This is a genomic window from Streptomyces sp. NPDC029674 (assembly GCF_044903205.1).
Classification (GTDB): domain Bacteria; phylum Actinomycetota; class Actinomycetes; order Streptomycetales; family Streptomycetaceae; genus Streptomyces.
On the sequence record NZ_JBJDPY010000027.1, the window covers coordinates 1 to 84,619 of the forward strand.

At 71.9% G+C, this 84,619-nt stretch carries 77 protein-coding genes; 50 read left to right on the plus strand and 27 right to left on the minus strand.

The window, feature by feature from the left end:
• Positions 1-339, plus strand: a 339-nt coding sequence (locus ACI2L3_RS37260) for a fructose-bisphosphatase class II (protein WP_404756887.1), incomplete at its 5' end; no start/stop codon positions are given.
• Positions 340-353: 14 nt separating this feature from the next.
• On the opposite strand, the gene ACI2L3_RS37265 is transcribed toward ACI2L3_RS37260, so the two are convergent.
• Positions 354-1,526, minus strand: coding sequence for an IS701 family transposase (locus ACI2L3_RS37265; protein ID WP_404756888.1), 1,173 nt, complete (start codon positions 1,524-1,526; stop codon positions 354-356).
• Between the two features lie 233 nt (positions 1,527-1,759).
• Here ACI2L3_RS37265 and ACI2L3_RS37270 point away from each other — a divergent pair, with 233 nt between their 5' ends.
• The 5 genes from ACI2L3_RS37270 (at position 1,760) to ACI2L3_RS37290 (ending at position 7,164) form a co-directional block, all read left to right on the plus strand.
• Positions 1,760-2,389 (plus strand): TetR family transcriptional regulator, encoded by a 630-nt coding sequence (locus ACI2L3_RS37270; RefSeq protein WP_404756889.1) that lies wholly within the window; start codon positions 1,760-1,762, stop codon positions 2,387-2,389.
• A 91-nt stretch (positions 2,390-2,480) separates the two neighbouring features.
• Positions 2,481-3,752: a sulfotransferase gene (locus ACI2L3_RS37275; protein WP_404756890.1), complete on the plus strand. Its 1,272-nt coding sequence runs from the start codon at positions 2,481-2,483 to the stop codon at positions 3,750-3,752.
• Between the two features lie 72 nt (positions 3,753-3,824).
• A complete protein-coding gene (locus ACI2L3_RS37280; RefSeq protein ID WP_404756891.1) occupies positions 3,825-5,228 on the plus strand; it encodes an MFS transporter in 1,404 nt (467 codons plus the stop codon).
• A 64-nt stretch (positions 5,229-5,292) separates the two neighbouring features.
• On the plus strand, positions 5,293-6,486 hold the full coding sequence (locus ACI2L3_RS37285) for an acyltransferase family protein (RefSeq protein ID WP_404756892.1): 1,194 nt from the start codon (positions 5,293-5,295) through the stop codon (positions 6,484-6,486).
• A 303-nt stretch (positions 6,487-6,789) separates the two neighbouring features.
• On the plus strand, positions 6,790-7,164 hold the full coding sequence (locus ACI2L3_RS37290; RefSeq protein ID WP_404756893.1) for a MarR family winged helix-turn-helix transcriptional regulator: 375 nt from the start codon (positions 6,790-6,792) through the stop codon (positions 7,162-7,164).
• 78 nt (positions 7,165-7,242) lie between these two features.
• Here the strand turns inward: ACI2L3_RS37290 and ACI2L3_RS37295 are convergent, their stop codons facing one another.
• The 4 genes from ACI2L3_RS37295 to ACI2L3_RS37310 form a co-directional block, all read right to left on the minus strand.
• A complete protein-coding gene (locus tag ACI2L3_RS37295) occupies positions 7,243-8,031 on the minus strand; it encodes an alpha/beta fold hydrolase (RefSeq protein WP_404756894.1) in 789 nt (262 codons plus the stop codon).
• A 111-nt stretch (positions 8,032-8,142) separates the two neighbouring features.
• Positions 8,143-9,780, minus strand: a complete 1,638-nt coding sequence (locus ACI2L3_RS37300; protein ID WP_404756895.1) for an FAD-binding oxidoreductase — start codon at positions 9,778-9,780, stop codon at positions 8,143-8,145.
• A 72-nt stretch (positions 9,781-9,852) separates the two neighbouring features.
• Positions 9,853-11,097 carry an MFS transporter gene (locus ACI2L3_RS37305; RefSeq protein WP_404756896.1) on the minus strand — a complete coding sequence of 415 codons (1,245 nt, stop codon included), beginning with the start codon at positions 11,095-11,097 and terminating at the stop codon, positions 9,853-9,855.
• 75 nt (positions 11,098-11,172) lie between these two features.
• Positions 11,173-12,084: an NADP-dependent oxidoreductase gene (locus tag ACI2L3_RS37310; protein WP_404756897.1), complete on the minus strand. Its 912-nt coding sequence runs from the start codon at positions 12,082-12,084 to the stop codon at positions 11,173-11,175.
• A 274-nt stretch (positions 12,085-12,358) separates the two neighbouring features.
• On the opposite strand from ACI2L3_RS37310, the gene ACI2L3_RS37315 reads away from it, so the two are divergent.
• The 9 genes from ACI2L3_RS37315 to ACI2L3_RS37355 all read left to right on the plus strand — a co-directional run bounded on the left by ACI2L3_RS37315 (position 12,359) and on the right by ACI2L3_RS37355 (position 22,512).
• Positions 12,359-13,657 carry a sedoheptulose 7-phosphate cyclase gene (locus ACI2L3_RS37315; protein ID WP_404756898.1) on the plus strand — a complete coding sequence of 433 codons (1,299 nt, stop codon included), beginning with the start codon at positions 12,359-12,361 and terminating at the stop codon, positions 13,655-13,657.
• Positions 13,650-14,465, plus strand: coding sequence for a cupin domain-containing protein (locus ACI2L3_RS37320; protein WP_404756899.1), 816 nt, complete (start codon positions 13,650-13,652; stop codon positions 14,463-14,465). The genes ACI2L3_RS37315 and ACI2L3_RS37320 overlap by 8 nt, the downstream gene beginning before the upstream one ends.
• On the plus strand, positions 14,462-14,908 hold the full coding sequence (locus ACI2L3_RS37325) for a hypothetical protein (protein ID WP_404756900.1): 447 nt from the start codon (positions 14,462-14,464) through the stop codon (positions 14,906-14,908). The genes ACI2L3_RS37320 and ACI2L3_RS37325 overlap by 4 nt, the downstream gene beginning before the upstream one ends.
• A 17-nt stretch (positions 14,909-14,925) precedes the next feature.
• Positions 14,926-16,023 carry a zinc-binding dehydrogenase gene (locus ACI2L3_RS37330; RefSeq protein ID WP_404756901.1) on the plus strand — a complete coding sequence of 366 codons (1,098 nt, stop codon included), beginning with the start codon at positions 14,926-14,928 and terminating at the stop codon, positions 16,021-16,023.
• 144 nt (positions 16,024-16,167) lie between these two features.
• Complete coding sequence (locus ACI2L3_RS37335; RefSeq protein WP_404756902.1) at positions 16,168-16,953, plus strand: SDR family oxidoreductase; 786 nt, start codon at positions 16,168-16,170, stop codon at positions 16,951-16,953.
• Between the two features lie 65 nt (positions 16,954-17,018).
• Positions 17,019-18,134: a VOC family protein gene (locus tag ACI2L3_RS37340; RefSeq protein ID WP_404756903.1), complete on the plus strand. Its 1,116-nt coding sequence runs from the start codon at positions 17,019-17,021 to the stop codon at positions 18,132-18,134.
• A 58-nt stretch (positions 18,135-18,192) separates the two neighbouring features.
• Positions 18,193-19,218, plus strand: coding sequence for a ketoacyl-ACP synthase III family protein (locus ACI2L3_RS37345; RefSeq protein WP_404756904.1), 1,026 nt, complete (start codon positions 18,193-18,195; stop codon positions 19,216-19,218).
• On the plus strand, positions 19,215-20,300 hold the full coding sequence (locus ACI2L3_RS37350) for a transaldolase family protein (RefSeq protein WP_404756905.1): 1,086 nt from the start codon (positions 19,215-19,217) through the stop codon (positions 20,298-20,300). Before ACI2L3_RS37345 ends, ACI2L3_RS37350 begins: the two co-directional genes overlap by 4 nt.
• A gap of 109 nt (positions 20,301-20,409) precedes the next feature.
• Positions 20,410-22,512, plus strand: coding sequence for a transglycosylase domain-containing protein (locus tag ACI2L3_RS37355; RefSeq protein ID WP_404756906.1), 2,103 nt, complete (start codon positions 20,410-20,412; stop codon positions 22,510-22,512).
• Positions 22,513-22,579: 67 nt separating this feature from the next.
• Here the strand turns inward: ACI2L3_RS37355 and ACI2L3_RS37360 are convergent, their stop codons facing one another.
• Positions 22,580-23,830 carry a hypothetical protein gene (locus ACI2L3_RS37360; protein WP_404756956.1) on the minus strand — a complete coding sequence of 417 codons (1,251 nt, stop codon included), beginning with the start codon at positions 23,828-23,830 and terminating at the stop codon, positions 22,580-22,582.
• A gap of 310 nt (positions 23,831-24,140) precedes the next feature.
• Here ACI2L3_RS37360 and ACI2L3_RS37365 point away from each other — a divergent pair, with 310 nt between their 5' ends.
• From ACI2L3_RS37365 to ACI2L3_RS37390, 6 genes are all read left to right on the plus strand, one after another.
• Complete coding sequence (locus ACI2L3_RS37365) at positions 24,141-25,979, plus strand: gamma-glutamyltransferase family protein (protein ID WP_404756907.1); 1,839 nt, start codon at positions 24,141-24,143, stop codon at positions 25,977-25,979.
• Positions 25,980-26,099: 120 nt separating this feature from the next.
• Positions 26,100-26,930: an inositol monophosphatase family protein gene (locus ACI2L3_RS37370; protein WP_404756908.1), complete on the plus strand. Its 831-nt coding sequence runs from the start codon at positions 26,100-26,102 to the stop codon at positions 26,928-26,930.
• A gap of 104 nt (positions 26,931-27,034) precedes the next feature.
• Entirely contained in the window at positions 27,035-28,447 is a 1,413-nt protein-coding gene (locus tag ACI2L3_RS37375) for a phytoene desaturase family protein (protein WP_404756909.1), read from the plus strand.
• On the plus strand, positions 28,444-28,962 hold the full coding sequence (locus ACI2L3_RS37380) for an O-acetyl-ADP-ribose deacetylase (protein WP_404756910.1): 519 nt from the start codon (positions 28,444-28,446) through the stop codon (positions 28,960-28,962). The genes ACI2L3_RS37375 and ACI2L3_RS37380 overlap by 4 nt, the downstream gene beginning before the upstream one ends.
• A gap of 104 nt (positions 28,963-29,066) precedes the next feature.
• Positions 29,067-30,563, plus strand: coding sequence for an AlkA N-terminal domain-containing protein (locus ACI2L3_RS37385; RefSeq protein ID WP_404756911.1), 1,497 nt, complete (start codon positions 29,067-29,069; stop codon positions 30,561-30,563).
• A 48-nt stretch (positions 30,564-30,611) separates the two neighbouring features.
• Positions 30,612-31,115 (plus strand): methylated-DNA--[protein]-cysteine S-methyltransferase, encoded by a 504-nt coding sequence (locus ACI2L3_RS37390; protein ID WP_404756957.1) that lies wholly within the window; start codon positions 30,612-30,614, stop codon positions 31,113-31,115.
• 41 nt (positions 31,116-31,156) lie between these two features.
• On the opposite strand, the gene ACI2L3_RS37395 is transcribed toward ACI2L3_RS37390, so the two are convergent.
• Positions 31,157-31,657: an NUDIX domain-containing protein gene (locus ACI2L3_RS37395; protein WP_404756912.1), complete on the minus strand. Its 501-nt coding sequence runs from the start codon at positions 31,655-31,657 to the stop codon at positions 31,157-31,159.
• Between the two features lie 350 nt (positions 31,658-32,007).
• On the opposite strand from ACI2L3_RS37395, the gene ACI2L3_RS37400 reads away from it, so the two are divergent.
• Positions 32,008-33,123, plus strand: a complete 1,116-nt coding sequence (locus tag ACI2L3_RS37400) for a glycerate kinase (RefSeq protein ID WP_404756958.1) — start codon at positions 32,008-32,010, stop codon at positions 33,121-33,123.
• Positions 33,124-33,255: 132 nt separating this feature from the next.
• On the opposite strand, the gene ACI2L3_RS37405 is transcribed toward ACI2L3_RS37400, so the two are convergent.
• Positions 33,256-34,488: a PucR family transcriptional regulator gene (locus ACI2L3_RS37405; RefSeq protein ID WP_404756913.1), complete on the minus strand. Its 1,233-nt coding sequence runs from the start codon at positions 34,486-34,488 to the stop codon at positions 33,256-33,258.
• 241 nt (positions 34,489-34,729) lie between these two features.
• On the opposite strand from ACI2L3_RS37405, the gene ACI2L3_RS37410 reads away from it, so the two are divergent.
• Genes ACI2L3_RS37410 through ACI2L3_RS37430 form a run of 5 tightly spaced genes read left to right on the plus strand, consistent with a single transcriptional unit; the run spans position 34,730 to position 39,653 of the window.
• Positions 34,730-35,572, plus strand: a complete 843-nt coding sequence (locus ACI2L3_RS37410) for an ABC transporter ATP-binding protein (RefSeq protein ID WP_404756959.1) — start codon at positions 34,730-34,732, stop codon at positions 35,570-35,572.
• Positions 35,569-36,375, plus strand: coding sequence for an ABC transporter ATP-binding protein (locus ACI2L3_RS37415; RefSeq protein WP_404756914.1), 807 nt, complete (start codon positions 35,569-35,571; stop codon positions 36,373-36,375). Before ACI2L3_RS37410 ends, ACI2L3_RS37415 begins: the two co-directional genes overlap by 4 nt.
• On the plus strand, positions 36,372-37,262 hold the full coding sequence (locus ACI2L3_RS37420) for a branched-chain amino acid ABC transporter permease (RefSeq protein ID WP_404756915.1): 891 nt from the start codon (positions 36,372-36,374) through the stop codon (positions 37,260-37,262). Before ACI2L3_RS37415 ends, ACI2L3_RS37420 begins: the two co-directional genes overlap by 4 nt.
• Positions 37,255-38,379, plus strand: coding sequence for a branched-chain amino acid ABC transporter permease (locus ACI2L3_RS37425; RefSeq protein WP_404756916.1), 1,125 nt, complete (start codon positions 37,255-37,257; stop codon positions 38,377-38,379). The genes ACI2L3_RS37420 and ACI2L3_RS37425 overlap by 8 nt, the downstream gene beginning before the upstream one ends.
• Positions 38,376-39,653, plus strand: coding sequence for an ABC transporter substrate-binding protein (locus ACI2L3_RS37430; protein WP_404756917.1), 1,278 nt, complete (start codon positions 38,376-38,378; stop codon positions 39,651-39,653). Before ACI2L3_RS37425 ends, ACI2L3_RS37430 begins: the two co-directional genes overlap by 4 nt.
• Positions 39,654-39,720: 67 nt before the next feature.
• Here ACI2L3_RS37430 and pssA read toward each other — a convergent pair whose 3' ends face one another.
• From pssA to ACI2L3_RS37475, 9 genes are all read right to left on the minus strand, one after another.
• Positions 39,721-40,575 (minus strand): CDP-diacylglycerol--serine O-phosphatidyltransferase, encoded by an 855-nt coding sequence (gene pssA / locus ACI2L3_RS37435; protein WP_362997565.1) that lies wholly within the window; start codon positions 40,573-40,575, stop codon positions 39,721-39,723.
• Positions 40,562-41,218 carry a phosphatidylserine decarboxylase gene (locus ACI2L3_RS37440; RefSeq protein WP_356267127.1) on the minus strand — a complete coding sequence of 219 codons (657 nt, stop codon included), beginning with the start codon at positions 41,216-41,218 and terminating at the stop codon, positions 40,562-40,564. Before ACI2L3_RS37440 ends, pssA begins: the two co-directional genes overlap by 14 nt.
• A 170-nt stretch (positions 41,219-41,388) precedes the next feature.
• Positions 41,389-42,594 (minus strand): acyl-CoA dehydrogenase family protein, encoded by a 1,206-nt coding sequence (locus tag ACI2L3_RS37445; RefSeq protein ID WP_404756918.1) that lies wholly within the window; start codon positions 42,592-42,594, stop codon positions 41,389-41,391.
• Between the two features lie 4 nt (positions 42,595-42,598).
• Positions 42,599-43,123, minus strand: a complete 525-nt coding sequence (locus ACI2L3_RS37450; protein WP_404756919.1) for a MaoC family dehydratase — start codon at positions 43,121-43,123, stop codon at positions 42,599-42,601.
• Between the two features lie 6 nt (positions 43,124-43,129).
• Entirely contained in the window at positions 43,130-44,104 is a 975-nt protein-coding gene (locus ACI2L3_RS37455) for an HpcH/HpaI aldolase/citrate lyase family protein (RefSeq protein ID WP_404756920.1), read from the minus strand.
• Positions 44,101-46,128: a methylmalonyl-CoA mutase family protein gene (locus ACI2L3_RS37460; RefSeq protein WP_404756921.1), complete on the minus strand. Its 2,028-nt coding sequence runs from the start codon at positions 46,126-46,128 to the stop codon at positions 44,101-44,103. The genes ACI2L3_RS37455 and ACI2L3_RS37460 overlap by 4 nt, the downstream gene beginning before the upstream one ends.
• Before the next feature lie 22 nt (positions 46,129-46,150).
• Positions 46,151-47,512: a crotonyl-CoA carboxylase/reductase gene (gene ccrA, locus ACI2L3_RS37465; protein WP_404756922.1), complete on the minus strand. Its 1,362-nt coding sequence runs from the start codon at positions 47,510-47,512 to the stop codon at positions 46,151-46,153.
• Positions 47,513-47,906: 394 nt separating this feature from the next.
• Positions 47,907-48,713, minus strand: a complete 807-nt coding sequence (locus ACI2L3_RS37470) for a TetR family transcriptional regulator (protein WP_404756923.1) — start codon at positions 48,711-48,713, stop codon at positions 47,907-47,909.
• Positions 48,714-48,846: 133 nt separating this feature from the next.
• Positions 48,847-50,628, minus strand: a complete 1,782-nt coding sequence (locus tag ACI2L3_RS37475; protein ID WP_404756924.1) for a 3-hydroxyacyl-CoA dehydrogenase family protein — start codon at positions 50,626-50,628, stop codon at positions 48,847-48,849.
• 20 nt (positions 50,629-50,648) lie between these two features.
• Here ACI2L3_RS37475 and ACI2L3_RS37480 point away from each other — a divergent pair, with 20 nt between their 5' ends.
• Entirely contained in the window at positions 50,649-50,786 is a 138-nt protein-coding gene (locus tag ACI2L3_RS37480; protein ID WP_404756925.1) for a hypothetical protein, read from the plus strand.
• Positions 50,787-50,981: 195 nt separating this feature from the next.
• Entirely contained in the window at positions 50,982-51,554 is a 573-nt protein-coding gene (locus tag ACI2L3_RS37485) for an adenylosuccinate lyase (RefSeq protein WP_404756926.1), read from the plus strand.
• 4 nt (positions 51,555-51,558) lie between these two features.
• On the opposite strand, the gene ACI2L3_RS37490 is transcribed toward ACI2L3_RS37485, so the two are convergent.
• The 4 genes from ACI2L3_RS37490 to ACI2L3_RS37505 all read right to left on the minus strand — a co-directional run bounded on the left by ACI2L3_RS37490 (position 51,559) and on the right by ACI2L3_RS37505 (position 55,251).
• Entirely contained in the window at positions 51,559-52,056 is a 498-nt protein-coding gene (locus tag ACI2L3_RS37490) for a GNAT family N-acetyltransferase (RefSeq protein ID WP_404756960.1), read from the minus strand.
• A 65-nt stretch (positions 52,057-52,121) separates the two neighbouring features.
• The gene (locus tag ACI2L3_RS37495) at positions 52,122-52,520 is read right to left on the minus strand and encodes a RidA family protein (protein WP_404756927.1); all 399 of its coding nucleotides are present in this window, start codon (positions 52,518-52,520) and stop codon (positions 52,122-52,124) included.
• Positions 52,517-54,097: an alpha/beta hydrolase gene (locus ACI2L3_RS37500; protein ID WP_404756928.1), complete on the minus strand. Its 1,581-nt coding sequence runs from the start codon at positions 54,095-54,097 to the stop codon at positions 52,517-52,519. Before ACI2L3_RS37500 ends, ACI2L3_RS37495 begins: the two co-directional genes overlap by 4 nt.
• A gap of 119 nt (positions 54,098-54,216) precedes the next feature.
• Positions 54,217-55,251 (minus strand): Rv2578c family radical SAM protein, encoded by a 1,035-nt coding sequence (locus tag ACI2L3_RS37505; protein WP_404756929.1) that lies wholly within the window; start codon positions 55,249-55,251, stop codon positions 54,217-54,219.
• A gap of 263 nt (positions 55,252-55,514) precedes the next feature.
• On the opposite strand from ACI2L3_RS37505, the gene ACI2L3_RS37510 reads away from it, so the two are divergent.
• The 9 genes from ACI2L3_RS37510 to ACI2L3_RS37550 all read left to right on the plus strand — a co-directional run bounded on the left by ACI2L3_RS37510 (position 55,515) and on the right by ACI2L3_RS37550 (position 65,419).
• Positions 55,515-56,057, plus strand: coding sequence for a GNAT family N-acetyltransferase (locus ACI2L3_RS37510; RefSeq protein ID WP_404756930.1), 543 nt, complete (start codon positions 55,515-55,517; stop codon positions 56,055-56,057).
• A gap of 54 nt (positions 56,058-56,111) precedes the next feature.
• Entirely contained in the window at positions 56,112-57,371 is a 1,260-nt protein-coding gene (locus ACI2L3_RS37515) for an SLC13 family permease (protein WP_404756931.1), read from the plus strand.
• A 96-nt stretch (positions 57,372-57,467) separates the two neighbouring features.
• Entirely contained in the window at positions 57,468-57,911 is a 444-nt protein-coding gene (locus ACI2L3_RS37520; protein ID WP_404756932.1) for an SRPBCC family protein, read from the plus strand.
• Between the two features lie 209 nt (positions 57,912-58,120).
• A complete protein-coding gene (locus tag ACI2L3_RS37525) occupies positions 58,121-60,583 on the plus strand; it encodes an MFS transporter (protein ID WP_404756933.1) in 2,463 nt (820 codons plus the stop codon).
• A 166-nt stretch (positions 60,584-60,749) separates the two neighbouring features.
• On the plus strand, positions 60,750-63,230 hold the full coding sequence (locus ACI2L3_RS37530) for a SpoIIE family protein phosphatase (protein ID WP_404756934.1): 2,481 nt from the start codon (positions 60,750-60,752) through the stop codon (positions 63,228-63,230).
• Positions 63,231-63,344: 114 nt separating this feature from the next.
• Positions 63,345-64,067 (plus strand): class I SAM-dependent methyltransferase, encoded by a 723-nt coding sequence (locus tag ACI2L3_RS37535; protein WP_404756935.1) that lies wholly within the window; start codon positions 63,345-63,347, stop codon positions 64,065-64,067.
• Between the two features lie 47 nt (positions 64,068-64,114).
• Complete coding sequence (locus ACI2L3_RS37540; protein WP_404756936.1) at positions 64,115-64,408, plus strand: ArsR/SmtB family transcription factor; 294 nt, start codon at positions 64,115-64,117, stop codon at positions 64,406-64,408.
• Positions 64,405-64,791, plus strand: coding sequence for a VOC family protein (locus tag ACI2L3_RS37545; RefSeq protein WP_404756937.1), 387 nt, complete (start codon positions 64,405-64,407; stop codon positions 64,789-64,791). The genes ACI2L3_RS37540 and ACI2L3_RS37545 overlap by 4 nt, the downstream gene beginning before the upstream one ends.
• 118 nt (positions 64,792-64,909) lie before the next feature.
• Entirely contained in the window at positions 64,910-65,419 is a 510-nt protein-coding gene (locus tag ACI2L3_RS37550; RefSeq protein ID WP_404756938.1) for a DUF5709 domain-containing protein, read from the plus strand.
• A 45-nt stretch (positions 65,420-65,464) separates the two neighbouring features.
• Here the strand turns inward: ACI2L3_RS37550 and ACI2L3_RS37555 are convergent, their stop codons facing one another.
• Positions 65,465-65,773 carry a hypothetical protein gene (locus ACI2L3_RS37555; RefSeq protein WP_404756939.1) on the minus strand — a complete coding sequence of 103 codons (309 nt, stop codon included), beginning with the start codon at positions 65,771-65,773 and terminating at the stop codon, positions 65,465-65,467.
• 111 nt (positions 65,774-65,884) lie between these two features.
• Here ACI2L3_RS37555 and ACI2L3_RS37560 point away from each other — a divergent pair, with 111 nt between their 5' ends.
• From ACI2L3_RS37560 to ACI2L3_RS37575, 4 genes are all read left to right on the plus strand, one after another.
• Positions 65,885-66,694, plus strand: a complete 810-nt coding sequence (locus ACI2L3_RS37560; protein ID WP_404756961.1) for an SDR family oxidoreductase — start codon at positions 65,885-65,887, stop codon at positions 66,692-66,694.
• A gap of 166 nt (positions 66,695-66,860) precedes the next feature.
• On the plus strand, positions 66,861-67,544 hold the full coding sequence (locus ACI2L3_RS37565) for a nucleotidyltransferase family protein (RefSeq protein WP_404756940.1): 684 nt from the start codon (positions 66,861-66,863) through the stop codon (positions 67,542-67,544).
• Positions 67,541-67,795, plus strand: a complete 255-nt coding sequence (locus ACI2L3_RS37570; protein WP_404756941.1) for a hypothetical protein — start codon at positions 67,541-67,543, stop codon at positions 67,793-67,795. Before ACI2L3_RS37565 ends, ACI2L3_RS37570 begins: the two co-directional genes overlap by 4 nt.
• Positions 67,792-68,553 carry a metallophosphoesterase gene (locus tag ACI2L3_RS37575; RefSeq protein ID WP_404756942.1) on the plus strand — a complete coding sequence of 254 codons (762 nt, stop codon included), beginning with the start codon at positions 67,792-67,794 and terminating at the stop codon, positions 68,551-68,553. Before ACI2L3_RS37570 ends, ACI2L3_RS37575 begins: the two co-directional genes overlap by 4 nt.
• A 48-nt stretch (positions 68,554-68,601) precedes the next feature.
• Here ACI2L3_RS37575 and ACI2L3_RS37580 read toward each other — a convergent pair whose 3' ends face one another.
• Positions 68,602-69,147: a hypothetical protein gene (locus ACI2L3_RS37580; protein WP_404756943.1), complete on the minus strand. Its 546-nt coding sequence runs from the start codon at positions 69,145-69,147 to the stop codon at positions 68,602-68,604.
• 147 nt (positions 69,148-69,294) lie between these two features.
• Between ACI2L3_RS37580 and ACI2L3_RS37585 the strand changes: the two genes are divergently transcribed.
• The 7 genes from ACI2L3_RS37585 (at position 69,295) to ACI2L3_RS37615 (ending at position 77,929) form a co-directional block, all read left to right on the plus strand.
• Positions 69,295-69,972 carry an ANTAR domain-containing protein gene (locus ACI2L3_RS37585; protein ID WP_404756944.1) on the plus strand — a complete coding sequence of 226 codons (678 nt, stop codon included), beginning with the start codon at positions 69,295-69,297 and terminating at the stop codon, positions 69,970-69,972.
• A gap of 899 nt (positions 69,973-70,871) precedes the next feature.
• Positions 70,872-72,179 (plus strand): ABC transporter substrate-binding protein, encoded by a 1,308-nt coding sequence (locus tag ACI2L3_RS37590; protein ID WP_404756945.1) that lies wholly within the window; start codon positions 70,872-70,874, stop codon positions 72,177-72,179.
• 8 nt (positions 72,180-72,187) lie between these two features.
• Positions 72,188-73,192: a carbohydrate ABC transporter permease gene (locus ACI2L3_RS37595; RefSeq protein ID WP_404756946.1), complete on the plus strand. Its 1,005-nt coding sequence runs from the start codon at positions 72,188-72,190 to the stop codon at positions 73,190-73,192.
• Entirely contained in the window at positions 73,189-74,052 is an 864-nt protein-coding gene (locus ACI2L3_RS37600; protein WP_404756947.1) for a carbohydrate ABC transporter permease, read from the plus strand. The genes ACI2L3_RS37595 and ACI2L3_RS37600 overlap by 4 nt, the downstream gene beginning before the upstream one ends.
• On the plus strand, positions 74,049-74,606 hold the full coding sequence (locus ACI2L3_RS37605; RefSeq protein ID WP_404756948.1) for a hypothetical protein: 558 nt from the start codon (positions 74,049-74,051) through the stop codon (positions 74,604-74,606). Before ACI2L3_RS37600 ends, ACI2L3_RS37605 begins: the two co-directional genes overlap by 4 nt.
• A 317-nt stretch (positions 74,607-74,923) precedes the next feature.
• Entirely contained in the window at positions 74,924-77,653 is a 2,730-nt protein-coding gene (locus ACI2L3_RS37610; RefSeq protein WP_404756949.1) for a Tat pathway signal sequence domain protein, read from the plus strand.
• 42 nt (positions 77,654-77,695) lie between these two features.
• Positions 77,696-77,929, plus strand: a complete 234-nt coding sequence (locus ACI2L3_RS37615) for a hypothetical protein (RefSeq protein ID WP_404756950.1) — start codon at positions 77,696-77,698, stop codon at positions 77,927-77,929.
• Positions 77,930-77,969: 40 nt separating this feature from the next.
• On the opposite strand, the gene ACI2L3_RS37620 is transcribed toward ACI2L3_RS37615, so the two are convergent.
• The 4 genes from ACI2L3_RS37620 to ACI2L3_RS37635 are packed head-to-tail and all read right to left on the minus strand — an operon-like array spanning position 77,970 to position 82,187.
• Positions 77,970-79,001 carry a LacI family DNA-binding transcriptional regulator gene (locus tag ACI2L3_RS37620; protein ID WP_404756951.1) on the minus strand — a complete coding sequence of 344 codons (1,032 nt, stop codon included), beginning with the start codon at positions 78,999-79,001 and terminating at the stop codon, positions 77,970-77,972.
• On the minus strand, positions 78,998-79,930 hold the full coding sequence (locus ACI2L3_RS37625) for a carbohydrate ABC transporter permease (RefSeq protein WP_404756952.1): 933 nt from the start codon (positions 79,928-79,930) through the stop codon (positions 78,998-79,000). The genes ACI2L3_RS37620 and ACI2L3_RS37625 overlap by 4 nt, the downstream gene beginning before the upstream one ends.
• Positions 79,927-80,871: a carbohydrate ABC transporter permease gene (locus tag ACI2L3_RS37630; protein ID WP_404756953.1), complete on the minus strand. Its 945-nt coding sequence runs from the start codon at positions 80,869-80,871 to the stop codon at positions 79,927-79,929. The genes ACI2L3_RS37625 and ACI2L3_RS37630 overlap by 4 nt, the downstream gene beginning before the upstream one ends.
• Positions 80,868-82,187, minus strand: a complete 1,320-nt coding sequence (locus ACI2L3_RS37635; protein WP_404756954.1) for an ABC transporter substrate-binding protein — start codon at positions 82,185-82,187, stop codon at positions 80,868-80,870. The genes ACI2L3_RS37630 and ACI2L3_RS37635 overlap by 4 nt, the downstream gene beginning before the upstream one ends.
• Positions 82,188-82,391: 204 nt before the next feature.
• On the opposite strand from ACI2L3_RS37635, the gene ACI2L3_RS37640 reads away from it, so the two are divergent.
• Complete coding sequence (locus ACI2L3_RS37640; RefSeq protein ID WP_404756955.1) at positions 82,392-84,413, plus strand: beta-galactosidase; 2,022 nt, start codon at positions 82,392-82,394, stop codon at positions 84,411-84,413.
• The last annotated feature ends 206 nt before the right edge of the window (positions 84,414-84,619 follow it).

An 84,619-nucleotide genomic window follows, 5' to 3' on the forward strand; every position in this document is an offset into this window, starting at 1 on the left:
ATCATCTCCGCCTGCGCCATCAAATGCCTGGGCGGCACCATCCAGGGCAAGCTGTGGCCCAAGGACGACGCCGAACGCCAGCGCGCCATCGACGCCGGCCACGACCTGGACCGCACCCTGTCCACCGACGACCTCGTCAAGGGCGACAACGTCTTCTTCGTCGCCACCGGCATCACCGACGGCGAGCTGCTCCAGGGCGTCCGCTACCGCGCCGCCACCGCCTCGACGTCCTCGCTGGTCATGCGCTCCAAGTCCGGCACCATCCGCAAGATCGACTCCGACCACCGGCTCTCGAAACTCCGCGCCTACAGCGCCATCGACTTCGACCAGGCGAGTTAAGGCCTGCGCCGACGTCACATCGCCGGGCCGCTCGCGATGAGCCGGTGGTACGCGTACGCGGCGGAGGCCAGGGTCATGTGATGGTGCCAGCCGGGATACGAACGCCCCTCGAAGTCACGCAGTCCGTAGTTCTCCGTGAGGTCCGTGAGGGCGGCGGCGGTGCCGGACTGCGCCCGCACCAGGGGCAGCAGGTCGTGCAGCGGCGGGCGCACCAGGCTGGTGAGCCAGACGCGCCCGACGTCCTGGGCCCGGGGGCGCCGTCGGGCGAAGAGGCGGTAGACGCCGGGGGAGACACCGCGCCGTCCGGGCAGACGCACCAGGGCGGAGACCAGCCGGTCACCGGACGGCGGGCCGTGCCTGAGCCCGGCCGCGGTGGCCACCGACCCCTTGGGCGCGAGGAGTCGGAGGAGCCGGCCGGCGGTGAGCACCCCGTCGGGTGAGCCGGGCGCGACCACGCGCTGGCCCTCCGGTACGACCCGAAGGCCGTGCGGCACGGCGATCACGCAGTCGCGCCCACGCGCGGTCAGCTCAGCGGCCAGGTACGCCCCGGACGTCGGATGGTGGCTCGTGTCGGCGACGACCGGCACCGGTTCACGGCGGCTGAACGGGGCGAGCGAGTCGACGAGATCCAGCACGTGCTCCGCGGCGGAGCGGTGCCGCACGGTCTCCGGAATGCGTGTCCGCGCGCGCAGCTCCTCGTCGTCGTGCCACTCCTTGGAGAGCCGCAGCCGCCAGTCCACGGGGATGTGCGCGGTGTCCGACGAAAGGAACAGGCCTATTCCCATCTGGCAGTTGACGGTACGGCCGGTGGCCCGCTCGAACCGTTGGTGCACGCCGCAGGAGTGGCTGCCGCGCTTGGGCAGCACCGCGACGCCGACCGTCCAGGCGCGCACCCGGATGCGGCTCTCGGCCAGGCGCAGCAGCTCGCGGCGGGCCGGATCCCAGTCCCAGGGACTGGCGTTGGCGAACTGGTGCAGGGACTGGGCGGCCGTCGGTCCTGCGTGCAGCTGGGCCGCGAGCCGCCTGACCGACTTCCTGCCGGGCGTGGTGAGCAGTCCCAGCACGTAGGCCGCGGCCCAGCGCCGCTGATCCGCGCGGCGCAGGTGGCCGAAGACGGTCTCCGCGTACGAGCTGACCGACGTGTCCGCGATCAGCTCGGGCAGCCGGTGTTCCTGAAGCTCTGTCATGGCATTCCCTCCCCGTGATGGCGCCTGACCCCAGCAATAATAGAGAACGTTCGTTTTCTTTTGAAGTCCCGGGGGCGGACGAGCGCTACTTGGCCAAGTTCATTCGCCCCCGGACAACCGGAGGGGCGACTTTCGGAAGTCGGCGTTGTCGGGGCCGTGCCCAGTGCCCACAGTGGCTGTGGCGTGCAGGACCGCAGCGGCATCCGGGACTGCGGGGAACAGGGAAGGGCGCGATGGTGAAGCAGGAACGGGCCGCGAGGACCAGGGAGGCCCTGGTCCGCGCGGCGGCCCGCGAGTTCGAGCACACGGGGTACGAAGGCACTTCCCTGGGCCGCGTCGCCCGGTCCGCCGGCATCTCGGTCGGCGCCCTCACCTTCCACTTCGCCTCCAAGGCGGGTCTGGCCCAGGCGGTGCGGACGCGCGGGGACGCCGCCGTCCGCGCGTGTGTGGCGGAAGCGAGTGCGGGCACGGCGCCGCCGCTCGACACCGTGGTCGCGCTCACCCTCGACCTGGCGCGGCTGCTCGAACGGGACGAGGTGGTGCGGGCCGCGGTCCGGCTCTGGCGCGAACTCCCCGAGGGCGACGGCACGTGGTCCGCGCTCTGGCTGCCCGCGGTGGCCGAGACCCTGGCCCGCGCCGACCGGGGCGGACTCGATCCCGCCGTCAGCGAGGGCGACGTGGTGCTCCTCGCCGAGTACCTCCTGGCCGGCGCGGAATCCCGCCTCTGGGGGCGGCTTCACGGGCTGCCGGGGGAGGGCGAAGGCGAGGGGGGGCAGGGTGCGGGCGAGCGCGACGACAGTGTGGAGCGGCACCTCTCCCGCCTCTGGGCACTCGTCCTTCCGGGCCTCTCCGGCCCGTCCTGACGCGGCGGGTGCGCGCGGCGGCGCGCAAGCGAAGAGATCCAAGACTCGACTGGGCCGGCGTGGCTCCGGCACGTATCTGGAAGGTGGGTCGGTGAGCAGACGGAGTGAACCTGCTGTCCTCGCACGCGAGTCGGCTGTCCCCTGGGGCGGACCTGAGGGCGGCCCGGCGTCCGGCGGCCTGCTGTGGGCGGCGGGGCACGGGGTGCCTCGGCAGCGCGTGGGCGGGCGCGACCGCGACGTACTCGCCATGGAAAGCCTCCTGGAACGCGTGCGGGAGGACGGCGACGCGGACGCCGCCGGACTGCGTTTCCTGCCGGCGCTCGACCGGCTCCTGCGCTCCCTCGACACCGAGGCCGACCTGCACGCGGAGGGCCGCAGGGCCGCCCGCTCCGAGCTGCTGTCGGCCCTCCACAAGCAGCAGCAGCTGATCCGGCTGTTGCGGGACCGGCCCGAGACCGCGCTGAACGACATCCGCGAACCGGTCTTCGTCACCGGTCTCCCGGGCAGCGGCGCCGCGATGCTGCACAACACCCTCGCGGAGCACCCCGGCCTCGACGCGCCGACCCTGGCGGAACTGCACGACCCGGCAGGCCGCCCCGCCACCCTCCGACAGCGCCGCGCCGCACTTGACCGGGCCGACAGCGTCGCGCGGGACCTGGCGCGCGCCACCGCGGGGCGCGGCTCCGGGCTCCTCATCGGCCCCACGCGGCCCGGCGGCTGCCACCGCCTCCTCGGCAACGCGTTCCACGGCATGGCGGCGACACTCTCCTGGCGCGTGCCCGGCTACGCCGCATGGCTGGAGACGGCGGACACGACCGAGGCCTACGCCTACCACCGCGCCCAGCTCCAGGCGGTCACCTGGCGGATCCCGGCCTCCCGGCTGCTGCTGCGCGACTCCTTCCACGCCCGCAATCTGCGGCAGCTGCTCCGGGTCTACCCCGACGCCAAGGTGGTCCAGGTGCACCGCGATCCGGCGGACACCGTCGCCGCGTGCGCCGGCATCGCGACGGCCCTGCGCGGGCGGACGGCCCGTCAGGTACGGCCCGCCGGGCAGGAGTGGGCCGACCGCGTCGAGCGCCACATCGTGGCGTCCGAGCGGGCGCGGCTCGACGTGCCCCGGGGGCGCGTGCTCGACCTGCGCTTCGACGACCTGGTGGCGGACCCGGCCGGGCAGGTGCGTGCCGTGCTCGCCTTCGCCGGCGTCACCGCGACACCGATGTTCGACCGGGTGGTGTCGGCGTTCGTCGACGGAACGGCCCGCGAGGCACGCCGCGCCCGTCTCTTCCAGCCCTCCGAATTCGGTCTCTCCCGCCGGGAGCTGACCAGCCGCTTCTCCCTGTACCGGGCGAGGTACGGGGTGTGAGGCCGCCGAGATCCCCACACGTACCCAGACCCAAGAAAGCGAGTGCCGTCGGTGACCGTGGAAATTGACCGGGTGACGCGACCGTCCCTGCGGGCGGTGCCCGAAAGCGCCGAACCAGCCGTCCCGCCCTGGCGCCTGGCGCTCACCGTGGGCGTCGTCGCCCTGGGCGGGCTCCTCTTCGGCTTCGACACGGGCGTCATCTCGGGAGCCCTGCTGTTCCTCAAGGAGGACTTCCACCTGACGTCGTTCCAGGAGGGCGCGGTGATCTCGTCCCTGCTCCTCGGCGCGGCGGCCGGCGCGCTCTGGAGCGGCGGTCCCGCCGACCGCTGGGGGCGCCGTAAGACACTGATCGTCATCGCCGCCACCTTCACGCTGGGGCTCGCCCTCGCCACCCTGGCCGCCGGCTTCTGGACCCTGGTGGCCGCGCGGGTGATCCTCGGCGTCGCCGTGGGCTCCGCGTCCTCGCTCGTCCCGCTGTACCTGGCCGAGGTGGCGCCGCCCAGACTGCGCGGCCGCCTCATCACGGTCAACCAGATCCTGCTCACCGCGGGCATCCTCGTCTCGTACCTGATCAACCTCTGGTTCGCCGGGGAAGCCAACTGGCGTGCCATGTTCGGCGTGGGCCTGATCCCGTCCGTCCTCATGCTGGTCGGCCTCTTCTTCGTGCCGGAGAGCCCCGTGTGGATCGAGCGGAGGCGCCGTGCCGGGCTCGCGGGTCAGGGAACGGTCCCGGGTGACGAGCCCGCTGCCGCGCCGGGCACAGGACCCGCCACCCTGCGCGGGATGCTGGCCGAGCCCGTCGTGCGGCGCGCGCTGCTGATCGGCGTCACGATCGGGGCGGTACAGCAGTTCGCGGGCATCAACACGATCATCTATTACGCCCCCAGCATCATGCAGCGGGCCGGCCTGCCGGCCACCAACTCGATCATGTACTCCGTCGCCATCGGCGTGGCCAACCTGCTCATGACCATCGCCGCGATCCCCCTGGTCGACCGGGCGGGCCGCAAGCCGCTCCTCGTCTTCTCCCTGGTGGGCATGGCGGCGGCGCTCGTGCCGCTCGGCTGCGCCCTGAACGGGGCGTTCGGCGGGGCCTCGCACGGGGTCAGCCTGGTTTCCATGGGGCTCTACGTGTCCGCCTTCGCGGTCGGCATCGGACCGGTCTTCTGGATCCTCGCCGCGGAGATCTTCCCGCCGGCCGTGCGCGCCAGGGGAGTGGCGCTGTGCGTCCTCGTCAACTGGTCCGCCAACTTCGTCGTGGGCCAGCTCTTCCTGCCCGCGGCCGACCTGTTCGGCGAGGCCGCCGTCTTCTGGTGCTTCGCCGCGGTCTGCGCCGGTGCCCTGGTCTTCGTGGTGCGCGCGGTCCCCGAGACGAAGAACCGCTCGTTCGCCGAGATCCAGCGGGAGCTGGCCGTGCCCCGGCGTTTGCGCCGTGACGTATCCACGTCGTCGACGACACCCTCACATTCGAAGCCTTAACCCTTGCATCAGCATGCATTGACTATGCATTGACCGTTCCACCTACTGGCCCACGGAGGTCTCCATGGCGACGAACGTCGCACCCCTCGGCAGTACCGTCCACATCCCGCCCACCAGACCCGAGGGCTTCACCCGGCTGCCCTCGCTGACCGGCCTGCGCTTCATCGCCGCGGTCATGGTCTTCCTCTTCCACGCGTCCCTGACCACCGAGCCGCCCCTGAACCCCTTCAGCGGCGGGGTCTCGGACTTCTTCCACGCGGCCGCGAGCAAGACGGGGTGGATGGGCGTCACGTTCTTCTTCCTGCTCAGCGGCTTCATCCTCACCTACTCCGCCCGCCCGAACGACACGCCCCGCAGGTTCTGGCGCCGCCGCCTCGTCAAGCTCTACCCCAGCCACGTGGCCGGCTGGATCGGCGCGATGGTGCTGTTCGCCGCGGCGACCGCCACCTGGCAGCAGTGGCTGCCCAACCTGCTCCTGGTGCAGACGTGGATCCCGGACTACCACACGTACCTGAGCATCAACCCGCCGAGCTGGTCGCTCTCCTGCGAGATCTTCTTCTACCTCTGCTTCCCCCTGCTGCACCGCTGGATCTCGGCGATACGGCCCGAGCGGCTGTGGGCATGGGCCGGCGGCCTTGTCGTCACGATCACCGCGATCCCGGCCCTCGGCTACCTCCTGCTGCCCGACGGCACCATGTCCAACGGCTTCCCGGTCTCCGAGGTCCAGTACTGGGCCGTCTACATGCTGCCGCCGGTGCGCACCCTCGACTTCGTCCTGGGCATCGTCATGGCGCGCATCCTCATGACCGGCCGCTGGATCGACCTGGGGCTGCTGCCCGCCTGCGGCCTCGTCGTCGTGGGCTACGCGGCCGCCAACGCCACGCCCTGGCTCTTCGGGCTCAACGCGGCGGCGCTCATCCCCTTCGCGCTGCTCATCCCCGCCGTCGCCGCCACCGACCTGCGCGGCGACCGCTCGCCCTTCCGGGGGCGCGTCATGGTGTGGCTGGGCGAGGTGTCGTTCGCCTTCTACATTGTGCACAACGTCCTTCTCGTGTACGTCCGTTCGCTGATCGGCGAGACACGTCAGTTCGGGATCGTCGGCGGCCTGGGCGTCATGGCTCTGTACTTCGTGGTGTGCATGGCCTTCGCGTGGCTGCTGCACAAGGGCGTCGAGATGCCGATGATGCGCAGGTTCGCCAAGCCTCGTGCGGAGCGGCGGGCCGGTGCCGAGCGGCGGGCCCGCGCCGTCCAGAAGTAGGCGCACCTCACCTTCCGGCGGCGAACGAGCCGGCGCACCCCGCTCCCGGGGCGCGCCGGCTCGTTCGCATCCCGCACACCCTGGCCCTTGCCGCCCCCTCTGACCTATGCTTGCGGAGGCAAGTATTGACCAAGTGTTGACTGCTGTGACGACACCGTGAGGCGCTGGGCCGCCTTCAGGGGGGCCGGGGTTCGGGCGCAGGCGAAGGACAGGACGGTGAGGTACGGCATGGCGACTGCCGCACGCGGGCGACTCGGTGGCGAACTCGAGTTGTGGAGGCAACTGCTGCTTCTGGTGAACGGGGTGAGTACGACCCTCGACAAGAAGCTGCAGCGCCAGCACGGCGTCACCGCGGCGGAGTTCACGGCCCTCTCGGTCCTGGCACGCGGGGCGCTGCGCATGCAGGAGCTGGCCGACTCGGTGGGCTCCAGCCAGTCCACGATGAGCCGCCTGGTCAGCCGCCTGGAGAACGAGGACCTCGTGGCCCGTACGGTCGGCGAGGAGGACCGGCGAGTGATGTTCGCGCACCTCACGGCGGAGGGCCGCAAACTGGTCGGCCAGGCGCAGGGCACGTTCGCCAAGGAGCTGTCGCTCGCACTCGACATGGCCGCCTTCGAGCCGGAGACGGCGTCGCTCGTCAACCGGCTCCGGCACACCCCCACGTCCCCGGCGTCCTGAGGAGTCCGGGCCGGGACGCGAAAGAGCCCGGTGGGGCGGCTCGGGCCGCCCCACCGGGGCTCTGTGCGGACGTGCGCGTCACACGTCGCTGTCGGCCGCCTCCAGGAACTCCTCGACCAGCTGGGCCAGTTCGGCCGGCTTCTCGAAGACCGCGAAGTGACCCGCCTCCAGCTCGGCGTACCGGCTGCCCTTGATGGCCGCGTGCAGCGCACGGGAGTGCTCGACCGGGATCATGTTGTCGTGCGTGGCACCGATGACCAGGGTCGGCGCCGTGATGTCGGACAGGTGCTCGGTGATGTCGAGCTCCAGGTTGAGCGCGATCTGCCGGCCGATGCCCGCCGGGACGCCGCCTGACACCATCTCCTCGACACCCGCGACGCCGAAGGAATTGACCTGCTGCGTGGTCCAGCCGTTCAGCTGCAGGAACCGGCCGAAGGTCTCGTGGTCGAGCTGGTCGAGGCGGTGCCACAGGTCGAAGTAGAGCTGCTGGCGCGCGTCGTTCTTGATCCAGCCCGTGAGCAGCACCAGACGCCGCACCTTCTCCGGGTGCACGGCGGCGTAGGCGGCGACGGCGAGCGCGCCCTGCGACCAGCCGAGGAGGTCCACCGGGCCCTCGGCGCTGCTGTCCTCGATCGCGGCGTCGATCTGGGCGACGAGCAGCTCCAGGGTCAGCGGGCCGCCCTCGTCCTCGGTGGCGCCGCTGCCCGAGTAGTTGGGGACGACGACGGTGCGGCGGTCGCTGAAGGTGTCGCGCAGCTGGTCGTACGTCCCCGCGTCGCCGCCGGTGCCGTGCACCAGGACGAGTCCGGGGCCGGTGCCGGTCTCGAAGTACTCCACCTTGGAACCGTGCGTGGAAGCGAAAGGCATCGCTTTCTCCTTGCTGTCGTGTCGCTGTAGTGCGGGAGGGGAGGCCGCGCCGGTGACCCGGCGCGGAACCGCGGTCCGGTGAGGGGACCGCGGAAGTCAGGGGGGGGCGGGTCAGCCCGTGGAGGGCTCGACGGACTGGGCGTGGCGCAGGATGCCGCGCGGGTCCCAGTCGCCCTTCACCCGCTGCAGACGGGGGTAGTTGCCCTTGTAGTAGAGCGAGTGCCAGGGCGTCTTCGAGGTGTTGTGCGCCGGGTCGCCGAGGTCGACGTCGGCGTAGTTGACGAAGCAGCCGTCGTTGACACGGCCCGGCACGGGAACTCCGCCGGAGGCGCCGTAGACGTCCCGGTAGAACTCGCGCACCCACGCCAGGTGGCGCTCGTCCTCCGCGGCGTCCTGCCAGAACGCGAGGTACTGCAGCTTCATCACCGAGTCCCGCTGGGCCACGGCGGTCGCGTCCGGCGCGACGGCGTTGACGCGGCCGCCGTACCCGGCGATGAGCAGCAGCGCCGCCGGGTTGGTGTAGTCGGTGCGGGTCAGGTGGTGGTACGCGGCCGAGAGCTGGTCGTCGGGGAAGCTCGCCCGCATGTACGCGGACTTGTCCTCGAAGCGCAGCGTGGGGTCACCGCCCGCGAACCCCGGCCACTTGGTGGCGTGCAGGAACGGCAGGCGCTGGGTGCTGACTTGCGGGGTGCCGGGCACCCCCGCGCCGACCGCGGCGACGAACGCGTCCAGGTCCGCCTTCGCGCCGGAGCGGGTGGCGTCGAGCTGCGTCACCATCGTGATCGCGCCCGCCGACCGGTGTGCCGCCTTGAGCTGGCTGAACAGGTCGAGGTGTGCGGCGTCGGGACCGCCGTGGGCGACGAACCAGTCGCCGTAGTTCTTCACCAGGCGCTTGAAGCCCGTCTGCGTCAGGCCGTCCCAGGACCAGGTGGCGGTGGAGGTCAGCAGCTCCGCCGGCGGGCGGGGGAGGAGCGTGGCCGGGTCGGAGCCGGTGGCGCCCGGCGTGCGCAGCAGGTACTTGGTGACGATGCCGAAGTTGCCGCCGCCGCCTCCTGTGTGCGCCCACCACAGGTCGCGCAGGCGGGCGTCGTCGGCGTCGCGGGTGGCGACGACCTTGCGCACGGTCCCCGCCTTGTCCACCGTCACGACCTCCACGCCGTACAGGTGGTCGACGGTGAGCCCGAACAGGCGGGACAGCGCGCCGTAGCCGCCGCCGACGATGTGGCCGCCGGCCGCCACCGACGGGCACGAGCCGCCGGGCAGGGTGACCCCCCAGCGCTTGAACAGGGTGCTGTAGACGTCGGAGAGCCAGGCGCCGGGCTCCACCACGAAGACCCGCCGGTCGGCGTCGTAGTCCACCGCCGCCAGCTGCGACAGGTCGATGAGGACCTTGATGTCCGAGCTGGTGGTGAAGTTCTCGTAGCAGTGGCCGCCGCTGCGCACCGCCACGCGCTTGCCCGCGGCGACGGCCTCCTTGACGGCGTCGACCACCTGGTCGGCGGAGGAGACGAGGCGTACGTACTCGGGCTTGCCGACCCAGCGCTGGTTGGTGCCGCGGATCAGCTCCGGGTAGCGGGCGTCGTCGGGGCGCACGGTGACCGCCGGAGCCGCGGCGGACGCGGCGGGCGCGGCCGTGACCCGGACGGGCGCGGCCTGGGCGAGGCCCGTGCCGGGCACCGTCGCGCCCAGGGCCACGCCGCCCGCCACGGCGGACCGCCGCAGGACCTTGCGCCGGGTGAGCTCACTCATCAGTGCTTCTCCAGAAGAAGTCGGATGCCACAGGTGGTTGCTGCAGCGGGTGGTGGCCGCGGTCGGCCGTCCTCAGTCGGTCGAGGCGTCGGCCGCGGCGGGAACGGGCGAGGTCGGAACGGGGGCGGGGCCGGCCGGTGCGGGCGCGGTGGCGCCGCGCACGGCGCGCCGGTCCTTCCTGAGCTCGGTGACCGCGACGGCCGTCGCGAGCCAGGACAGGAGGGCCGAGGCGGCGATGACCACGCGCAGCCCGAAGTCGAGGCCGAGGAGCTGGCCGCCGAACCAGGCGCCGAAGGCGATGCCGATGTTGAAGGCGCCGATGTTGATGGCGATGGCGAGCGTGGGCGCCCCGTCCCCGGCCCCGGTCAGGATGCGGGCCTGCAACCCCGGCATCACGGCGAAGTAGGCGGCGCCGAAGACGACGAGGAGGACGAGCAGGAGCCAGGGCTGCTCGCCGCCGAGCGCCATCAGGGCGAGGTCGGCGCCGAGCACCGCGAGGACGCCGACGAGGGAGGGCATCAGCGCCCGGTCGGCCAGCTTGCCGCCGATGAGGTTGCCGACGAGGGAGCCGCAGCCGACGAGCAGCAGCAGCCAGCTGACGGTCGAGTCGGCGAACCCGCCCATCGTGGTGAGGATGGGGTTCACGAAGGTGTACGCGGTGAAGACGCCCGCCATCGCCAACGCGGTGAGCAGGATGGCGATCTGGACCGTGCGGTTGCGCAGCACCCGCAGCTCGGCACCGACGCCACCGGACCCGCCGGCGACCGGCACGGGCGTGACGGGCGGCCGCCAGGCGACCAGGGCGAGGGCGAACAGGCTCAGCCCGGCGATGCTCCAGAACGACGACCGCCAGCCGAAGTGCTCCTCAAGCAGGACGCCGAGCGGCACACCGAGCACGGTGGCGAGGTTGAGGCCGACGGCGACCCGCGACACGGCCGACGCCTCCTTGCCCTTCTCCGCCAGCGACCCCGCGACGACGATGCAGACCGCGAACAGCGTGCAGTGGGTGATCGCCGAGAGGACGCGGGCGGTCATCAGGACCGGGTAGCTGGGAGCCAGTGCGGCGAGCACGTTGCTCGCCGCGAACAGCCCCATCAGGCCGAGCAGCAGCGGGGTGCGCGGCACTCGGCTGGTGGCGAGGGTGACGAGCGGGCCGAGGACCACGACGCCGAGCGCGTACGCCGTCACGAGCAGCCCCGCGTCGGACAGGGAGACGTCCAGGTCACCGGCGATGGCGGGCAGCACACCGGCGACGACCAGCTCCGCGCTGCCGACGCTGAAGACGCAGAGCATCAAGGGGAAGAGGGCAAACGGCATGGCTGTTCCAAGTCACGGGTCGGGAACACGGGTCGGGGCACGGGTCACGTCACGGCGGACGCCGGGACGCCGGGGTCAGTCCCAGGGGGAGATCAGCAGCTTGCCGCGGGAGCCGCCCGCCGCCAGTCGCCGGTGCGCCTCGCCCACCTCGGCCAGCGGGAACGTCGCGGCCACCCGCAGGGTGAGCACGCCCTCGTCCACCAGCGCGGAGAGCTTTTCGAGGCGCCGGCCGTCCTGTTCCACGAACGACATGCGGACGTCGATGCCGCGCTCCGCGACGGGCGGGGCGGTCGGCACGATCGAGACGGCGCGGCCACCGTCGCGCACCCCGGCGACGGAGGCGGGCAGTCCCGCGGTCTCCAGGAGGGCGTCGGCGGCACCGGGCGGCACCGGGTGCTCGTCGGAGTACGTCTCGTGGGCGCCCAGCGCGCGCAGCCGGTCCGCGTCGTCGGGCCGCCCGAAGGCGAGCACCTTCAGGCCGCGGGAGACGGCCAGTTGGACGGCGAATCCGCCGACGGCGCCGGTCGCGCCGGTGACGAGCACGGTGCCGCCCGCCGGCGGGTCGAGGAGTTCGAGCGCCTGGTGGGCGGTGAGCCCGGCGAGCGGCAGCGCGGCCGCGTGCGGGAGCCGGGCGGTGCGCGGGGCGGGCGCGGCGAGTTCGGCGTCGAGCGCGACGTACTGCGCGTGGGTGCCGACCCCGGTGGCCATCTGGGCCGACATGGCGACGACCCGGTCGCCCGCGGTGAAGCGGTCGACGCCCGGCCCGCACTCCTCCACGACGCCGGAGAGGTCCCAGCCGAGGATCATCGGGAAGCCGTGGCGGATGTTGCCGGCCGCCGCCCCAGAGCGCACTTCGAGGTCGACCGGGTTCACCGCCGACGCCGCGACGCGGACCAGGATCTGTCCCGGCGCGGGCGTGGGGCGGGGCAGCTCGGCCACGGTGAGCAGTTCGGGGTCCCCGTAGCGGGGAAGGGTGCTGGCACGCACGTAAGTTCCTCCTGCAGATGTGTGATTCCGGGAGAACGTAGCAGTCGTTCTGTTCTTCGTTCACGCCCTGACGGGCCATGCGCCGCTACTTCGGCAAGTCCAGGAAATGGCCGACCGGCCTTGCGGATGATTGCTTGAGAATGCATAGATTGAGCCACTCCCCACCACCGAGAGGCTCCCCCCGCAGCGCTCTCCGCACCACTCTCCGTACGACTCTCAGCACCGCTCTCAGCACGACTCTCCGAACCACTCTTCGAACCAGTTGAGGTGATCCGTGTCCGGCAACAATTCGGCGCTTCTGGGCCGACCCAGCGAGCACGCCCAGGCCACCGAGTACGGGGCGGCCGGCTCCGTCGGTGCCGCGGTCGTCGCGGCACAGCCCGGCGCGGGGCTGTACGCCTACAGCGAGCGCATCGACGCGTGGGTGGTCCGCACCGCCAAGCCGGTCAGTTATGAAGTGCGCGTCGCCGACGGCCTTTTCGACTTCGAGCGCACGGACCTGCTCGAGCCGGCGGCCGCCCCCGGCAAGCGCCTGCGCCGGTTCGTGGTGCTCGACTCCGACGTCGACCTGCTGCACGGCAACCGCATCCGCGCCTACTTCGACTACCACGACGTCGAGCACGTCATCTGCGTGGTCCCCGCCGACGAGACCGTCAAGAGCTTCGAGACCGCGGCCCGCATCGTCGAGGAGCTCGACGCGTTCGGCGTGGACCGGCGCAGGGAGCCGCTCATCGTCATCGGCGGCGGCGTCCTCATGGACATCGTCGGCCTGGCGAGCAGCCTCTACCGCCGCGGCACCCCGTTCATCCGCGTCCCCACCACCCTGATCGGCCTGGTGGACGCGGGCGTGGGCGCCAAGACCGGGGTCAACTTCAACGGGCACAAGAACCGGCTCGGCACCTACTTCCCCGCCGACCTCACCCTCCTGGACCGCACCTTCCTCGCCACGCTCGACCGCCGCCACATCGGCAACGGCCTCGCCGAGATCCTCAAGATCGCCCTGATCAAGGACGCCCGGCTCTTCGACGTCCTGGAGCGCTACGGCCCGCTGCTGCTGAACGAGAAGTTCCAGGGCGAGAGCGAGGCCGGCGAGGAGGCCGCGCGCGAAGTCGTGCGCCGCGCCATCCAGGGCATGCTCGAAGAGCTGCAGCCCAACCTGTGGGAAGCCAAGCTGGAGCGCTCGGTCGACTACGGGCACACCTTCAGCCCGACCGTCGAGATGCGCGCCCTGCCCGCGCTGCTGCACGGCGAGGCGGTCTGCGTCGACATGGCACTCACCACGGCACTCGCCCGGCGCCGCTCCCTGATCAGCGACGCGGACGCACAGCGCGTCTACGACGTGATGCACGCGCTCGAACTGCCCGCCTGGGACGACCTGCTCGACCAGCCGGAGCTCCTCACCGCCGCGCTGCGCGACACCGTCCGCCACCGCGACGGCCGGCAGCGCCTCCCGCTCCCGGTGGGCATCGGCGACGTCACCTTCGTCAACGACCTCACCGAGCAGGAGCTGCTGGACGGCGTGGCGGAGCTGCGTACCGCGGGCCGCCGCGTGGGAGGTCCGCAGCATGTCTGAGACCGCCTACGCGCCGGCCCCGGTACCGGCCCCGCAAGCGACCTCCGGCGCCGGAGTGATCGTCGGCGACGTCAGCGGCCCCGCCGAGATCCACGGCGTGCACGGCACCACGGGCGTGACCCGCTGGAAGGCCCTCGCGTCCGGCGCGGATCTGCGCGGGGGCTGGGAAGCCGTCGAGTGGGCGTGCGTCCCGCCGGGCGGCGTCAGCGGTGAGCACCTGCACACCCGGACCGAGGAGGTCTACTTCATCCTCTCCGGGACCGGCGAGATCTACCTCAACGGCACCGCCCACCCGATCGCGCCCGGCTCGCTCGTCCTGACCGGCCTGCGCACCGTCCACGGCCTGCGCAACACGGGCGACAGCGATCTGGCCTGGCTGGTCATCGAGATGCGCTCACCCCACTTCGACGCGGCGCTCGGCGCGAGCGTCCCGGCCCCCGATTCCGCCCCCGCCCCCGCCCCCGCCAAGGAGGAACCCCCGGTGCGCACCGCACGCCTGCACGACCTGCGAGCCGAGCGCTCCGTCTCCCCGTCCGACGTCTTCACCGGCCCCATGCGTTCCCTCGCCCTGGAGACGGTCGACGCCTCGGGCACCGTCGAGCTGACGGCGGACGGGCGCGAGCACATGGTGTTCGTGCTCTCCGGCACGGGCTGGGTCGAGAACGGCAGCGGCACCGCCGAGCTGCACCCGGGCACGGCCGTGACGCTGCCACTGGGCACGCGGGCCCGCATCGGCGCGGACCGCGAGGGCGGCCTGGAGTTCTTCCACGCCGAGGTCGCCGTCGCGCCGGCGGAGGCCGCCCGGTGATCGTCAGCACTCCCGCCCCGCCCTCCTTCCGACTGCGCCCGGCCGGCCCGGACACCGGTGGCGGCACCTGGCGCTGCCTCGCCCGTCGCGGCATGTTGCACAGCGAGTGCGAGTCCTTCGAGCAGATCCGGCTGACGCCCGGCGCCACCTGGGCGCACGAGCCGGCCCACGGCACCGAGGCCGCCCTCTACGCGGTCGCCGGATCGGCGTCGGTGCACACCGAGGCCGCGACCGGCGCAGGGACCACGCTCGACGCCGGTGGCGCGCTGCTCGTCGGGGCCCGTGCCGCGGTGCGGGTCACCGCGGGAGCCGAGGGGCTCGACCTCCTCGCCGTACGCGTTCTGCCGGCCGACGTCAGCGCGCAACTTCCAGCGCGCGTGCCGGAGTTGCCGTCGGGCGAGCAGACCCCCATTTTCCGCCCGCCGATCGACGACGGGCACTGACCGAGGAGGACCATACGTTGGCTGAACACCACGAAAAGGTGCTGCCCCCCACGGACGACCTGCTGTGCGGGCGCTGGCCGCACGGCTCCATGCGCGCCGCCGCGATCATGGATGCCAACAAGGTCGGCCAGGTGGAGGTGGAGATACCGGGCCCCGAGCTCGGCTACGTCCTGGTGGCCCCCACGACGGTCGGCATCTGCGGCACCGACCTCGAACTCCTGCACGGCACGGCCAGTTACGTGCGGGACGGCCGGGCCACGATGCCCCACGTGTTCGGCCACGAGTGGGTCGGGCGTGTGGTGGCGATCGCCGGGAACTGCCAGTACTCACGGCAGTTGGAGATCGGCGACCGGGTCGTCGGGCAGACCATGCTGGCCTGCGGCGGCTGCCGCGCCTGCCAGCGGGGCCACCGCAACGAGTGCTCGCAGCTGAAGGAAGTCGGCCTCTACGGGCAGCAGGGCGCGGCGGCGGAGTTCATCCGCCTCCCCGCCCAGTCCCTGACGAAGGTCCCGCCGGGCGTCGACGACTTCGCGGCGGCGCTCGCGGAGCCGGCGGTCACGGTGCTCGCGGCGCTGGACAAGGTCGGGGTCTTCCCCGGCGAGCGCGTCCTCGTCTTCGGCACCGGCACCATGGGCCTGCTCGCCGTGCAGATGGCCCGCCGCGTGGCCGGCACGGTCGACGTGGTCGGCATCGACGACGCGGGCATCGGCGCGGCGCTGCGGATGGGGGCGGAACACGCCTTCCTGCCCGGTGAGGCGCGCGACGGCGAGTACGACGTCGTCATCGAGGCGTCCGGCGCGGTTCCGGCCCTGCTCGAGGCGTTGCGGGTGGCGGACGTCGGGGGCCGTATCGCGGCGGTCGGCGTGCCCAACGACCCGCTGCCGGCCGTCGACGCCTCGGAGCTGGTGCTGCGCGGCGTCACCATGACCGGCGTGCGGCACGGGCTCGACTACTACGAGCGCGCGCTGCGGCTCTTCGCCGAGGGCGTCCTCTCGGCAAAGGGCATGATCGCCGACGTCTTCGAGCTCACCGATGTCGACAAGGCGTTCGAACTCCTGGAGAGGGGGCGTCGGGCCGCACCCAAGGTGGCCCTCTCGCTGACTCCCCGCCCCTGAAGGGGCGTGGCCGGCAACCGCCCCTGACGCCTGACCCCCCGGCGGCGTCAGGGGCTTCCCGGCCCACTGTCCCCCCCTCCCCAACTCCACGCCACCCCCTCACTCACCTCACCTCCTCACCCCCCTCACCAGAAAGGGCACCCCATGAATCGCCCCATCGCCGTCGTCACCGGCGCCAGTTCGGGTATCGGCGCGGCCGTGGCCGAGGCGCTCGCCGCGGCCGGCTTCGACCTCGTCGTCGGCTACGGGCGGCAGGCGGCCGCGGCCAAGGAGATCGCCGACGGGCTCGCCGTGCGGCACGGCGTACGGGCCGAGACCCTCGGGCTCGACCTCACCGACCCCGCCGCCGCGGGGGAGACCCTGCGGGAGTGCGTCGACGCGCTCGGCGGCATCGACGTGCTGGTCAACAACGCGGGCCTGAACCGCCGCGCGACCGTCGTCGAGGAGACCCTCCAGGACTGGCAGCGCATCCTCGACGTCAACCTGACCAGCCCGTTCCGGCTGAGCCAGGTCGCGGCCGCGCGCATGATCGAGCAGGGCCGCGGTGGCCGCATCATCAACATCACCAGCATCCACGAGCACATTCCGATCGGGGAGGGCAGCACCTACTGCGCCGCCAAGGGCGGCCTGGGCGCGCTGACCAAGGCGATGGCGCTGGACCTGGCCGAGCACGGCATCACCGTGAACGCCGTGGCGCCGGGCGAGACCGCCACCCCGATGAACAACGTCCCGGCCGGCCTGGACGCCGCCGAGATCGCCCGTCCCGCCATCCCCGCGGGCCGCCCCGGCCGCCCGGACGAGGTCGCCGCCCTCGTCGCGTACCTGGCGTCGCCCGCCGCCGCCTACACCACGGGCACCTCGACCCTGATCGACGGCGGCATGGCGCTCTCCGCGGCGGTCGCCAACGCGGCCCACGCCGGCACCGTCTGACCCCCGCCGCCTCCGCCCCTCCCCGCGTGCACCCCGGGTGCACCCCGCAACCCTGGAGCAGAGTCATGTCACCCACCGCCCCGACGACGACCGCGGCCACCGCGGAAACCGCGGCCGCCACCTCCATCCCCACCACCCGCAACGTCGACCACTACGCCTACACCGTCGCGAACCTGGACGCGGCCGTGGACTTCTGCACCACGGTGCTCGGCGCCGACGTCCTCTACCGCCTCGGCCCGGTCGAGGAGCCGGACAGCGACTGGATGGCACGCCAGCTCGGCGTCCACCCGCGCGCGAGCGCCCACATCGCGATGCTGCGCCTCGGGCCGGACAGCAACCTGGAGCTGTTCGAGTACACCGCGCCTGAACAGCGGCGCCGGGCACCGGAGTTCACCGACGTGGGCGGGCACCACATCGGTATCCACGTGAGCGACCTGGACGAGGCGCTCGCCAAGGCCGCGCGCTCCCCGCACGTCCAGGTCCTCGGCGAGCCCTGGACGGACGAGAGCGGCCCGACGGCCGGCAACCGCCGGATCCACCTCCTCACGGACTGGGGCATGCGCCTCGAACTGCGCGAACTGGCGCACGCGTTGCCCTACGAGCGGGAGACCGGGGCACGCGTCTACCGGCCCTCGGGCGACTGGGCGCGCGGACTGCCCGGCGCCCTCGGCATCGGTCACGTCGGTTACTCGGTGGCCGACCTGGACGAGGCCGTCGCCTTCTTCACCGGCCCCATGGGCGGCGAACTCGTCTACCGCACCGCCGAGTCGGTGGACGCGGGCACCGCGCGGCGCCGGTACGGGGTGACCGGGCCGTTCCGCAAGGACACCGCCGCGATCCGGCTCGGCCCGGTCACCACCGTCGAGCTCAGCGGCTTCGAGGCCGAGGGCCGCCGCACCGAGCGCCCCCGCAACAGCGACGTGGGCGGCCACCACCTCGCGTTCTTCGTCGACGACGTCGAGCGCGCCGCCGCCTGGCTCGCCCGGACGGACGGCGCCGAGGTGCTCGGCGTCCCCCAGCTGATCGAGGACGGCGGCCCGATCCACGGTGACCGCTGGGTCTACTTCCGCGGTGTGGGCGGATTCCAGCTGGAGGTGCTCAACATGCCGCCCGGCATGCCGTACGAGCGCCACACGGCGGCACGCAGGTTCGGCCCGAGCCCGCGGTGGAGCAACCGCTGAGCGCCACGGGCCGAGGACGAGGCCGGGAACGACGATCGGATCAGGAAGGGGTGGGCGAGTGCGCTGGGACGACATCTACGTGGAGAGCGCTGCCGCCGAGTTCGGGGAGCTGCAGACCGGACAGGAGGCGGTGGCCGCGGGGCTGCTGCCGGCCGAGGAGATCGAGCGGAGCGCGCAGCGCTCCGTGTCGGTGAGCGACGGGCGCAGCGCGCCCGAGCTCGCCGTCGCCGCGGGCCGCGCGGCGCTCGCCCGCAGCGGCCGGGACGCACAGGACGTGGGGCTGCTGATCCACGCGAACTGCTGGTACCAGGGCCTGGAGTTCTGGAACACGGCGGCGTACGTCCAGGACCGGGTGCTCGGCCACGGCGACTGCGTGTCGTACGAGCTGCGCCAGATGTCCAACGGAGGGATGAGCGCGCTGGAGAACGCGGCGGCGCGCCTCACGGCGATCCCCGCCACACGGGCGGCCCTGGTCACCACGGGCGACCGGTTCGCCGACCCGGCCTTCCCCCGCTGGAGCACCGACCGGGGCCTCGCGTTCGGTGACGCGGGGACGGGCGTCGTCCTCTCCCGCACGCCGTCAGCGCTGCGCCTCGTCGCCACGTCGTCCTTCTCGCAGCCGATGCTGGAAGGTCTGCACCGCGGGGACGAGCCGTTCCTGCCCAGCGCGAGCCAGGCGGGACCGCTCGACCTGGTCGCGCGCAAGAAGGGCTTCCTGCGGGACCGCTCGCAGGAAGAGATCACGACGCGCAACGAGACGGGCATGATGTCCGCCGTCAAGAACTGCCTCGCGGAGGCCGGCGCCGACATCCACGAGATGGCGGCCGTGGTCGTCCCCTTCTTCGGGGCCCGGCTCTCCCGGTTGCAGTGCCTGGCTCCGCTCGGCATACAGCCCGAGGTGACGCTGCAGGAACTCGGCCTGACCGTGGGCCACTTGGGCGCCGGTGACCAGGTGGCCGGTCTGGCGAAGCTCTTGGCGGACGACACGCTGAAGAGCGGCGACAGGGTGCTGCTCGTAGGGGTGGGCGCGGGCTTCAGCTGGACCTGCGCGGTCCTGGAAAAGGGGAGAGGGGCGGGGCGATGAATCACGCCTGGAAGCGGTTGAGGGCCGAGGGCGTCGACGTATGGCTCGACGTGTCGGTCACAGTCGAGGGGGCGGCGCGCGAGGTCCGTCGCGCGCTCGCGCAGGGTGAGGTGGCGGGGGTCCGCATGGCGGGCCCGCAGGCGCGTTCCGCGGCCGGCACGGCACGCACCGCACCCACCGAACCCGCCGGACCCACCGAATCCACCGGACTCACCGACGAGATCAGGAGGGTCTGCGACACTCTGCTGCCGCGGTACTGGGCGAGCGGGGGAGCCAAGGGCCTGGTCTCCGTCCCCCTGCCCGCACCGCCGGCGCCCGAAGCCGTCACCTGGGTCGCGCGGGCCCGCGCCCTGCGCGAAGGGATCGACCGCCCCAACCTGGTCGTCCGCCTGCCCGCCGAGGCGGCCGACACGGCGACCCTGCGGGCGCTGTGCGTGCTGGACATCGCGGTCGAGGTGTCCGGGGTGCGCTCGCCGCGCCAGTACGGCCGGGCCGCCACCGCCCTCCTCGCGGCGCTGGACGAGTCGACCCGCTCCGCCTCCTTCATCTCCTTCGACGTGACCGGCATCGAAGGAGACGTCGACGCCCGCCTCGACCTCATCGGCTCCGACGAGGCCAAGGCGCTCCGGGGCCGGGCCGGACTGGCGTGCGCCCGCCTCGCGCACCGTACGCACGAGATGACGTTCGCCTCGGCGCGCTGGGGAGCGCTGGCGGCCGCCGGCACCCCGGAGCCCAAGCCGCTGTGGGTGACCGGCACGGCCTCCCCGTCCCGCGCGGCGCACGCCGTGCAGGAACTGGTGACGAGGGGCACGGCCGCGGCGATGACACCGGCCGCGGCGCACGTCCTCGCGGAGTCCGGCACGGTGAGCGGCGACCGGGTGTGGCGGCACTACGCCGACGCCGAGCGGACGCTGGCGTACCTGGACTGGTTCGGTGTCCCGGTGGAGTCCTTGGCGGCGCGGCCCCCGCAGGTCCCGGCGGCCGCGAAGACGCTCCTCCCGCCCGCCCGGACCCACCGGACGGCGCCCGCGGGTACGACGGCGTACCACCCCGGAACACGCCGCTCGCTGGCACCGGCCTGAGCGAAGAGCCCGGGTCAGGGTGCCGGGGCCCCGGCGGCCGCGCGGCCGCGCACCTTAAGGTGTGCGGCAAAGCGCAACAGAGGAGGCATACGGGGTGGGTGGGCGCAGGATGGCCGCAGGTGGGGGATCCGGAGGGCGGCGGGCGGCGCCGGGAAGCCGTCGTGCGGCGACCGGGCGGCGCAGGAAATCCGGGGAGCGGCGCAGGGCACGGTCGGACGGCGGCATACCCGACGCCCTTGCCAGGGTGCGCGGGCAGCTGCGGCGGCTGCGTCCCGCGTACCCCCGGCCGGGCCGCAGCGGATGGCGGCGGTGGGTGCCTTCGTGGCGTCAGTGGCTGGGCGCCTTCCTGTACTCGGTCATCGGCTTGACCGGCTTCGTCGCGATCGCGTACGCCGCCACGGACATACCGGACGACCTCAACTCGTTCGCCACGCAGCAGGACAATGTGTACTACTGGTCCGACGGTACGGTCATGGCCCGCACCGGCTGGGTCATCCGGCAGGAGATACCGCTGGACAAGGTGCCGCCGAAGGTCCGAGGGGCCGTCCTCGCGGCCGAGAACGCGAGCTTCTACTCGGATTCCGGCGTCTCGCCGAGCGGTGTCCTGCGCGCCGCGACCGCCGCGGTCACCGGCGGGGAGACCCAGGGCGGGTCGACGATCACCCAGCAGTACGTGAAGAACGTCTACCTCAGCCAGGACCGCACGCTGTCCCGTAAGTTCACCGAGGCCCTGCTCGCCGTGAAGCTGGACAACCACACGAGCAAGGACAAGATCTTCCAGGACTACCTGAACACCAGCTGGTTCGGGCGCGGCACGTACGGCATCCAGCGCGCCTCGCACGCGTACTACGGCAAGGACGTCTCGCGGCTCAACGCCAGCGAGGGCGCCTTCCTGGCCTCTCTCCTCAAGGGCGCCGGTCTGTACGACCCGGCCCTCGGCAAGGAGAACCGCGAGCGGGCCGTCGGGCGGTGGAACTGGATCCTGGACCGCATGGTGAAGACCGGCCACCTCTCGCAGGCCGAGCGCGCCACGTACAAGAAGTTCCCGGAGCCCACGAAGCCGGGCTCCGGTGGCACCATCCCGGGCGCGCAGACCGGCTACCTGGTGGAGCTGGCCAAGCGGCACGCGATCAAGGCCGGGCACATCAGCACCGCCGACTACGACCTCGGCGGTTATCAGATCCGCACGACCTTCGACCGGAAGCGCACGAAGGCCCTGACCGCCGCCGTCCGGAAGGCCGAGGACGGCTTCGACGCCAAGCGGCGGCCCGGCACCGACAAGTACGCCAAGATCGGCGCGGCGAGCGTGGGCCGGGACGGCCGGCTGCTCGCCGTGTACGGCGGCCCCGACTTCCTGAAGCAGGGCTTCAACCAGTCGAACGCGACGACCATCCCGGCCGGTTCGGCGTTCACCCCGTTTGTCTACGCCGCCGCGCTGGAGGACGGCGTACAGCTCACCCGTGAAGGGGGCCGCACCCCCGTCTCCCCGGCCAGCGTCTACGACGGCGACGACCGGATCGCCGTGCGGACACCGGAGGGGCCGTACTGGGACCGCAGCGGCAAGGTGGTGAAGGGACGCAACGAAGGCGGCAAGGACTGGGGCGAGGTGACGTTGCAGCGGGCCGTCGCGGGCTCCGTCAACACGCCCATGCTCCAGCTCGGTCTCGACGTCGGCCTGGACCGGGTGGAGAAGTACGCCCTGCGGGCGGGGCTGCTCGAATCGAGCCTCGGGGAGCGGATCCCCGCGTTCGCGCTCGGGGAGAACTCGACGCCCAGCGCCATCCGGATGGCCGGCGCGTACCGGACCTTCGCCGCCGACGGCATGCACACCGAGCCCTACTCGGTGCGCTCGATCAGCCGGGCCGGGGACACGGTGCCGATCGTGCAGCCGAAGGCCTCCCGGGCGGTGTCGCAGAAGACCGCGCAGGCGGTCACGGACGCCCTGCGGGCCACCATGACCGACGGGTCGGGCAAGGCGGCGGGCGGGGCGCACGCCGGTGCCGTGGGCAAGACGGGGACGACCACCGCGAACACGGCGGGCTGGTTCGTGGGCGGCACGCAGGAGGAGACCACCGCCGTGGTCGTCTACCGCATGTCGCTGAAGGATCTGGTGCCGCTGCCGCTGAAGGGTCTTGGCGGCGACGCCCCCGGAACGCCCGGCAGCGAGCGGGCGGTGGGCCTGTGGGCCGACTACATCAAGGGGGTCGAGTAGGTCCCGGGACGGTGGAGCGGGGAGGGCCGCCGCACGCCCCGACGTGGGCGGCGGCCCCCTCGGGCCGCTACTTGACGAGCGACTTCCAGTCCGGCGCCTGCGCCGGGTCGAGCAGCCGCAGCCGGGCGAGCACCTTCGGGTCCTGGACGTCGAGCCAGTCCGCCAGCTCCCGGAACGACACGCAGCGGACGCCCTTGCGCGGGCACACGTCCCGCATGACGTCCTCGACGGCGTTCATGTAGATGCCGCCGTTCCAGTCCTCGAAGTGGTTGCCGATGAACATCGGCGCCCGGCTGCCGTTGTAGACGCGGTTGAATCCGTTCATGTACGACTTGCGGACCTGCGCCTCCCAGGCCGGGAACTTCGCCGGGTCGCCCTGGGTGCTGTCGCCGGACTGGTGGTAGAGGAAGTTGAAGTCCATGGAGAGGACTTGCACCTCTTTGCCCTCCATGGGCAGGAGTTGCAGGGGAAAGTTCCATATGCCGTCGATCTTGGACGGCCATATCTGGAAGTCCCCCGAGGAACTCGCGTCGTAGCGCCAGCCGAACGGCTTGATCGCGGACAGCAGGTTCTTCTGCCCCTCCAGGCAGGGCGCGCGGCCACCGACCACTTCCCGGTCCGGGTCGAAGGGCAGGGGTGCCTCCTGGGTGAAACCGGTGTTGGTCTTCCACTCCTTCATGAACGAATACGTCTGCTCGATCTCGCTCTTCCACTCCGCCGGGCTCCAGTCCCCGCCGCCCTTGGGGCCGCAGAAGTGCCCGTTGAAGTGCGAACCGATCTCGTTGCCGTCCTTCCAGGCGCCGCGCAACTGCTCCAGCGTGGTCTGTATGTGCGGGACGGTCGGGTACGAGATGGCGGCCGACCCCGGGTTGTGCTGCGGCGGGCGGTAGAGCGACTTCTTGCTCTCCGGCAGGAGGTAGATGCCGGTGAGGAAGAAGGTCATGTGGGCCTTGCTCTCCCGCGCCGCTTGGCGGAAGTGGGAGAAGCGCTGGTCGTCGCCCTCCAGCGCGCCGTCCCAGGAGAAGACCACGAACTGCGGCGGCTTCTCACCGGGCTTCAGCTTCTTGGGTTTCAGCTGCCCGCGCTGCGGCCCGGTGTACGAGGTGGAGCCGTCGCCGAGGACCCGGACCTTGCCGTCCCACTTCTCCTCGCCCTTCTTCGCGCGCTTCGCCGAACGCGCCTTCTCCGCCGCGCTGCCCGGCGCGGCGGACGCGGCGTCACCGGCCTCGTCGCTCCGGCTCCCGGAGGAGTTCCCGAGGGCCAGAACGCCCGTGGTGGCCACCGCGCCCAGGCCGAGTACGGCGCCGACCACGGCCATGCGCTTGCGCTTGCGCGTCTTCTCGCGCGCCTTGCGGGCGGCTCGGGACTCGGCCGTCCGTGCGGATCCGGTGCCGTTCGGTTCGATCACAGCGGTCCTACCCCGTGTTCATCGCAGCAGGGCCGCGCGTGAAGTGTTTGTGTGAATATAGGACCGACCGGGTGGTCTTCAGTACCCCGGGTTCCTCACACCACGCTGCGCGACAGCGGCCGTTGGCCCCCTCCGAGGGGGCGCGGGCCGGTCGGTAGCCTTCCGTCCCGAGCGCTCAACGCCCGGCCCGGTACGGAGAAACAGCGAGGTAAGAGGCCCTGTGTTCACGACCCGCCCCACCCTCCAAGGCACCTTCGGCATGGTGTCGTCCACCCACTGGCTCGCCTCCCAGTCCGCGATGGCCGTACTGGAGGACGGCGGCAACGCCTTCGACGCAGCCGTCGCCGCGGGCTTCGTGCTGCACGTGGTCGAACCGCACCTGAACGGTCCCGCGGGCGAGGTCCCGATCATCCTCGCGCCCGCGGGGGGCGAGGTGCGCGTGCTCTGCGGACAGGGCTGCGCCCCGGCCGGCGCCACCGTGGCCCACTACCGCTCCCTCGGCCTCGACCTGGTGCCCGGCACCGGACCGCTCGCCGCTGCCGTGCCCGGCGCCTTCGACGCGTGGATGCTGCTCCTGCGGGACCACGGCACGAAGCCGCTCGCGGACGTCCTCGAGTACGCCATCGGGTACGCGGAGGACGGGCACGCGCCCGTGGAGCGGGTCGGCGAGACCGTGGAGACGGTACGGGAACTCTTCGAGAGCGAGTGGCCGTCGTCGGCCGAGGTCTATCTGCCGGGCGGTGCGCCCCCGCGCCCGGGCGAGCGGTTCCGCAACCCCGCGCTCGCGGCGACCTGGCGGCGGCTCCTCGCGGAGGCGGAGGCCGGCGCGGTCGACGGGTCCCGGGAGGCGCGGATCGAGGCCGCGCGGGAGGTGTGGCGCAGCGGGTTCATCGCCGAGGCGCTCGTGCGGCAGGCCGGGCGGCCCACCATGGACACGAGCGGCGAACGGCACGTGGGGACGCTCTCGGCGCAGGACCTGCGCGGGTGGACCGCGTCCTACGAGGCCCCCGTCACGTACGACTGGAACGGCTGGACCCTGTGCAAGGCCGGTGGCTGGAGCCAGGGCCCCGCGTTCCTGCAGCAGTTCGCGCTGCTGCCCCGGAACGTCGACGAACTCCCCGCGTACGGGTCCGCCGAGTACGTCCATCTCCTCGTGGAGGGCTGCAAGTTGGCCATGGCCGACCGGGAGGCCTGGTACGGGGACGCGGGGGAGGGGCCGGGGGCGGGGGTTCCGGTGGGTGAGCTGCTGTCCGCCGAGTACAACGCGATGCGACGGCGGCTCATCGGGGAGAAGGCGTCCTACCGGTTGCGGCCGGGGTCGCCGGGCGGGCGGGAGCCGCGGCTCTCCGCGCACGCGTACGCGGTGGCCGCGGGGGAGGCGGCGGACCTCGACAGGTGGGGCGGCACGGCGGCGGCCGGGGCCGGGGAGCCGACGGTGGCCGGGGACGGCGGGACCCGCGGCGACACCTGCCACGTCGACATCGTCGACCGCTGGGGGAACATGCTGTCCGCGACGCCCAGCGGCGGATGGCTGCAGTCCAACCCCGTCGTGCCCGAGCTGGGATTCCCGCTGGGCACGCGGCTGCAGATGGCGTGGCTTGAGGAGGGGCTGCCGAACTCGCTCACCCCCGGGCGGCGCCCCCGGACGACCCTCTCGCCGTCGCTGGCGTTGAAGGACGGCGTTCCGGTGCTGGCCTTCGGCACGCCGGGGGGCGACCAGCAGGACCAGTGGCAGGTTCACTTCTTCCTGGGCGTGGCGCTGCGGGACACGGTCCGGGGCGGCCCGGACCTCCAGGGCGCGATCGACGCCCCCAACTGGCACACGGAGTCGTTCCCCGGCTCCTTCCACCCCCGCGGAATGCACCCGGGAAGCCTCACGGTGGAATCACGGACGGACCCGGCGGTGGTGGAGGAGCTGCGCCGCAGGGGGCACGACGTGACGGTGGGCGGCGCGTGGTCGGAGGGACGGCTGTGCGCGGTGGCGCGGGACCCGGAGAGCGGGGTGCTGTACGCGGCGGCGAACGCGCGGGGGATGCAGGGGTATGCGGTGGGCCGATAGCGGTACGGGGGAGATGGGTGGGGCTGAGGAGGATGTGTGGTGCCGGGGGTTCATGGGGGGTTAAGGGCACGTTTGCCCAGGGCGTACGGGATGTCAGTGGGGCGTGCTCTCATGGAGGGCATGATCGAAGAGTTTCTGGCGCACGGGGTGCGCGACGTGGAAGAGGCCCTGCGCAAGGCCGCGGCAGCGGAGGTGACCCCCCGCTTCCGGCAGCTCGCCGAGGGCGACGTCGTGGAGAAGAGCGGCCCGCACGACATGGTGACCGTCGCCGACCGCCGCGCGGAGGAGCAGCTGACGGTCGACCTCGCCGCCCTCCTCCCGGGCTCCGTCGTCGTGGGCGAGGAAGCGGTGCACGCCGACCCGGCGACGTACGAGGCGATACGCGGCGACGCGCCCGTGTGGATCGTCGACCCGGTCGACGGCACGCGCCAGTTCGTCAACGGCGACCCGGGTTTCTGCATGCTCGTCGCCCTCGCGGTGAACGGCGAGGTCCAGGCCTCCTGGACGTACGCGCCGATGCTCGACCAGTTCGCCGTGGCGGTCCGCGGCCGGGGCGCCTGGCTGAACGGGCAGCGGCTGGTGGCCGGCTCACCCGAGGCGGGCGCGGACGTGGAGGTGGCCACCTCCCACCCGGACTACACCACCGAGGAGCAGAAGCGGGCCCTGCTGGGGCTGGGCGTCGAGGGCGTGAAGCCGCGGCCGTGCGGTTCGGCCGGGCTGGAGTACCTGGCCATCGCCAAGGGCGAGCTCGACGCCATCGCCTTCTCGTGGGAGCTGGACTGGGACCACGCCGCGGGCCTGCTGCTCGTCGCCGAGGCGGGCGGCGCCGACCTGACGCTGACGGGCGAGCCGTTCCGCATCGGCGGGGGCAACGCGCTGCCGTTCACCGCGGCCCGCGACGCCGCCACGGCCCGCCGGGTCGCAGGCCTGCTCGCCGCGGGCGCCGCCTGAGCGGGGAGGGGCCCGGGGAATGGGGCCGAGGCCCGGCCTATCCTGGGCGGCAGATGCCATCGGCTGACGAAATCGGCTGACAAAGGAGTCCGAAGGTGCCGTCGATGCTTGACGCAGTCGTCGTGGGAGCGGGACCGAACGGGCTGACCGCTGCCGTCGAGCTGGCCCGCCGCGGCTTCTCCGTGGCCCTCTTCGAGGCGAAGAGCACGGTGGGGGGTGGCGCGCGCACGCAGGAGCTGACGCTGCCCGGCTTCCGGCACGACCCCTGCTCCGCCGCCCATCCGCTGGGCATCAACTCCCCGGCGTTCCGCGCCATGCCCCTGGAGCGGTACGGACTGGAGTGGCTGCAGCCCCGGCTGCCCATGGCGCACCCGTTCCCGGACGGCACGGCCGCCATCCTGTCCCGTTCCGTCGCCGAGACCGCCGCCTCCTTCGGGCCGCGCGACGCGGGGGCGTACCGCAGGCTGGTGGAGCCCTTCCTGCCCCACTGGGACACGCTGCTGCGGGACTTCATGTCGCTGCCGATGACCTCGCTGCCGCGGGACCCGGTGACGCTCGCCCGGTTCGGCCTCGCGGGGCTGCCGCCGTCGACGTGGCTGATGCGCCGGTTCCGCGACGACCGGGCCCGCGCCCTGTTCGCGGGCCTCGTCGGACACGTCATGGCGCCGCTCGACGGCATCGTCACCGCCGGTGTCGGCATGGTCTTCGCGCTGTCCGCGCACGCCCGCGGCTGGCCCGTCGCCCGGGGCGGCTCGCAGTCCATCTCCGACGCGCTCACCGCGTACCTGAAAGACCTCGGCGGCTCCGTCCACACGGACTACGAGGTCAAGCGGCTCGACGACCTGCCGCCCGCCCGCGCCTACGTCTTCGACACCTCGCCGACCGCGCTCGCCAGGATCGCCGGGCTCGGCCGCGCCTATGAGGGATACCGGTACGGGGCAGGCGTCTTCAAGATCGACTACGCGCTCGACGGCCCGGTCCCCTGGACCGCCGAGGAGCCGCAGGTCGCCGGGACCGTGCAGATCGGCCCGGGCAGCAAGGACATCGGTGCCGCGCTGCACGCCGCCTCGCGCACGGGGCGCGCGCCGGAGAACCCGTTCCTGATCACCGTGCAGCCCAGCGTCGTCGACCCCTCCCGGGCCCCCGAGGGCAAGCACGTCTTCTGGGCGTACGGCCACGTCCCGAACGGCTGGGACGGCGACCTCACCGACGCGATCGAGCGGCAGCTGGAGCGCTTCGCCCCCGGCTTCCGCGACCGCGTCCTCGCCCGCGCCACGGCGGGCCCCCGCGAACTCGCCGCGCACAACCCCAACTACATCGGGGGCGACATCGCCTGCGGCGCCGCGAGCGGCCTGCAGCTGCTGCTGCGGCCCAAGATCTCCCTCTTCCCGTACGCCACCCGGCACCCCGCCGTCTTCCTCTGCTCGTCCGCGACGCCGCCGGGGCCGGGCGTGCACGGCATGTCCGGGCACAACGCCGCGAAAGCCGTGTGGAAGATGCTCAGGAGCCAGTCATGACCGTCCGGATCACCCTCGTCCAGGGCGACATCACCCAGCAGACCGCCGACGCCATCGTGAACGCCGCCAACTCCTCGCTGCTCGGCGGCGGAGGGGTCGACGGCGCCATCCACCGGCGCGGCGGCCCCGACATCCTCGCCGACTGCCGCCGCCTGCGCGCCTCACACCTCGGCAAGGGGCTGCCCACCGGCCGCGCCGTCGCCACCACCGCGGGACAGCTCGACGCCCAGCACGTGATCCACACCGTCGGCCCCGTCTGGTCCGCCACCGAGGACCGCTCCGAACTGCTCGCCTCCTGCCACCGCGAGGCCCTGCGCGTCGCCGCCGAACTGGGCGCGCGCACGGTCGCCTTCCCCGCGATCTCCACCGGCGTCTACCGCTGGCCGCTCGACGACGCGGCCCGCACCGCGATCGGGACGGTCCGTGAGGCCGCCGACCCCGCGCTCTTCGACGAGGTGCGGTTCGTGCTCTTCGACAAGGCCGCCCACGACGCGTTCGCCGCGGCGCTCGGGTAGGCGGTACCCGTAGCGTCCCGGGCAGCGTCCGGCTCCCTGGCAGCGCGACGTCGATGTCGGATTCTCGCCAGCCACGAGGGGCGGGACCCGCGATCCTTGACGGCATGCACACCGACACAGAGCGCTGTGTGAGCGCCGTTCAGTCGAAGGACGCCCGCTTCGACGGCTGGTTCTTCACGGCTGTCGTCACCACCCGGATCTACTGCCGCCCCAGCTGCCCCGTCGTGCCGCCCAAGGCCGAGAACATGACGTTCTACCCGAGCGCCGCCGCCTGCCAGCAGGCCGGCTTCCGGGCCTGCAAGCGGTGCCGCCCGGACAGCAGCCCGGGCTCTCCCGAGTGGAACCAGCGGGCCGATCTCGTGGCCCGCGCCATGCGCCTCATCGGGGACGGCGTCGTCGACCGCGACGGTGTCCCCGGCCTCGCCGACCGCCTCGGCTACAGCACCCGCCAGGTCGAGCGGCAGCTGTTCGCCGAGCTCGGCGCCGGACCGCTCGCGCTCGCCCGCGCCCAGCGCGCGCAGACCGCCCGGCTGCTCATCGAGACGACCGGACTGCCCATGGCGGAGATCGCCTTCGCTGCCGGGTTCTCCTCGATCCGCACCTTCAACGACACGGTGCGCGAGGTCTTCGCCCTCGCCCCCGGAGAGCTCCGGGCCCGCGCGCCCAGGGCGACCCGCACGGCGGCGCCCGGCGCCGCACCGTCCGGCGCCACCGGCGGTGTCCTCTCGCTGCGGCTCCCGTTCCGCGCACCCCTCAACCCCGACAATCTCTTCGGGCACCTGATCGCCACCGCCGTGCCCGGCATCGAGGAGTGGCGGGACGGGGCGTACCGCCGGACCCTGAGCCTCCCCTACGGGCACGGCACCGTCGCCCTCACCCCGCACCCCGGACACATCGGCTGCCGGCTCCGCCTCACCGACCTGCGCGACCTGACCATCGCCATCAGCCGCTGCCGCCGCATGCTCGACCTGGACGCCGATCCGGCCGCCGTGGACAGCCGGCTGCGGACCGACCCGCTGCTCGCGCCGCTCGTCGACAAGGCGCCGGGGCGGCGCGTGCCGCGCACCGTCGACGAGGCCGAGTTCGCCGTGCGTGCCGTCCTCGGCCAGCAGGTCTCCACGGCCGCCGCCCGCACCCACGCCGCGCGCCTCGTCACGGCGCACGGCCGTCCGGTCGAGGACCCCGAGGGCGGCCTCACCCACCTCTTCCCCACCCCGCAGGAGCTCGCCGACCTTGACCCCGACTCGCTCGCCCTGCCCCGCAGCCGCCGCTCCACCCTGACGAGCCTGGTACGGCACCTCGCCGACGGCAGCATCGGCCTCGGCGTGGAGAGCGACTGGGACGAGGCCCGCGCCCGGCTCACCGAACTGCCCGGCTTCGGCCCCTGGACGGTCGAGGTCATCGCCATGCGGGCGCTCGGCGACCCCGACGCGTTCCTCCCCTCCGACCTCGGCATCCGCCGTGCGGCGCGGGACCTCGGCCTGCCCCACACCCCCGCCGCGCTCACCGCGCGCGCCGCGGCCTGGCGGCCCTGGCGGGCCTACGCGGTCCAGTACCTGTGGGCCACCGACGACCACCCGATCAACTCGATCCCCGCGTAAGGGACTACACCCATGGAACGCACGGAGCACATGGAACACACGGAGCACATGGACCGCCTGCACACCCTCATCGACAGCCCCTACGGGCCGCTCACCCTCGTCGCCACCGGCGGCGTGCTCAGCGGCCTCTACATGACCGAGCAGCGGCACCGCCCGCCCGAGGAGACCTTCGGCGACCGCGACCCCGCGCCCTTCCGCGAGGCGATCAGCCAGCTGGAGGCCTACTTCAGCGGGGAGTTGACGGAGTTCGACGTGCCGCTGCGGCTCGACGGCACGCCGTTCCAGCGCACGGTCTGGCGCGCGCTCCAGCAGATCCCCTACGGCGAGACCCGTACGTACGGCGAACTCGCCGAAGCCCTCGGCAAACCCAACGCCTCACGCGCGGTCGGCCTCGCCAACGGCAAGAACCCGATCGGCGTCATCGTGCCCTGCCACCGCGTCATCGGCGCCAACGGCAGCCTGACGGGGTACGGCGGCGGGCTCGACCGCAAGCAGCGGCTGCTGGCCTTCGAGGGGGGATCGGTGAGCGCCGCCGCGGACGCGCTGTTCTGAGAGCCTGTCTTTGAACCCCCGGCGCCCGCGCGGGCGCCGGGTCAGCCGGCCCGGTACCCGTCCTCCAGCTCCGCCGGGCCGTCGCCCCGCGCCAGCACGTCGAGCGCGGCGGCGACCCTGCGCCCCAGCTCCTCGGGCAGATACTCCGCGAGCTCCGCGGGGGCGACCAGCCGCCAGGAGACCAGCTCCTCCTCCTGCAGCTTGATCGACTTCAGCTGCTCGGTGCCGAGTACGCCACCGTCGTACAGGTAGGCGATCAGCGGCGGCCGCGGCCGCACCGGGCCCGGCGGCACCCAGTCGACCGCGAGCAGCGGCCCCGGCGCCACGTCGAGCCCGATCTCCTCCAGCGTCTCTCTGCGCGCCCCCTGCCGCGGCGTCTCCCCGTCGTCCGACTCGACGGTCCCGCCCGGCAGCGCCCACCCCTCGCGGTAGTTGGGCTCGACGAGCAGCACCCGCCCCTCCGCGTCCCGGAAGAGCGTGGCGGCCCCGACGAGGACGCGGGGCAGGCCCGCGATGTACGTGGCGAAGTCCTGAAGGGTCATCCGGGAAGGGTAACCAAGGCGCTTCCGTCGGTCCCAGGGCCCAGGTCCGTCATGATCCACGCAACGAGGCCTGATCGATCATTTCCGTGCTCATGGCGCACCACTATCGAGCGATATCAGGGGATTTTCCGCCGGAGCACGCCGTCTCGCGCCCCGGTCGGCCATGGGCAGCGGGCCCTGTCTGCGGTTATGGTCGCAGCGGCGCGACTGCCTTGACGCGAGCAAGGCCCGGAAAGCAAGGGGAAACCAAGGTGGCGGACGCTGCAGGGACGGCGGGACACGATCAGCGGGCTCAGGCCCAGGCTCCGGCTCGGAATCAGGCCGAGCGCGGGCAAGCGCAGCGGGTCCTCATCGCCGCGGACAAGTTCAAGGGGTCGCTCACGGCCGTCCAGGTCGCCGAGCGGGTGACGGCCGGACTCCGTCGCGTCGCCCCCGGCACGGAGATCGAGGCGCTGCCGGTCGCCGACGGCGGCGACGGCACGGTCGCCGCGGCCGTCGCGGGCGGTTTCGAGCGCCGCGAGGTACGCGTCACGGGACCGCTCGGCAACGCGGTGACGGCGGCGTACGCGCTGAAGGACGGCACCGCCGTGGTGGAGATGGCCGAGGCCTCGGGCCTCCAGCTGCTCCCCGAAGGCGTCTTCGCGCCGCTCACGGCCACCACGTACGGCTCCGGGGAGCTGATCCGCGCCGCGCTCGACGCGGGGGCCCGCACCATCGTCTTCGGCGTCGGCGGCAGCGCCACGACCGACGGCGGGGCGGGCATGCTGGCCGCGCTCGGCGCGCGCTTCCTGGACGCCGACGGTGACCCGGTGGCGCCCGGCGGCGGCCCGCTCAAGGAACTGGCCACGGCCGACCTCTCCGGGCTCGACCCGCGCCTCGCGGACGTCGAGATCGTGCTCGCCAGCGATGTGGACAACCCGCTGACCGGGCCGAAGGGCGCGCCCGCGGTGTACGGGCCGCAGAAGGGCGCCTGCCCGGAGGACGTCGCCGCGCTGGACGCCGCGCTCGCCCACTTCGCCACGGTGCTGGAGAAGTCCATCGGCCCGAAGGCCGCCGAGTACGCCGAGGCGCCGGGCGCCGGCGCCGCGGGCGGCATCGGGTACGGCGCGCTGGTCGGGCTCGGAGCGGGCTTCCGTCCCGGCATCGACGTCATGCTCGACGTACTCGGCTTCGCACCCGCCCTGGCACGGGCCACGCTCGTCATCACCGGCGAGGGCTCCCTCGACGAGCAGACCCTCCACGGAAAGGCGCCCGCCGGGGTGGCCGCCGCGGCGCGTGCCGCGGGCGTCGAGGTCGTCGCGGTCTGCGGCCGCCTCGCGCTGCCCCCGGAGGCCCTCGGCAAGGCCGGCATCCGCCGCGCGTACGCCCTGACCGACATCGAGCCGGACGTGGCGCGGTGCATCGCCGAGGCGGGACCGATCCTGGAGACGCTGGCGGAAGGGCTGGGCCGGGACTACTTGGCGTAGGGCCTGGGCGGTTTCCGGTTCCTGGTTCCTGGGGTTCCGGGGGCGTCTGCCTGGTTCGGGGCCTTTGCGGGGTGCGGGTTGTGTTGGGTTGCTCGCGCAGTTCCCCGCGCCCCTGAGGGGGCGGGCGCCCCCCTACCCGGGTGTCAGCCTGTGCGCCTCCACCGCCAGCGCCACCTCGACCAGGTCCCGCGGTCTCGCCAGCGAGCGCGAGGTGAGCTGTTCCAGGCGGCGCAGGCGGTTGAAGACCGTGTTGCGGTGGCAGTAGAGGCGGCCGGCGGCCCGGCCCGCCGAGCCCTCGCAGTCCAGCCACGCGTCCAGCGTCTCCAGGAGCACCGCCCGGTCGGCCGGTTCTAGGGCGAGGACCTCGCCGAGCACGTCCGTCACCAGGCGCCCCGCCAGCTCCGGCTGGCTCACGACGAGGGCCGTCGGCATGCGGCGGTCCAGGCGGACGATGCCGGTCGAGCCGGGCGGGCAGGTGCGCAGCGCGAGTTCGGCGAGCCGCCGGGCGCGGCCGAGCTCCGCCAGGCCGCCGACCACGGGGCTGATCCCGCCGGGGCCGGGGCAGCGCCCGTCGAGCAGCCGGGCCAGCCCGTCGAGGCCGCCCACCTCGCCGCCGTTCTCGGCCGTGCCGAGCGCGACCACGCCGACCTCGCAGTCCGTCCGCATCCGCCAGATGAAGCGGAACCCGGCCCGCTGGATCTGCCGGTGGAACGCCTCGCGCCCGTCCCGCCGCTCCACGCGGAGCACCACCACCGCGTACGGGCCGTGCTCGGGCAGATCGAGCCCGGCCGCCGCGCGCGCCGCGAGCCCCGGCGCCGAACGGCCCTCCAGGAGCGCGTCGAGCAGCGCCTGCAACTGCTCGTCCGTGCGCCGGCGCAGCTCCAGCTCCGTCGCGCGGTACGCGTCGGACGCCACCGCGGCCTGCGCGTCCACCGCCGACCACACCATCGTCGCCGAGCGCATCAGGACCGCGAGCTTCTCCGGGTCCTTGCCGGCCGTCCCCTCCAGGAGTGAGTCCCACACCAGATAGCCCGCGTTGCGGTACGAGTGCACGACCAGGTCCAGCGGCAGGCCCTGCTGGGCCCGGCGCCGCCCGGCCTCCTCCGCGTACTCCAGGTCGCGGCGCGGCGAGGCCCGCGGGGCGGAGATCGCCTCGATGCCGATCCGCATGGCCTCCTCGGCCTCGCGCCACTGCACGTCGTACGGCAGCACGCTCCCGTACACCGGCGAGTGCTCACCAAGCTGCCGCAGATGTTCGTCGACCAGCTCGGGCAGGCGTGGCAGGAGGGCCGTGCACGCCTCCTTGAGGAGTTTCCAGTCGTGTCCGGTCCGAGGCCTGCGTCCGCTCTTTGTGGGTCCGGTCATCGTTCCCCCGTCGCCGCGCTCCAAGACGTCGTCGTCCGGAGGATGCCACTCGCCGGGCCACTCCGGCAGGCCCCTGACACGCGGTGTTGTGCGGATGCACAACCGGGGGACGCCGCCACTGGTCCCCCGCAGCGTTTCGTCCGCTGCCCGTGGACGGGCCGCTCCCGCGGTGCTGGGGTGAGCGCCACGCGACGGCGGACGGCCGGGCGGGACGAGAGGGCGATACGTGGCTGGATCCGATCTGAAGGGCGCCGGGAAGTCCGGGCCCGGTGCCCGCGGCGGGGGGCTCGTCGTGCGGGACGTGTCGGTGGGTTACGGCCCCGTGCGGGCCCTGCGCCGCGTCTCGCTCGACCTGCCGGAGGGCGCCGTCGTCGCCGTGCTCGGCGGCAACGGCGCGGGCAAGTCGACGCTGCTGCGCGCCGTCTCGCGCACCCTCTCCTTCCAGGGCGGGGCGCTGACCTCGGGAGACATCCACTTCGACGGGCGGCGCGTGGACGGCCTCGCGCCGGACCGGGTGGTGGCCGCCGGGATCTCCCAGGTCCCCGAGGGGAGGCAGGTCTTCGCCCGGATGTCCGTCACCGACAACCTGCGGGCCGGCGCGCTCGGCTCCACCGGTTCCCGCGCCGCCAAGGCGGACGCCCTGCGGCGCGTCCACGACCTCTTCCCCGTCCTCGCCGAGCGCGGCGCCCAGCGCGCCGGGCTCCTCTCCGGCGGCGAGCAGCAGATGCTCGCCGTGGGCAGGGCGCTGATGGCGTCCCCGCGCCTGCTCCTCCTGGACGAGCCGTCCCTGGGGCTCGCGCCGCTGATGGCCGCCCGCATCGCCGACACCATCCGGGAGATCAACGCGCAGGGCACCTCGGTACTCCTCGTCGAGCAGAACGCCGCCCTCGCGCTGCGGCTCGCCTCTAGGGCGTACGTCCTGGACGTCGGCGAGGTCGCCCTCGCGGGCCCCGCGGACGAGCTCGCCGCCTCCGACGAGGTGCGCCGCCGCTACCTGGGCGTGGTCGACGAGGACGCGGCGGCCGACGCCTCACAGGGCATGGGCGCGCTGCCGGTCCTGCCGCGCTGGGAGGACGAACGGTGACCGGAACGACCGTACCGCCGCTGGAAGTCCGGGACGTCACCGTCCGCTTCGCCGGCCTCACCGCACTCGACGCCGTCAGCTTCACCGTCCGCCCCGGCACCGTGCACGCCGTCATCGGACCCAACGGCGCGGGCAAGTCGACCTGCTTCAACGTCCTGTCCGGCGTCTACCGCGCCAGCGGCGGCAGCGTCCGCTTCGGGGAGCACGAGCTCACCGGCATGCGGCCGCACCAGATCGCCGGGCTCGGCGTCGCCCGCATCTTCCAGAACCTGGCCCTGCCGCCGCGCGCCACCGTCGCCGACAGCCTGCTGCTCGGCCGGCACCGGCTGACCCGCACCGGCTTCGTGGCCGCGGGACTGCGGCTGCCCTCGGCCGCCCGCGAGGAACGCAGGCACCGCGAACGCGTCCGCGAGATCGCCGCGTTCGTCGGCCTCGAACGCCAGCTCGACCTGCCCGCGGGCGCCCTGCCCTACGGACAGCAGAAACTCGCCGAGCTGGCCCGCGCCCTGTGCATGGAGCCGCGGCTGCTGCTCCTCGACGAGCCCGTCGCCGGCATGACCGCCGACGAACGGCGCCGCACCGCGGCCGTCATCGCGGGCGTCCGCGACAGCCTCGGCATCTCGATCGTCCTGGTGGAACACGACATGGGGGTGGTGATGCGGCTCGCGGACGCGGTGACCGTACTCGACTTCGGGCGCCGGATAGCCGACGGCGCCCCCGGCGACGTACAGAACGATCCAGCGGTCGTACGCGCCTATCTCGGCGAGGGCGACCGGACCGGTGAAGGGGAGACGCGACCGTGACCACCTTCACCGAACTCCTCCTCAACGGGGTCTCGATGGGCTCCGTCTACGCCCTCATCGCCCTCGGCTTCGTCGTCATCTTCCGCGCCACCGAGGTGGTGAACTTCGCCCACGCCTCGCTGCTCCTCGCGGGCGGCTACGTCACCGCGTCCCTCCACGACGACCTCGGCTTCTGGGCGGCGCTGCTCGTCGGCATCGCGGGCGCAGCGGTGGTCGGGGCGGCCGTCGAGTTCTTCGTCATGCGCCGCTACCGCGGCTCCGACCACAGCGTCCTCGCCATCGTCACCATCGGCGTCGACATCCTGCTCACCACCGAACTCACCCGCCGCCTCGGCACCGACGTCCTGCCGCTCGGCGACCCGTGGGGCGACGACGTGCTGACCGTCGGCTCGATCTCCCTCGCGCACACCCGCATCGCGGCGTTCGTCGCCGCGGCGCTGCTCATCACCGTCTTCCTCCTCGCCTTCCGCTACACGTCGTGGGGCGTGGCGATGCGGGCCGCCGCCGAGAGCCCGGAGACCGCCGCCCTGATGGGCGTACGGCTCGGCAGGGTGTCGCTCGGGGCGTGGGCGGTGGCGGGCGCGCTCGCCGCCGTGGCCGCGCTGTTCCTCACCGTCTTCCCGACGCCCGGCCTCGAACGCGCCACGTCCCTCGCGGCACTGAAGGCGTTCCCCGCGGCGATCCTCGGCGGCCTCGACTCCACCACGGGCGCCCTCGTCGGAGGCCTCGTCGTCGGCGTCACGGAGTCCCTCGCCACCGGCTACCAGAGCGAGCTCAGCTTCCTCGGCCGCGGCCTCGGCGACCTGGCGCCCTACCTCGTCATGACCGTCATCCTGCTGATGCGACCCGCCGGGCTGTTCGGCACGAAGGAGCTCGCCCGTGTCTGAGGTCACCGAGGCCGCCGCCCGCCCGGCTCCCTCCACCCCCGCCGTCCGCCGTACGCGGCTCCGACAGCCCCGCACCTACGTGTGGGCCGCCGCCGCGGTCCTCCTGCTCGCCGTGCCGTTCTACCTGGACCGCTTCTGGCTCCAGGCCGGCCTCTTCGCGATGGCCGCCGCCATCGGCGCCATCGGCATCAACCTCCTCACCGGCGCGACGGGCCAGCTCTCCATGGGCCACGCCTTCTTCCTCGCCATCGGGGCGTACGGCTACTGCGTCTTCGCCGGCGACGGAGGCGAAGGACTGACCGGGCTCGGCCTGCCCACCTGGCTCGCCGCGACCCTCGCGGTGGCCGTCGCCGGGCTCGCCGGCGGCCTCTTCAGCCCCATCGCGGGCCGCCTCAGCGGCGCCTACCTCGGCATCGCGACCCTCGCGCTGATCTTCATCGGGCAGCACGTGCTCTTCAACGCCCACGACCTCACGGGCGGCTCCAACGGACGCGACGTGCCGCCCCTGAACCTCTTCGGCATCACCTTCGACGAGAGCGAGGCCGTGATCGCGGCCGTGCCGTTCGGCGCCGCCGAGAAGCTCTGGTACGCCGGACTCGTCCTGCTGCTCGGCTGCGGGCTCTTCGCCCGCGGCGTGCTGCGCGGCCGCCCCGGACGCGCCATGAACGCGATCCGCGACCACCGCGTCGCCGCGGGCGTGATCGGCGTGCCGGTGGCCCGCTACCGCGCCGGGGTCTTCGTCCTGTCGTCGATGTACGCGGGCCTCGCGGGGGTGCTGCTCGCCCTGGTCTTCCAGCGCACCGTGCCGGACTACTTCGGCATGACGCTCTCCCTGGAGTACCTCGCGATGATCGTCATCGGCGGCCTCGGCTCGGTCGCGGGGGCGGTGGCGGGCGCCGCACTCGTCTCCCTGCTGCCCCAGCTGCTCACCCGCTACAGCGACGCGCTGCCCCTCGTCTCGGCGCCCGGCACCGGCGGGATCTCACCGGGTGAGGCGTCCCGATATCTGTACGGCGCCGCCGTCGTTGCGGTGGTGCTCTTCCTGCCCGGCGGCCTGGTGAGGATCGCCGCCCGGCGCAGCAAGCCAAGACCAGGCACTCCAGGGGAGGAAGCATGAAGACACTCAAGGCACCAAGGACACTGACCAGGGCCACAGCGGCCGCCACAGCGGTCGCCGCGCTGCTCGCGCTGACCGCGTGCAGTTCAAAGGCGAAGGACGACGGAGAGAGTGACGAGAGCGCGGGAGGGGTGAAGACCGGCGACGGCGTGACGAGCGAGACCATCAACCTCGGCGTGCTCACCGACATGACCGGCGTCTACGCCACCCTCGGCAAGAGCGTCACGCAGGCCCAGCAGCTCTACGTCGACCAGGCCAACGCGGACGGCGGCATCTGCGGCCGCAAGCTGAAGCTGACCGTCCGCGACCACGGCTACGACCCGCAGAAGGCCGTCGCCGCCTATACCGAGCTGGAGCCGAAGGTCCTCGGCTTCGCCCAGTTCATCGGCTCCCCGTTCGTCGCCGCCGTCAAGCAGCGCATCGACGGCAGCAAAGCCCTTGTGCTGCCGCAGGCCTGGTCGGCGAACCTGCTCGGCAGCCCCTACGTGCGCGTGATCGGCTCCACGTACGACCTGGAGACGATCAACGCCATCGACTTCCTGATGAAGGAGAAGGGCCTCAAGAAGGGCGACAAGCTGGGCCACGTCTACTTCGAGGGCGACTACGGAGAGAGCGCCCTCAAGGGCTCGAAGCACATGGCGGAGGACGCGGGCCTCACCGTCGTCGAGCAGAAGATCAAGCCGACGGACAACGACATGACGGCCCAGGTCTCCGCCCTGAAGAAGGCGGGCGTCAAGGGCGTCGTCATCAGCGCGGGGCCCCGCCAGGCCGCCTCGCTGGTCGGCGTCGCGGCGGCGGGCCGCTTCGACGTCCCCGTCATCGGCAACAACTCGGCGTTCGCCCCGCAGCTCCTCGCCACCCAGTCGGGCCCGGCCCTCATGAAGAACTACTACGTGGCCTCGCCCACCCTGCCCATCGGCGCGGACACATCGGCGGCGAAGAAGCTCGTCGCCGACTACAAGAAGGCCCATCCCAAGGACTCCCTGGACAACGGCGTCGTCGCGGGCTGGACGGCCGCGTCGGTCTTCGGCGAGGCCCTGAAGAAGGCGTGCGGGGACAAGGACCTCACGCGCGAGGGCGTGGACAAGGCCCTCCTCACGCTGGACAACTTCGACTCCGGCTTCGGCGTCACCCAGAACTTCACCGACCCGAAGGCACCCTCTTCCAAGGAGAGCGTCATCCTCCAGCCGGACAAGAAGGCGACGGGCGGCATGAAGGTGGTGCGCCAGCCGGGCGCGGCCAAGGCGGCGGAGAGCTACACCGCCGGGGGCTGAGGATCTCCACGGCAAGCAAAGGGGGCCTGAACCGTCCGGTTCAGGCCCCCTGGGCTACGTACAAGCGTTACGGCAGCTGCGCGGCCCGCGCCTCACGCCGGTTGCCCCGGAAGTTGTTCACCCTCCGAGCCGTGGCGAAGAGCGGAATCACAGCCCCGAGGACGAGCTGCAGAGCACAGCCGGTCTGCAGGAGCAGCTGGCCGCCCGGCGCGTCGAACGCCCAGGCCGCGAGGAGCCCCATGGCCGCGACGATCCACGAGAGCATGGCCACCGCGAGGGGGCCCCGCGGCTTCGGGTACTCGACCCGGCTGACCATGAGCCAGGCCGTGCCGATGATCGCGAGGAGCGTCGCCACGAAGGGCAGCTCCAGGAGCACGATCGAGACGACCGTGAGCGCTCCGAAGGGCGACGGCATGCCCTGGAAGGTGCCGTCCTTCACGGTCACGCACGAGAACCGCGCAAGCCGCAGCACCACCGCCAACAGCACGACGATCGCGCCGACGGCCGCCACCCGCTGGTGGGCGTCGTCGGCGACCATGCCGTAGACGAGGACGAAGTACGCCGGCGCCAGACCGAAGCTGATCAGGTCCGACAGGTTGTCCAGCTCCGCGCCCATCGGCGAGGACCGCAGCTTTCGCGCCACGAGCCCGTCGAAGAGGTCGAAGACGGCCGCGCAGAGCATCAGGATCACGGCGGTCGCGGCGGAGTGCCGCGCCATGCCGCTCTCGGTGCTGCCCTGCACGTACGGGATGAGGATGCCGGTGGTGGTGAAGTACACCGCCATGAACCCGCACGTGGCGTTGCCGAGCGTGAGGGTGTCCGCTATCGAGAGGCGCAGTGAGAGGGGCATCTCCTCGTCCGCCTCGTCCTGCACCGCCTCGGGCACCCAGCCCGCTTGTGTTTCAGGATCAACCACGGTCAATGCGAGTCACCCCAGCCACGGTCTTCTGACCGACCTCGACGTCCACCTCGACACCCTCGGGGAGGTAGATGTCGACGCGCGAGCCGAAGCGGATCAGGCCGATCCGCTCGCCCTGCTCCACCTTCGACCCCTGCGGCACGTACGGCACGATGCGCCGCGCGACCGCGCCCGCGATCTGGATCATCTCGATGTCGCCGAGCTCGGTGTCGAAGTGCCAGACAACGCGCTCGTTGTTCTCGCTCTCCTTGTTGAACGCCGGGACGAACCCGCCGGGGATGTGCTCCACGGACGTCACCGTGCCCGCCAGGGGCGCGCGGTTGACGTGGACGTTCAGGGGGCTCATGAAGATGGCGACGCGGGTCCGCCCGTCCTTCCACGGCATGATGCTCTGCACCACGCCGTCGGCGGGGGAGATGACCCGGCCCTGAGCGATCTCACGCTCGGGGTCGCGGAAGAACCACAGCATGCCCGCCGCGAGCGCGGTGGCGGGTACGGCGACGGCCGCGGCGCCCTTGGAGCGGCGCGCGCGGACGAGGCTGAGTGCGGCGGTTGCGACGGTCGGCAGGAGCCACGGCGATGCTCCGCGAGCAAGGCGTCCCTGGAGAATGCCGTCGCGTGGTGCAGAGGTTTGGCTGTGGGGCATGGATGACCTTCGTAGCGGATGATGCCGCGCAGTGAACGGGGGACGGCGGCTTTTTCCGGATGTTATCGGTTGCGAGCCACAACTGGGCAAGCCAGGAAGCCGAGTCCGCGGCCGAAGAGTGCTGACAGGGTGTGATCTTCTTCTCGGCGAAAGTGGCCCAAACCGGGCATCTAGCCCTGGAATCGATACTCTTCGAGTAGCCGTCGGCCAATGATCATTTTCTGGATCTCGGCGGTACCTTCACCGATGAGCAGCATCGGAGCCTCGCGGTAGAGACGCTCGATCTCGTACTCCTTCGAGAAGCCGTAGCCACCGTGAATCCGGAACGCGTCCTCCACGACTTCTTTGCAGTACTCGGAGGCGAGGTACTTCGCCATCCCTGCTTCGAGGTCGTTTCGTTCCCCGGAGTCCTTTTTACGCGCTGCGTTCACCATCATCGCATGGGCGGCCTCGACCTTGGTAGCCATCTCGGCCAGCTTGAACTGAATCGCCTGGTGCTGGGCGATCGCCTTGCCGAAAGTGTGACGTTGCTGGGCATACGAGACGCCGAGCTCGAATGCACGCTGAGCGACGCCGCAGCCACGCGCCGCGACATTGACGCGGCCGACCTCGACACCGTCCATCATTTGGTAAAACCCTCGACCCGTGACCCCGCCCAGCACGCGATTGGCCGGAATTCGCAGGTCGTCCATGATGAGTTCGGTCGTGTCGACGCCCTTGTAACCCATCTTGTCGATCTTGCCGGGGATGGTGAGGCCCGGGCGGACCTCGCCGAAACCGGGCTCCTTCTCGACAAGGAACGTGGTCATCGACTTGTGGGGCGCCGTACCCTCGGGGTGTCCTTCGTCACTCCGGCACAGGACGGCCACCAAAGTGGACGTGCCGCCGTTCGTCAACCACATCTTCTGGCCGTTGAGGACATACTCGTCGCCGTCCTTCACGCCCTTCGACGTGATGGCCGACACATCGGAGCCGAGCCCCGGCTCCGACATGGAGAACGCGCCCCGCACCTCGCCGGCCGCCATGCGCGGCAGGAAGGTGTCCTTCTGCTCCTGCGTGCCGTGCTGCTTGAGCATGTAGGCGACGATGAAGTGGGTGTTGATGATGCCGGAGACCGACATCCAGCCGCGCGCGATCTCCTCGACGCACAGCGCGTACGTGAGCAGCGACTCGCCCAGGCCGCCGTACTCCTCCGGGATCATGAGCCCGAAGAGCCCCAACTCCTTGAGGCCGTCGACGATCTGCTGCGGATACTCGTCGCGGTGCTCGAGCTGGGTCGCGACAGGAATGATCTCCTTGTCGACGAAGTCCCGGACGGTGGACAGGATCTCCCGCTGGATGTCGGTGAGACCGGCGGTCTGCGCGAGTCGGCTCATGGCGTCACTTCTCCGTGCTCTTTGAAGGGGCGTTCAGCTCCGGGCGGCCGGGCTGCTCCCCGCCGCGCTCCTTGATGTACGTCTCGGTGGGCACCATCACCTTGCGGCGGAACACGCAGACGAGCGTGCCGTCCTGCTTGTAGCCCTTGGTCTCGACGTACACGATCCCGCGGTCGCTCTTCGACTTCGAGGGCGTCTTGTCGAGCACCGTCGTCTCGCCGTAGATGGTGTCGCCGTGGAAGGTCGGCGCCACGTGCTTCAGCGACTCGACCTCCAGGTTGGCGATCGCCTTGCCGGAGACGTCCGGCACGGACATGCCGAGGAGCAGCGAGTAGATGTAGTTGCCCACGACGACGTTCTTCCCGAAGTCCGTCGTCTTCTCCGCATAGTTCGCGTCCATGTGGAGGGGGTGGTGGTTCATGGTGAGCAGACAGAAGAGGTGGTCGTCGTACTCGGTGACCGTCTTTCCGGGCCAGTGCTTGTACACGGCGCCGACTTCGAACTCTTCGTAGGTGCGGCCGAACTGCATGATGTCCTACGCCTCCGGGGCCTCGAACTTGGACGTGCGGGTCATCCCGGCCGCACGGCCCTTCCCGGAGATGACGAGCGCCATCTTCCGGCTCGCCTCGTCGATCATCTCGTCGCCGAGCATCGCCGAGCCCTTCTTGCCGCCCGCCTCGGACGTGTAGTACTCGTACGCGTCCAGGATCAGCTCGGCGTGGTCGAAGTCCTCCTGGGAGGGCGAGAAGACCTCGTTGGCGGCCTCCACCTGGCCCGGGTGCAGGACCCACTTGCCGTCGAAGCCGAGCGCGGCGGCGCGGTTCGCGACCTCGCGGTAGCCGTCGACGTTCTTGATCTGGAGGTAGGGGCCGTCGATGGCCTGGAGGTTGTTGGCGCGGGCGGCCATCAGGATCTTCATCAGGATGAAGTGGTAGGCGTCCGCCGGGTAGCCGGGCGGCTGCTCGCCCACGACCAGGGACTTCATGTTGATCGATGCCATGAAGTCGGCCGGGCCGAAGATGATGGTCTCGACGCGCTGGGAGGCCTCGGCGATCGCGTTGACGTTGTTGAGGCCCTGCGCGTTCTCGATCTGCGCCTCGATGCCGATCTTGCCGACCTCGAAGCCCATCGTCTTCTCGATCTGGGTGAGGAGCAGGTCGAGCGCGACGATCTGGTCGGCCGTCTGCACCTTCGGCAGCATGATGCAGTCGAGGTTCTGGCCCGCGCCCTCGACGACCGTGACGACATCGCGGTACGTCCACTCGGTCGTCCAGTCGTTGACGCGCACGACCCGCGTCTTGCCCGTCCAGTCGCCCTCGTTGAGGAACTTCACGATGGTGTGCCGGGCCTCCGGCTTGGCGAGCGGCGCGCAGGCGTCCTCCAGGTCGAGGAAGACCTGGTCGGCGGGGAGGCCCTGGGCCTTCTCCAGGAAGCGGGGGTTGCTTCCCGGCACCGCGAGACAGGAGCGGCGCGGGCGCAGGCGGTTGATGGGCGCGGTGGGCGCGGTCATGCGGGGACCTCCAGAGGGTCGAGGTGGTTCGCTTTCCGGATCTCGTCGACGATACGGCCGATGATCTCGGTGATGCCGAAGTCCTTGGGGGTGAAGACGGCGGCCACACCCGCCGCCTTCAGGTCCTCGGCGTCGCTGTTGGGGATGATGCCGCCGGCGATGACGGGGATGTCGGGGGCGCCGGCCTCACGGAGCCGCACGAGGACGTCCGGCACGAGCTCCGCGTGCGAGCCGGAGAGGATCGAGAGTCCGACCGCGTGCACGTCCTCGGCGAGGGCCGCGTCGACGATCTGCTCGGGCGTGAGGCGGATGCCCTGGTAGACCACTTCGAAGCCGGCGTCCCGCGCGCGGACCGCGATCTGCTCGGCGCCGTTGGAGTGCCCGTCGAGGCCGGGCTTGCCGACGAGGAAGCGGAGCCGGCCGCCGCCGAGGTCCTCGGCCGTCCGCGCGACCTTCTCGCGGACGAGGGCGAGCGGCGTGCCCTCCTCCGCCGTGACGGCCACCGGAGCGCTGGAGACGCCCGTAGGGGCCCGGAACTCCCCGAAGACCTCCCGCAGGGCCCCCGCCCATTCCCCGGTCGTCACACCGGCGCGTGCGCACTCCAGGGTGGCCTCCATCAGGTTGCCCGTCCCGGCGGCCACCTCCTTGAGCCGCTGGAGGGCCTTGCAGGGGCGCGGGTGGTTGAACGGCGGCTGGTAGCGGGTGTCCCGCCAGTGCTTCAGGGCGCTCACGACGCGCGCCTCGACCGCCGGGTCGACCGTCATGATCGCCGCGTCCAGGTCCGAGGTGAGGGGGCTCGGCTCCGTGGACTCGTACGAGTTCACGCCGACGATCTTCTCCTGGCCCGACTCGATGCGGGCCCTGCGCTCGGCGTGCGAGGAGACGAGCTGCGACTTGAGGTAGCCGGACTCGACGGCGGCCATCGCGCCGCCCATCTTCTCGATGCGGTCCATCTCGGCGAGGGACTCGTCGACGAGCGAGGCGACCTTGGCCTCGATGACGTGCGAGCCCTCGAAGATGTCCTCGTACTCCAGGAGGTCGCTCTCGTGCGCGAGGACCTGCTGGATGCGCAGCGACCACTGCTGGTCCCAGGGCCGGGGCAGGCCAAGGGCCTCGTTCCAGGCGGGCAGCTGCACGGCACGCGCGCGTGCGTCCTTCGACAGCGTCACGGCCAGCATCTCCAGGACGATGCGCTGGACGTTGTTCTCCGGCTGGGCCTCGGTCAGGCCCAGGGAGTTGACCTGCACGCCGTAGCGGAACCGGCGGTGTTTCGGGTTCTCGATGCCGTAACGCTCGCGCGTGACCTGATCCCAGATCCGCCCGAACGCCCGCATCTTGCACATCTCCTCGATGAAGCGGACACCCGCGTTCACGAAGAAGGAGATGCGGGCCACGACGTCCCCGAACTTCTCCTCGGGAACCTGCCCCGAGTCGCGTACGGCATCGAGAACCGCGATGGCGGTGGACATCGCGTACGCGATCTCCTGGACCGGTGTGGCCCCCGCCTCCTGGAGGTGGTAGCTGCAGATGTTGATGGGGTTCCACTTGGGGATGTGGGCCACCGTGTACGTGATCATGTCGGTGGTCAGACGCAGCGAGGGAACCGGCGGGAAGACGTGCGTCCCGCGCGAGAGGTACTCCTTGACGATGTCGTTCTGCGTCGTCCCCTGGAGCTGGGTGATGTCCGCACCCTGCTCCTCCGCGACCACCTGGTAGAGCGCCAGGAGCCACATGGCGGTGGCATTGATCGTCATCGAGGTGTTCATCTGCTCCAGGGGAATGTCCTGGAACAGCCGCCGCATGTCACCGAGGTGCGAGACCGGCACGCCGACCCGGCCGACCTCGCCGCGGGCGAGGATGTGGTCGGGGTCGTAGCCCGTCTGCGTGGGCAGGTCGAAGGCGACCGAGAGACCCGTCTGCCCCTTGGCGAGGTTGCGGCGGTACAACTCGTTGGACGCTTCCGCCGTGGAGTGACCGGCGTACGTCCGCATGAGCCACGGCCGGTCCTTCTGGCGCTCTGTCATGTTCCGCTGCTCCTCAGTGCGTTCAGACGTTGCGGAAACGGTTGATCGCGTCGATGTGCTTCGCCCGCAGCTCCGGGTCGCGCACGCCCAGGCCCTCCTCGGGCGCGAGGGCGAGGACGCCGACCTTGCCCTGGTGGAGGTTGCGGTGGACGTCGTAGGCGGCCTGGCCGGTGTCCTCCAGGCGGTACGTCCTGGAGAGCGTCGGGTGGATCTTGCCCTTGGAGATCAGGCGGTTGGCCTCCCACGCCTCGCGGTAGTTGGCGAAGTGCGAGCCGATGATGCGCTTCAGGGACATCCACAGGTAGCGGTTGTCGTACTCGTGCATGTAGCCCGAGGTCGAGGCGCAGGTGGTGATGGTGCCGCCCTTGCGGGTGACGTAGACGCTGGCGCCGAAGGTCTCGCGGCCGGGGTGTTCGAAGACGATGTCGATGTCCTCCCCGCCGGTGAGCTCGCGGATGCGCTTGCCGAAGCGCTTCCACTCCTTCGGGTCCTGGGTGCGCTCGTCCTTCCAGAACTTGTAGCCCTCGGCGTTGCGGTCGATGATCGCGTCGGCGCCCATGGCGCGGCAGATCTCCGCCTTCTGGGGGCTGGAGACGACGCAGATCGGGTTGGCGCCGCCGGCGAGCGCGAACTGCGTGGCGTACGACCCGAGTCCGCCGCTCGCGCCCCAGATCAGGACGTTGTCGCCCTGCTTCATGCCGGCGCCGTTGCGGGACACCAGCTGGCGGTAGGCGGTGGAGTTCACCAGGCCGGGCGAGGCGGCCTCCTCCCAGCTGAGGTGGCCGGGCTTCGGCATCAGCTGGTTGGACTTGACGAGCGCGATCTCGGCGAGGCCGCCGAAGTTGGTCTCGAAGCCCCAGATGCGCTGCTCGGGGTCGAGCATCGTGTCGTTGTGCCCGTCGGAGGACTCCAGCTCGACACTGAGGCAGTGCGCGACGACCTCGTCGCCCGGGTTCCAGGCGTTCACGCCGGGGCCGGTGCGCAGCACGACGCCCGCCAGGTCGGAGCCGATGATGTGGTACGGCAGGTCGTGGCGCTTGGTGAGCTCGCTGAGCCTGCCGTACCGCTCCAGGAAGTTGAAGGTGGACACCGGTTCGAAGATCGAGGTCCACACGGAGTTGTAGTTGACCGAGGAGGCCATGACGGCCACCAGGGCCTCACCGGGGCCGAGTTCGGGGATCGGCACGTCGTCCAGATGGAGCGACTTGCGAGGGTCCTTGTCGCGGGTCTCGAGGCCCGCGAACATCTCCGTCTCGTCCTTGTGCACGGTGATCGCGCGGTACGAGTCGGGCAGGGGGAGAGCGGCGAAGTCGGCGGACGTGACCGCGGCGGTGCCGCTCGCGGTCGCGGTCTGGGCCTGAATCGCGTCCAGGATTTCCTTCACGGTTTTGCCTCCGGCGAAGAAGCGTCTGAGGGGAACGCTCTTGAGGATTGCGTCGGGTGCTGAAGTTGCGGTGGAGGGTGTGCCGTCGGTTCGGCGAAGGGGTGGTGCTCGGCGACGCCTTGGTGAGGCGTGGGAGGTGCCTGTGACGCAGGCGCCCGGGCGCACAGACCGTGGCCTGAGGGGACAGCCGACGTACGGATGATCTCTGCACGCCGGCCGCCCGGACAACATCAACGTATGGCACCGCGTGCCAGTCGGCAAGACACTGGGTGCCAGAACTTTTTGACCGATGATCGATCAGTGCAGGTCAGAGGGGGTGGCGGCATGGCGAAGGGGGCGCTACCGACCGGTAGCGCCCCCTCAAAAGCCCAGGACGAAATAGCTCAAACGGTGCCTACGAACGCTCGCGCAGCGCCTTCTCGATGGTGCGCATGACCTCGTCCAGCGGCGCGTCCGTGCGTGCCACCGTGACCAGGACCTCACCCTGCGCGGACGCCGTCGCGGGGGACGGGGCGGGCAGGGTGTCGCGGCCCGCGCCGATCCCCGTGCCGAAGGTGCGGCGGACGATCGCGAAGGCGTGGTCCAGCTGCGTCTCCACGTCGCCCTGGCCGCCGGCCCGCAGCCAGCGCCGCAGCACGTGGTTGTGGGCGGTGACCACCGCGGAGGCGGCGACCTCGGCGAGCAGCGGGTCGTCGTTGCCGTCGTGGTGCGCGTGCTCGTCGAAGTGGCCCAGGAGATAGCGCGTGAAGAGCCGCTCGTAACGGGCCACCGAGGCGATCTCGCGCTCCCGCAGCGTGGGCACCTCACGGGTGAGGCGGTAACGCTCCACGGAGACCGCGGGCGACGCCGCGTACATCTTCATGACTTCCTTGATACCCCGGCACACCGTGTCCAGCGGGTGCTCGTGCGGCGGCGCCGCGTTCAGCACCGCCTCCGCGCGGATCAGGGTGTCGTCGTGGTCAGGGAAGATCGCCTCTTCCTTGGAGCGGAAGTGCCGGAAGAAGGTCCGGCGGGCGACTCCGGCCTGCGCGGCGATCTCGTCGACCGTCGTCGCCTCGTACCCCTTGGACGCGAAGAGCTCCATGGCCGCGGCCGCCAGCTCCCTGCGCATCTTGAGCCGCTGGGCGGCGGCACGGTTGCCCGCGGCGCTCTCGGGAGCGTCGGGGCTGGTGTTGCGTGAGGACTTGGCGGCCTTGGACATGCCACGAACGTACTGCATATGCGCGCCGCAGTGCTCCTGAGGGACGAGGCCGCGCTCCTGGGGGACGGGGCTGCCCGAGGGTTCGAGCAGCCCGCCCCAGTCCGTCCGTTCGCCCGGACGGCCCGCCGCCGGCTCAGCGCCGGGCATATTCGCGGAAGCCACGACCCGTCTTGCGGCCGAGGCAGCCCGCGGCCACCAGGTGCTCGAGCAGCGGCGCCGGGGCGAGCCCCGGGTCGCGGAACTCGTGGTGCAGGACCTTCTCGATGGCCAGCGAGACGTCCAGGCCCACGACGTCCAGGAGCTCGAAGGGGCCCATGGGGTAGCCGCCGCCCAGCTTCATCGCGGCGTCGATGTCGTCCAGCGAGGCGTAGTGCTCCTCGACCATCTTGATCGCGTTGTTGAGGTACGGGAACAGCAGCGCGTTCACGATGAAGCCCGCCCGGTCCCCGCAGTCCACCGGGTGCTTGCGGATCCTGGCGCAGACCTCGCGGACCGTGGCGCACACGTCGTCCGCGGTCACCACCGTGCGGACCACCTCGACCAGCTTCATCGCCGGCGCCGGGTTGAAGAAGTGCATGCCGACCACGTCGTGCGGCCGCGAGGTGGCGCGGGCGCAGGCGACGACCGGCAGCGACGACGTCGTGGTGGCCAGGATCGCGCCCGGCTTGCACACCTTGTCGAGCGTCGCGAAGAGCTGCCGCTTGATGTCCAGGTCCTCGGCGACGGCCTCCAGGGCCAGGTCGACGTCGGCGAACGCCTCGTACGACCCGGCGGGCGTGATCCGCTCCAGCGCCTGCGCGGCGGCCTCGGCCGTCATCCTGCCCTTGTCGACGGAGCGCGAAAGGGACTTGCCGATACGCGACTTGGCGGCCTCGGCCTTCTCGTCCGTGCGCGCGGCGAGCACCACGTCGAAACCGGCCTTGGCGAAGACCTCCGCGATGCCGGACGCCATCGTCCCGGAACCCGCGACACCGACCGAGCGGACCTCGCGCCCCCGCGCCCGCTCCTCGCTCTCCGACGGGGTCAGCGCGTCACGCACCACCTCGTCGCTGCCCGGCCCGGCGTACGTGTAGAAGCCGCGGCCCGCCTTGCGCCCGGTCAGCCCCGCCTCGCTGAGCTGCTTCAGGATCGGCGCGGGGGCGTGCAGGCGGTCCTGCGACTCGGCGTACATGGCGTCCAGGACCGTGCGCGCGGTGTCCACGCCGATCAGGTCGAGCAGCGCGAGCGGCCCCATCGGCAGGCCGCAGCCGAGCCGCATCGCGGCGTCGATGTCCTCGCGGGAGGCGTACTTCGACTCGTACATCGCGGCGGCCTGGTTGAGGTAGCCGAAGAGCAGCCCGTCGGCGACGAAACCGGGCCGGTCGCCGACCGCCACGGGCTCCTTGCCCAGCGCGTACGCCAGCTCGGTGACCGCGGTGACGGCGGCGGGCGAGGTCAGCACGGACGAGACGACCTCGACGAGCTTCATCGCGGGCGCCGGGTTGAAGAAGTGCAGCCCCAACACCCGCTCGGGGCACGCCGATTCGGCGGCCAGGCGGGTCACGGACAGCGCGTTGGTGCCGGTCGCGACGATCGTCTCCGGACGCACGACGGCGTCGAGCTCGCGGAAGACCTGCTGCTTGATCTCGTACGACTCCGGGACGACCTCGATGACCAGATCCGCGTCGGCGGCGGCCCGCAGGTCGGTGAAGGTGCGGAAGCGGGAGAGGACGCCGCGGCGCTCTTCCTCGGTGAGGCGCCCCCGGTGCACGGCGCGCGCCGTCGAGGCCTCCAGTGACTCGACGGCCCGGGTGGCCGCCGCCTGGCTGATGTCGATGCCGATGACCTCGCGGCCCGCCCGGGCCAGGACCTCGGTGATGCCGGTGCCCATCGTGCCGAGACCGATGACGGCGACGGTGTTCAAGGGAGCGTCCATGCGTGGACTCCAGGAAGAGAGTGACGACTGAGGGGCGCGCGGGTACGGCGACGGGCCGCACGGCGAGCGGGGGAGTGGTGTGTGTCGTGCCGGGCGGCGCGAAGGGCACGCCCGGTGAGGAAGCCGACCGGCTCTGTCCCGGAGCCACGTCGTACTGAGGTACGTGAAGTACCGAACCGACTTGCACTCGCCGTGGCTGCGTCACCAGGCCACGACGAGGAAAGGAACTGCTACGGGGAGTGTGCCCCGCTCACATGAGACTAACCGGCGAGTAACGAGCGCGCCAGCCCGCGATGTTCCCCGATGTCTGTGATCTACATCGCGACTGCTGGGTAAGGCTTAGGCTCGCGACCATGGATGAGGAGTTGCGGACGGTGACGGAACGCTTACGGGTCGAGGCGGGTGGTTCGAAGGAGTACGAGCGGCTGGTCGCCACCGACGACCTCGATGAGCTCGCCGAGGCGCTCGTCTCCCCGGGGCAGCCGCTGTGGGCCAGGGAGTTGGTGGCGGTCAGACTCGGCGTCGCCGGTGACCGCCGGGCCTTCGAGTCGCTCGTCCTGCTCCTCAACCACCGGGACCCGCCGCGGTGCGCCGCCGCGGCCCACGCCCTGGCCCGCCTCGGCGACCCGCGCACGGCACGCGCGGCGGCCGCCCTGGCGACCAACGAGCTCCGCGTCGCGTACGCCCTGTACCCGGTCCGCCTCCTCACGGAGCTGCGCGCCCCGGAGTCGGCGCCCGCGCTGATCACCACGCTCCAGCGCAGACTGGCGCCGCACGATCCGTACGGCAAGATCGCGCTCGCCTGCGTGGAGGGGCTCGGGGCACTGGGTGACGCCCGGGCCAGACCGGTCCTGCTGGCCGCCCGCGGCCACCCGCGCCTCGCGGCGGCGGCGTCGGCGGCGCTGGCCCGGCTCCCGGAAGAGTGAGGACTCAGGGGAGAGGGCGGCTGTAGCGGATCTCGGGTACGGGTGTGCCGTCCAGCTCCTGGGGATCGCGGGCGCCGTCCGGTGTGAACCCGGCCCGCTCGTAGAAGCGGCGGGCGCGGGCGTTTCCCTCCAGGACCCAGAGGCGCATCCGTCCGTGGCCGGCCGCGGCGCAGCGGGCCGCGCATTCCTGGAGCAGCGCGCGGCCCACGCCCGTGGAGTACTGCTCCGGGTGCGCGTACAGCGCGTACAACTCGCTCTCGCCCGGCGGCAGATCGCCGTCGCGTGCCGGGCCGGAACAGGCCCAGCCGACGATCCGCCCGCCCCGCACGGCGACCAGGTCCACCGAGCCCGTCCGGCCCCGCGCCAGCCGCTCGCGGAGCTGCGCCGCGCTCTCCTCGACGCTGAGCGCGTCCAGGTGCGGCTGGGGCATCAGCCCCGCGTACGCCGACTGCCAGCCGAGGACGCGGAGTTCGGCGACGTCATCGCAGTCGGCCTCGCCCATCTCCCGTATTCGCAGGTCCGTATCCCGTATCCGCACGTCCGCATCGCGTGTTCGCACGCCGCCGCCTACTCCGCCACCACCGCGAACGCCTCTATCTCCATCAGGAACTCCGGGCGGACCAGCGACGCCACCTGCACCGCCGAGGACGCGGGGAGCCGCTCGGGGTCGAGGAACGCGTCCCGCGCGGACCGCACGGCGGGCATGTGCGCCATGTCCGTCACGAAGTACGTCAGCTTCACGACGTCGTCGAAGGTCGCGCCCGCCGCCGCGAGGCAGCGCCGCAGGTTCTCGAAGACCTGCCGGGCCTGCGCCGCCGCGTCGCCCTCGCCGACGAGCTCGCCGTCCTCGTCCAGGGCCAACTGGCCGGAGACCGCCACGAAGCGGCCCGTTCCCATGACGACGTGCGTGTACGCGGTGGCGGGGGCGACGCCCTCGGGGGCGCTGATGCGGGTCAGTCGGCTCATGACCCCATCGTGGACCACGGGTGTGACAACGCCCGGCGCGGGAGGGCGTCCCGCGGCTCCGGTTCGGGCGTCGCCTCGCACACCGCGTCGGCCTCGCCGCCGCCCGCCGGCACCGCACCGCTCGTCAGATAGGCCGCCAAGTGTCGGTCGAGGCAGGGATTTCCGCGCAGGGCGACACCGTGGTTGCCGCCGCCCCGCTCGACCACCAGGCGGGAGCCGAGCAGCTTGCGGTGCAGGTGGGCGGCGCCGTCGTACGGGGTGGCGGGGTCGTCGGTGGCCTGGAACAGCAGGACGGGCGGCAGCCCGGAGTTCGCGACGTCGGGCGGGGTCAGGTGGTGCGTCGGCCAGAACGCGCACGGCGCATTGTACCAGGCATTGTTCCAGGTGGAGAACGGTGCCTTCGCGTGTACCCGGTCGTTGTCGGCGCGCCACGTCCGCCAGTCGCGCGGCCACTGCGCGTCCCGGCACTGCACGGCCGCGTAGACGCTGTAACTGTTCTCGCCCGCGGCGTCGACGGCGCCGATGTCCTCGTACGCCGCGACGAGACGCTCGGCGTCCCCGTCGTTCACGTACGCCGCGAACGCCTTCGCCAGCAGCGGCCAGTAGCCGTTGTAGTAGCCGCCCGGAATGAAGGTGTCCTCCAGCTCGGCGGCGCCCACCTTCCCGCCCGCGGGCTTCTCGGCGACCGCGTCCCGCATCGCGTGCCACGCGGCCTCGACCTTCCGGGGGTCCTTGCCGAGGCCGTACGTAGCGTCGTGCCGGGCGATCCACGCCATCAGTGCCTTGTGGCGGGTGTCGAAGGCTTGGTCCTGGCGGAGGTTGTTGGCGTACCAGACGCCCGTCGGGTCGACGAGGGAGTCGAGCGCCATGCGGCGCACCCGGTGCGGATAGAGCTTTCCGTAGAGGGCGCCCAGGTAACTGCCGTACGAGTAGCCGAAGAAATTGATCCGGTCCGCGCCGAGGGCCGCGCGGATGGCGTCCATGTCCTGGACCGCGCTCACCGAGTCGATGAAGGGCAGGATGTCGCCGTACTTCGTAGAGCACGCCCGCGCGAACGCCTCCGCCCGCCGCAGGTTGGCCCGCTCCAGTTCCGGCGTGGCCGGGACGGAGGCGGGCCGCACGGGGGAGAAGTGCCCCGGGCGGCAGTTGAGCGCGGGCCTGCTGCGGCCCACGCCGCGCGGGTCGAAGCCGATGACGTCGTACTGGGCGGCCACTTCCTCGGGCAGTGCCTCGGCGACGAATCCCGCCATGGTCAGTCCGCTGCCGCCCGGACCGCCGGGGTTCACCAGGAGCGGCCCCTGGGAGTCCGCCGCGGTGTGCGGGACGCGGGACAGGGCGAGGGTGATCTGCCGGCCGTCGGGCTGTTGATGGTCGAGCGGGACCTTCAGCGACGCGCACTGGAGCGTCGGATGGTCCTCGATGGCGCACGACTTCCACGCGAGAGGGGCGTGCCGCCGGGCGTGGGCGGCGTACGGGGCGCCGGGATCGGTCGGGGCGCTCGACGCGGGCGGTACCGCGGTGACGGTCCCGGCCACCGCGGCGGCGACTGCGCAGAGTACGGCGGCACGCTTCTTCATCCGGCCTCCCGGGGCGGTGGCTCAGGGCCCCGCAGGCCGTGACCCTTCGCGCATCTTCCCGGAAGGCCGCGCCGGAGAGAGCCGTCGCGTTGGGAGACAACCCGAAAGGGGCAAGCGGTTCACAGAAGCGTGAGCTGGGTGGGCCCGGCCGCGGGCGCGGGCTCGTCGGGGACGGGGATCCGTCGCCGCGCACCCGCGCGCGTGGGGCCGATGCCGAACTCCTCGGCCAGCTCGTGCACGTGCCGGGTGACGCGGCGCTGGTACCACTTCGGGGCGTAGGCGCCTTCCGCGTACAACCGCTCGTACCGCCGCACCAGATGCGGGTGGTGCCGTCCGAGCCAGGCCATGAACCATTCGCGCGCCCCCGGGCGCAGATGCAGCACCAGGGGCGTCACGGACGTCGCGCCCGACGCGGCGATGGCCCGCACGGTGGCGCGCAGCTGGTCGGGATGGTCGCCGAGGAAGGGGATGACGGGCGCCATCAGGACTCCGCAGTCGATGCCGTGCTCGGTCAAGGTGCGGATGACATCGAGGCGCCTCTCCGGAGCGGGCGTGCCCGGCTCGACGGTGCGCCACAGTTCCTCGTCGATGAACCCCACGGACATGGAGATCCCCACCTCGGTCACCGCGGCGGCCTGCCGCAGCAGATCGAGGTCGCGCAGGATCAGTGTGCCCTTCGTCAGGATCGAGAAGGGGTTGCCGCGGTCGCGCAGCGCCTCGATGATCCCCGGCATCAGGCGGTAGCGGCCCTCCGCGCGCTGGTAGCAGTCCACGTTGGTGCCCATGGCGATGTGCTCGCCGTGCCAGCGCGGCGAGGCGAGCCGGCTCCGCAGCAGTTCGGCGGCGTTGACCTTGACGACGATCTGGCTGTCGAAGCCGAGGCCGGTGTCCAGGTCCAGGTAGCTGTGCGTCTTGCGTGCGAAACAGTAGACGCACGCGTGCGTGCACCCCCGGTAGGGGTTGACCGTCCATTCGAACGGCATCCGGGATGCCCCCGGCACCCGGTTCACGATCGACCTGGCCCGGATCTCGTGGAACGTGATTCCCCTGAACTCAGGGGTGTCGAAGGTCCGCGTGGTGACCGCGTCCGCGCCGAACAGCGCGGCGTCCGCGGTGCCCCGGCGCGGCCCGTCGGAGAGGTTCTCCCAGCGCATGACGCCTCCTCGGTAGCACTGACCACACAATAGAACACTTGTTCCCTTGATCGTGCGAGTGGAGCTCGACAGCCCCGGGAGGGGCCTGCTTGGTAGGGTCATGTCAGGCGCGACACGCGCGCGACGGAACGCGACCGGGGAGGTTGATGAATATGGCCCGCCAGACGCTTCATCAGCATGCCCTCGTCCGGGTCGCGCGAGCCTGACGCAACAGAGTCCGCCGCGAGCGGCCCGGTCGTCCGAACGAACGACTGGAGTGTCGCGTGTCTTCTCTTCCTGCTCTCCCCCTCGCCGGTTCCGACCTGGTCACCGAGCGCCTCGTCCTGCGGGACTGGTCCATCGGGGAACTCGCCGCCGTCGTCCGCGACGAGCGGCTCGCCCACTGGGCGGAGGACTTCCCCGCTGACGGCGACCGCGTCATCGCGGGCTTCGTCGCCGAACAGGCCGGCCCGTCCGGCGTACCCGGCGCGTACGGCCACCGGCTGATCGTCGAACGCGGAAGCGGTGCGGTCGTCGGTTCCATCAGCCTGCTCTGGCCGCCGAGCGAGGGCGCCGTGGAGCTCGGCTATGGCGTGGTGCCTTCGCGGAGGGGCCACGGTTACGCCCCCGAGGCCGTCAGCGCCCTCGTGACGGCCGCCCTGGCCCTGCCGGAGGTCACCTCGGTCCACGCCGACGTCGACCTGGCCAACCCGGCTTCCGTACGCGTCTTGGAGAAGGCCGGGCTGCACCGCCGGAGCGACGACGGGACGGTGGCCCGCTTCGCCGCCACCGCTGCCACCACGGTGAATGAGCCGACCCGGCGGTAACCAGTAGGGCCCCACTGCGCCGGGGCGGCGGCGGGGCAGGGCGGCGCGCGATGCATGATCGAAGACATGCTCGCCGAGTCCCTGTCCGTCGCCGCCCTGGCCGTCGTCCTTGTCTGCGCCGTCGTCCGCCCCTTCCGCTGGCCCGAGGCCGCCTTCGCCGTGCCCGCCGCCGGTGTCGTCGTCGCGGCCGGCGCGATCCCGCTCGCCGACGTGCGGGACGAGGCCGCGCGGCTCGGCCCCGTGATCGGCTTCCTCGCGGGCGTCCTCGTCCTCGCCAAGCTCTGCGCCGACGAAGGGCTCTTCCGCGCCTGCGGCAGCTGGATGGCGCGCCGGGCCGCAGGCCGGCCCCGCAGACTGCTCGCCGCCGTCTTCGGGCTCGCCTCGCTGATCACCGCGACCCTGAGCCTGGACGCCACCGTGGTCCTGCTCACACCGGTCGTCTTCGCCACCGCCGCCCGCATGGGCGCACGCCCCGCGCCGCACGTCTACGCCAGCGCCCACCTCTCCAACACGGCGTCCCTCCTGCTGCCCGTCTCGAACCTCACCAACCTCCTGGCGTTCACCGCGACGGGGCTGAGCTTCACGCGCTTCGCGCTGCTCATGACGCTGCCCTGGCTGGTCGCCATCGCGGTCGAGTACGCCGTCTTCCGGCGCTTCTTCGCCGCCGACCTCGACGCCCCCGTGGAGGGCACCGACGCCGCGGAGCCGCCGCGCATGCCGCGGTTCGCGCTGGTGACCGTCGCGGCCACGCTCGCCGGGTTCGCCGTGGCCTCCGGCGTCGGCGTCGACCCCGCCTGGTCCGCGGCGGCCGGGGCGGCCGTCCTCGCGGTGCGGGCCCTCGCACGCCGGCGTACGACACCGGTGGCGGTCCTGCGCTCCGTCCAGCTGCCGTTCCTGGCCTTCGTCCTCGCGCTCGGCATCGTCGTCAGGGCCGTCGTCGACAACGGCCTCGGCGACGCCCTCGGACGGGTGCTGCCGGACGGCACGACCCTGCCCGCGCTGCTCGGCACCGCCGCCGTCGCCGCGCTGCTCGCCAACCTGATCAATAACCTGCCGGCCGTCCTCGCCCTGGTCCCGCTCGCCGCACCGGCCGGACCCGGCGCCGTCCTCGCCGTACTCATCGGCGTGAACGTCGGACCCAACCTCAGCTACGCCGGATCCCTCGCCACACTCCTCTGGCGCCGCATCGCCCACCAGCACCAACACGACGTCGGCCTCGGCCGGTTCACCCGCCTCGGGCTGCTCACCACCCCCGCCGCCCTGGCCCTGTCGACCCTCGCACTGTGGCTCTCGCTCCGGCTCCTGCCGGGCTGAGCGAACTGCTTGTGAGGGCCCCGATTTGGGAGCCCGGCGCACCGGGTGGTTGGCTTTCCGCGGAGTCCCCGAGAAACAAGTGCTGGAGGAAGTGCAATGGCGCAGGTCGAGGCAGTCACGGAGCGGATCATCACGGCGAAGCCGGACGACGTCTTCGACGTGCTGGCCGACTACAGCGGCACGCGGCAGAAGCTCCTTTCGGAGCACTTCAGCGAGTACGAGGTGCGCGAGGGCGGCGACGGCGAGGGCACCCTCGTCCACTGGAAGCTGCAGGCCACCAGCAAGCGGATCCGCGACTGCCTCCTCGAGGTCAGCGAGCCGACCGACGGCGAACTGGTCGAGAAGGACCGCAACTCCTCCATGGTCACGACCTGGACGGTGACGCCGGCCGGCGAGGGCAAGTCCCGCGTCGTCGTCTCCACGGTGTGGAACGGCGCGGGCGGCATCGGCGGCTTCTTCGAGAAGACCTTCGCGCCCAAGGGCCTGGGGCGGATCTACGACGCCGTGCTCGCCAACCTCGCCACCGAGGTCGAGAAGTAGTCCGAAGCAGTCAACTCCCGCGTAGCCCATCAGGGTTGTCGTCACACTCACCGTTTCGAGTGGTTTTCCGCTCGCCCCCGTTGTACGCCGTAGGGCTCCGACCGGCGCTTACGTCCGCCAGGCCCCACATGAGCGTGACTCGTCGCGCTTGCTCGTAGTTGTCGCGTAATGCGAGAAATGCGTCGCAGGCGCGACGAGGGGAGCAGGACGTGGGTGGGACGACGCTGGTGAAGGCCGCGGCGCAGGACGAGCGGGACGGACGGCACCGCGACGAGGTGGCCAACGGACCCTCGACGCACGATGATCAGGGCCCGGGACAGGCGCAGCCGCCACCAGCGGCCCCCGAACCGGCAGCGGCGGCGCACGGGCTCAGCCCGAGCCGCGTCCGCATGGTCTTCGTCGGCCTGATGCTCGCGCTGCTGCTCGCCGCGCTGGAGCAGATGATCGTCGCCACCGCGCTCCCGAAGATCGTCGGTGAGCTGCACGGCCTCGACAAGATGTCCTGGGCGATCACCGCCTACCTGCTGACCTCCACCATCGGCCTGCCCATCTACGGCAAGCTCGGCGACCTCTTCGGACGCAAGGGCGTCTTCCAGTTCGCGATCGTCATCTTCGTCATCGGCTCGGCGCTCGCCGGCTGGTCGCGGACGATGGACCAGCTCATCGCCTTCCGCGCGATCCAGGGCGTCGGCGCGGGCGGCCTGATGATCGGCGTACAGGCCATCATCGCGGACATCGTGCCGCCCCGGCAGCGCGGCCGCTACATGGGCCTCATCGGCGCCGTGTTCGGCCTCGCCTCGGTCGCCGGCCCGCTGCTCGGCGGCTTCTTCACCGACCACGCCTCCTGGCGCTGGTGCTTCTACTTCAACGTGCCCTTCGGCCTCGTCACCCTCCTCGTCGTCACGCTCGTCCTGAAGCTGCCCAAGCCCACCGGCAGGGCCCGGCTCGACGTGCTCGGCGCCCTCCTGCTCGCCGCCGCCTCCACCTGCCTCGTGCTGCTCACCAGCTGGGGCGGCACCGAGTACGCGTGGGGCGACCGGGTGATCCTCGGGCTCGGCGCCGGTGCGGTGGTGGCGAGCCTGCTCTTCCTCGTCGCCGAGAAGTTCGCGGCAGAACCGATCATTCCGTTGCGCCTGTTCCGTGATCCGGTCTTCAACATCACGGGTCTTGTAGGCGTCGTCATCGGAATCGCCCTCTTCGGAGCGGCCAGTTATCTGCCGACCTTCCTGCAGATGGTCGACGGCGCGAGCGCCACCGAGTCCGGCCTCCTCATGCTGCCGATGATGGGCGGCATCGTCGCCGCGTCGATCATCTCCGGCCAGCTCATCAGCCACACCGGGCGCTATAAGATCTATCCGATCGTCGGCGGCGCGCTCTCCGTAGCCGGCATGTGGCTGCTCTCGCGGCTCGAGGAGGACACCTCCCGGCTGGAGTACAGCATCTGGATGGCCGTGCTCGGCGCGGGCATCGGCCTGGTCATGCCGGTCCTCGTCCTCGCCGTGCAGAACGCGGTCCGCCCCGCCGACCTGGGCACCGCCACCAGCGCCAACAACTACTTCCGGCAGATCGGCGGCAGCGTGGGAGCCGCGATCTTCGGCACCCTCTTCGCCGACCGGCTCGCCGACGCGCTCCGGGACCGGCTCCCCGCCGGGTCGGGCAAGGCCGTGCCCGCCGCCGAGTCCATCACCCCGCAGCTCGTCCACGCGCTGCCCGCGCCGCTGCGCGACGGCTACATCCAGGCCTACGCCGACGCGATGCCGCGGATCTTCCTCTACCTGGTGCCGGTGCTCGTCCTCGGCATGCTGCTCGCCTTCTTCCTCAAGGAGACCCCTCTCTTGTCCACCACCGCTTCCCACGACGTGCCCGCCGCCGAGCCCCTGGCCGTGCCCCGGGCCCGTACGACGACGTACGCCGCCGGGGTCCCGGTCTGCGGCACCGTGCAGCACCCCGACGGCACCGTGGTGCCCCGCGCGGCCCTCACCCTCATCGACGTGGCCGGACAGCAGATCGGGCGCGGCGCGAGCGGCGAGGACGGGCGGTACGCGCTGAGCACCCCGGGCTCCGGGTCGTTCGTGCTGATCGCGGCCGCCGGCGGGCACCAGCCGCAGGCCGTCACCGTCACCGTCGGGGAGTGGCCCGTCGAGCTCGACGTCGTCCTCGGCGGGGCGGGCCGGCTCGCGGGGTGCGTGGTGACCGCCGACGGAACGCCCGTCAGGGACGCGGCCGTCACCCTCACCGACGTCCGCGGCGAGGTCGTCGCGACCACGCGCAGCGGGCGCGAAGGCGGCTACGTCATCACGGAGCTGGTGGCGGGCGAGTACACGCTCGCCACCAGCGCCCCCGCGTTCCGCCCCGCCGCCCTGCCCGTCTCCGTGCAGGCCTCCCGCGAGACCCGGCAGGACGTGGAGCTCGCGGGCGGGGCCGTGCTGCGGGGCACCGTGCGGGCCGGCGGCGGGCGGCCCGTCGAGGACGCGCGCGTGACGCTGCTCGACGCGGCCGGGAACGTCGTCGACACCCTGACCACCGGAGCGGACGGCTCCTTCCGCTTCGTCGACCTGTCGTCGGGCGAATACACCGTGATCGCGGCGGGTTACCCGCCGGTCGCCACGGTCCTCCAGGTCGCCGGCGGCGGCCGCACCGAGCGGGACCTGCAGCTCGGCCACGAGGACTGAGCGGCGCCGGTCCCGCGGACCGGACGGCGTACGGCCGAGGGGGCGTGCGCCGGTGCCCCGGTCGCGCGGCCAATTCCCGTATTGCCCCGCACGGCAACCTGCCGCAGCCGTACGGTGGTTGGTGGCGGCGCAGAATCTTGCGCTGCCGCGGGAAGGAGCATGGGCCATGGAACGAGGCACTCCGGGCGAGCCGCTGACGCAGAGTGCCGCGTCCGGCCGCATCCCCCTGGCCGTGGTCGTCGTCGACGGTGCCGGGCTCGTCTCGCACTGGAGCATCGGTGCGCGCCGTCTCTTCGGGTACGGCAAGGAGGACGCCGTCGGCCGTCCCGCGGGCGATCTGCTCCCGGTGCACGGCGCCATACCGGAGGACCGCGGGTCCTTCGGCGCCTTCGACGGACTCGGCCCCGACCTGGAGACCTCCCTCGACGGGCGCATCTCCTACCCCGCCGCCGGGCGTGCGCGGCTGACCGGCTCCGGTCGGGGACCGGGCGGCGCCCACGGCCGGGTCGACGTGCTGTGGTGGGCGTACCCCCTGGTGGGCCCGGGGCCCGAGCGGCTCCTGGTGCTCGCCGCCGACGCCACGCGACTGGCCGTGACCGACGAACAGGCCGCCGGGCAGGGCGCCGAACAGGGTGGCGGCCGAGGCGAGCGGGACGAACAGGTCGAGCGGATCGCGCCGGGCTTCGCGCTGCACACGGACTTCCCCGGCGCCGACGAACTCGCCGCCCGGCTCCCCGAGATCCTGCCCAGCATGAGCGTGGACGAAAGCGCCCGCATCGTCGCCCAGATCCTCGAACTCGGCTATCCCGTCCTGGAGTTCAGCAGGCACGACCGGGTGCCCGTCACCCCGGACTGGGGCGTCGCCCGCCGGATCGAGCGCAAGGAACGCAGGGAGCGCGCCGCGCGGGCGGCCGCCGGCGGACTGCCGCAGGCTCCGGACACGGTGGACGACGAGGGCGAGGACCTCGAGTACGCCGCGGTCCGCGAGCACCTCGAATTCCTCAACGAGGTCAGCGGGCGGATCGGCTCCTCGCTCGACCTGTCCCGGACGATCATCGAGGTGAGCAGGGCGGTCGTGCCGCGCTTCACGGACGTGGCGGGCACCTACCTGCGCGAGCAGGTCGTCGCGGGCGAGGGCTTCCCCGAGGGGCCGCCGGACGAGACCACCATGTGGCACCGGGTCGCGGTGGAGCACACCGACGAGCCGGGCCGCTGGGACGACGTGGTGCCGGTCGGCGAGTCCATGCCGTTCCCCGCGCACACGCCGTTCTTCCAGTGCATGACCTCCGGCGACCCGGTGCTCGTGCCCCGCATCACCGAGGAGATGGGCAACGCCATCGCCTCCCAGTTCGAGAAGCGCGACATCCGCCCGCTGATCAACCACCGCTCGATGCTCGTCGTACCGCTCAAGGCGCGCAACGTGGTCCTCGGCTTCATGATCCTGCTCCGCCACCGGGAGCGGCCCGTCTTCAACGACATGGACCGCGTCACCGGCGCCGAACTGGCCGCCCGCGCGGGCCTCGTGCTCGACAACGCCCGCATGTACACGTACCAGGAGAGCGTCGCCGACACCCTCCAGGACAGCATGCTGCCGCACATCCAGCCCCGGATGTCCGGCTGCGACATCGCCACCCGCTATCTGCCGGGCACGCTCCTCGGCCGGGTCGGCGGCGACTGGTTCGACTCCGTCAAACTGCCCGGGTCCAGGACCGCGCTCGTCGTCGGCGACGTGATGGGCCACGGCCTCAACTCCGCGGCCATGATGGGCCAGTTGCGCACGGCCGTGCAGACCATGGCCGCCCTCGACCTGCCGCCCGAGCAGCTCCTGCGCAACCTCGACGACCTCGCGCAGCGCCTCGGCGAGCACTACCTCGCGACGTGCCTGTACGCGGTCTACGACCCGATCGCGGGCGAGCTGCACCTCGCCAACGCCGGGCACATCCCGCCCGTCCTGGTCCGCGCCGCGGACGGCCGCAGCGAACTCCTCGAGCTGCCCACCGGAGCTCCCATCGGCGTCGGCGGTGTGCCCTTCGAATCGGTCCTGGTGCGGGTGGCGCCCGGCGACCGGCTGCTGATGTGCACCGACGGCCTCGTCGAGGTACGCGGCGAGGACATCGGCGTCGGCCTCGCCACGCTCACCGAGTCCGCCGCGCACCCCGCCGCCTCCATGGACGACGCCTGCGACACGATCATCCGCGCCCTCAACACGCGCGGCGGCCGCAAGGACGACGTGGCGCTCCTGATGGCCAGGCTCAATGGCATCTCGATGGAGAACGTCGCGCACTGGCGGCTCGCCGTCGACCCCGCCGAAGTGGGCAGGGCCCGTGAGATGGTGCGCACCCAGCTGCGGGCCTGGTCCCTCCAACCCCTCGTCGAAACGGCCGAGTTGCTCGTCAGCGAGCTCGTCACCAACGTCGTGCGCCACTCCCGCAGCAGCAGGATCGATCTGCGCCTCGTCCGCTCCGGAGTGCTGGTGTGCGAGATCGAGGACGACGACCACACCCTGCCGACGCTGCTCAGCGCGGGCCCCGGCGACGAGTTCGGGCGCGGTCTGCGCGTCGTCAGCTCGCTGGCGGGGGAGTGGGGCACGAGCCGCACCCGCGCGGGCAAGACCGTCTGGTGCGAACTGCCGCTGCCGCGACGCTAGTCAGCTATTCGACCGGGAAGCGGTGCGCGGGAGCTTGTCCGTGCGCCCCGGGCGCGATAGACCGATCTTGTCGTCGGCTTCGGCGGCTCTCGTCGCACCCCGGGGAGTACGGACATGAGCGTCACGAGCCGGTACAAGGAGGCGTGGGAGGGGTTCTGGCGGGAGGCGCCCGGCGAGTCCGGTGCGGTCTTCTGGGACGCCGAGCCCGCCCTCACCGCGGGCCTCCACCTCGCGCTGTTCGAGCCGCACATGACCGCCGCCGGCCTGCCCGTCGTCGACCTCGGCTGCGGCAACGGCACGCAGACCCGCTTCCTCGCCGACCGCTTCCCGCGCGTCCTCGGCGTCGACCTCTCGGCGGCCGCCCTCGACCACGCCCGGCGCGCGGACGCGGCCGGGCAGGTGGACTTCCGGCAGCTCGACGCGGGCGAGGAGAGCGAGGCGCGACAGCTGCATGCCGAGGTCGGCGATGTGAACGTGTACATGCGGGGTGTCCTGCACCAGTGCGAGCCCGCGGGGCGGCAGCCGCTCCTCGACGGCATCGCCACGCTGCTCGGCGAGCGCGGCCGCGCCTTCGTCGTCGAGCTGTCGGAGGCGGCGCACCCCGTGCTGATGGGGCTGGCGCGGAGTCCCGCGGGGCCGCCGCCGAAGCTGGCGCCGGTCTTCGCCCACGGGATCGCGCCCGCGGGGGTCGCCGACGCGGCGGTGGACGGGTACGTCGCGGCGGCCGGGCTCCGGATCGTCGCCGCGGGAGAGCTGCCGCTGGCGACGACGGAGTACACCGCGGACGGCACGCGCATCGAGCTGCCGTCGCGATGGCTGGTGCTCGCGCCCTCCTGACGTGACCCGACTTGATAGGCAAGTCACGGCTTGCGTATCTTCGGGTCGTGGAAGACGATGTGTTCAAGGCGCTGGCCGACCCCACCCGCCGGCGCGTCCTTGACGAGCTCGTGGAACGGGACGGGCAGACCCTGTTCGAGATATGCGCACGGCTGGCGATGAAGCACGGCCTGGGCCTGTCCCGCCAGGCGATCAGCCAGCACCTCGCCGTACTCGAAACCGCCGGCCTGATCCGCACGCGCCGCCAGGGCCGGTACAAGTACCACGACCTCGACACCGCACCCATCGAGCGCGTCATGAACCGATGGCTCAGGCCCGACGCACCGGAGAGCACCCCATGAGAATCAACCTGACCAGCGTATTCGTCGACGACCAGCTCAAGGCCCTGGCCTTCTACACCGACGTCCTGGGCTTTGTGGAGAAGTCCAAGGTCGCGATCGGCGACGACTGGTGGCTGACCGTGGTTTCGCCGGAGGACCCCGAAGGGACCGAGCTGCTGCTGGAACCCGACGGGCACCCCGCGGTGAAGCCGTACAAGGAGGCGCTGGTCGCGGACGGCATCCCGGCCACCGCCTTCACCGTGGACGACGTATCCGCGGAGTTCGAACGGCTGCGCGGACTCGGCGTCCACTTCACCCAGGAGCCCGTGCTGATGGACAAGGTCACCGTCGCCGTCCTGGACGACACCTGCGGCAACCTGATCCAGATCATGCACACGGAGTAGGACCGGGCCGGGGGCAGGCAGATCGTTTGGGCGGTCTCTCGTGGGCAACCCTGGACGCTGAGCGCGACCATGAGAGGGCGAGCGCGACACCACCGAGACCCCGAAGCGCGAGGTAGTCATGAGCGACCAGAACATGGCGGACGACGCCTACCAGCCCACCGGCGACAACGAGGAGCAGGAGGACGCGGCGCCGCTGGACCTCCAGGACGCCGTCGACGAGCGCACGTACGACGACATGCTCGACGAGGGCTACTCGCCGCCGGAGAAGCCGCTCGGCGTCACCAAGACCGGCACCACGGCGGCGGAGCAGCACGAGGGCGAGACGCTCGACGAGCGGCTGCGGCAGGAGGTCCCCGACACCGAGGTGCCCGACCCGGAGCGGCCCCGCGACACCATCGGCGACCTGCCGGACGGCGAGGGCGAGCCCATCGACCCGGAGGCCGGACAGGAGCGCGCGGGCCGCCTGGTCGCCCCGGACGAAGGCGCCCACCCGGACACCACCAAAGAGGTGGTCGCCAGGGACGAGGGCATCGACGGCGGCGCCGCGGGCGCGGAGGAGGCGGCCGTCCACGTCGTCCCCGACGAGGAGCTGCCCCCGTTGCCCCCGTCCTCCGCGGACCTGGACTGAGCCGCCCGAGCCCCAGGGCCCTTCATCGGACCGGGCCGGGCCGGCTCACGGCCGGGGATCGACCCGGCGCCACGGCGGCCGGGCGTCGGCCCCCTTGCGTCCCGCCACGGACGCGCACCGGTGGCACAGCCGCTGGACGCGGTCCGCCGCGCCGCCGGACTCCGGGATGGCGTCCGTCCACGGCAGGTGCGGGAAACGCGTGAGCCGGGAGCGGCTCAGGGAGAGCCCGCAGACCGTCTCGTTCCTGCCCGGCTCCCACGCGTGCGCCTCACCGGAGGGCAGCCGCTGCCGGCCGTCCTCCTCGTCGACCCACTGGCCCGAGGCCGCCACCGCGTACTTCTTCGACCGCACCATCGTGATCACCTCCGGCCATCCAGCGTAGGAGCGCGGTGCGCGCGAAGCGCGAGCCTGGCCGAAGCTGGACACAAGGCGATGAGCGATCCGTTCAACGAGCAGGAGGACTCCATGACCGTCTCCACCGCATCCGGCGCCGGAGTGGCCGTCGTCACGGGCGCGGACTCCGGCATCGGCCGGGCCACCGCCGTCCGGCTCGCAGCGGCCGGAATGGACGTCGGGATCACCTGGCACGCCGACGAGGAAGGCGCCGAGCGGACGGCGGAGGAAGTCGGCAGGCACGGCCGGCGCGCCGCAGTCGCCCAGATGGACCTGACCCGGCTGCCCGATGCCGCGCAGGTCGTCGACGACCTCGCCGAGCGCCTCGGCCGCATCGACGTCCTCGTCAACAACGCCGGCACGGGCACCGCCACCCCCTTCCTCGACCTCGACCACGCCGACGTCCAGCGCGTCGTCGACGTCGACCTCGTCGGCCCCTTCCTGTGCGGACAGCGCGCCGCGCGGCGCATGATCCGGCAGGGCGACGGGGGCCGCATCGTCAACGTGACCTCCGTGCACGAGCACCAGCCCCGCGTGGGCGCCGCCCCCTACTGCGCGGCCAAGGGCGGCCTCGGACTGCTGACCCAGGTCATGGCCCTGGAGCTCGCGGAGCACGGCATCACCGTCAACGCCGTCGCACCGGGCGAGATCGCCACGCCCATGACCGGGCAGGAGGACACCGACGTGCACAGCGAGCACCGCCCCGGCATCCCGCTCGGCAGGCCCGGCGACGCCCGCGAGATCGCCGCCGTCATCGCCTTCCTCGCCGGGCCCGACGCCTCGTACGTGACGGGCGCTTCCTGGGTCGCCGACGGCGGCATGGTGCGCATGGGCCCGCAGGCCGGCTCGCACCTCCGGAGCGACGAGTGGCGGCGCCCCTGAGGCGGCCCCGCGGGCCCGCCGCGTCCACGGCGCCCCGCACCACATGCCCCTCGGCCCGTGTCGAACCCGGTGCCCCGGGTACCGGTGCTGCCTGGGCAAGGGATCGTCGGAGACCACCGGGCCGCACGAGCGGTGCGCGGGCCGGTGTCCGGAAACGGAGCAGAAGGTGACGTCGAACGCAGAAGACACCACTCCCGACGCGCGGCGGCGGGTCACCGGGCCGTGCCCGCCGGGCGTGCAGCCCGGGGGATCCCCGCACGAGGCGCCCGCCGAAGAGCTGCCGCCCGACCTGCACCAGGCGATCCTGGAGGCGGCCAAGCAGGTCGCCGCCATCCTCAAGCGGCGCGACCACGACTTCGCCCTCGCCGGCAGCGTCGCCGTGTACGCGCACGGCGGGACCGGCAACCTCCAGCACGACGCCGACTTCTGCATCAAACCGGAGGACGCCGAAGCGGTCGCGGCCTCACTGGAGGAGGCCGGCCTCACGGTCTACGCGCCGCCCGAGGACTGGCTGCTCAAGGCCAAGTGCCTGGGCCAGGACATCGACCTCATCTTCGAACTCGCCAACCAGCCGGTCACCTCGGAGCTCCTCGGCCGCGCCGTACAGCTGCCGATGGACTCGGTGCACATGCCGGTCCTGTCGCCGACCGACCTGGTACGGGCCCTGCTCGCCGCGTTCTCCGAGCACCACTGCGACTTCGGCGCCGTGCTGCCGATCGCCCGGCAGCTGCGCGAGAAGGTCGACTGGGAGGCGCTGCGCGAGGAGTACGGGAACGTGCCGATGCCGGCCGCCTTCCTCTTTCTGCTGGAACGCCTGGAAGTCATCGCACCGCGAGGAGGAGACCGATGAACGACCACGCCCACGTCGAGTACCGCATCGCCCACCTGAAGGAACGGCTCGCCGCGGAGGAACTCGGTGAACTGGGCATCCGCGTCGAGCCCCGCGGCTCGTCCGTCGCGGTCATCGGGACCGTGCCCACGACCCACTGCCGCGAAGAGATGCATCGCACCGTCAACGAGGAACTGGCAGGTCTGACCGTCCACTTCGACGTCGTGGTGGCCGAGTCGGCAGCACCGGACCACCCGGAGGAAGTGTCATGATCCGCATCGCCGCCGTCGGGGACATCCACATGGGACTGGACAGCCGGGGAGTGCTCCGGCCCGCCTTCGAGACGCTCGACGACTGCGCGGACCTGCTGCTCCTCGCCGGGGACCTCACCCGCCACGGCACCCAGGAGGAAGCGGAGGTGGTCGCCCAGGAGGTGACCGGTCTGCCGGTGCCCGTCGTGGCCGTGCTCGGCAACCACGACCACCACGACGAACAGCCCGAGAAGGTCACCGCCGTGCTGCGCGACGCGGGCGTCCGCGTACTCGAAGGGCAGGGCACCGTCGTCGAGGTCGACGGGGCGCGCGTGGGCATCGCGGGCACCAAGGGGTTCGGCGGCGGGTTCGTCGGCCGCAGCGGCAGCGAGTTCGGCGAACCCCTGATGAAGGAGTTCATCCGCTACACCCGGCGCTGCGCCGACGGACTCCGCACCTCACTGGAGGAGCTGGCCGAGCAGGGCTGCGGCACACGGGTGGCGCTCACGCACTTCGCACCCGTGCCGGACACCCTCGCCGGGGAGCCCCTGGAGATCTACCCGTTCCTCGGCAGCTACCTGCTGGCGGAGGCGGTCGACGCGGCGGGCGCCGACCTGGCCGTCCACGGCCACGCGCACGCCGGCACCGAGCACGGCATGACCACCGGCGGTGTCCCGGTCCGCAACGTGGCGCAGCCCGTCATCCGCAAGGCGTTCAACGTCTACCACCTCCAGGACCACCGCACGGCGGAGCCGGCGACGGCCGCCCGCAACGGCTAGCTCCCGGGGGACCGGGGCCTGGGATCGGGGCCTGTCCTGCGGCCGTTCTCAGCCGGAGAGTTCGGCCCGCCACGAGCGCGGCCACTCTCCCGGCGGCGGTGGATCCCCCGCGATCCCGAGGTCCTGCCGCGCGCTCGTGTAGAAGGCGTCGCGCGCCGCACTCGTCAGCTGATGGGCCCTGGCCCACATCCGGTCGTCGACCGGCCCCTCCCGCACGAGCAGTTCCACGGTCCAGACCATCTCGTGCCAGCGCCGCGCCGCCGCGATGGTCGCCGCGTCGCCGACGAGCAGAACGGACTCCCATTCCGTCGCCCGGTGGGACTCCGCCTCGGCGAGGAGGGGCAGCCCCTCGGCCGGCTGCAACGGGTCGGCCACGTCCGCGAATCCGACGGCGGCGCCGATGCGCTGGGCGATGCGGAGCTGCGACTTGAGGGCGTTGCCGTAACGGCCGTACGTCTCGAAGCGTTTCTCGTCCCACCGCTCCTCCCGCTGCCGCGTCCACCGCCGCCGCTCCGTCAGGCTCTGCACGGCGTACGAGCCGAGCGTGCCGATCACCACGCCTATGAGAGCGGGCAGTTGGTCCACCAGCGTCACAGTGCCTCCCCGTGTGGTTTTCCGATGCCGCACGGTACCCACTCGGAGGTGTCACCCGTCGGGCGGATCCGTTCTCCGCGAAGGCCCGTCCCGGCGGGAGGCGAAGAGTAGATTTCGAGTACGGAAAGCTCAGTGATGGAGCACCAGGTGTCTGTGCAGGAGCTGCTACTCGGTCTGGAGCGGGCCGTCGAAGCCGGTGAGCACCGTGTGTGGGCGGTGCGGTGCGCGCATGCGCTGGGGTTGGGCGGGATCGCCGTCTCCCTGCGGTGGGGGGCGGAGCTGGTGTGGTTCAGCGACGATATCAGCGCGCGGTTGCAGGACGCGCAGTTCACCCTGGGTCAAGGGCCCGCGATTGCGGCGGACTTCGCCGAAGTGCCGTACCAGCTGGCCGACTTGAGCGCGGGTGAGGGTGAGGGCGGACGGTGGCCGCAGTTCGCCGCCGAGGCGCAGGCGCTCGGCGTGCGGGCGGTGTTCGTGTGGCCCGTGCGGACGGGGGCGGCACGGTTCGGGACGCTGACCGGCTATCGCGTGACACCCGGGCGGCTGACCGCCCGGCAGGCGGCGGACGGGCTGCGGGTGGCCGACGCGCTGACCGGCCGGCTGCTGGCCTGGCGGCCCGGCGCCGAGGCCCCCGCGGACGGGCCGGGGAGAGCGGGCGCGGTCGGCCTGCACTGGGCGGAGGTGCATCAGGCCACCGGCGTACTCAGCTACCGGCTCGGCGTGCCGCTGGAGGAGGCGCTGCTCCGGCTGCGGGCCCGCGCCTACGCCTCCGGCCTGCCCCTGATCGAGGCGGCCCGCGAGATCCTCCGGGACCTGCCGTCGTGAACGGGCGGGCGGAGTGGGCGAGTTCGGCTGCGCCGTCCCTCTCGCCGACGTGCCCGAGGTGTCCTCTGGGCTGCCGGATGAATCGATTCACGTTCAACTGACGCGCGGCTGCCGTGCGGGACGGCCAGACCGGGGCGGGGTCGAGGCGGGCGACCGTGGCAGGGTCGGGCGCGCTCCGGGGCGGCGCGTCTGCGGCGCGTCCGAGCGTCCGTCGCGGGCGGGCCGCGGCGGGAACGCACACGGACCATCGCGCTGCCCGCCCGCGCTGCGAGTCCGGACCCGCGATCCCTGAGAGCCTGTCTTTGAACCCCCGCCTGAGCCCCGGCGCCCGCCACGCCGATCGCACGCTTCCCCAAGCTCTCGGCTCCGCTCGGGCAGGGAAGGCCCCGATCCGCCGCTGCGCCCGCGCTCCGCGCGAACGCCGGGGGGTTCGAAGACAGGCCCCGACGCGGGAAGAGCTCGACGTACCGCTTCGCAAGGGCGCGCAGGTGCGGGGCGGGAGACCTCTGGGTACCTGGAACGGCGAGCGCCGAGCCCTGGTGCTCCCCCCTGCCCCTCGCGCGGCACGGCACTCCGTACGTACGTCTCCCCGAACTGCGTCGCCGGCGGCGCGGCGCACGCGTCACCGTGCCGGGGTCACCGTGCCGGGGCCGCCGGGCCGACGCGCGCTCCCCCTCCAGGGCGCCGCGCAGCCCCACGGCGCCCCTCACGCCTGGTACGGAACCACGGCGCGCAGCCCCCGACCACCGCCGCGCGCAGCGGACACCGCCCAGGCCGCCCCCGGCGAAGCGCTTCGACGAATTTCCTGTCCGAACCGTTGACGTACGAACGCCCCCTCCCTACGTTGGCCCGGAAAGCGCTTGCCTAAAACGATTCAACTCGCGTTCGAGGGGCTAACTGTGCCTGTACATGGGGAACTTGACCGACGTCGCCTGCTCAAGCTCGCCGGCGGCTCGCTGGCTGCCGCCGGCCTGACGGCGGCGGGCTGCGGCGCCGGTGACGGGTCCGGGAACGGCACGGTCACGCTCCGGTACGCGTGGTGGGGGTCGGACGACCGGGCCCAGCGGATCAACAGGACGATCGCGCTCTTCGAGAAGAAGCACCCGAAGATCAAGATCAAGACGGACTTCCAGCCCTACCTCGACTTCTGGAAGAAGTTCAACACCCAGGCGGCGGGCGGCAATCCACCCGACGTCTTCCAGAACGCGATCGGATTCCTGCGCAAGTACGACGAGCGCAACGTGCTGCTCGACCTGAAGGCGCAGGCGAAGGCGGGCAACCTGCGGCTCGACGGCTTCCGGGCCGGTCTGGAGAAGTTCGGCGAGGTCGACGGCAAGCTGCTCGGCGTGCCCGTCGGCAGCAACTCCATGGCCCTGGTGATCGACAAGCCGCTCTTCGCGAAGGCGGGCGTCACCCCGAAGATGGGCTGGACCTGGGACGACTTCCACACCGCGATGGAGAAGATCCGCGACAGGGGCGGGCGGCCGGGCGACAGCGGGCTCTACGGCGTCATGTACCTCTACGACCTCTACCTCCGCCAGCACGGCAAGGCCTTCTTCACCGAGGACGGCCTGGGCTTCACCGAGGCCGACCTGGAGGACTGGTGGGAGAGGGGGTACAAGGGCGTCAGGTCCGGTATCTACGCCGACCCGAAGAAGGCCGCCCAGGTCAAGCCCAAGTCCGCGGTCGCCGCCGAACTCGCGGCCGCCGAGTTCACCTGGGACAACTTCACCGTCCGCTACTCCGCCGAGGGCAAGAGCAGCTACGGCCTCGCCCCCATCCCGACGACCGACGGCAAGAAGACCGGCCAGTACCTCGGCTCCCTGATGCTCAGCGGCTCCAGGCGCACCAAGCACCCCAAGGAAGTCGCACAGTTCATCGACTTCATGGTGCACGACCCGGAGGTCGCCAGGATCATGGGGTACGACCGCGGGGTGCCGACGACGACGGCGCAGTACGAGGCGTACAAGCCGGCCCGGGAGAGCGACAAGACGATCGCGTCGGTGAACAAGGAGATCGCCGCGTACGAGGAGAGCCTCGTCGACGCCGGTGTCCTGGAGACCATCACCCCGCACCCGGCGGGCGCCGACGTCTGCGAGGCGGGCTTCCTGCGCATCGCCGAGGAACTCGCCCTGGGGAAGCGGTCGGTCGGCGAAGCGGTGGAGCAGTACTTCACCGAGTGCAAGACGGCCCTCGGTTCCCGATGAGCGCCGCCATGACCCCGGTCGACGCCGCGGCGACACCGCGCTCCGGTGCGAAGGACGCGGCGTCGCGAGGCGGCTCCGGCCCGGGTGGACGTCCCGGTGGCGGGGCCCGGCGCGGCCGGCGCGGCGAGAACCTCGCGGGTTACCTCTTCATGTCGCCCTGGATCGCCGGGTTCCTGCTGCTCACCGCAGGACCGATGGTCGCCTCGCTCTACTTCGCGTTCACCGACTACAACCTCTTCGACGCTCCCAAGTGGGTCGGCCTTGACAACTTCACCGAGATGTTCGGCGACCCCCGCTGGCGCAAGTCGGTCGAGGTTACCCTCTGGTACGTCGTCATCGGCACCCCGCTGAAGCTTGCCGCCGCGCTCGGAGTGGCGCTGCTGCTCAGCCAGAAGCGGCGCGGCCAGGCCTTCTACCGGGCCGCGTTCTACGCCCCCTCGCTGATCGGCGCCAGCGTGTCGGTCGCCGTCGTGTGGAAGGCGATCTTCTCGGACGACGCGATCGTCGACCGCACCCAGCGCGCCCTCTTCGGCGTGGACGTCGGCGGCTGGACCGGCGACCCCGACTGGATCATCTACAGCCTGGTGGCGCTCACCGTCTGGCAGTTCGGCGCGCCGATGGTCATCTTCCTGGCCGGCCTCAAACAGGTGCCGCGCGAACTGTACGAGGCGGCGGCGATGGACGGCGCGGGCAGCTGGCGCCGGTTCTGGAACATCACCCTGCCGATGATTTCCCCGGTGCTGTTCTTCAACGTCCTCCTGGAGACCATCCACTCCTTCCAGATCTTCGCCTCCGCGTACATCGTCGGCGGCGGCGCGGGCGGCAACGCCTGCGGTCCCGCGGACGGTTCGCTCGTCTACACCTGTTACCTCTACGTCCAGGGCTTCGAGAACAGCCGGATGGGCTTCGCCTCCGCCATGGCCTGGATGCTGCTGCTCGCCGTCGGCCTGGTGACGGCGGTCCTGTTCTGGTCCCAGAAGCGCTGGGTGCACTACGAGGAGGGGGCCCGATGAGTACGGTGCGTGTGACGGCCGGAGGCCGTGGCCGCGGGGTCGGTGCGCTCGCCTGGCACGCCGGCGCGCTCGCGGTGCTCGCCGTCGTCCTCTACCCCGTGGTGTGGCTGCTCGGCGGCTCGTTCAAACACAACGACCAGATCGTCGGCAGCCTGGACCTGTTCCCGACGGACCCGGTCGTCTCCAACTACACCGGCCTCGCCGACGGCCTCGCCGACATCTCCATCACCACGTTCTTCACCAACTCCCTGTTCCTGGCGGGCGGCTCGGTGGTGGGAGTGCTGGTCTCCTGCTCGCTCGCCGCCTACGCGTTCGCCCGGATCAGGTTCGCGGGCCGCAACCTGCTCTTCGCGCTGATGATCGGCACGCTGCTCCTGCCGTACCACGTCCTCCTCATCCCGCAGTACGTGCTGTTCCAGAAGCTCGGCCTCATCAACACCTACACGCCGCTGCTGCTCGGCAAGTACCTCGCCGTCGACGCCTTCTTCGTCTTCCTGATGGTGCAGTTCATGCGGAGCCTGCCGCGCGAACTCGACGAGGCGGCGCGGCTCGACGGCTGCGGTCACCTGCGGATCTACTGGTCGATCGTGCTGCCCCTGTGCAGGCCCGCGCTCATCACCAGCGCGATCTTCACCTTCATCAACGCGTGGAACGACTTCATGGGCCCGTTGATCTACCTCAACGACCCCTCGAAGTACACGGTCTCCCTCGGCCTGAAGATGTTCGTCGACCAGGAGGGCCTCGCCAACTACGGCGGCATGATCGCGATGTCGCTTGTGGCGCTGCTGCCGGTGCTCGCCTTCTTCCTGGCCTTCCAGCGGTATCTGATCGACGGCATGGCCACGTCGGGGCTGAAGTGACGGGTGCACGCGGCCGGCGGTTCGGGGTCTTCGCCGAGTGCCTGCTGACCGGGGTGTGGATCGCGGTCGCCGCGCTGCCCCTGGTGACGGCGCCCGCCGCCCTGGCCGCGGGCTCCGCCCACCTGCGGCGGCACCTCGCCCATGAGGCGGGCGGGTGGCGGGAGTTCGTGGCGGACTGGCGGGCCGCCGTCCGGCGGGGGTGGCTGGTGGGTCTTGCGGGGTGGGCCGCGCTCGCCCTGCTCTGGCTCGATCTCTCCGTCGTACGGTCCGGGGCGCTGCCCGGTGGGGCGGTCGTCGGGGTGGTGGGCGTGCTGGCGATGTTGCTTCTGGTCGTCGCGGGCGTGCGGGGTGCTGTGGCCTGGCGGCCCGGGGCGTCTTGGAGGGGGCTGCTGGTTGGCGCGGTGCGCCGTACGGTTCGCGACCCTGCGGGGTCGCTGGCGCTGGTCTGTGGGCTTGCCGTGGTGGCGGTGTCCGGGTGGTTCGCGGCGCCGCTTGTCGCTCCTGCGGTGGGGGTGCTTGTGGCAGCCGGCCTTGCGGTTGAACGCCGCGCTTGAGCGTCTGCCGGGCTGGTGACGGTTTGGCGGCTGCGGGCCGCATGTGGCTGGTCGCGCAGTTCCCCGCGCCCCTGAAGGGGCGCTCGGGTCGGGCTGTTGTCCGCAGGCCGTGTGTGGCTGGTCGCGCCCCGCGGCGGAGCCGCTCATGTCGGAGTCCCGCGCCCCTGAAGGGGCGCCCGGGTCGGGTTGTTGTCTGCGGGCCGCGTGTGGCTGGTCGCGCCCCGCGGCGGAGCCGCACATGTCAGAGCCCCGCGCCCCTAACGGGGCGCCCATGTCCTGTCAGCGTATTGGTACCGGTGAGGAAGTTAAGGGGTCGTATGCCGCCCGTAACCCGTAGGTCTCTGCTCAAGGCTGCCGCTACGGCAGGCGTCGCCGCCCAGGTCGGCTGGGTGCTCGGGCGGGGCGAGGCGCGGGCCGACGTGCCCGGCGCCGCGGGCCCCGACGCCCCCGCCGACATCCGCTGGCTGGAGGACGGCGGGCTCGGTGCCGCGCCCGGGTCCACCTTCGGGGTGCCTTGGCCCAAAGGTGTCCACGACGCCGACACTTCGTTCGCTCTCGCCACCGCCGACGGGACCGGCGTGCCCGTGCAGAGCTGGCCCACCGCGTACTGGCCCGACGGTTCGTTGAAGTGGACGGCGCACGCGGTCGGGCCCGGAGGAGCGGGTGCCGAGCGGTTCACGCTCTCGGCCGGGACCCCGGCGGCGTACGAGAAGAAGCTCACTGTCACTCGGACCGGCCGCAAGGTGACCGTCGACACCGGCGTCGTCACGGCGGTGATCGGCAGGGACGGCGAGCGGCTCGTGCAGTCGGTGACGCGCGGGGGCACGAAGATCGCCACCGACGGGCGTCTCGTGCTGCTGAGGCAGGGCGACGTCGACGACGGGGACAGCGGCCACGCCAAGTGGGAGCGGTTCGACGGCGAGATCGGCGAGGTGAAGGTCGAGCAGGACGGGCCGCTGCGGGCGGTCGTGCGGGTCGACGGCAGACATCGCAGGGGGAGCCGGAAGTGGCTGCCCTTCAGCGTCCGGCTGTACTTCTACGCGGGCGCCGACTCCTTCCGCATGGTGCACACCATCACCTACGACGGGGACCAGGAGAAGGACTTCATCCGCGGGCTCGGCGTGCGCTTCACCGTGCCGATGCGCGATGCCGCGTACGACCGGCACATCCGGATCGCGGGGGAGGGGAAGGGGTTCCTCACCGAGGCCGTGAAGGGGATCACCGGGCTGCGGCGCGACCCGGGCGCCGCCGTGCGCGCCGCGCAGGTCAAGGGCGAGAAGCTGCCGGACCCGGCGACCTGGGACCAGCGGGTCACGAGCAGGCTCCAGTACATACCGGCCTGGGGCGACTACACGCTCTCCCAGCTCTCCGCCGACGGCTTCACGCTGCGCAAACGCACCGAGGAGGGGCGCGGCTGGATCACCGCGGGCGGCGGCGGACGGGCCAACGGCTTCGGGTACGTCGGCGGGGTGAGCGGCGGACTTTCCTTCGGGCTGCGGGACTTCTGGGAGAAGCACCCTGCCCAGCTCGACATCCGGGGCGCCGCGAGCGGCACCGCCGAGGTCACCCTCTGGCTCTGGTCGCCCGAGGCGCCCCCGATGGACCTGCGCTTCTACCACGACGGCATGGACCAGGACACGTACCCCGAGCAGCTCGAAGGCCTCAACATCACCTACGAGGACTACGAACCCGGCTTCGGCACGCCCTACGGCATCGCCCGCACCAGCGAGCTGATGTTCTGGGCCAACGCCGCGACACCGTCCGCCGCCGAGCTCGTCGCCCAGTCCGCCGCGGTCCGCACGCCGCCGCAGCTCGTCGCCGCGCCCGAGCACCTGAGCAGGGCCAAGGTCTTCGGCGGGCTCTTCGCACCCGTCGACCGCTCCACACCGGCGAAGGCCGAGATCGAGGACCACCTCGACTTCCTCTTCACGTACTACAAGGACCAGGCCGAACAGCGCCGCTGGTACGGCTTCTGGGACTACGGCGACATCATGCACACCTACGACGAGGACCGGCACCAGTGGCGGTACGACGTCGGGGGCTACGCCTGGGACAACTCCGAGCTCTCGCCCGACCTCTGGCTCTGGTACGCCTACCTGCGCTCCGGCCGCGCCGACATCTTCCGCTTCGCGGAGGCCATGACCCGGCACACCGGCGAGGTCGACGCCTACCACCTCGGCGAGTGGGCCGGGCTCGGCACCCGGCACGGCGTGCAGCACTTCGCGGACAGCGCCAAACAGCAGCGCATCTCGACCGCGGTCTACCGGCGCCCCTACTACTTCCTCACCGCGGACGAGCGCGTCGGCGACCTGATGCACGCCCTCGTCGACTCCGACGAGACGTTCCTCGCCCTCGACCCGCTCCGCAAGATCCGCACCGAACCGTACGAACCGGACCGGCACGCCCTGTCCATCGGCTTCGGCACCGACTGGAGCGGCCTCGCGGGCGCGTGGCTCACCGAGTGGGAGCGCCGGGGCCCGAAGGCGGCGAAGGCGGAGGCGCGGCTGCGCTCCACCATGCGGACCATCGCCGCCCAGCCCAACGGCTTCGTGCAGGGCAGCGGCCTCTACGACCTGGACACGGGGGAGTTCGCCGTCGCCGCCGAGCCCGCGGTGAGCGTCTCGCACCTGTCCGCGATGTTCGGCCTCGTCGAGATGTGCGCCGAGCTGATCGACCTCATCGACCTGCCCGAGTTCAAAACGGCCTGGCTGGACTACTGCCGCTACTACAACGCCACCAAGGCCGAACAGAAGGAGCGGTACGGCAAGGACTTCGGCAGCCTGCTGCTGTTCCAGGGCCACTCCCGCCAGGACGCGTACGCCGCCGCCCAGCGGAAGGACACCGAGCTGGCCGCCCGGGCCTGGCGGAAGTTCCACGACAGCGACGGCTACACCCGCGCCATGAAGTGGGAACGGACCAGGATCGAGGGCCCCGCCACCCTCGAGCCGGGCCACGAACACCCCCGCGTCAGCACCAACGAAACGGCCCTGTTCGGCCTGGCCGCCATCCAGAACCTGGCCCTGATCGGCGACGAGCTCCCGAAGTAGCGTGGCCATGCCACTATCGGGAAGTACAACAAGCGAGGCAAAGTGAAGATCTTGGTCACCGTCTACAGGAAGGACTCCGACTCTCCTGAGCGGGAGTTGGATGTCTCGGGGATCGGCCTGGAGGCCGCAGCCGACGTGGTGGGCATCCCGGCCGACTCGCTCGTCGACGTGTACCCGCTCGGGGAGAGCCAGGCGGCCGCACTCGGCCGGCTCGCCGATGTGAGTCTCGACGACCTGGATTCCTACGAATATTTCCTGGAGACCGTCGAGGACTGACCCGTCGAGGGCTGACCTGCGACGGTCCGGGCGAAACGGCCTAGGCCGAGCCCCGTCGCACCAGTTCCGTGGGCAGGATCACCGCCGCCGGGTCCTCGCCGCCGATCTGGGCGAGGAGGACGCGGACCATCTCCGTGCTGATCCGGTCCCAGGGCTGGCGGATCGTGGTGAGTTCCGGGTGGGCGGCGAGGGCGGCGGAGGAGTCGTCGAAGCCGCCCACCGCGATGTCCTCGGGGACCCGGCGGCCCGCCCGCTGGAGTGCCGCGACGGCGCCCTGGGCCATCAGGTCGGAGGCGACGAACAGGGCGTCCATGTCCGGGGCGGCGCGCAGGAGTTGGGTCGCGCCCCGTTCGCCGCTGGAGCGGCTGTAGTCGCCGGAGAAGACGAGCCGGTCGTCGGCCTCGATGCCCGCCTCGGCGAGCATCTCGCGGTAGCCGGCGAGGCGTTCCGTGCCGCCGGGGGTGTCGAGGGGGCCCGTCACCATGCCGATCCTGCGGCGGCCGAGGGAGAGGAGGTGGTGGACCATGTCGCGGGCGCCGTCCCGGTCGTCGGCGGCGACGTACGCCACCTTCGAGGCCTGCCCGAGTGGCTTTCCGCAGGCCACGAGGGGTACGCCCGCCTCACGCAGCCGCGCCGCGACCGGGTCGCCGGAGTGGCTGGAGACGAGGAGCACGCCGTCGACGTGGCCCGCCGTGATGTACCGCGTTATGCGGCGCCGCTCGTCCTCCGTGCCCGCGATCATCAGGAGCAGCGGGATGTCGTGGGCGGCGAGGGCCTGGGTGCAGCCGCGCAGCAGTACGTTGAAGTTGGGGTCCTCGAAGAACCGCTCCTGCGGCTCGGTGAGCAGGAAGCCGACCGAGTCCGAGCGGCCCGTGATGAGCGAGCGGGCGTGCCGGTTGACGACGTAACCGGTCCTGCGGATCGCGGAGTCGACCGCTTCCCGGGCCGCCGGGCTGACGTAGTGACCGCCGTTGAGCACGCGCGAGACCGTGCCGCGGGAGACTCCGGCCTCGCGTGCCACGTCGTGGATGGTCGGCGCCTTGCGGCGCTGCTCCGGCTTGCTCATGGTCATGACTTTACGGCGCCCGACAGCAGGTCGAGGCTCCAGAAGCGCTGGACGACCAGGAACAATCCGATCAGCGGGACGACGGCGAGCAGGGCGCCGGTGATGACGAGGGTGTAGAGCGCCGGGGTGTTGGAGCCCTGTTCGAGGAGCGTGAACAGGCCGAGGGTGATGGGGAACTTCTCGTCGTCGCTGAGCATGATGTAGGGCAGCAGGAAGTTGTTCCAGACCGCGACGAACTGGAACAGGAACACCGTCACCAGGCCCGGCACCATCATCGGCAGCGCGATCCGCGTGAAGATCCGCCACTCGCCCGCGCCGTCCATCCGCCCGGCCTCGACGACGTCGCCGGGCACGGCCGCGGTGGCGTAGACGCGGGAGAGGTACACGCCGTACGGGGAGAGGATCAGCGGCAGCAGCACGGACGCGTAGGAATCGGTGAGGTCTGCCTTCGCCAGGAGCAGGTACTGGGGGACGGCCAGGATGACGGGCGGCATGAGGACGCCGGCCAGCAGGATGTTGAAGACGGTCTCGCGGCCGCGGAAGCGGTAGACGGCGAGGGCGTACCCGCCGAGGGCGGAGACGGCCGTGGAGAGCAGGGCGCCGAGGCCGGCGTAGAGGGCGGAGTTGGCCATCCACTGCCAGTAGACGCCGTCGCGGTAGGCGCTGAGGTCGGCGAGGTTCTCGGCGAAGCCGGTGCCGGGCAGGAACGTGAAGGTGGAGAAGAGCTCACTGCCCGACTTGGTCGACGCGATCACCACCCAGGCGACCGGCAGGAGGCAGTAGAGGGCGCCGAGCAGCAGGGCAGCGGTCGGGACGAGGGCGACGCGGCGGGGCCGGGGCGGGCCCTGCGCGGTGCCGGGGGTGGTGCCCGCGGCCGGGGCGGACTTGCGGCTCTCGGTGAGCTCATGGCTCTTGGCGGGCGCGAGAGAGGTCATCGTGCTTCCCCCTGCTTCGTACGGGAGTTGGCGGCGCGGAGGAAGCCGAAGGACAGGACGAGCGTGACGACCGCGATGAGTACGGCGGTGGCCGCCGCCGAGTGGATGTCGCCCTTGCCGAAGGCGTCCTGGTACACCTTCATCAGCGGACTCCACGTCGTCGGGACGGAGTTGGTGAGCGGCTTGAGCGTGGTCGGCTCGCTGAACACCTGGAGCGTCGCGATGATCGAGAAGAAGAAGGTGAGCACCAGCGAGGGCGCCACCATCGGGATCTTGATGCGCAGCGCGATCTGCAGCGGCGAGCAGCCGTCGAGCTTCGCCGCCTCGTACACCTCGGCGGGGATGGCCCGCAGCGACGTGTAGATGACGATCATGTTGAAGCCGGTGCCGCCCCAGACCGCGATGTTGGAGAGCGCGAGGTAGAGGGGGCCGCCGTCGAGGAGGTCGGGCTGCGGCAGGCCGAGCTTGTCGAGCACGTAGTAGAAGGGGCTGACGTCCGGCAGGTAGAGGAAGCCCCAGAGCAGCGCGGCGACGACGCCGGGCACGGCGTACGGCAGGAAGATCGCGAGCCGGGTGAAGGGCGTGAGCCGCACCCGCTCGCTGTCCAGCATCAGGGCGAAGAGCAGCGCGAGGCCCAGCATCACGGGGATGACGAGCGCGCCGTAACCGAGCACGCGCAGCGCGCCGTGCAGCAGCTCGGAGTCGGTGAACGCGGCGGTGTAGTTCTCCACGCCCGCCCACACCTCGCTCCGGGCGCCCTTGCCGAGGCCGAGGCCGGAGACCTCGACCTTGTGCAGGCTCAGCCAGAGCGCGTAGCCGATGGGCAGGGCGAAGAAGAGGGCGAAGAGCGCGGTGGCGGGGAGGAGGAAGAGGTACGGGGCGCTGCGCACCCCGCGCTTTCCCGTGCGGCGGTTCGGCGCAGGCACCGTGCGACGCGTCACGGCGCGACCTCGAAGCCCTGCTTCTTCAGGTCGGCGACCGTGTCGTCCCGCATGGCGCGCAGGGCCGCGCCGAAGTCCGACTTGTTCTTGGCGGCCGAGCCGAAGGCGTCCTTGAAGGTGGTGTAGGCGACGTTGACGTTCGGGCCCCAGGCGCCGGGCGCGGTGGTCTTCGCGATGGCGGCCGCCTTCTCGTAGAAGTCGGGCTGGTTCGGGAAGTACGCGGGGGCCGTCGCGAGGGCGCCGCCGGTCTGGGCGTCGGTGGCGGCGGGGTAGATGCCGCCTTCCTTCACGAGCGCGGCGAGGGCCTCCGGGTCGGTGTTGAGCCAGGTCGCGAACTTCGCCGCGGCCTCCTTGTGCTCGGAGTCCGTGGTGACGGCGGTGGAGGAGCCGCCCCAGCTGCCGGTCACGGCCTTGCCCTTGGCGTCCCACTGGGGGAGCGGGGCCATCGCCCACTTGCCCTTGGTGTCGGGCGCGGCGGTGGTGAGGGTGCCGGGCGCCCACACCGCGCTGACCCAGGCGATCTGCTTGCCGGTGTTGAGCGCCTTGTTCCAGGCGGGCGTGTACATCGGCTGGTTGTCGATGGCGCCCTCCTTGACGAGGCCGCCCCAGAAGCCCGCGACCTTGCGCGTCGCCGCGTCGTCGATGCCGACCTTCCACTTCTCGCCCTCGGTGGTCCACCAGCGGGCACCGGCCTGCTGGGCGAGCCCGGCGAAGAGGCCGGAGTCGTTGGCGGAGAACGTGGTGAGGTCCTTGTCCGGCGCCTTCTTCTTCAGCGCGCGGGCGGTGTCGGCGAACTCGTCCCAGGTCTTCGGGACCTTCAGCCCGTACTTCTTGAAGAGGTCCGCGCGGTAGTAGAACATCATCGGCCCGGCGTCCTGCGGGACCGCGTACACCGCGTCCGTGCCGAGCGTCGTCTGCTGCCAGATGCCCTTGGTGTACGCGGACTTCGCCTCGCCGACCTCGCTCGATATGTCCGCGAGCGCGTCGTTGCTGACGAGGGTCGGCAGCGCCTGGTACTCCGCCTGCACCAGGTCGGGCGCCTTGTGGGCCTTGTGCGCGGTGAGGATCTTGGTGACCAGGGTGTCGCCGGACGCCTGCTTCTTGACCGTGACGTCGATCCGGTCCTTCTTGCCGGGGCCCTTGTTCCAGAGGTCGACGACCTTGTCCATGCCGGGCGTCCAGCTCCAGTACGTCAGGGACACCGGGCCGTCCGACCCGGCTCCGTCGTCCGAAGAGCCGCAGGCGGTGAGCGCGGTGGCGCCGAGGGCGACGGTGACGGCGGCCGCGGCGAGGCGGCGTGGCGTGTTCTGCGGCATGGATCTTTCTCCCCTGAGCTGGGCCCCGCCTGCTGCGGTGGCTGCTGCCATGCGTCTGTGAGCCGGTGAAGGCGTCTGTGAGCGTTCACAGTAGAGAAACATCCAGGACACTTGTCAATGGTTGTTGCTGTGCGGTTATGTTGGCGCGACGCCGCTGAAAGCGTGTGTGCACGTTCCCAAATGATCGATCTACGGGAGAGATCCATGCCGGACCACGCCCCCAAGGGCCTCACCCGCCTCGCCTTCGGCGGGGACTACAACCCGGAGCAGTGGCCGGAATCCGACTGGCAGGACGACGTCCGGCTGATGCGCGAGGCCGGCGTCACGATGGTGAGCGTCGGGATCTTCTCCTGGGCGCTGCTCGAACCCGCTCCCGGCGCCCACGACTTCGGCTGGCTCGACCGGCTCCTCGGCCTGCTCCACGAGAACGGCATCCGCGCCGACCTCGGCACGCCCACCGTGGCGCCACCCGCCTGGTTCTACCGCGCCCACCCCGACGCGCTGCCCGTCACCGCCGACGGCGTGCGGTACGAGTTCGGCTCACGCGGCGCCATCTGCCACAGCAACCCCGCCTACCGCGAGGCCGCCGCGGACATCACCACCCGGCTCGCCACCCGGTACGCCGACCACCCGGCGCTCGCCCTGTGGCACGTCCACAACGAGTACGGCGTGCCCGTCTCCGCGTGCTACTGCGACGGCTGCGCCGCCCACTTCCGCCGCTGGCTCGAGACGACGTACGAGACGGTCGACGCCGTCAACGAAGCCTGGGGCGCGGCCTTCTGGGGCCAGCGCTACGGCAGCCTCGACGAGATCAACCCGCCGCGTACGACGCCCACCGTCGGCAACCCGGCGCAGGCCCTCGACTACCGCCGCTTCGCCGACGCGACGATGCGCGAGAACTTCGTCCGCGAGCGCGACATCCTGCACCGCCTCGCCCCCGGCATCCCCGTCACCACCAACTTCATGACGGCCCTCAGCCAGTGCGACTCCGTCGACTACTGGGCGTGGGGCCGCGAGGTCGACCTGGTCTCCAACGACCACTACCTGATCACCGACGGACGCCGTACGCACGTCAACCTCGCCATGGCCGCAGACCTGACACGGTCCGTCGCGGGCGGCGCGCCCTGGCTGCTCATGGAGCACGCCGCGGGCGGCGTCAACTGGCAGCCCCGCAACCCCGCGAAGGCGCCGGGCGAGATGGCGCGCAACTCACTGAGCCACGTGGCGCGCGGCTCCGACGGCGCCATGTTCTTCCAGTGGCGGCAGTCACGGCGGGGCGCGGAGAAGTTCCACTCGGCGATGCTCCCGCACGCCGGCACGGAGTCGCGACTGTGGCGGGAGGTCGTGCAACTCGGTGCCGACATCGAGTCGTTGACTCCGGTGCGGGACACCCGCACCGTCGCCGACGCCGCCGTCCTCTGGGACTGGCACTCCTGGTGGGCGCAGGCCCTGGAGTGGCGGCCGAGCGAGGACCACGACGCGCGCGAGCGCGCCGACAGCTTCTACGAGGCGCTCTACGACCGGCACCTGACGGTCGACTTCGCCCACCCCGAAGACGACTTGTCGGCCTATCCCCTTGTCGTCGTGCCCGCGCTCTACCTCGCCACCGAGGCCGCCGCGCGCAACCTCCGCGAGTACGTCGAGAACGGCGGCACCCTCGTCGTCTCCTACTTCTCCGGCATCGTCGACGAACACGACGCCGTGCACCCCGGCCCCTACCCCGGCGCCCTGCGCGACGTACTCGGCCTGACCGTCGAGGAGTTCTCGCCGCTGCTCGCTGGGGAGACGGTGCGGATCACCGGGCCCGACGGCGCCCGGCTCACCGGCGACGTGTGGACGGAGATCGTGGTGCCGCGCGGCGCCGAGACGGTCTGGACGTACGAGGACGGGCTCGCCGCGGGACGCCCGGCCGTCACCCGGCACCGGCTCGGCGAGGGCACCGCCTGGTACGTCTCCACGCGGCTCGGCGCCCGCGAGCTGGACGCGATCCTCGGCACGGCGGGCGACGACGCGGGGATCGCGCCGCGCGCCGAACTCCCGCGCGACGTCGAGGTGGTGCGCCGCACCGGAGCCTCCGGGAACTTCCTCTTCGTCATCAACCACACGGACGCCGATGTGAAGGTGCCGCTGGAGTCCCACGGCACGGAGCTGCTCACCGGCGAACGTGCGGCGGGCCGCCTCGCCGTGCCGGCGGGGGGCGTGCGTGTGGTGAACCTGGACGCCTGAGGCCTGATGCCTGATGCCTGACGCCTGACGCCTGACGCCTGGCGTCACACCGACTCCGGTCGTGGTCCGTGGGGGACTGCCGGCCGGACGCGGGGGGGGCGGGGGCCGCCCCCCCCCCCCCCCCCCCCCCCCAATTACCCACCCACGCACACCACTAAACCCCACAAACCCAAACGCAAATGGACAAACAACAATGCCGCCAAAAA

What these genes read in the sequence shown, in the direction of transcription:
- ACI2L3_RS37265 (WP_404756888.1), bottom strand. Translation starts at nt 1,526, where the DNA reads ATGACAGAGCTTCAGGAACACCGGCTGCCCGAGCTGATCGCGGACACG.
- ACI2L3_RS37270 (WP_404756889.1), top strand. Translation starts at nt 1,760, where the DNA reads ATGGTGAAGCAGGAACGGGCCGCGAGGACCAGGGAGGCCCTGGTCCGC.
- ACI2L3_RS37285 (WP_404756892.1), top strand. Translation starts at nt 5,293, where the DNA reads ATGGCGACGAACGTCGCACCCCTCGGCAGTACCGTCCACATCCCGCCC.
- ACI2L3_RS37295 (WP_404756894.1), bottom strand. Translation starts at nt 8,031, where the DNA reads ATGCCTTTCGCTTCCACGCACGGTTCCAAGGTGGAGTACTTCGAGACC.
- ACI2L3_RS37300 (WP_404756895.1), bottom strand. Translation starts at nt 9,780, where the DNA reads ATGAGTGAGCTCACCCGGCGCAAGGTCCTGCGGCGGTCCGCCGTGGCG.
- ACI2L3_RS37305 (WP_404756896.1), bottom strand. Translation starts at nt 11,097, where the DNA reads ATGCCGTTTGCCCTCTTCCCCTTGATGCTCTGCGTCTTCAGCGTCGGC.
- ACI2L3_RS37320 (WP_404756899.1), top strand. Translation starts at nt 13,650, where the DNA reads ATGTCTGAGACCGCCTACGCGCCGGCCCCGGTACCGGCCCCGCAAGCG.
- ACI2L3_RS37335 (WP_404756902.1), top strand. Translation starts at nt 16,168, where the DNA reads ATGAATCGCCCCATCGCCGTCGTCACCGGCGCCAGTTCGGGTATCGGC.
- ACI2L3_RS37340 (WP_404756903.1), top strand. Translation starts at nt 17,019, where the DNA reads ATGTCACCCACCGCCCCGACGACGACCGCGGCCACCGCGGAAACCGCG.
- ACI2L3_RS37350 (WP_404756905.1), top strand. Translation starts at nt 19,215, where the DNA reads ATGAATCACGCCTGGAAGCGGTTGAGGGCCGAGGGCGTCGACGTATGG.
- ACI2L3_RS37355 (WP_404756906.1), top strand. Translation starts at nt 20,410, where the DNA reads ATGGCCGCAGGTGGGGGATCCGGAGGGCGGCGGGCGGCGCCGGGAAGC.
- ACI2L3_RS37360 (WP_404756956.1), bottom strand. Translation starts at nt 23,830, where the DNA reads ATGGCCGTGGTCGGCGCCGTACTCGGCCTGGGCGCGGTGGCCACCACG.
- ACI2L3_RS37370 (WP_404756908.1), top strand. Translation starts at nt 26,100, where the DNA reads ATGATCGAAGAGTTTCTGGCGCACGGGGTGCGCGACGTGGAAGAGGCC.
- ACI2L3_RS37375 (WP_404756909.1), top strand. Translation starts at nt 27,035, where the DNA reads ATGCTTGACGCAGTCGTCGTGGGAGCGGGACCGAACGGGCTGACCGCT.
- ACI2L3_RS37380 (WP_404756910.1), top strand. Translation starts at nt 28,444, where the DNA reads ATGACCGTCCGGATCACCCTCGTCCAGGGCGACATCACCCAGCAGACC.
- ACI2L3_RS37385 (WP_404756911.1), top strand. Translation starts at nt 29,067, where the DNA reads ATGCACACCGACACAGAGCGCTGTGTGAGCGCCGTTCAGTCGAAGGAC.
- ACI2L3_RS37390 (WP_404756957.1), top strand. Translation starts at nt 30,612, where the DNA reads ATGGACCGCCTGCACACCCTCATCGACAGCCCCTACGGGCCGCTCACC.
- ACI2L3_RS37395 (WP_404756912.1), bottom strand. Translation starts at nt 31,657, where the DNA reads ATGACCCTTCAGGACTTCGCCACGTACATCGCGGGCCTGCCCCGCGTC.
- ACI2L3_RS37405 (WP_404756913.1), bottom strand. Translation starts at nt 34,488, where the DNA reads ATGACCGGACCCACAAAGAGCGGACGCAGGCCTCGGACCGGACACGAC.
- ACI2L3_RS37430 (WP_404756917.1), top strand. Translation starts at nt 38,376, where the DNA reads ATGAAGACACTCAAGGCACCAAGGACACTGACCAGGGCCACAGCGGCC.
- ACI2L3_RS37440 (WP_356267127.1), bottom strand. Translation starts at nt 41,218, where the DNA reads ATGCCCCACAGCCAAACCTCTGCACCACGCGACGGCATTCTCCAGGGA.
- ACI2L3_RS37445 (WP_404756918.1), bottom strand. Translation starts at nt 42,594, where the DNA reads ATGAGCCGACTCGCGCAGACCGCCGGTCTCACCGACATCCAGCGGGAG.
- ACI2L3_RS37450 (WP_404756919.1), bottom strand. Translation starts at nt 43,123, where the DNA reads ATGCAGTTCGGCCGCACCTACGAAGAGTTCGAAGTCGGCGCCGTGTAC.
- ACI2L3_RS37455 (WP_404756920.1), bottom strand. Translation starts at nt 44,104, where the DNA reads ATGACCGCGCCCACCGCGCCCATCAACCGCCTGCGCCCGCGCCGCTCC.
- ACI2L3_RS37460 (WP_404756921.1), bottom strand. Translation starts at nt 46,128, where the DNA reads ATGACAGAGCGCCAGAAGGACCGGCCGTGGCTCATGCGGACGTACGCC.
- ACI2L3_RS37470 (WP_404756923.1), bottom strand. Translation starts at nt 48,713, where the DNA reads ATGTCCAAGGCCGCCAAGTCCTCACGCAACACCAGCCCCGACGCTCCC.
- ACI2L3_RS37475 (WP_404756924.1), bottom strand. Translation starts at nt 50,628, where the DNA reads ATGGACGCTCCCTTGAACACCGTCGCCGTCATCGGTCTCGGCACGATG.
- ACI2L3_RS37485 (WP_404756926.1), top strand. Translation starts at nt 50,982, where the DNA reads ATGGATGAGGAGTTGCGGACGGTGACGGAACGCTTACGGGTCGAGGCG.
- ACI2L3_RS37490 (WP_404756960.1), bottom strand. Translation starts at nt 52,056, where the DNA reads ATGGGCGAGGCCGACTGCGATGACGTCGCCGAACTCCGCGTCCTCGGC.
- ACI2L3_RS37495 (WP_404756927.1), bottom strand. Translation starts at nt 52,520, where the DNA reads ATGAGCCGACTGACCCGCATCAGCGCCCCCGAGGGCGTCGCCCCCGCC.
- ACI2L3_RS37500 (WP_404756928.1), bottom strand. Translation starts at nt 54,097, where the DNA reads ATGAAGAAGCGTGCCGCCGTACTCTGCGCAGTCGCCGCCGCGGTGGCC.
- ACI2L3_RS37505 (WP_404756929.1), bottom strand. Translation starts at nt 55,251, where the DNA reads ATGCGCTGGGAGAACCTCTCCGACGGGCCGCGCCGGGGCACCGCGGAC.
- ACI2L3_RS37515 (WP_404756931.1), top strand. Translation starts at nt 56,112, where the DNA reads ATGATCGAAGACATGCTCGCCGAGTCCCTGTCCGTCGCCGCCCTGGCC.
- ACI2L3_RS37520 (WP_404756932.1), top strand. Translation starts at nt 57,468, where the DNA reads ATGGCGCAGGTCGAGGCAGTCACGGAGCGGATCATCACGGCGAAGCCG.
- ACI2L3_RS37530 (WP_404756934.1), top strand. Translation starts at nt 60,750, where the DNA reads ATGGAACGAGGCACTCCGGGCGAGCCGCTGACGCAGAGTGCCGCGTCC.
- ACI2L3_RS37535 (WP_404756935.1), top strand. Translation starts at nt 63,345, where the DNA reads ATGAGCGTCACGAGCCGGTACAAGGAGGCGTGGGAGGGGTTCTGGCGG.
- ACI2L3_RS37545 (WP_404756937.1), top strand. Translation starts at nt 64,405, where the DNA reads ATGAGAATCAACCTGACCAGCGTATTCGTCGACGACCAGCTCAAGGCC.
- ACI2L3_RS37550 (WP_404756938.1), top strand. Translation starts at nt 64,910, where the DNA reads ATGAGCGACCAGAACATGGCGGACGACGCCTACCAGCCCACCGGCGAC.
- ACI2L3_RS37555 (WP_404756939.1), bottom strand. Translation starts at nt 65,773, where the DNA reads ATGGTGCGGTCGAAGAAGTACGCGGTGGCGGCCTCGGGCCAGTGGGTC.
- ACI2L3_RS37560 (WP_404756961.1), top strand. Translation starts at nt 65,885, where the DNA reads ATGACCGTCTCCACCGCATCCGGCGCCGGAGTGGCCGTCGTCACGGGC.
- ACI2L3_RS37570 (WP_404756941.1), top strand. Translation starts at nt 67,541, where the DNA reads ATGAACGACCACGCCCACGTCGAGTACCGCATCGCCCACCTGAAGGAA.
- ACI2L3_RS37575 (WP_404756942.1), top strand. Translation starts at nt 67,792, where the DNA reads ATGATCCGCATCGCCGCCGTCGGGGACATCCACATGGGACTGGACAGC.
- ACI2L3_RS37595 (WP_404756946.1), top strand. Translation starts at nt 72,188, where the DNA reads ATGACCCCGGTCGACGCCGCGGCGACACCGCGCTCCGGTGCGAAGGAC.
- ACI2L3_RS37600 (WP_404756947.1), top strand. Translation starts at nt 73,189, where the DNA reads ATGAGTACGGTGCGTGTGACGGCCGGAGGCCGTGGCCGCGGGGTCGGT.
- ACI2L3_RS37610 (WP_404756949.1), top strand. Translation starts at nt 74,924, where the DNA reads ATGCCGCCCGTAACCCGTAGGTCTCTGCTCAAGGCTGCCGCTACGGCA.
- ACI2L3_RS37620 (WP_404756951.1), bottom strand. Translation starts at nt 79,001, where the DNA reads ATGACCATGAGCAAGCCGGAGCAGCGCCGCAAGGCGCCGACCATCCAC.
- ACI2L3_RS37625 (WP_404756952.1), bottom strand. Translation starts at nt 79,930, where the DNA reads ATGACCTCTCTCGCGCCCGCCAAGAGCCATGAGCTCACCGAGAGCCGC.
- ACI2L3_RS37635 (WP_404756954.1), bottom strand. Translation starts at nt 82,187, where the DNA reads ATGCCGCAGAACACGCCACGCCGCCTCGCCGCGGCCGCCGTCACCGTC.
- ACI2L3_RS37640 (WP_404756955.1), top strand. Translation starts at nt 82,392, where the DNA reads ATGCCGGACCACGCCCCCAAGGGCCTCACCCGCCTCGCCTTCGGCGGG.